We start from the raw sequence: 115,343 nt of genomic DNA, 5'->3' as shown, positions 1-115,343 counted from the left end.
GCTGCGGTCAATCTGGAAAAGCAGATCAACGAGATAGTGGACAAACTGCCTCCCAGCTTTCCCAAGAGCTTGCGCATTGAAGCCCAGGGTCGCTTCGCCATTGGCTACTACCACCAGAACAAGGCGCGCTTCGGCGGCCAGGAATCCAGCACAGAGGAAGGAGAAGAGTAATGACTGCCATCGCCAACCGCTACGAGTTCGTGTATCTGTTCGACGTTACCAACGGCAACCCCAACGGCGATCCGGATGCTGGCAACCTGCCGCGCCTGGACCCCGAGACTAACCAAGGCCTTGTGACCGATGTCTGTCTCAAAAGAAAAATTCGCAACTACGTGAGCCTGGAAAAGGAGGGCGAGCCCGGTCACGGCATTTACATGCAGGAAAAATCCGTGCTGAACAACCAGCACAAGTTGGCCTATGAAGCGCTCGATATAGAGCCGGTGTCCAAGAAGCTACCGAAGGAAGAAGCCAAGGCCAGGGAACTGACCGCGTGGATGTGCAAAAACTTCTTCGATGTGCGCGCCTTCGGGGCTGTCATGACCACCGAAATCAATGCCGGCCAGGTGCGCGGACCAATCCAGATGGCCTTCGCGTCCTCCATCGATCCGGTGGTTCCCATGGAGGTTTCCATTACCCGTATGGCGGTGACCAACGAGCGCGACCTGGAAAAAGAGCGAACCATGGGCCGCAAGCACATAGTCCCCTACGGTCTCTATCGTGCCCACGGCTACATTTCTGCCAAGCTGGCCGAACGCACCGGCTTTTCCGAAGAAGACCTGGAGTTGCTCTGGCGTGCCCTGACCAACATGTTCGAACACGACCGCTCCGCGGCGCGTGGAGAAATGGCCGCGCGCAAACTGATCGTGTTCAAACACGAGCATCCCATGGGCAATGCTCCGGCCCACAAGTTGTTTGAAACGGTCAAAGTCGAACGGGTAGAGGGTTCGGACGACACTCCCGCCCGCGGCTTCCAGGACTACCGCGTCACCGTAGACGCAGAATCCCTGCCTCAGGGAGTGTCCGTCGAGGAAAAACTGTAGGCGATCACAGTGGATGAACTTCTACCCATCTCCGCTCTACAACACTACGCCTACTGCCCAAGGCAGTTCGCACTGATCCATGTAGAGCGGGTATGGGCGGAAAACCGCTATACCGCTGAAGGGCGCATACTGCACGAGCGGGTGGATTCCGGGGCGGCCGAGCAGCGCAAGGAGGTGCGCTTCGAGCGCAGCGTGATGCTGCGCTCGGAACAGCTCCGCCTGAGCGGAAAGCTCGACCTGCTGGAGGTCCACGACAGCGAGCGCTATATCCCGGTGGAGTACAAGCGCGGCAAGCCAAAGTTGCAGGACTGGGACCGCATCCAGGTATGCGCGCAGGCGCTGTGTCTTGAAGAAATGCGCTCCATCCGCGTCGAGGAAGGCGCTATCTGGTACTGGGAGGTGCGGCGGCGTGAAACTGTTGCGCTAACTGAGGAGATCCACGAGGCGACGCTCGCTGCTATCGAATCCTGCCACACGCTGATCGAACGAGGTGAAACCCCCAGGCCGACAGTGGATGAAAGTCGCTGCAAAGCCTGTTCCCTGCGCGACCTGTGCCGGCCGGACCGGTTCCGCCGGGACAGTTCTGCCCGTTACACAAGGAAGCTGTTTGAACTGTGAAGAAACTGCTCAATACCCTCTACATCACCCGCCAGGAAAGCTACCTGCACAAGGAGCGGGAAACCATCGTCATCAAACAGGGCGACGAAAAGCTGGGCCAGTTTCCCGCGCTTTCCCTCGGCGGCATCCTGTGCTTCGGCCGGGTTTCCGTGTCGCCTTTCCTCATGGGGTACTGTGCGGAAAACGGTATCGGTATCGCCTTCTATACCGAGTACGGCCGCTTCCTCGCCCGGGTGCAAGGGCGCCAGACCGGTAACGTACTGCTGCGTCGTACCCAGTATCGCTGGGCAGACAGTAGCGAACGCAGCACCGATGTCGCCCGGCTGATTGTGGCGGCGAAGATTGCCAACAGCCGCTCGGTACTTCAGAGGGAGTTGAGGAACCACGGTGACAACCCCGCGCTGAGTGCCGCCGCTGACAGGTTGGCATTCAGTCTGCGACGTGCCCGCACCGCGAAATCTGTGGAAGAAGCGCGCGGTATTGAAGGCGATGCCGCCAGCAGTTATTTCTCCGTGTTTGATGAACTCCTACGCGGCTCGGGATTTGCCTTCGGTGGCAGGATACGGCGGCCGCCCACGGACCCGGTTAACGCCCTCTTATCCTTTGTTTATTCCCTGGTCACCCAGGAGTGTGTATCGGCATTACAGGGCGTAGGGCTCGATCCCTATGTCGGCTTCCTGCACAAAGACAGACCGGGCCGGGCCAGTCTCGCCCTCGACCTCCTGGAAGAATTCCGGGCATCTTGGGCCGACCGCTTCGTACTCACCCTGGTCAACCGCCGCCAGGTACAGCCTGGGGATTTCGTAACGGAAGCCAGCGGCGCAGTGCGGCTGCAGGACGACGCCAGGAAAAAGTTACTGACGCTCTACCAGGAGCGCAAGCAGGTGGAACTGACGCATCCCTATTTACAGGAACAGCTGCCCATCGGTCTGCTGTCTCACAGCCAGGCGTTGCTGCTGGCCCGCCATCTGAGAGGGGATACCGAGTACTATACGCCCTATGTGGTGAAATAATATGCTGGTTCTCGTTACCTATGATGTCAGCGTAACTACGGCGGAGGGCCGTAAACGCTTGAGAAACATCTCCAAAATCTGCCTGGATTACGGTGTCCGTGTTCAGAACTCCGTGTTTGAATGCGAGGTGGACCCGGCGCAGTTCGCTTTCCTCAAAGACCGGCTGCTGGAAACCTACGATCCCGATGAAGACAGCCTGAGGTTCTACTCTCTTGGCAAACGCGGGCGCCAGCGGGTCGAACACTTCGGAGCCAAGCCGGTTGAAGACCCGCTGCGTGATGCGCTCATTCTGTAACCGCTAACCTTTGGTTCTCAGCGGAACCCCGGGAGGCTAGCGGCCCACCAAGCTATTGAATTTCTTTGAGTTGTCTGTTTTTTATTCAGAGAGCTGTTGCTGCAGTTGGAGTACTGGTGAGGGTTAGCGGAAATCACGGATTTTTTCTTTGCTCTTTAACAACTTAGAATATTGCAGTCGCGCCCTTCGCGGGCGCGTGGATAGAAACCCAGTGATGTACACCTGAAAGCGCGCAGGTACCCGTCGCGCCCTTCGCGGGCGCGTGGATAGAAACTCTATCCTGGATACACTCAGTAGCGGAAGACAGGCGTCGCGCCCTTCGCGGGCGCGTGGATAGAAACATCGGCCTGAAACTGCGCCTGCGCTTCGGCAGTGGTCGCGCCCTTCGCGGGCGCGTGGATAGAAACCCGATAAGACTTCGCGCTGGGGATGCGCAGAAAGGTCGCGCCCTTCGCGGGCGCGTGGATAGAAACCAAGGAATGGCGTTGGTATCGGTTGGCGCGTTCGGGTCGCGCCCTTCGCGGGCGCGTGGATAGAAACTGCTCGAATCCGGAAGGCCACATTGTTGAGCGCGGTCGCGCCCTTCGCGGGCGCGTGGATAGAAACTTGCAGTTCGTGAGAGCCATCCTCGCCGCCCCCTGTCGCGCCCTTCGCGGGCGCGTGGATAGAAACAATAAAGGCGCGGGCACGCTGCAGGTGTTCGACAGTCGCGCCCTTCGCGGGCGCGTGGATAGAAACACCTTCCGCACCAGCGTCGACCGGCAGGCCGCACGTCGCGCCCTTCGCGGGCGCGTGGATAGAAACCGCATCGAGCGCGAGTGCCCGTGCCAGACGGTGCGTCGCGCCCTTCGCGGGCGCGTGGATAGAAACTCGCGGACCAGAAGGGCAAGCTGGAGTTGGACCAGTCGCGCCCTTCGCGGGCGCGTGGATAGAAACTTACGGAACTTGCCGCACACCACATGCAGTGGTTGTCGCGCCCTTCGCGGGCGCGTGGATAGAAACAATTTGCTGCAGGTTGGCCAGTATATGGAATATCGTCGCGCCCTTCGCGGGCGCGTGGATAGAAACAAAATCCCGCCATGCATCCACCGATAAAATTTTGTCGCGCCCTTCGCGGGCGCGTGGATAGAAACCTGGAATATAGGTGGCAAGATGAAAACACAATACGTCGCGCCCTTCGCGGGCGCGTGGATAGAAACAGGGCATGGCTATCGTGATGATTGGCGCGGTCGGGTCGCGCCCTTCGCGGGCGCGTGGATAGAAACACCACGGCATCCAGTACGTCGGATACGTTGTCGCGTCGCGCCCTTCGCGGGCGCGTGGATAGAAACCACAAAGTTTCTCCTGGCACCTGTCAAGCATTTCGTCGCGCCCTTCGCGGGCGCGTGGATAGAAACTGCGCATTGTTTCGCGTCTTCCTCGCGGCTATCTTGTCGCGCCCTTCGCGGGCGCGTGGATAGAAACTGGCTGAGCGTGTCCACTTGGCCTGACAATCCACGTCGCGCCCTTCGCGGGCGCGTGGATAGAAACCTGACCGCCGACGGCACCCTCACCGGCAGCGCCTCGTCGCGCCCTTCGCGGGCGCGTGGATAGAAACAAGCTGGAGGTGGACGACCGCAAGAGCGCTCGCGAGTCGCGCCCTTCGCGGGCGCGTGGATAGAAACCGGTGAAGCCGGTGGATTGTCAGGCCAAGTGGACGTCGCGCCCTTCGCGGGCGCGTGGATAGAAACAGCGCCGGCATGACCTCGTTGCGGCCGCGCACTAGTCGCGCCCTTCGCGGGCGCGTGGATAGAAACAACCGCCCGGACTATTTCAACATGCTGCTCAGCATGTCGCGCCCTTCGCGGGCGCGTGGATAGAAACGCACGGATCACATGCGCGAATCTGGTTGAGCGTGAGTCGCGCCCTTCGCGGGCGCGTGGATAGAAACCGACTTGATCGCCATCGCCAGCCGCGCCCAGGTAGTCGCGCCCTTCGCGGGCGCGTGGATAGAAACAGGTAGATGGTGGTGCCGTCCTCGAGCGCCATCCGTCGCGCCCTTCGCGGGCGCGTGGATAGAAACCGATGATCCTGCAGTTCTGGTTTGGTTCCAGCCAGGTCGCGCCCTTCGCGGGCGCGTGGATAGAAACGAGGAAATACTGTCCGGGCTGCAGATACCCTACCGTCGCGCCCTTCGCGGGCGCGTGGATAGAAACTAGAGAGGCGGGGCGCGAGCCCCGCTACACTCAGTCGCGCCCTTCGCGGGCGCGTGGATAGAAACATCATAGATGGGCGCGGTATGGGCAAACCCCGGAACGTCGCGCCCTTCGCGGGCGCGTGGATAGAAACAATCTGTCCATGCTGAACAGCCGCAGCGAGGGCGGTCGCGCCCTTCGCGGGCGCGTGGATAGAAACCTGCACAAGGACCGCCTCAGCGACGACGGCAGCGATGTCGCGCCCTTCGCGGGCGCGTGGATAGAAACCGCCAGACATGTGCATGCAGATTGTTAAATATGGGTCGCGCCCTTCGCGGGCGCGTGGATAGAAACTGGCCGATCATCGGGTTCAGTCCGGTAAAGAGGTCGTCGCGCCCTTCGCGGGCGCGTGGATAGAAACTGCTTACAAGCGTTGGGTTAAAGACCCAGCAAAAGTCGCGCCCTTCGCGGGCGCGTGGATAGAAACTCTGGGCGTTGGGCGTCACGGTGGTGACGTTTATGTCGCGCCCTTCGCGGGCGCGTGGATAGAAACATCGCGCCATTGTGTTGCCTCTATAGAAAATTGCGTCGCGCCCTTCGCGGGCGCGTGGATAGAAACAGCAGCAGAATGCCCTGCCCGTCCGGCAGCGCCTGTCGCGCCCTTCGCGGGCGCGTGGATAGAAACCGCCTCTCTCCACGCTTGCGCAGCCAGCGCCAGCGTCGCGCCCTTCGCGGGCGCGTGGATAGAAACGATATCGACAACTCCGGCAACGGCATCGGCTACTGTCGCGCCCTTCGCGGGCGCGTGGATAGAAACAGGCGCTGATTTAACAATCGCTCCACGCGATCCTCGTCGCGCCCTTCGCGGGCGCGTGGATAGAAACATTGCAAGAGTGCCAGCACATCTAACGTAGGGGCGTCGCGCCCTTCGCGGGCGCGTGGATAGAAACTCGCTCGAAATGCCGGCCCGCCAGCTCGCTATGCGCGTCGCGCCCTTCGCGGGCGCGTGGATAGAAACTCCAGTGTCCCGCTGTTTTCCACGTTGACATAGGGGTCGCGCCCTTCGCGGGCGCGTGGATAGAAACTTCTCCAGGCGCTCGTTGCGGCGGCGCTTTTCCTCGTCGCGCCCTTCGCGGGCGCGTGGATAGAAACATTGTGGTGGATACTCGCAATGATTCGCACCAGTGTCGCGCCCTTCGCGGGCGCGTGGATAGAAACAGCCTGTATTGCATACCAACTCCAAAGGCGAGGTGTCGCGCCCTTCGCGGGCGCGTGGATAGAAACAACCCTCGCTGGTTGCTTCCTATGGAATGCACAGGAGGTCGCGCCCTTCGCGGGCGCGTGGATAGAAACCCGCACCCATACACAGGGTGCGCAATCGCGGCGCCGTCGCGCCCTTCGCGGGCGTGTGGATAGAAACCGGGGCGACATCCACAGCACCTACCCGGTGCCGGGTCGCGCCCTTCGCGGGCGCGTGGATAGAAACTGGCGTCTTTAATCTTTCGAGGTGGCAATCTGGAAGTCGCGCCCTTCGCGGGCGCGTGGATAGAAACTGTATGGATTGGGAGTACGCTAGCGGTTCAGATCGGTCGCGCCCTTCGCGGGCGCGTGGATAGAAACGGGTAGTGGAATTCAAGCGCACGGAGGGTAAGGCGTCGCGCCCTTCGCGGGCGCGTGGATAGAAACAATGATGCCCGATCAACCCCAATGGGAGGGCCGAGTCGCGCCCTTCGCGGGCGCGTGGATAGAAACCAGCGTGATGCGGCTGGCCCATCGGGGCATGTGGGTCGCGCCCTTCGCGGGCGCGTGGATAGAAACGGCATCGGCAGATAGGCCACGCCCTTGCCCTTGACGTCGCGCCCTTCGCGGGCGCGTGGATAGAAACTTGAAGTTTTTCTGTAATCAGCCTTACTAGCTCTAGTCGCGCCCTTCGCGGGCGCGTGGATAGAAACCCCCTCTCTCACAGGAGAAACCCGATGATCAAGAGTCGCGCCCTTCGCGGGCGCGTGGATAGAAACTTGCCCTTCGGCGTGATCACCTGCAGGTTCCACAGTCGCGCCCTTCGCGGGCGCGTGGATAGAAACTTTGAAGTGCTCGACTTTGTTTTCCATCGAGCGGGTCGCGCCCTTCGCGGGCGCGTGGATAGAAACGTCTCGGCATTCGGTGATACCCACTGGCGCCGTAGGTCGCGCCCTTCGCGGGCGCGTGGATAGAAACACAATTTGACCCATGTACACAGTGTATGCGGAATGTCGCGCCCTTCGCGGGCGCGTGGATAGAAACCGGCAATCCCTCGAGTATCAGCGGCTCAAACCGCGTCGCGCCCTTCGCGGGCGCGTGGATAGAAACCAAATCGCGCTGGCGTTGGCTGGTGTCTTTGAGCGTCGCGCCCTTCGCGGGCGCGTGGATAGAAACTCCACGGAAAGGCGGTCTTTGATATGCGGCAGCAGGTCGCGCCCTTCGCGGGCGCGTGGATAGAAACACCTCGTTGACCAGTCTGCCAGCACGTAATGCGAGTCGCGCCCTTCGCGGGCGCGTGGATAGAAACAAAGTGCCTGGTGATTCACAGGGAATACGGCGAGGTCGCGCCCTTCGCGGGCGCGTGGATAGAAACAAGTTGGGGTGAGGCAAGGGGCTGGTCAGAAAGTGGTCGCGCCCTTCGCGGGCGCGTGGATAGAAACCATCTACTCCCCCTCCTTGCCGTAGCTGTCCAGCGTCGCGCCCTTCGCGGGCGCGTGGATAGAAACCTCGCTATCACCGACCAAGCCGAGTCTGGTTTCGAGTCGCGCCCTTCGCGGGCGCGTGGATAGAAACCCACTCGTGTTCGCACTCGACACAGCGAGCCGGCCGTCGCGCCCTTCGCGGGCGCGTGGATAGAAACATGCGTTGCCCCAATCGCTGATGATGTTGACGGCGTCGCGCCCTTCGCGGGCGCGTGGATAGAAACTGCAGCGCTCTGGGGATGGCGTCATACGGGAACAGTCGCGCCCTTCGCGGGCGCGTGGATAGAAACACATCAGTCCCGGCCATCTGGAATGCCTGCTGTAGTCGCGCCCTTCGCGGGCGCGTGGATAGAAACACAATGACCCGCTGGCGCACACCGTCTAAAGCGTGTCGCGCCCTTCGCGGGCGCGTGGATAGAAACCGCGCGGATCTGCTCGTCGGTCTTCTCGGCGTCGGTCGCGCCCTTCGCGGGCGCGTGGATAGAAACACCAGTTCGGTGCCAAACAGGGCCAGTTCGGCAAGGTCGCGCCCTTCGCGGGCGCGTGGATAGAAACACCGACATGAGCGGCAAGGTGCTCTCTTTCAGCCGTCGCGCCCTTCGCGGGCGCGTGGATAGAAACGGCTTAAACGGTGAGGCAGCCCTCTATAGCACGCGCGTCGCGCCCTTCGCGGGCGCGTGGATAGAAACCAGTCCAGTGCCGACAGTTCCCCGCCCTGCAGGTGTCGCGCCCTTCGCGGGCGCGTGGATAGAAACCTGTTGCCGCTCGGTGGCTTGTCGCAGCTGATACGTCGCGCCCTTCGCGGGCGCGTGGATAGAAACCGCGAGTGCCGCCCATGACGATCAGCTCGGCGGGGGTCGCGCCCTTCGCGGGCGCGTGGATAGAAACTATCGCGATTGCCAAGGGGTGGGTGTAGTGCCTGAGGTCGCGCCCTTCGCGGGCGCGTGGATAGAAACTTGCCGCGCTTGTCCTTGATCCAGTAGAGGTTGTGTCGCGCCCTTCGCGGGCGCGTGGATAGAAACTGGAGCAGCGCCATAGCGCCGTCGAACTGGTGCGGTCGCGCCCTTCGCGGGCGCGTGGATAGAAACTGGATAACCCATACACCGAAGACGACCTGCGCTGGTCGCGCCCTTCGCGGGCGCGTGGATAGAAACACCGTGTCCAGCGACACCGCCGCACTGATCGGCGGTCGCGCCCTTCGCGGGCGCGTGGATAGAAACCAAAATCGTGGCGCGGATGCGCGACACCGACACGGTCGCGCCCTTCGCGGGCGCGTGGATAGAAACGGTCTCTATTTCCACGAACTCTGAGGTTGGGCCAACGTCGCGCCCTTCGCGGGCGCGTGGATAGAAACTGCATCCCCACCGAGGGCGACAACGACAGCGAAAGGTCGCGCCCTTCGCGGGCGCGTGGATAGAAACTTCAACAAGCTGGCAGAAATCGCCGGGGAGTATCGTCGCGCCCTTCGCGGGCGCGTGGATAGAAACTTTCCGATTCTCGGCGGACCTCCAGTCTCCCCTCGTCGCGCCCTTCGCGGGCGCGTGGATAGAAACAATGTAAGAGTGCGGGCGCAGCGAGCGCCGGGGCGTCGCGCCCTTCGCGGGCGCGTGGATAGAAACCTGTCTGGGCTGGAGGTGGAAGCATGAACCTGCACGTCGCGCCCTTCGCGGGCGCGTGGATAGAAACATCTTTGCCATGGGTTTTTCCTCGACAAAAAAGGGTCGCGCCCTTCGCGGGCGCGTGGATAGAAACGTGATCGACGAGATCGAGCCGGCGATCGCCGAGAGTCGCGCCCTTCGCGGGCGCGTGGATAGAAACACGTTCGAGGCAGAATACGCCAACCACGCCTGCAAGTCGCGCCCTTCGCGGGCGCGTGGATAGAAACTGGGTGGACGATATGTGGCCCTACATGCTGGTCTGTCGCGCCCTTCGCGGGCGCGTGGATAGAAACACGGAAAGCGTTTTCCTAATGGCATAATTTCGATGTCGCGCCCTTCGCGGGCGCGTGGATAGAAACTTTTGGAGGGATCTCGCTGAGATTACCTCTCACTGTCGCGCCCTTCGCGGGCGCGTGGATAGAAACATGATGATGCCGAGGAAGGTGCGCTCGCGGTTGGGTCGCGCCCTTCGCGGGCGCGTGGATAGAAACCTATTCGGCAGTCAATAGGGAAATACTATTTTTTGTCGCGCCCTTCGCGGGCGCGTGGATAGAAACCACCTGCGGCGGCTCCAGCGCGTCCAGCTGCGCCTGTCGCGCCCTTCGCGGGCGCGTGGATAGAAACCGGCTCCGAGGGCGAGTCGCCACTGTCGGACGCGGTCGCGCCCTTCGCGGGCGCGTGGATAGAAACCTGGTGGAGCCCGCCACCCATGTCGTCATGAGCGGGTCGCGCCCTTCGCGGGCGCGTGGATAGAAACTCGGTACCGGTACAGGCGGCGATCACCTCCACCGTCGCGCCCTTCGCGGGCGCGTGGATAGAAACCAAGCTGGGCAAGTAGTGGCGTGCAAGGGCTGCGGGTCGCGCCCTTCGCGGGCGCGTGGATAGAAACCAGTTTAACGGCGAGCGCATCAGCAGTTCCCGCAAGTCGCGCCCTTCGCGGGCGCGTGGATAGAAACTCGCTGTGGCCGACCATGAACGGCGGCACGCGGAGTCGCGCCCTTCGCGGGCGCGTGGATAGAAACTTGGCGTCCGACTGAGTTGCCTTTTTGCTGCCGGGTCGCGCCCTTCGCGGGCGCGTGGATAGAAACCATTAGCTAATGACCTTGGCTACCCAGACACCAGGTCGCGCCCTTCGCGGGCGCGTGGATAGAAACGACGAATCCTGCTGGGTTAAAGCCAACCCGCTGATGTCGCGCCCTTCGCGGGCGCGTGGATAGAAACTGGTCAGCCCACTCCGGAGCTTGAGAGTGCATTGGTCGCGCCCTTCGCGGGCGCGTGGATAGAAACGTGTACTGGCAGTCGTAGCCGAGCAGGATGATTGTCGCGCCCTTCGCGGGCGCGTGGATAGAAACAGGCCAAGAGCGCGGGCATCGCCAGCGTTGTTCGTCGCGCCCTTCGCGGGCGCGTGGATAGAAACGTCGCGTAGTCAGCCTGCTTGATATGCCACAGGGCGTCGCGCCCTTCGCGGGCGCGTGGATAGAAACAAGCTGACCGTGTCCGAAGAGCATGTCATGGACCGTCGCGCCCTTCGCGGGCGCGTGGATAGAAACAGTACAACTTGCAGCACCAGCGCAAGGCGATCAAGTCGCGCCCTTCGCGGGCGCGTGGATAGAAACGTGGTCTGCGTGTCGGTGCCGAGGCTGGTCGCGCGTCGCGCCCTTCGCGGGCGCGTGGATAGAAACTTGAGACACGCGCTGATAGTCGTACGGGTCAATGTCGCGCCCTTCGCGGGCGCGTGGATAGAAACCATTGGGGTTAACCAGGAAGATCACCTTCGCCGCGTCGCGCCCTTCGCGGGCGCGTGGATAGAAACACGTCGCGCAGGTCAAACTGGCCACTGGCTGGCAGGTCGCGCCCTTCGCGGGCGCGTGGATAGAAACTTGGTCGTACCGGCCGCAATTTTTGAAATCGTGGTCGCGCCCTTCGAGGGCGCGTGGATAGAAACTCGGACTTGCCGCCTACCTGATCCAGGTAGTAGGTCGCGCCCTTCGCGGGCGCGTGGATAGAAACAAATCCTCGGTCATCGAATCGAATCTCGAAGGTTGTCGCGCCCTTCGCGGGCGCGTGGATAGAAACAGACGCGTCATTACTGCACCAGTCAGGATCTGGGTTCGCGCCCTTCGCGGGCGCGTGGATAGAAACTGCCCAAATAACACAGAGGCAGAAACCGCATTAAGTCGCGCCCTTCGCGGGCGCGTGGATAGAAACCAGCTGGAGCAGAAGCACGCCAAGGACCGCGAAAGTCGCGCCCTTCGCGGGCGCGTGGATTGAAACAAGTGAATGGTTTCGTCCTCGTACACATAGCCCAGGTCACGGCCTTCACAGGCAAGTGGATGGAATTGAAAACTAAGTAAAGGGGCAGCGATTTTCGACCTCACCCAGTGTCCGTCATGGATATGCGGATAGAAGTAAGGTCGGAAAAGTGACGTAATATTCCGAGATCTTTCGCAATGCAATTTGCCGCGCTGATGGAAGTTAGGCTAATTGACATAGGATATGAGGTCGCAGATGCCATCCAATTCTAGTGCCGAGTTGGTGTGTGTCCTGCAAGTCACGCCCATCGCTACAGTTGAGACCATAATGGATCAATGGTATTAATCTGCAGCGGGAGGTGCTTCGGCATGGCAAGCCCCATATTCACCATCAGGCCCATGGTCTCGTCCGAGCTGAAAATAGCGCTGCAGTGGGCCGCGCGGGAGGGGTGGAATCCCGGGCTGCACGACGCAGGCTGTTTCTATGCGGCGGATCCGCACGGTTTCTACATCGCGCATCTCGACGGACAGCCGGTCGGAACGATTTCCGCCGTGCGCTATGGCGAGGATTTCGGCTTTCTCGGGCTCTATATCGTCGACCCCGCGCACCGCGGCCGGGGCTATGGCGCGCAGCTCGCCAAGGCGGGCATCGATCATCTGGGCAGGCGCCTTATCGGGCTCGATGGCGTGGTCGCCATGCAGGAGAGCTACCGCCAGTCCGGCTTCCAGCTCGCCCACCGCAATATGCGCTACCTGGGTATCACCGGCCAGGCGACCGGTGCGGCACCGGATACCCAGTCGGTGATCCCACTGGCGTGGGTGCCGTTCGAGGCGCTGCTGGCCTACGACCGGCAGCTGTTTCCGGGGCCGCGCGAGACCTTTTTGCGCCTGTGGATCGGCCAGGCGGATGCTGTGGCGCTGGCTTCTGTCGAGGGCGGTGAGGTGCGGGGTTACGGGGTGCTGCGCAGCTGCAACGAGGGCTTCAAGATAGGGCCGCTGTTCGCCGACGCGCCTGAGCTGGCGGAACAGCTCTACCACGCGCTGACCGCGAGCGTGCCATCCGGGCGCCAGGTGTACCTGGATATTCCCGAGGTGAATCCCCATGCACAGGCGCTGGTAGATCGCCACAAGATGGAGACGGTGTTCGAGACGGCGCGCATGTACAGCGGCACGGCACCGGATCTACCGCTGGAGCGGGTCTTCGGCATCACGACTTTCGAGTTGGGGTGAGCAGAGGGCGCGAGTGTAAGTTTAATATCAATGCGACAGACAAACCGGGGCATGTACAAAATATCTTGCGGCAATAGTATGCAGCAGACGAAAGTAGACGCATTGAGCCTTTGAAAACGGAAACATTGCAATGACGAACGATACCTATACGCCGCCCAGAGTCTGGAAATGGGACACGGAGAGCGGCGGACAGTTTGCCAGTATCAATCGCCCCATCGCCGGCCCCACGCACGATATAGAGCTGCCGGTGGGCAGGCACCCACTGCAGCTCTATTCGCTGGCGACGCCGAACGGCGTCAAGGTGACCATCATGCTCGAAGAGCTGCTGGCGCTCGGCTTTGACGGGGCGGAATACGATGCGCACCTGATTGAGATCACCGAGGGGCACCAGTTCGGCAGTGGGTTTGTGGAGCTGAACCCCAACTCCAAGATTCCGGCGCTGGTGGACCGGAGCATGCACCCGCCGATCCGGGTGTTCGAGTCCGGCTCCATCCTGCTCTATCTGGGCGAGAAGTTCGGCGCCTTCCTCCCGCACACGCCGGCACAGCGCACCGAGTGCCTGAACTGGCTGTTCTGGCAGATGGCCAGTGCGCCTTTTCTCGGCGGCGGTTTCGGCCATTTCTACGCCTATGCGCCGGAGAAGTACGAATACCCGATCAACCGCTACGCGATGGAAGTGAAACGCCAGCTGGATGTGCTCGATCGGCAGCTGGCCGACCACCAGTACATCGCCGGCCGCGAATACACCATTGCCGATATGGCGATCTGGCCCTGGTACGGTGCGCTGGTCAAGAACAAGGTCTATGAGGCGGCGGAATTCCTCGAGGCGCACACCTATAAAAATGTGATGCGCTGGACCGAAGAGATCGCCGAGCGGCCGGCGGTAAAGCGCGGTCGGATGGTCAACCGCACCTGGGGCGAGCCGAGTTCGCAGCTGCACGAGCGTCACGATGCCAGCGATTTCGAAACCAAAACGCAGGACAAGCTCGGCAGCACGGGGGCGGGGGAAGCGAAAGAGTGAACGTACAAATGCGCCGAGGCGGCGGGGAACTTTTGACGCGCATGTGAGCGCGAAACTGCGGCGAGCGCCGAGCCGTGCCTGGAGGCTGAGCCGACGGCCTGCCGACCGCCCTAGCGGCCGCGAGCTGCCGGCGCCCTGCGAAAGTGCCCGTACACGCGTTTCAATGGTGTTGCCAGCCCGCTGGCCTGGAGCATTCGACGCAACGTGTGATCGGTTTTCCTTATGGTGGTATCCAGCATGATCGCTGCTCTTGCGGCGGGCGTAGTCGCGTAAAAGCGCAGGGTGGCACCTTCCCGATGCACGTTTCCGTATCTCTCCTTGTACCAGTAATCCTCAATGCCATAGTCGAGCCAGCGCACGCCTTCCAGTTGCAGTCGCTCGATAACACTGCGGAGCAAATAGCTTCCGGGTGACACGGCGCGATACTTCGGCAGATAGCCGGTGGCGATTCCCGCAAAAGTACCTTTCCACAGTGTGCCTACGACGTAAGCCAGTGGCATGCCGTTACCGATCAGCAGGTACGCGCGCAGATGACCATTGGCGGCGTGAAGCCCAAGCTTCTTGTGCCAGATTGGGGTGTCCTTGACGCCAATATCCATCGCATACTGATAAGTCTTTTCGCCGATTCGCGCCGCCGCATGAATGAATTCCGAGACCTGAGCCGGCGTGCGGAATTCTCGCAGTTTCACCTTGTTGTCAAAAAAATTGCACAGTTTACGATCCATGTAGCGAAACTTCCGGCGTGCTTTCGAAGACGTGGCGACGATGGGCTGCCCACTCTCGTCGATAAGCTCCGTGAACCAATGCCCGGCAACTTCGGGTCTGCCGTCGCCCGGATAACGTAGTCCCAGTTTCAAAATGCGGCCGATCTCGCCGTCCAGCGGCAGGTTGTGAATTGCGATGCAATCAAACTTGCGTGAATTCAGGAGCAGACGCAGGTAGGACGCCTGTCGCTGTGCGGTTTCCCTGGAGTTTGCTTCGAGTCCATCGGTGACGATTTCCAGCAGTCGCAGGCGCGGCATGGGGATGGGGATGTTGGCGAACGAAGTGGGCGGGCGCCAGAGCGTATCGCGCCCGCTCAAGATTCCGTCGGGTATCCCATCTTTTTCCCACAATGCGATATGGGGCTTACTGGCGACGGGTTGCTCTTGGAGAAAGGCTAAATGAAAGTTCGCTGAGGCTTCTGCGGATCGCGGGACGCCTCTGTGATCCACCCTTTCCCAAGATTCGAGCAGGGCGCGCGCACCCTTCATGTTGAGCGCGACACGCAGGCCTTGCTCCGCATCCGTGCGCGTACTCCCGAATTCGTATTCAGCGGCAGAGCCACGCCCGGTGGTGGCTGGTGTTGCACCGATCTCTTCTGTAGTGCTCATGTTACTTCGTGATGCCGATTGCATAACCGGATCTGGCCAGGCCGGCAGTAGTTGCGGGGCCAAAGCAAAGCGATCCGAATCTTGTTGCGAGTAAGTGTGTTCGCTATCTAGCCGAAGGCAGACACAATTGCGATGTGACTCGCCAACAAATATTGATTAAATGTTGCACAGTCGTGAAAAACCATCTGCCAATATTTCGCCGAACGGTTTCTAGTAACGGGTGGGCCGGATCCGGTGACGGAATATACCGCCATACGGTGCGGTAGGTGTGAATGAGGCGATGTCTGTGTCTGACAACGACTCACTAAGAGCCACCGATGCGCTTAGCGCCGCACAGATAAGCGCACGCCGCTTTACGTCGAGATGGTCGTCGTGCGACTGCGGCCGAGGTTTTGGGGCGGCTCTGGGCTGGCGCCACTCCCGCGCGGCCACCGCAGATGGGGCGGAATCGGTCTGGAATTGCGTGTCATATCAAGACACTGACTCCCTCGAACAAATGATGCGATGGGCCGAGAAGAACGGCGAGAAACTGCGTCAGACCAACGGCGAAGCGCCGGCGCATGTGTTTCAAGCGACCCAGCAGCCCGCTGGCCTGCAGAATTCGACGAATACCCAGGTCGGTTCGCTTGACCGCGGCATCCAGGATGATCGCAGATATTGCGACAGGTGTTTCCGCGTAATGGTGCAGCGTGGCCGCTTCGCGCCGCAGTGTGCCGTAAATTTCCTTATCGCCGTAGTCTTCGATCCCATAGTCGAACCAGCGCACGCCTTCCTGCTGAAACTGTTCGATCATCCTGCGAAGCAGGTAGCTCCCCGGTGCTACGGCGCGATACTCGGGCAGGTAACCCGTTGCAATTCCAGAGTAGGTGCCACCCCACAGGGCACCTACGGCGTAGGCCAACGGCTTGCCGCAGGCTATCAACAGGTGTGCGCGCAGCTGGCCATTGGCGGCATAGAGTCCGAGTTTTTTGTGCCACACAGAATTGTCTTTCAAGCCGACACCCAGCGCGTGCTGGTAGGTGCGCTCGCCGATTCGTGCAGCTGCGGTAATAAATTCCGCGACCTGGTCCTGGGTGCTGTATTCCCGCACCTCCACCTTGTTGTCAAAGTAACCGCATAGCTTGCGGTCCGAGCGTCGAAAGTTTTTGCGTGTTTTCGCCGAATTGGCGATTACTGGTTGTCCGTTTTTGTCATTCAGTTCCGTGAACCAGTGCCCGTTGACTTCGGCTTTGCCATCGCCGGGATATCTCAGGCCATGTTTCAGGATGCGGCCGATGTCGCTGTCCAACGCCAGATTGTAAATCGCTATGCAGTCGAATTTACCTGCATTCAGTAGCTGTTCAAGGTATGCAGCTTGCCGGCCGGCGGTATCGCTGGAATGTGCCTCGAGTCCACCGGGGACAATTTCCAGTCGGCGCAGACGTGGTGTGGGGATGCGAATGTTGGCGAGGTATAGCCGGGGTTGCCAGAGATTGCTGCGGCCGATTAAAACCCCGTCGGGCCTGCCGCCTCTGTGCCATTGCACGACATAGGGTGTGTTTCCGGGGAGTTCAGCCAGGAAAGGCAGGTGGAAGTTCGCTGCGGCCTCCTCCGATCGCGGTGCACCTTTGTGATCTGCTCGCTCCCATGACTCGAGCAGGGCCCGCGCTTCATGCGGCTTGCACTCGACACGCGGATCCCGCTCAATTTCCTCGCGCGTTGCTTCGGTTTTTTGTTCGCTGCGTGAGGGCAGCTTATTCGTTAGGTGTGATTCTTTGCTCTCTTCTGTGACGTTCATGTTGCTTGATTATGCAGGTTTTATGTAAGTTTTCGGAATCTGGCGCGGTGGTGCCCTGGATTAAGGCAAAATAATTCGAATCCCAGTGAGACTAGGTTAATTTGCTTTGTCGGGGGCTTTCCAAGCGTAGATGCGCGATTCAAATGGTTAGTAACTTTTAGTAAACGGGACTGATTTTGTGGGAAAACCTATGCCAACATTTCAGTTTGTTGCGCGGTATCGATTGCGTTGAGTCGCTTGTGCCCTTGGTGACTTTAAACGGACACAAAAATGTCACGGCAACAGGCTACAAGAGCGCTAATGTTGCGGTCAGTGTCTCACCGATGCGCACGTTCAATTTCAGGTCGATGATCCCGTCCGCCCGCGTCCTGCCCAGGTTCAGGGCCGCCATAGGCTTGCCCCACTGCTGCGCATAGCGACAGAAGCGGTAGCCGGAATACACCATCAGCGAGGACCCGATAACCAGCAGGGCGTCGCTGGCATGCAGGGCGTCCAGCGATTGCTGGACACGGCCTTTCGGTACATTGTCGCCAAAGAAAACCACATCCGGTTTTAAAATGCCGCCGCAGTGCGGGCAATCGGCAGTGCGAAAATCACTGAAATCGACTTCCAGATCGGCGTCGCCATCCGGCGCTGTCGCGGCCCGATAGTGGCGAAAAGCGGGATTGAGCGCGTCACAGCGGTCGTGCACCTCCTGGCGATCACAGCGATAGCCACAAGTCATGCAGATGACCCGGTCGGCCCGGCCGTGCAGATCGAGCACTCTTTCGCTGCCCGCGCGCTGGTGCAGCCGGTCCACATTCTGTGTGACCAGCAACTCCGTATGTTGTCGCTGCTCCAGCTCCACCAGTTGCAGGTGGGCCGGATTGGGTCTGGAATTGCGTATCACCGGCCAGCCGATCAGGCTGCGCCCCCAATAGCGCTGGCGGGTGCCGGCATCACCCATAAAATCCCGGTGCTGCACCGGCTGTTTGCGTTTCCAGGCGCCGTCCTGGTCGCGGTAATCCGGTATGCCGGAGTCGGTGCTGACGCCGGCGCCAGTGAGGATCATCAGGTGCGGATGGCGGCGGATAAAAGCGGCAAGTCTTTCGGCCGCTTCGGCGACGGAGGTCTGTGTCGGTACCGGTGATGTCACCGGCGCGGGCGGGGTCTGCTGGCTGAACGTCATGGCGGGCGGAATCAGTACTTACACCCTTAACTTTAAATGAGCCCGCGCTAAGGTCAAAGTGAATCTAATCGGTGGTACGGAGACTGGCCGGAATTTCCCCGCGGTGGTCAGAGCGCGCGCCAGGCCAGATACAGGCGGAACAGGCGAGAGGGATTAGGCGAGCGGAACAGCCGCTGCGCGAGAAATCCACCGACCAGCGCCAGCCCTATGGCAGCCGGTAGTGGTATCCCCTCTATCCGGCGATCGAGGTCGCTTTTTTGCCGGTTCAGCAACACCAGGGCGCAGTCGCGCTGTTTATCCATGTCCTGGCTGCAGCGTTGGATGCGCTCATTTAAAGAGCTCATGGACATGGTCTAATGCCTCTTTCGCCTGCCGCTTGGTTTGATTGAAGCCGAGCAGGGCGCGCAACTTCCTCTGATACAGCAGGATCGCGGCCAGAATGGAAGCCTGCGCCAACAGGAAGGCGGTAAAGCCGACGTAGGGCGAATGGGAAAAGTGGTAGCCGATGAGGCCGACACCCCCGCAGATACTCAGCACAAACGCGATCGCCAGTGGCAGCAGCATCAGCTGCAGTGCCACGATGCGTTTGCTGGCCTCCAGCGTGCGGTTGAACTCCAGCCGGAACAGGGTTTGTAAGTTTGCAAGCCAAGCCGACAGTAACGTCAGCGTGGCATTGGCGCGTGCCAGTGCGGTTGCCTCTTCGCTGTCTTCTTCGTTTTCCGGTGACGGCGACAGGGGATCCCGGCTGCGGCTCTCCGCAGCCGGGTCCGATGTCTCGCCAGAAAGTTGGGACTTGGTCGGGCGTGTCATTCACCGGGCTCCCGAGGGAAGTGGAGCGAATAACGCTATTTCAACAGCTTGGCAATCAGCCAGCCGGCGGCGAAGGCACAGCTGACGCTGAGAACCGGGTGCGCCTTGATGGAGGATTCGACTCTGTGTTCGGCATCCACGGCGCGTTGTTTGCTCGACTCTATGGAAGACTTAGCGCGCGCCTTCAGGTGATCTGCTGTGTCATGCGCGGCTTCGCCGGCCAAATGGTAGGCCTGCCTCAGTTTTTCCTGACTGCCCGTATTGGTGGGTGCTTTTGCAGTCGCCATAGAATTCTCCTTAGCAGAGATTGGACGTACCCATATCGTATAGTCGCGGCTGTCCAACACCACCTGCGATGGAAAATATAAAGGACTAACGGTTCACGGGGGCGCCCGCATTGTCGCAGCGCTGTTGCGGCCGCGATATTCTCACCAAAATAATTTGTATTTTTGTCATTTGATGAATTTTATCTGTGCCGCGTTCGTCATCGCACGCAAGTGCTTTATATCCAAAAGTTAGAAACAGGCCATTTGTTTGCCTGTTGTGTTGTAAAAATAATGTGATAGGCGACAATTTTTACCGCATGTTACAGATCCATCTCAGTCGGTGGTTTCGCTTGTAGGCCTGTGCTCTAATCGACGGCCCGACGCGGCATTCAGCCGGTCGTTTTCAAACAAGGAGAAGTTATGAATATCGTCAAGCAGTTTGGAATGGCTGTAGCGGTACTAGCGAGCTCCGTGGTAATTGCCGGTGAGGAGTCCGGCAAGCAGTATGTGGAAGCTTATCAGGGTGATCCGGTGGTGGGGGAGTGGCACTATTGGACTAACGCGCCCAAGACCTTTATGCGCAAGGGTAATATTGGCGAAGGAAAATCCCTGCACTTTTCGTCTGATACTGCCAAGGACGACAGCCACGCATCGATTTTTAAGTATGTGGATGCGTTGCCTTACCGCAAACAGCGCGTACAGGCGACCTTCAAGGTGCGGATGAAGGATGTTTCAGAGTCTCTGATGCTCGACTTCGGCGTCTACGATCAGCAGGAAAGTCAGAAGAAGAATCTCGCCTGGGACAGCACCTATACGGATCCCGTTTCCGGTAGTCTGGACTGGACGGAAAAGACGATGATACTGGATGTCCCCGCAGAAGCCGACACTATCAGTATTGGCGCAGGCATTGTTGGCCGCGGCAGTGTCGAGATCAGCGATATACGGCTGTCGGTCGTGGACAAATCGATACCAGTGACCGACAAGGGAATAGTTGATCGTCTCTGGGAACAAGAGCGTTTCGCCGAGTTTCTGACGGAGCTGGATAACTGGGCGCCGGGCAACAAGTTGACTGCCCGCTATGCCAGTTTACAAATGGAACGCTATATGGCGATGATGGAGCTGGGACAGAAAACCAATGCGGAAAAGGTTCTGGACGATCTGCATGGACTTGTGACTTCCAAGGAATGGCAGGCGAAAAATTTTTCCGACTGGGGCAAGGGTATGGCCGCAGAAGTTCGATTCCTTGCCGGTGAACTGTCCGACAAGGAGCTGCTCCAGGTTGTCGAATCTATACCTCACATGGATGAGAAAAGAAAACTCCGTGTGAAAAAATGGAACTACGAGCTCATAGGCTTCAAGCACCGCATGGATGGCAACCTGGTCGCCGCCAAGGCTGCCTACCAGAAGGCTGCTTCACGCGAGTGGGGCGATAAGGTGGATTACACCATTGCGGATCGCCAGTTGAAAAAAGTGGAAAGCGCCATAATGGCCAGCAAATAGTAAATTGCCTGCGGGTTGACGCCGATAGGGTCAACCCATTTCCCCTTTCTTCCATTCCTCTATATTTTTCACCACACCATCCAGCAAGCGCTGCCGGCTCTCGCGGCTGATCCAGGCGTTGTGCGGCGTGATGATCAGGTTGGGGATGTCTTTCGCCAGCAACGGGTGGTCCACGGGTGGAGGCTCCGCGCTCAGCACGTCCAGCGCCGCGCCGCCGAGGTGACCGCTGCGCAGCGCGTCGGCGAGCGCCGGTTCGTCGACGAGGCCGCCGCGGGCGGTGTTGATCAGCAGGGCGCCGGGCTTCATCGCCGCCAGAAAATCCTTGTCGACCAGGTTCTCCGTCTGCTCGCTGAGCGGACAGTGCAGACTGATCACATCGGACTCCGCCAGTAGCTGTTGCAACGGAATTCGGTCAGCCTGCCGGTGGCCGACAAAAGATTCCGCCACCAGCACGTTCATATCCAGCGCGCGGCCCAGCTGCGCGACCTTTTGCCCCAGGTCGCCGTAGCCGATGATGCCGAGATTCTTGCCGGCCAGTTCCATCACCGGGTGGTCCAGCAGACAGAAAATCGGCGAGCGGGTCCAGCGGCCCGCGGTGACGTCCCGGTGGTAGTCATGCCAGCGGGTGGCGAGTGCGAGGATCAGTGCCAGCGTGTGCTGCGGCACCGAGGCGCCGGCGTAGCCCTGCACATTGCGCACCGCAATGTTGCGCGCCTTGGCCGCGTCCAGGTCGACATTGTTGGTGCCGGTGGCGCAGACGCAGATGAGTTTCAGCTGCGGGGCGCCGTCGATGGCGGCGCGGTCGAGCACTACCTTGTTGCTGATCACCACATCCGCTTCATTTATGCGTGCCGCGATTTCTTCCGGTGCGGTAGTCTCGTAAAAGTCCCAGCGGTCCAGGGACTTTTCCAAGGCGGAGGTGTCCAGTTCCTCCAGCTTCATCGTCAGGGTGTCGAGGAAGACGCCGCGCATTTTGCATTCCCTTTACTGCGAGATTTGATTCTGACTCGGTAGGAGCGGCCCATGGCCGCGATCGATTTCTGTTGCAGCCCCCGGTCCGATCGCGGCCATGGGCCGCTCCTACAGGAGAGTTTTCGTCACCCCGGCGCGGGCCGGGGTCCAGTGGTGCCTGGATGCCGGCAGGAAAACTTACATCACCCGCATGCCCGGCTTGGCGCCGGCGTGGGGTTCGAGTATCCACAGGTCTTTGCCGCCGGGGCCGGCGGCGAGCACCATGCCCTCGCTGATGCCAAAGCGCATCTTGCGCGGCGCCAGGTTGGCGACCATGACCGTGTGTTTGCCGACCAGGTCTTCCGGCCGGTAGGCGCTCTTGATGCCGGCGAACACCTGGCGGGTCACGCCGCCGAGGTCCAGGGTCAGTTTCAGCAGTTTGCCGGCGCCCTCGACGTGTTCCGCCTTGGCGATCAGGGCGATGCGCAGGTCCACCTTGGTGAAGTCGTCGAACTCGATCTGCGCGGCGATCGGGTCGTCCATCAGCGGACCGCTGTCCACGCCGGCGCCGGCCGGCCTGGCCTCCGCCTGCAGTTGCGCCAGGGATTCCCTGGCGGCTTCCATCACCGCATCCACCTGGGTCTTGTCGACGCGCTGCAGCAGCGGGTCGAACTTGCTGATCCGGTGGCCGGCCAGCGGCGTGGTGGCGGAGGCCCAGTCCAGTTCGCAGTTGAGGAACTCTGCGGCCTTTGCCGCGGTGTTGGGCAGCACCGGTGCCAGCCAGGTGATCAGCGCGCGGAACATGTTCACGCCCTGGGAGCAGATGGCCAGCACTTCCGCCTCTTTGCCTTCCTCCTTGGCCAGCGACCAGGGCGCCTGTTCGGCGATCCAGGCGTTGGCGGCGTCAGCCAGGCCCATGATGTCGCGCATGGCGCGGGCGTATTCGCGGCTCTCGTAGTATTCGGCAATGCGCGGCGCCGCCTCGACAAACTGCTGCCAGAGTTTGTCATCCGCCATCGCCGCGGCCAGTACGCCGCCGGACTTGCCGACGAACTTGGCGGTGCGCGAGGCGATGTTGACCACCTTGCCGACCAGGTCCGAGTTCACCTTGGCGATAAAGTCGTCCAGGTTCAGGTCCAGGTCGTCGACGCCGCCGGTCAGCTTGGCGGCGAAGTAGTAGCGCAGGTACTCGGGATTCAGGTGGTCGAGATAGTTGCGCGCATTGATAAAGGTGCCGCGGGACTTGGACATCTTCTTGCCGTTCACGGTCAGGAAACCGTGTACGCACACCTTGGTCGGCGTGCGGAAATCCGCGGAGTCCAGCATCGCCGGCCAGAACAGCGCGTGGAAGTTGACGATGTCCTTGCCGATAAAGTGGTACACCTCGGCGTCACTGTCCTTTTTCCAGTACTCCTGCCAGTCGCGCCCGTTCTGGTCGCAGTAGTTTTTCAGGCTGGCCATATAGCCGATGGGCGCGTCCAGCCAGACATAGAAATATTTGCCCGGTGCGTCGGGAATCTCGAAGCCGAAGTAGGGCGCGTCGCGGGAGATGTCCCACTCCTGCAGTCCTTCGTCCAGCCACTCCGCCAGTTTGTTCGCCACTTCGTCCTGCAGGGTGCCGGAACGGGTCCAGTCGCGCAGGAACTCGGTGAAGGCGGGCAGGGTAAAGAAGAAGTGCTCGGACTCCTTCTCGACCGGGGTGGCGCCGGAGATGGCGGACACCGGGTCGATCAGCTCGGTGGGACTGTAGGTGGCGCCGCAGGCCTCGCAGTTGTCGCCGTACTGGTCCGGGGTGCTGCAGCGCGGGCAGGTGCCCTTGATATAGCGGTCGGCGAGGAACAGCTGCTTCTCCGGATCAAACGCCTGGGTGATGGTGCGCGAGGCGATATGGCCGTTATCGCGCAGGCGCTGGTAGATCATCGCCGACAGTTCGCGGTTTTCCTCCGAGTGGGTCGAGTGGTAGTTGTCCACTCCGATCAGGAAGTCGGCGAAGTCGCGCTCGTGTTCCGCCTGCATGTTGGCGATGTGCTGTTCAGCGGTCAGGCCGAGCTGCTCGGCCTTCAGCATGATGGCGGTGCCGTGGGCGTCGTCGGCGCACATGTACAGGCAGTCGTGGCCGCGCGCGCGCTGGAAACGCGCCCAGATGTCGGTCTGGATATATTCGAGCACATGGCCCAGGTGCAGCGAGCCATTGGCGTAGGGGAGTGCGCTGGTAACGAGGATTTTTCTCGGGGCGGGGCGCGTGTCGGACATCGGTTCTTCCATCGGCTGAGGGTTGTGGCCAGAATCTCTGAGCGAGTGGCCGGACATCGTCAAAAGACCGCGGAATATAGCAGATTTGTGCTAGGGCAGGGAGGGCGCCGGGAGCGCCGAGCCCCAGCTCGGCACGCGGGCCGGAGGCCCGCTCAGATTGTTGAATAATTCCGCATTCCGATCTAATAGAGTGCAGTGGCGGCAAAGCACTAGGACGGGTATTTCGAAACGCTGTGAATACGTCCCTGTACGCTCCGGCGGCGACATCCATGTCGCCGACGGTTCGAAATACCCGTCCTAGCACTCTGCCTTCGATTCAGGCTGCAGTACTTTGTCAGCAGCCTGATTCGGGCCGGAGGCCCGCTGGCTTTGGCCGGGTTCATCCCCCACAATGCCGCCCATCGAGTATTCACCGAGAGGGACACACAGTGAGCGATCACCAGCACGACCACGATCACCCGGACCTGCCGGAGGAGGTACAGGCGGAACTGGAGCGCCTGGCCGAATGCCTCGGCCAGCTGCACGACCCGGCCACCGGCCTGGCACTGGACGAGCTGGACGCGGAAATCGAAGTCGGCTTCGACGACGGCACCGTGTTTGTGGGTATTACCCTCGGCTATCCCTGTGGCAGTCTGGAGGAAAACTGGCGCGAGCGCGTGCATCAGGCCTGCCTGCCGCTGCTGAAAGGCGGCGCCCTCGGCGACAGCGCGCTGCAGTTCGAGCTGTTCAGCGAGATTCCCGCCACGCCTGCAGGCGACGCGCCGGAACCCTTGCAGGGTGTGAAGAACATCGTCGCTGTCGCCTCCGGCAAGGGCGGGGTGGGCAAGTCCACTACGGCGGTGAACCTGGCCCTGGCGCTGGCCGCCGAAGGCGCCAGCGTCGGTCTGCTGGATGCAGATATCTACGGCCCCAGCCTCCCCACCATGCTCGGCACCGAGGGCGCGCGCCCGCAGGTGCGGGAACAGAAGTTTTTCGTGCCAGTGGCGGCGCAGGGGCTGGAGACCATGTCGCTCGGCTACCTGATGACCGAGGACACCCCGGCGGTGTGGCGCGGCCCCATGGCCAGCGGCGCGCTGAACCAGATACTGACGCAGACGCTGTGGGGCGAACTGGACTACCTGATCGTCGACATGCCGCCGGGCACCGGCGATATCCAGCTGACGCTGGCGCAGAAAGCCACGCTGGCCGGTGCGGTGATCGTCACCACACCCCAGGATCTGGCACTCAAGGATGCGATCAAGGGCGTGGAGATGTTTCGCAAGGTGTCGGTGCCGGTGCTGGGCATCGTCGAGAACATGGCCCTGCACACCTGTTCCAACTGCGGCCACAGCGAACCCATCTTCGGCAGCGGCGGCGGCGAGCGCATAGCCGCGGACTACGACACCCGCCTGCTGGGCCAGTTGCCGCTGGCGATGGCGATCCGCGAGGGGACCGACCGCGGCCTGCCCAGCGTGGCGGCGGAGCCGGACGGGGAGATTGCCGGCTGCTACCGCGAGATAGCCCGGCGCGCCGCAGCGCAGATCTGGCTCAATGCGGGTGAAGAGGGGTTGCCGGAAATCGAAATCCGCTAGGCGGGTTCGCGCTGGCCGCGGACCGGCGCAGGCATGTGCCGCTTATTAGTCCGGCAATACAAATTGCCGGATTGATAGCTACGAAAAGATTGCGGATTAATTAATTTTTCTTTTCTGCTCTGCAGGAAAAAGTTCCAAATAGGTCGCGCCGCAATCGTTGTGCATTGCCTGCTTTTCCGAAGACGCGCAACTGCAGTGTGCGCAGGTGCCTGTGCGCGCAAAAATTTCCAGGCTTTCTATGGTGCCGCCGGGCGACTTGCCACCCCGGCAATACCTGTGCGCGCTCGCTGATATTGGCTTCAGGCGTCAATCTGCTGCTATTTGGTCAAATTTATTCGATTTGCGATGTAATCCGGCCGGGAGCTATTTATACTGGCGATGCATTTCGCATTGAAGATGTGAATTGATACAAAAAATAATAAGAGCAAGCGCACAGGTGCTTCGCGTCGATGAATTTTCACATCACATACAGGCCCGTCGCCGGCATAGCGCAGGTTTTGTTCTATGGCTCCGTGGGGTTGGAGGAGCGCATGGAGGCGGCCGCAATGCTGGTGGAGAAGTTCGGGCATCGGAGGCCGCTGCGGGTGCTGGTGGACCTGCGCTATGCGCGTTCGGAGATCACGCTGGACGAGCAGCGCCAGTTCGGTCGCTTCCTCGCCGAGCACCCGGTTCTCGGGCGGGCCCATATCGCGGTTCTGCACTGCCGCCAACGGTATACGTCACTGATAATTTCCAGTGAGGCCAAATCGCGTGGACACAGCTCGCGGGAGTTTTTCGTCGAGGCCGAAGCGGAAGCCTGGCTGTTACAGGTAAAAGATGATTTGCCGTCCCTGGCATCGCAAATATCGATGAAGTCTTAAGCGCTCTGGGCTTCCGCCTGGCGCCGGCGCTCTTCCTGCTTCTGGCGGCGCCGCGTGGCGGTCACCTCCCGGGCGTCCTGGCCGATATGCTCCTCGCCCCGCGCCCTGGCCAGCTGTATCTGTTTCTCCCGCTCGCGAAAGCGCGCGCGGTCCGCGGCAGAGACTTTGTCGAAACAGTGCGGACAGCTGACCCCCTGCTCAAACTGGGGCGAAAGTTGTTCCTCCTGGGTGACCGGCATGCGACAGGCATTGCACTGAGCGTAATTGCCGCGCTCCAGGTCGTGATTCACGGTCACGCGATCGTCAAACACGAAGCATTCACCCTCCCACAGGGATTCTTGCTGCGGCACTTCCTCCAGATACTTGAGGATACCGCCGTGCAGGTGGTAGACCTCATCGAACCCCTGTTCCTTCAGGTAGGCAGTGGATTTCTCGCAGCGGATACCGCCGGTGCAGAACATCGCCACCTTTTTGTGCTTGGCCGGATCCAGGTTGTCGCGCACATACTGCGGGAACTCGCGGAAGCTGTCGGTGCGCGGGTTCACTGCGTTCCTGAAGCTGCCCACCTGATATTCGTAATCGTTGCGGGTGTCGATCAACAGCACTTCTGGGTCGCTGATCAGCGCGTTCCAGTCCGCCGGCTTTACATAGGTGCCGACGGTGCGGCGGGGGTCGATACCCTCGACGCCCATGGTGACTATCTCGCGCTTCAGTTTCACTTTGCTGCGCAGAAACGGTGGCTGGTCGGTGTGGGATTCCTTGTGGTCCAGCTCTGCCAGGCGCGGGTCCGCCTTCAGGAATGCGAGCAGGGTGTCTATGCCCTCGCGGCTGCCGGCCACAGTGCCGTTGATGCCCTCCCGGGCCAGCAGCAGGGTGCCGCGCACACGGCTTTTCAGCATGACATTGAGCAGGGGCTCGCGCAGAGATTCGAAATCGTCCAGGGTGACGAACTTGTAGAGCGCGCAGACGACGGTCTGGTTCAGGTGTTGGTTCACGGGTTGTTTCACGAAGGTTCCTCATTGCAGGCCGGAGCGTAAATCCGGGGCAGTGGGACCTGCATCCGTGCCGAAGCCGGGACACAGGTCAAAAATCGCCGCGCATTTTATCGCAGACGGCGGCGAATGTCGTACATTTACCAAGCGGTTTTGCCAGACAGTGACGCAGACCCGGCGAGTCAACCGGCCGATCAGTCGGTAGTTGACCGGAGGGCCGCAAGTTGTCACAGTCTGGCAACCAAAAGACAGGGCCAAAGTGAGGCGAATTCCATGGACGAAGATTTTGCACCGAGAGAATCGGAGTTGAGCCAGACCTATCGCGAGGGCGAGGTGTCCGTCCAGATCGACATCTATGAAGACGGCGAGGGCGGCTGGCTCCTGGAGATCGTCGACGAGAACAACAATACGACGGTATGGGAAGATTCGTTCGACACTGAGAAGGAAGCCCTGAATGAGGCCCTGGACGCGCTGCGCGCAGAGGGCATAGGCACTTTTGTCGGCCCGGTTCAGGAAACGGACGAAAGCTGGTAAGCGGGCGGTCTGTCCGCCCATCTCCCTCCCACCGCTTGCGGCCCCGGCTCAGTGACCGGTGCCGTCTTTCTATTTTCCTTTCAGACATCTGGCGATGATCACCGGCGGCCCGGTTAGCTGCTATGGTTATTGATAGAAGGGAATCGCGACAGTGTGACAGCACTACCCAATCACAGCACCGTCGCGAGACAACCACGGACTGATTGTCTCCGGCGGCGCGACCTGGCCGGCGGTTACCTTCTCCATGAAAGCGCTCTGTTGTTTCGCTCCGCTACTGTTTAGTCCGCTGATCCTCGCCGAAACTATCCTGCTCTCTGACCAGCGGGTTCTCAAAACCGAGCTGAAAGAAGCCAAACTGATTTCTGAGCTGTGCGGCTATGCGGTAGTCGCCGGACGCAGCTGCGTGGATTGCGATGAGAATACCTCTATTTACATCCACAAGATTGCCCGGCCCGGCAATGGCGTCAACGGCGAGCGGGGAGACCCGGCCAGTGCCGACCGCTACACCTATCCCGGTCAGTATCTGGATTACGAGAGCAAGGAGCTGGTGGAGAAAACCCGCATGTTTTACGGGCGCTGCTACGAGGGTGAGCCCTCACTGCTGTGGCTGAGTGAATACAAGGACGGCGACGGCTGGATCAGGTCGGAGTACCTGATTCTGTTCGGCGAGGACGGGCTCGAGCACCACTATAACGAGAACCGCCAGCCGAGCATCTTCTATACCGAAAACGCCGGCTGCGTGGAACTGCCGGGAATCACCGCGGAAACCGAACCCTGATCGCGCGGACACAAAAAAGCCCCGCTGGAGGGCGGGGCTTCAAGGGCCCGGATTGATCTCCGGACTGATGCTGTTGTCTGGGGCCGGGTCGCGGTTACTTCACCGGCTTGAAGACAATTTTCAGTTCTTTCTTGCCCCACTTGCGGGCTTTCTTGATGTCTTTTTCCATCCACACGTCAATGCGATTCTTGAAGCGCTTGTTCATACGGTCGCGCACAGTGTAAGTACCGGGCAGGCCCTCGATCTTCACCTTGGCGCCGTTGGTCAGGCCGTGCTTTTCCAGGTCGCGGGACACGGCGATAATTTTGTCGCCCGGGCGCAGGCGGTTGTTCCAGGCTGCTACCCAGGGATCGTCGTCGGTCTGACCCTCTACTGAGTTGTAGGCAGTGGCGTCAACGGTCATCGTTTTCTGTATGGCGGCAGATGCATTCAGGCTCAAGGCCGCTGCGAGGACAGCGATCACAAAAAGTACTGAATTGCGCAGAGTCTGTTTCATCATGTCCCGATACCTCCAGGTGTCTGATGGTCACAAGCCAAAATGGCGCTTGTGAAATTTCCAAGAGTCTTTGGAAATAACTGATCAATGTTTAATCAGTGAGCGCTATATTACCGGCTGCTGGCCCCTTATCAAATTTTTCTGGCGATGCGACAAAAAGCCGTATGGATTGGCGGGTTATTTCGTCAGGCTAGTAAAAAGACCCTATATCCTCGTCTTTTATAAAAAATAATTCTTACAAATGAAATCTTGGCGAGCGGATGACCGGACAGCGCTGTCCTGAATGAGTAATTGGTTCCGCTGTCTGAAAGTCCGGTGACAGCGATGTCATTCTAGCGGGTGGTGAAAAATTGTGCAGGATGGGCTTCCTATCCCAGAGCCGAAAAGTAAAAAATTCCTTCTGAATTATTTGTGACCGATGGTTCGAAAAGGACTGTTGCGCGGGGAAATGGCGAGATGTGAGGAACAATCGCCGCTCGGAAGGGTGGATTTCAAGCGGAAATAGGATGGCTATCCGGGCAAATACCCTGATTTACAGCGCAGTGGTACTGGCTCGGGCGGCGGGATTGATCTGCTGGCGCAGCGCCAGCAGGTATTCGCGATCTTCCTGCAGGTCGGGAAAGCCGTGCCTCCGGTCCAGTTCCACCGCCTTTTCCAGCCACTCGACGGCCTCTTCCAGGTTGCCCTGCCACTCGCAGACCTGGCCCAGGTTGAAATAGGTGATCGCCAGGTTGTGCCACTCCCGCTCAAGGGCCAGGTCGCGGGTCGCGCCACTGTATATAAGGTAGGCCGTGCGCAGCAGGTGCGCTCGCTGGACCGGCTCCGCCGCGCTGCCGGCCTGCTGGTGGTAGGTGTGGGCGAGTGCCGAGCGCACCCGCGCCGCTGAGTGCTCCAGGCGGGCGCCACCGTCCAGGTAGTGCAGCACTGCCTCGAACTGGGCGCGCGCCAGCGGGTAGAGCTCCGGGCGCTCCCGTGCGCCGAGGGCGTTCAGCACTATGCCGTAGCGGTAGCGCAGCGCCTGCTGCTGTCTGGGGTGGGGGGCCAGGGCGGCGATGGCTTTTTCGTACAGGGGCAGGGCGGCGTCGAAATCGCCGTCGAGGGCGCGCTCTTCCGCCTCGGCGACCAGCTGCTGCGCTGCGGGCTTTTCTTGCGCCGCGGGCGCTGCCAGCGTGGCGCCCGGGGTGAAGAGCGCCGCGCAGAGCAGCAGTTTGGTCAGGGTTCTGTACATCGGCCTTTCCTGCGGGGGGCCCGCGAGGCGGAGCTCGGGCTCCGCTTTATTGGGGTTCTCCCTGTCAGTTAACGCTTATTTTTCCAGTTGCGCCAGCATTCCCTGCAATGGATGGCGCAGGGTTACACCCGCAAAGCGCTTCGCCTGGCAACGACAGGAGTAGCCGCTGGCGAGCAGACCGGCGCCGCCATCGTTGTTCAGAGCGTTGTTCTGCGAGAGCCGCGGCGCCCAGGACTGCTGGAAGATCACCCGCGAGGTTTCTCTGTGAGTCGTCTCATGGCCGTAGGTGCCGGCCATGCCGCAGCAGCCGAGGCTCTCCGTCTGCAGCTCCAGCCCCAGGGCGGCAAAGATGTTGTGCCAGTCGCGCAGGGACGCGGTGGCATTGGTTTGCTCGCTGCAGTGGGGCAGCAGGCGGAAACTGGCGGGCCGCACCCGCGGGCGCTGCTGCTCCAGGTGTGGCAGTTGTCCGGCCAGCCACTCCTGCAGCAGTTGTACCGGCGGCGCCTGGTCGCCGAGCAGCTTCCGGTATTCGGCGCGGTAGGTCAGGGTCATGGACGGGTCCACGCCAATCAACGGCACGCCGCTGGCGGCCAGCTCGTTCAGCATGGCGCTGTTGCCCTGCGCCACCCGCTGGAACTGGCGCAGGAAGCCGTGTACATGCAGGGGCTTGCCGTTGGCGCGGTAGGGCGCCACCAGCGGCACGAAGTCGAGCTGTTTCAGCAGCCGCAGCACATCGCCGACCACCTCGGCGTCGAAATAACTGGTGAATGCGTCCTGCACGATGATCACCGCGCGGCTGCGCTGCGCGGGGCCCAGCGCGGCGAGGCAGGCGGGCGTGGCGAAGGGCACGCCCAGTTCGCCCATGGTCTTCCGCAGGGTTTTCTGCGTCAGCAGCGGGCTGTCAGCGAGTCCCAGGCCGCGTTCCAGCAGCCGGCGTACCGGCTTCAGGCCCAAGGGTAAATTGTACAGCTGCGGCACCCGCGACAGGTGGGGCACCAGGAATTCCAGACCGCCGACGAAATAGTCCTTCAGCGGGCGCAGGTAGCGGCTGTAGTAGAGCTCGAGGAACTTGCTGCGGAATTCCGGCACATCCACCTTGACCGGGCACTGGCCGACGCAGGACTTGCAGCCGAGGCAGCCCTGCATGGCGTCGTTCACCTCGTGGTTGAAGTCGTACTCGCCGCGCATCTTGGCCAGCGAGTTCACAATGCGCCCGGGCAGGCCGACGAAGAAGGACTGCTCGCGCACCCGGCGCGCCGTCTCGACGGCGTCGACATCGCGCGCGCTGAGCAGCCGCAGCCACTCCTTCATCAGTGTCGCGCGGCCCTTGGGCGAGTGGATGCGCTCGCGGGTGGCCTTGTAGGACGGGCACATGGCGTCGTCCGGGTTCCAGTTGAAACAGGCGCCATTGCCATTGCAATGCACCCCCTCGCTGTAACCGTCCCACACCTGTACCGGAATCTGCCGGTCCAGCTCGCCGCGGGTGGTGACCCCATCGATCTTCCACAGCGCCGAGGCGCGGCTCGGCGTGGCGATCTTGCCCGGGTTGAGCTGGTTGCGCGGGTCGAAGGCGGCCTTGATCTTCTGCAACTCCGGGTAGAGTTCGCCGAAGAATTCCGGCGCGTACTCCGAGCGCACGCCCTTGCCGTGCTCGCCCCACAGCAGGCCCTTGTATTTCTGTGTCAGCGCGACGACCTTGTCGGTAATCGGGCGAATCTGCGCCGCCTGTTCCGGGTCCTTCATGTCGATGGCCGGGCGCACGTGCAGCACGCCGGCATCTACATGGCCGAACATGCCGTAACTGAGGCCGGCTTCATCCAGCACCGCGCGGAATTCGGCGATAAAGTCCGCGAGGTTTTCCGGCGGCACGGCCGTGTCCTCGACGAACGGAATCGGGCGCTTCTCTCCCTGCACATTGCCGAGCAGGCCCACGGCGCGCTTGCGCATGCCCCAGATGCGATTCACCTCGGCGTGGCCGCGGGCGATGGTGTAGCCGAAGCTCTTGCCCGGCTGGCCGATCATTTCGTCTATGCGCGCGGTAAATTTCTGCAGCGCCCTGTCCAGCTCCGCTTCCGAGTCAGCGGTGTACTCGACCAGGTTGATGCCGTTCACGGGGCGATCGTCAGAGGGGAAGAACTCGCTGACGCTGTGCCAGACGATGTCCTCCATCGCCAGCTGCAGCACCTTGCTGTCCACCGTCTCGATGGACGTGGGTCCTGCGCGCATCAGGTCCTTGGCGTCGCGCAGCGCGTCCTGGAACTGGTCGTATTTCAGGTTGACCAGTGCCGCACAGCGCGGGATCGGCAGCAGGTTGAGCCTGGCTTCGGCGATAAAACCGAGCGTGCCCTCGGAGCCGCACAGCACGTTATTAAGGTTGAAGTGGCCTTCATCTCTGATATGGGCCAGGTCGTAGCCGGTCAGGCAGCGGTTCAGTTTTGGAAACTTCTGTGCGATCAGCTCGGCCTTGTCGCGGGCAATTTCGTCGCAGACCCGGTGCACCTTGCCGGCGCGGCGCTCCTTGTCGGTGATTTCCCGCAGCCGTTCGTCGTGAATTGGCGCCGAGTGCCAGAGTTCGCCGCCCATCAGCACAGTGGACAGCTCCAGCACGTGATCGCGGGTCTTGCCGTAGACGCAGGAGCCCTGGCCGGAGGCGTCGGTATTGATCATGCCGCCGATGGTGGCGCGATTGCTGGTGGAGAGTTCCGGCGCGAAGAAGAGGCCGTGGGGTTTCAGCGCCGCGTTCAGCTGGTCCTTGACCACGCCCGCCTGGACGCGCACCCAGCGCTCTTCGGTATTGATCTCGAGAATGCGGTTCATATGGCGGGAGATGTCCACCACCAGTCCGTCGGTCAGCGACTGGCCGTTGGTGCCGGTGCCACCGCCGCGGGGGGACAGCACCACCTGGTGGAACTCCTCGCGGTCCGCCAGTTCCGCCAGCAGTTGCAGGTCGCGCAGGTCGCGGGGATAGACCACGGCCTGCGGCAGCACCTGGTAGATGGAGTTGTCCGTGGCCAGCACCGTGCGGCTGGCGTAGCTGGGGCTGGTGTCGCCGCGGAAACCGGCGTCCGCCAGCGCCTGCAGATACTGCAGATAGAGCGCCTGTACCTCGTCGACTTCGCGCAGTGCTGGAATCATGGGGCTAAATCCATAGCTCTCGGGAGGGTCTGGCATTTTAGCTGCGGCACCTGTTTGCGCAAGCCGGCGGCGCAGTCAGGTTTCCAATCTGGCAAACTTGTACAGAAAAAAATCTTGTACAAGAATTGGCGCCACGCTATAAAAGTTGTACATGTTAGTTGGTGTGTACAAGTGCGATGGATATTCAGCTGCTGACACAGAGGATACCCGTGGGTATCAGCCAGTGCGCCGTCGGCGACCCGGTGCGCTTTAATGGCGGCCACAAGCACAGCAAGGTGTGCACCCAATTGCTGAGCCGCTGCTTCGAACTTCACCCCTACTGCCCGGAAGTCGCCATCGGCCTCGGCGTGCCGCGACCGCCGATACATCTGATTGTCAGCGACCGCCTGCGCGCGGTGGGCCGCGACGACCCGGGCATGGATGTGACCGACGCGCTCGAGGACTATGCGGACCGGATAGCGCCGCAGGTAGCCCAGCTGCGCGGCTTTATCCTGATGCAAAAGTCGCCCAGCTGCGGCCTGCGCACCACGCCGCACTTCAAGGCGGACGGGCCGGACACACTGGCGCACGGCGCCGGGCTCTTCGCCGCGCGCCTGCGCGAGCATTTCCCCCACCTGCCGCTGGAGGAAGTCGGGCGGCTGAATGCCAGCGACATACGCGAGAACTTCCTCACCCGCGTCTTCGCCTACGACGCCTGGCACCGCTACGTGGAACCGGACCCGCGGCCGGGGCGCGTCATCGACTTCTATGCCGCCTACAAGTATCTGCTGCTGGCACATCACCAGAAGCTGACCCGCGAGCTGGGACAGTTCGTGTCCGATGTCCGCGCACTGACACCGGCGCAGTTCGCCTTCGAGGTGCGCGGCCGGATCATGGAAATTCTGGCCCACCTGGCGAACCGCAAGGACAGGACCAATGCCCTGATGCACAGCCAGGGGCATCTGAACGAATTTCTCAGCAGGGAGGAAAGGGCCGAACTGGCGCAGCTGATCGAAGACTACCGCCAGGGCCTGAAACCCCTCTCCGCCGTGCTGACCATGCTGCGGCACTATCTGCCCCGCAGCCCACACCAGTTTATTCACAGCCAGGTACTGCTCGCCGCCGAGCCGGCAGAACTGGGGCTGTGTGACTTCCGCTGAGGCAGATCCATGGGCAAAAGTGAACTGCAACAGGAAGCGCTGATTCCGATTCGCGAGGTGGCCCAGCGCACCGGCGTGAACCCGGTGACCCTGCGCGCCTGGGAACGCCGCTACGGCCTGCTGGTGCCGGCGCGCACCGGCAAGGGACACCGCCTGTACAGCGAACTCGACGTGCGACGCATCGAGGAAATCCTCGCCTGGCTCGCGCGCGGCGTCGCCATCGGCCAGGTGCGGCCGCTGCTGGAGGAGGGCGGCGCCAAGCCGGCCCGGGCCGGCGCCGATCGCGGGGCAGGCAATGCCACAGACGCGTGGAGCCGGTTGGAGCAGGAAACGGTTGCCGCGATCGATGAGTTCTCTGCCCCCAAACTCCAGCGCCAACTGGAACAGCTGCTGGCGAGTTATCCGCTGCCGCTGCTCCTCGATCGCTGGCTGACCCCGCTGCACAAAAAACTCAGCCGCCGCGGGCGTTTCGGCAGCGGCACAACCCGGGCCTTTTTCTGGCAGCTGCTGGCCGAACAGCTGGCGCTTACCGTGAACGCCAGCCGCAAGAACCTGCTGCGCGGCGGCGCGCCGCGCAGGCTGCTGCTCGTCAGCTTCCCCGGCGGTGACCAGCAGGCGTTTGCGCAGTTGTTCCGTGCCGCACTGATCGCAGCTGGTTTTGATGTAACGCACCTGGGGCCTGAGACGGAGCTGGGTGAACTCGCCTTCGCCGAGGAAAAGCTCTCGACACATGGCGTTATCTGTTACAGCCACAATGCCCTGCCAATGGCGGTGCTCGGCAACGGCCTTGAGCGCGCGCTGCGCGGTCTTGAGTCCCCGCTGTGGCTCGCGGGCGGATTCGTAGAGCTGCAGCGGCGCGACCTGCAGAATCTGGCCCACCGACAGCACTGCAGACTGCTGCCGACGGACGCCGTTGAGGCAGTGCGGGCGCTGAGGGAGCAGCTGCAATGAGTGCTGAATTCGCCTTTCAGCGCGGGCTGGTGTGGCTGCGCAACGATCTGCGCCGCCAGGACAACACCGCCCTTTACCGCGCCGCCAAAAGCTGTCGCCATATAGCCGCACTTTTCATCGCCTGTCCGCAAACCTGGCGCAGCCACGACGAAGGCGATCCGGTGGTGGCATTTCGCCTCGCCTGCCTGCGGGAACTGCAGCAGGGCCTCGCCGAACGCAATATCCCGCTCTATTTTCTCGAACTGCCAAAGTTCGAGCAGGTGCCGAAAGCACTTACGCAAATTGCCCGCAGGCTCGAAATAGACGCGCTCTTCGCCAACGCGGAATACCCGCTCAACGAATGGCGCCGCGACACTGCGGTGCGCGAGGCGTTGAAAAAGATCGATGTGCCGGTGGAGTACAGCACCGACCGCACCCTGTTGCCGCCGGGCGCAGTGAAAACCGGCAGCGGCGACGCCTACAAGGTTTTCACGCCGTTCAAGCGCGCTTTTATCGAGCGGTGCGGCGGCAGCGAATTTGCGCCACTGCCGCAGCCGCGCGTGATGGACGAAGATAAAGTTTGGCCCAGCTGGATTGCAGTGGAGGCTGCGCACAACCTGGTGCAGACGATTCCGGACCAACTGCGCGGGTACGGCGCAGTGCCGGCGAAAAATGGCCAACTGCTGGGCTGGAAGCCGGGCGAGAAGGCGGCGGCGAAACGCCTGCGGCAATTCCGTGAGGACATCGACGGCTACGCGGACGAGCGCGACTTTCCCGCAATCGACGCCACTTCGCGCCTGTCACCCTACCTGAATTGCGGCGCTATCTCGATCCGCCAGTGCGTGCATATGGCGCTGCAATTAAATGCTGGCCAGTGGACCGGCGGCAGCGACGGTGTCAGCTGCTGGCTGGGCGAGCTGATCTGGCGCGAGTTCTACACGCACCTGATCGCCGCTTTCCCGCGGCTGTGCATGCACAGGCCGTTCAAGCCGGAGACGGACAAGGTGCCCTGGTCCTACAGCGAAGCGGATTTCAAGCGTTGGTGCCGGGGCAAAACCGGCGTGCCGATCGTGGACGCGGCCATGCGCCAGCTGAACCAGACAGGCTGGATGCACAACCGCCTGCGCATGGTGGTCGCCTCCTTCCTGAGCAAAAACCTGCTGATCGACTGGCGCTGGGGTGAACGCTACTTCATGCAGAAGCTGATCGACGCGGATTTCGCGGCCAACAATGGCGGCTGGCAGTGGGCTGCCTCCACCGGCACCGATGCGGTGCCCTATTTCCGCGTATTCAACCCCTACAGCCAGTCGAAAAAATTCGATCGGCGCGGGGAATTCATTCGCGAGTTTGTACCGGAGCTGCGCGAATTGAGCGACGACGAAATCCACTGCCCGCCGCCCTCGGCGGACTATCCGCCGCCCATCTGCGACGTGGGGCAGAGCCGCAAGCACGCGATTGAGGTGTTCGCCAGTCTGAGGTGACCCGCAATTCCGCGCGGGGATTTTCCGCTGGACTGCGTGTCTATACTTGCCCCATCGCGACCTGAACTGTTCCGCAATGGAGTGCGCAATGGGCTTTACCGTTAAATCTGTCTGTGCCGCAGTGGCACTCGCCACCGCTGCCACCGCCCTGGCCGACGGCAGCAGCAGCCTTTTGTACCGCGATATGGTCGTGTTCGGCGACAGCCTGTCGGATGCCGGCAATGCGGGGATTTTTACCAGCAGTGACCCCGCCGGCATTCTGCCGATGCAGCCATCGGTGAGTTTCCTGGCACAGGCGCTGGGCTTGAGCCCGCCGCAACCGTCCTGCTCGGGACTGGGGCCCGCTTTCGGCGGTGCCATTCCCTGCGCGCCGGCGCCGGGTACACCGGAACAGCAGTTTCAGCAGGTGGCGGCTTCGGTGCTAACCAACGGCGGCAACTGGGCCGTCGGCGGCAACCGCACCGCCGATGTGCTGCTGGATATCGTGGGACCGCAGCGCTTTCGCCAGTTGTTTCCGAATACCACCGTTGCCGATCACAATCCGCTGACAACGATTCTGCCGGACTCCACCCGCTGCGGCAGCGATGGTATCTGCGATCCGGCGGCCGGCGAGAGCCCCTATCTGCCGCCCGCGCAGGTGGCGGAAGCGGTCGCCGCCTTTGGCAATCCGGCGGCACTGCAGGCTCTGGTGGACGACCCGAACAACAGCATCACGCTCACCGGTGTGCCCTTTGCTACCGGTCAGGGCTATCTGCCGCAGAACGGGGTGTCTCGGAATGCGCTGTTTTATCTCAACGGCGGCGGCAACGATATTATCCAGGCGGTCGTCACTGGTACCCTCACGCCGGAGCGTATGGATCGCTCCGCCACTTTCCTCGCCACCGCCGCGCGGGAGCTGCGCGACGCGGGCGCCCGCTATGTAGTGGTATCCAACGCGCCGCGGGTGGGCAATACGCCGCTGATGAACGACATTGGCCAGGCCGCGATCAGCGCGGGCAATACCGGTACGGCGCTGTTCAACAACGACCTGCGTGTGCAGCTGAACTTTATCGGCAACGTACTGATCCTGGATACCGAGGGTATGGGCGTCCTGGCCCTGTCCAGGCCTGGGCTGTTCGGCTTTGCCAATATCAACCAGTCCGCCACCTGTTACACCGCAACCGGCTGTGACAATCCGGATCCGGTTTACGGCGAAAACGGCAGTGCGCCCGACGCAAACCGGTTGCTGTTCAATGACGGTGTGCATCCGACCCTCGCCGCGGGACGGATGCTCGGGGATTATTATTTCTCGGTCCTGAATGCGCCGGTGGGTTTTGCGATGCTGCCCGATCTGGGCTACCAGAACACCCGCCTGCACCAGACGAATATCGATCATCACCTGGTGGCACAGCGCTTCCGTGAGCCGACCACCACGGTGTTTTTCGGCGGCGCCCTGGCCTACACCGATCTCGGCCAGGGACCGGCGCCGAACGACGAGGACTACGGCTGGGACGGGCTGCTGGGTATGAGCTTTGCCGTCGAGGACATTTTTGAGTGGGCGCTGGCCCTGTCCTACGCCGGCAGTGATTACAGGCCGAGCGACCTGTCACTGAAGGCCCGCAACTGGAACCTCTCCGGCCTGGGGCGCTGGCACGATGAACGTTTTTTTGTCGATGGCGGGATTACCTACAGCTGGATCGACTATCACGAAATAGATCGCGACATACAGATAGGCAGCTTGCGCACGCGGATTGACGGCGACACCGACGGCAGCGCGGTCAGTCTCTTCGCCCGCGCCGGCTACGACACCGCGCCGGCGCTGCCCTGCCAGCTGGGCCCCTTCGTTGCCGCGGCCTGGACCCGGGTGGATGCGGACAGTTTCAGCGAATCCACCAACCCGGACCTGACATATATCGGCAACGACGGCCAGACGCTGGATCCGCTGGGGCTGCGCGTGCGGCACCAGGACCGCGAATACTACCGCCTGCGCGGCGGCTTCTTTTACAACGCGCCGGAAAATGCGGACTGGCGCTGGTTTGGCGAGGTCTGGATCGAGCACAACGGCGGCGACGATGTCGCGAATGTGGGTATCGGCCTCAAGTCCATCCCCGGCAACAGCGCCTTTCTGGCCGCCTACGACAGCCAGAACGCCGGCTTCTTCCAGAACGGCTTCGGCGCGCTTGTAGGCCTCAATGTGACGGACAATCTGCAGCTGTCCGGCAATATTCTCGTGCGCCCGGAAGATACTGTCGGGGGGCTGAACCTGATTTACCGCTTCTGATGTTCCGGGGGGACTGGGGGCGGTGCCACATGTGGGAGCCAGCCCAGCTGGCGATAACCTCCTGCGCCGGGGCAAATCGCCCGCAGGGCGGGCTCCCACATTTGTCACAAAAATGTCACCGAATTTTCTGCGGCAAAGGCCGGAAAAATGCCATGGGAATGCGAAATCAGAGCCGCTTTAGCGTCATCAATTACTCCCGCGATTGTTAACTTAGAATTATCGATAGCAACCGTGAAGTGACCTGCGTGACGATGTTCAGCCCCCGATTCAGCCTGCAGAGTGAAGCCCTCAACAGCGCGGACGCCGACGTCTGGGCGGTGAGCGACCGCGCCCACGAACTGGCCGACAAGGGCGAGGATGTGATCTTCCTGTGCGTGGGTGACCCCAACTTCGACACGCCCGAGCCGATTCTCGATTTCGCCCGCGCCCGCCTGGGTGTGGGGCGCACCCACTATTCGCCGGCCGCCGGCGAGCCGATGCTGCGCCGCGCCATCGCCGCGATCGAGAGCAAGGTGTCTCCGCATCCCTGCAGCCCCGACGACGTGGTGGTCTTTCCCGGTGGCACCAACGCCATCTACGCGGTGCTCTCCTGTCTGCTGAACCCGGGCGAGGAGATCGTGATTCCGGAGCCGATGTATATCGGCTATGTGCCTATCTGCGATTCCCTGCGATTGAATGTCAAACGCGTCGCCTGCCCGGCGCAGAGCAATTTTGCTTTCGACGTGGACGCGATTATTGCCGCTATCGGCGGCGAGACTCGCGCAGTGATGATCAATACCCCGGTCAATCCGACCGGCGCCATGGCCACGCCGGAGCAGCTGCGTACGCTGGCCGCCTACTGCCGCGAGCGCGGCATCTGGCTGGTGTGCGACGAGATGTACTCGATGATCACCTTCGCCCGCCGCCATACCTCCCTGCGCACCGCGGCGGCGGAACTGGACAATATCGTCGTCATCGACGGCCTGTCCAAGTCCCACGCCATGAGCGGCTGGCGCCTCGGTTGGGCCGTGGCCCGCGGGCCGCTGGTGGAGCGGTTGATCGAATTCGCCGGTGCCACCATCTTCGGCTGCCCGCAGTTTATCCAGGAGGCCGCGGCCTTCGCGCTGGAGTTCGACACCTACTTCGTCAAGCAGATGCGCGACGCCTACGAGAAGCGGCGCGACCTGATCGTCGAGCGCATCGGCAGAATCCCCGGTCTCAGCTGCTATTCGCCGGACGCGGGCATGTTCGTGATGGTGGACGTATCGCAGGTGGCCGCCTCCGGCCAGGCCTTCGCCGAAGCGCTGCTGGACGCCGAGCGGGTATCGGTGCTGCCCGGCGCCCCCTTCGGCCCGAGTGCCGTCAACCATGTGCGCCTGACCCTGGCCGCGGACGAGGCCGAGCTGTCCCGCGCGCTGGACCGCATAGAGCGCTTCGTCACCAGTGGCAACCGCCAGGCCGGCTGACCGCCGATAAAATCTCCACACTCGTCATTCCGACGCAGGCCGGAATCCAGTGCCTCTAACAGCATTCTGGATTCCGGCCTACGCCGGAATGACGACAAATGATGATTGATGGGCTGAGCCATCTGCGGAGTTTCGGCCACAGGCGAATCCCGCTATCCTTGCCCCTTTTCCAGAATCAAAAGAACAGCCAAGTGAAAATCGACCGGCACAATTTGCGCATACTGCAGGCTCTGCAGACCAACGCGCGTATCAGCAACCTGAACTTGAGTGAGCAGATCGGGCTGTCCGAGAGCGCCTGTCTGGCGCGGGTGAAGCGTTTGACCAGCGAGCGCTATATCCGCGAGTTTCTCGCCGAGATCAACCTGGACAAGGTGCGCCACGCCGAGTTCTACGTCAACGTGGCATTGAAGCGCCAGGACGCGCGCACCAGCGAGAGCTTCCGCCGCGCCATCAACGATATCCCCCAGATCGTCTCCTGCGTGAAGATGTCGGGCGAGTTCGACTATATGCTGCGCTTTGTCTGTCCGGATGCGGCCGACTTCAACCGCGTGTCCGAGCAGCTGCTGGCCAACGAAGAGGCGGCCATTTCGCGCATGACTTCCCACCTGGTGATCGAGAAGACCAAACCGTTCAACGGCTATCCGCTGGAGCTGCTGTTTCAGGATTAGATAGCAACTCTCGGTGGGAGCCTGCCCTGCAGGCGACTCTTTCCTATGCTGCGAAAGATCGCCTGCAGGGCAGGCTCCCACAGCAATGGCGCTTTAGAACACCATCGACAGGGTGCGGTCTATCAACCACCAGGCCGCCAGCCCGCCGACCAGATAGGCCACAGGCCAGGCGACAACTGCCGCCGCGGAGTGACCGCTCACTCGCTGCCTCTGCTGCACCGGCGGCAGCCGCCTCAGCAGCAGGAACAGCCCGCAGACAGCGCCGACAAACAGCAGCTGCCCCGCCTCGACACCGAGATTGAACAGTGCCAGCGCCAGCGGAATCGCGTGCTGCGGTACGCCGATATCCGCCAGGGCGCCGGCAAAGCCGAGACCGTGCAGCAGGCCGAAGCCGAGGGCCACCAACCAGGGCTGGCGGATTGCGAGCGTGTCGCGGCCGCGGAGTCTCTGCAGTAATTCACTGGCCACAAACACGATGCTGAGTGCGATGATCGCCTCCACCGGCGCCTGGGGCACCGATACATAGCCCAGCACGGCGGCGACCAGGGTGATGCTGTGGGCCAGGGTGAAGGCGGTGATGGTGCCCACCAGCGGTTTCCAGCCACTGACCAGCAGCACCAGCGCCAGCACGAACAGCAGGTGGTCTAGGCCGAACCAGATATGCTCGACGCCCAGTATGAAGTAGGTGAGGGCAATCTGGCCGTCGCCGGCCTTGCCGTCCACGACAAACTGCGGGCTGTCCGGAAGCAGGCGCTGCAGCTGCTCGCGCCCGTCCAGCCAGGCGATGCGCACCAGCGCGTCGGTCATGGTGTTCTCGAGGCCGTCTATGGCGACGGAAGTGCCCGCCAGATCACTGGCATGCTTGATGGACCAGGTCTCGGTATAGAAACCGTTGGCGATCCTGCCCACGGCCGGGCTCAGGGGAGTGACGCCCGCGTCGAAGGCCACATTCAGCGACAGTCGCATTTCGCCGCGCGCCGGCACCCGCCAGGACACGCCGAATTCCTGTGCGGATGTCTGCTCTATCTGCAGAAAGGCCGGGCGCAGTTCGTGGGCGGCGGCGGGCAGGGACAAGGTCAGTGCAATGGTGAAGAGCAGGAGCCGGATCATTTCAGGGCCACCTCGCCGGTGCTGATACGCGCTTCACCCTCGATGCGCACTTTGTAGGCGGAGCGGTAGGTGTCGTACTGGGTCTGCAGGATTCTCTTTTTCTCCTCCGCCTGCCAGTCGCGCAACACCTGCGGTCGCACTGCGGCGAAATCTGCCGGTCGCTGCGGCTCATACGTCTCGACAAACACCAGGTGCAGGCCGTAGGCGGACTCGACCGGTCCGGCCCAGCGCCCCTGTGGCAGTTCGCTCAGTTGCGCGGCAAAGCCAGCGCCGAAGAGACGGTCGACGCGGCCGGCGCTCTCTTGTGATAAGCGCTGCGGCAGCAGATTGCTGTCGCCGACGTCGTCCGCCGGCGCGCCGCCGTTGAGCGCCGCCAGTGCGGCGCGGGCATCGTCGGCGGCGGACTGCCGCACCTGGGAATCGAAGTAGAATTGGCGGAAGCTGAACTGCGCCGGCCGCAGGTAATCCTGCGCCTTGTTGGCGAAATAGGACTTCAGCGCCTTTTCACCTGGCTCCACTGCATCGATCAGGTCCTTGGCCAGAAATTCCATTTTCATGCGCAGGCGGCGGCGGATCACCGTATCGTCCCGATCCAGTTCCAGCTTCAGCGCCTCCCGGTAGAGCACCTCCTCGCGAATATAATTTTCAATGAGACCTTGCAGCTCCTCGCCGGTGGGCGGACGTTGCCAGCCCCGCTCGAATACCGCCGCGAGATGATCTACGCGATCTTGGCTGACGACTATCTCATCGCGTTCGGCATCCTCTTTCGCAAATAGCGCGTTGATTCCGAACAGGAAGGCGCCGAGCAGTGCGAAGTGAAACAGCGGCTCGCGCATCAGAGTGGCTTTCATTGTTCGACTCCTTTCGTCTTATGTCCTCTTGAGGCGCATCGATCGCGCCGGCGCTGACTCTTCAGAAGGTATTAACCCGGCGATAAAGGTTGCCGGGTTAATAGCGGCACAGGGATTTGTCGCTACCAGTAGAAGGCTGCCGCGAGCCCTGGAAAATCCAGCAGGTCCGCGCAGCTGCGCCAGATTTTTCGGGATAAGATTAAGGAGATCAGGGCAAACTCCTTAATCGCCGGGTTAATAGCTACGAGATTAGCGCATCCGCTGGTTGTGGGTGGCGTCCTCTGTTGCAGAAAGCAGTTATCGCTTTCGCTATAAAGGCGTCATTGACGGGCAGAGGCGAATAGGGCGCCTGTCCCTGTCGCTGGTAGAATCGCCCATCGTGAAGTGACGATTTTCCATTAGCGCAGATACACTCAGCGTTAACGGTTTCTAATGTTTGTACATAGTCAGCCCGAGGACTGTCGGTTGAAATATTACGGAAAAACTTTTTTGAGTCTGAATTTGCTGATTTACGCCGCCATCGGTATCGGCGCATTCGCCAACCCCGAGGGTTTTGCGTCGGCCGTCAATCTGGGCTTTCTCGCGCCGGCGGCGGTGCCGGAATTCCTCGCCACCTTTGGCGGCTTTATGCTGGCAATTGCCGCGGCACTGCTGATTGCGCTGCGGATTCGGCTGCACCGCCGAGTCGCCTTCGCGTCAATGGTGCTCGCCTACGCCGGTTTTGCCGGCGGGCGGCTCTACGGCATGCTGTTGATCAGCGGTTTCGACTGGCGCAACGGCGTCTTTTTCGCGCTGGAAGTGCTGCTGCTGATCTGGGGCTTTCTCTGCTACCGGGAGACGAAGTGGTTGCCGCTGGAACACGGCCACTGAGTTGCGCATAAAAAAGCGCGGCCCAGAGGCCGCGCAAGCACATGCGGACATCTGCCGATCAGCCGCAATCCCTAGGTGACCGCTCCCGCCTTTGCCGGCGCGGTCTCATTGCTGAACTCTCCATTCAATTCTCCATTTACGGCCTGGCGGAACACCTCTTTGTAGTTCTTGAATTCGGTGCCCATCCAGCGATCCCACCAGGTGAAATAGAAGCCGTAGTTGCCCTGAAAGCGCTGGTGGTGCAGGTCGTGATGGGTGGTGGTGGTCATGAAATCCAGCGGGCCGTCCACCCAGCCGCGCGGGTGGAACTCGCAGCCGGCGTGCAGCATCGCGTTGCGGAAGATCATCACAAAGATAAACGCCAGCCAGACCAGCACATGCACGGGCATGAGCATCAGGATCAGCGGCGAGAAGATTGCCATCAGCACACCTTCGCCGATGGAGAAGCTGTAGGCCGCCCAGGGCGTCGGGGTGCGCGACAGGTGGTGTACGCGGTGGAAGTGCCTGAACAGCTTCGGGTGGTGCATGGCGCGGTGGGTCCAGTAGAAGTAGGCGTCGTGCAGCAGTATCACCACCGGCAGGCTGGCGATATTCCACCACAGCGGGTAGTCGCTCCACTGCCAGTAGATCTGCACCAGGCCCCAGTCCCGCAATATGCTGGTGACGATACCGACGGTGGCGAAGACGCCCAGGGTGAGCATGGAGAAGCTGACTTCGCGGCGGACGTCCCTCCAGCTGGCGCGGCGCCTCTGCAGCCGGCGCCGGTTCATCCAGCCGCGGAACAGCCAGCTGACCGAAAGGCTCATTACAGTCGCCGCCAGCAGGTAGCGGAACAGGTCGCGCTGGAAGTGTTCGGCCCAGTCGAGCGCCAGGTGCCACAGGAATTCCATAGTCTCACCGTCTTATTCTTTTGCTTGCGTATTTCCCCTGTAGGTGCGGCGGGGCGGCCATCCGCCGTTGGCCGCCCCGGCCCTTCCAGGCATTCATGGCGCCTTCGGCCCTACAAGGTGTTGGCGAGAGTCTGGCGCAAAGCCGGGGGAAGCGCTTGCGGAAAGTAAAAAAACAGCTGACGGATTCCGAAAAACGGGTGTTTCAGGCCGGCAGCTGCTCGCGGCGATACTCGGTCGGTGTCTGGCTGTGGCGCCGCTTGAAGGCGGCGTTGAACGGGCTCAGGGAGCGGTAGCCGATATCCAGGGCGATGGTGAGCACCGGCAGGTGTGCCTGGCGGGGATCTGCCAGACGCGCGCTGGCCTCGTCGATACGGAACTGGTTCAGGTATTCATTGAAGTTGCGGTAGCCCAGGTGGCGGTTGATCAGTGCGCGCAGCACATGCTCGCGCGCATGCAGCTGTTCCGCCAGCTCGCGGATCGTGAGTCCGGTGTGGCGGTAGCCGCCCGATTCCATATGGGCCTGCAGCTTTTGCAGCAGCTGGTGCTGCTGTTCGTCCAGCGGCAGCGGCGCCTGTTCCGCCACCTCCTCGGCGACATCGGGCTCCGGGGGGCGCGGCAGGGACTCCGCCAGGGCCTCCGGCGACAGGGCCAGCAGCCACAGGCAGGCGGCCAGCGCGAGCAGGCTTGCGAGCACCGCATGCAGCGTCGGCACGCCGGCGGGCACCGGCTGGTAGGAGAACAGGAACTCGGCGCAGACCACGATCAGCATATAGCCGCCCACCGCGATCAGCAGCACCGCGCGCAGGCGCCGGCGGGCTTCGACCAGATCCGACTGGAACTGCTGCAGCAGCGCAAGCATGCCGGCGGCGATCAGTGCCAGTTTGAATGGCTGCGCCAGCACGTACAGGGTCTCGTGCAGGGCCGGTGCGGCGGGGAAGTCGAGATGATTGGCGGCGACGCTGACCACCACCGACGGCACCACCAGCGCCCAGCCCCAGGGCGGGAATGCATCACTCTCGCTGCACAGCGTGAACGCAAACAGCCAGAAGGCGGCCGGCACCAGTATCGTGGGCAGGTCGACCAGCAGCCTGGCGAGCGGGTGCTGCAGGGACAGCAGCGGCCAGACCAGATAGCAGAGCACCCCTGCCAGCAGCAGTATCAGCCAGCGACCGGCGGCCTGCTGGCGGTAGCTGATGGCCAGTTTGGCCGCGGCCAGCAGCAGCAGTGCGCAGGCGCTGCCGGTAAAGAACACATAGCTGAGGCTCATCGATTACCTCCAGCGCGCCGCCCAAGCGTCCAGCACCTTGCTGGAATAGGTATGACGGCCGTAGCTGCCGTTGTAGTAGGCGAGCGCATTGGCCAGGTTGCCCTTGGCCTTGCCGATATAGTGTTTGAGGATGGTGCAGCCGTAGCGCAGGTTGGTGTCCATATCGATCAGGTTGTCGCCGGGACGGCCGATTTCCTTTTTCCAGAAGGGCATCACTTGCATCATGCCCTGGGCGCCGACCCGGGAAACCGCGTAGGGGTCGAAGGCGCTCTCTATCTGGATGACGGCGAGGACGATTTCCGGCCGCAGTCCGGCCAGGGTGGCCTCGCGGTGCACCGCCTTCAGCACGCGCATGCGCTCCTGGGGATCCTTGATGTAGCGCGCCAGCGGCTGGGACTTGGCCATCAGCCAGACTTCGGCGTCGAAGCGGTCGGCAAAGCTGTCCGCCTGGGTGACCGCTTCCTTCAGGGCGAGCTTAAGCTCCGGATCGACTTCCGGAATCTTTTCCTGGGCCAGGGCGCCGCCCCCTATCAGGCAGAGCAGCAGCGTGTTCAGCGTTTTTCTTATCATGACAGGGGATTTTACGGAATGGCGCGGAGGAAGGGCAGCGGCAATTGCGGACTGTTGGTCGGGCCCCGCTGTCGTCGTACCGGCGCAGGCCGGTATCCAGATTCAGGGCGCGCAGTGTTCGCCAGCCCTTGCACCGGATCCCGGGACAAGCCCGGGATGACGACCAGTGGGGCTCAGTGCCCCCTGATTAACTTCAGCAGCACCTCTTCCAGCTGAGATTCCGCAAATTCCTGGCTCTCGGCATCGCGGCGGCCCTTGTATTCGACCACGCCTTTCTCCAGGCCCCGGTCGCCGATGACGATGCGGTGTGGGATGCCCATCAGTTCCACATCGGCGAGCATGGCGCCGAGGCGCGCCTTGGGCTCGTCCATCAGCAGCACGTCGACGCCCTGGCTGCGCAGGGATTCGTACAGGTGCTCACACTTTTCCCGCACCACGTCGCTCTTCTGCATATTGATCGGAATAATGGCCAGCTGGAAGGGCGCTATGGCATCGGGCCAGATGATGCCGGCATCGTCATGGTTCTGCTCGATGGCGGCGGCGACGATGCGGGATACACCGATACCGTAGCAGCCCATGGCCATCACCTGCTCCTTGCCGTTTTCGTCCAGCACGGTCGCGTTCATCGCGCGGCTGTACTTGTCGCCGAGCTGGAAGATGTGGCCGACCTCGATGCCGCGCTTGATTTCCAGCGTGCCCTGGCCGTCCGGGCTCGGGTCGCCGGGGAGCACGTTGCGCAGGTCCTCGACGCGGCCCAGTTCCACATCGCGGCCCCAGTTGACGCCGGTGAAGTGGTAGTCGTCCTTGTTGGCACCACAGATGAAATCGGCCAGATGCGCCGCGGCGCGGTCGACGACGGTTTCGATCTGCAGTCCGACCGGGCCCAGGGAGCCGATGCCGCAGCCCAGTTCGGCGGCGATGCGCTGCTCCGGGGCAAACTGCAGCGGGCTGGCGATACCGGGCAGTTTTTCCGCTTTCAGCTCGTTCAGCTCGTGGTCGCCGCGCAATACCAGCGCCACCAGCGGCTGCCGGCCATTTTCGTCCGCATCGCCGAGTACGATCAGGGTTTTCACCGAGTGTGCCGGATCCGACTGCAGGAATTCGCTGACCGCGGCGATGGTCTTCTGCCCCGGGGTGTGTACCTCCTCCAGTTTCTGGCTCGCAGCCGGGCGCTCGCCCGCGGGTGCGACCGCCTCCGCCAGTTCGACGTTGGCGGCGTAGCGGGTTTCGGTGGAGAAGGCGATATCGTCCTCGCCGCTGGCGGCCAGCACGTGGAACTCGTGGGAACTGGAACCGCCGATGGAACCGGTGTCGGCGAGTACCGGGCGGTAGTCCAGGCCGATGCGGTCGAAGATGCGGCAGTAGGCGCCGTGCATCACATCGTAGGTTTCCTGCAGGGAATCGGCGTCGACATGAAAGGAGTAGGCGTCCTTCATGGTGAATTCGCGCGCGCGCATCACGCCGAAACGCGGGCGTATCTCGTCGCGGAACTTGGTCTGAATCTGGTAGAAGTTGGCCGGCAGCTGCTTGTAGCTGCTGATCTCGTTGCGGATCAGATCGGTGATCACCTCCTCGTGGGTCGGGCCCAGGCAGAAGGGGTTGTCGTGGCGGTCCCGGATGCGCAGCAGTTCCGGACCGTACTGCTGCCAGCGGCCGGACTCCTCCCACAGCTCCGCCGGCTGCACCACCGGCATCAGCACTTCCAGCGCGCCGGCGCTGTCCATCTCCTCGCGCACTATGCGCTCCACCTTGCGCAGCACCCGCAGGCCGGTCGGCAGCCAGGTATAGAGACCGGAGGCCAGGCGGCGGATCATGCCGGCGCGCAGCATCAGCTGGTGGCTGATGACGACGGCGTCGTTGGGCGTTTCTTTCTGGGTGGCGATCAGGTAGCGGGATGCGCGCATAGGGATTTCTGTTCTACTGGTGTTACGTTTCGGGCCGGACATTTTACGTCGGCTCGCCGGGTGTGTGGTAGGGCCGAAGGCGCCGCACTTGCGCGACGCGACCGGGCCGGGCCCGGGGTTGAGCCCCGCACAAAGCAAAAACCCCGCCGAAGCGGGGTTTTTGCACGGAAAAGGCGTGAATCAGGATTCGGCCATTTCTTTCAGCTTCTTCAGCGGGCGAATCTTCACCTGGATGCTGGCCGGCTTGGCCTTGAACATGGTCTCCTCGCCGGTGAAGGGGTTGATACCCTTGCGGGCCTTCTTGGCCGGCTTCTTCACGGTGGTGATCTTCAGCAGGCCGGGCAGGGCAAACTCGCCGACCGCGCGCTTCTTCACGTGTGCTTCGATCACATTGGTCAGCTCGTCCAGTACAGACTGAACCTGCTTGCGGGACAGCTCGGTGCTCTCGGCGATCTGGTTCAGGATCTGGGTCTTGGTGAACTTCTCTTTTGCCACGGCGACCTTCTTGGCCGGAGCGGCCTTGACGGCTGCTTTCTTGGCCGGGGCCTTCTTGGCTGCGGTTTTCTTAGCGGGGGCTTTCTTAGCTGCGGCTTTCTTGCGTGCGGCCATGAGTAGCTTCCTTCTATGTGTTGTTTTTCCAGTGAAAGTATGTTCGTACGCCCGTTGCGCTGCCGCCGAAACCGGGGTGTTCGCAGCGGGTGTTGAGGGGAAGTATATATAGTTTTTGTTCGCCCGCACGCGAAAATACGGGAAAAATAGTGCTTTTTTTCAGGTTTTTGCTCCAGAGACTGCGCTTCTGTGCTCAGATCGTGGTCGGGGCATTGCCGATCGCGGGCACTGCTTCTTCCCTCTGTAGTGCTCATGTATAATCTGCGCCCCCCTTAAAGTACCGGGTATTGAGCAATGCCGATCTACGAATACCAGTGCAATGCCTGCGGCCACGAGATGGAGGCCCTGCAGCGTATGAGCGACGCTCCGCTGACGGACTGCCCGGCCTGCGACAAGGCCGAGCTGCGCAAGAAGATTTCTGCAGCGGGTTTCCGCCTCAAGGGCGGCGGCTGGTACGAAACCGACTTCAAGACCGGCAGCAAGAAGAATCTGGCCGGGGAGTCGGCCAAGTCGAAGTCGGACAAGCCCGCGGCCAAGACGGCCGAGGCCAGCTGAGCCTGGGGGCGCCCGATGGCGGCCCCTCAAGATACCTTTCGACAACCTGTAACGTAAAAACAACGGGAAAGCATCCATGCGCAGCGACTACTGTGGCGCCCTTCGTTCCGCGGACATTGACCGCGTAGTAACCCTCTGTGGCTGGGTCGACCGCCGCCGCGATCACGGTGGTGTGATCTTTATCGACCTGCGCGACCGCGATGGTATCGCCCAGGTGGTATTTGACCCGGATGCCGGCGAGCACTTCGAGAAGGCCGACCGCGTGCGCAGTGAGTATGTGCTGAAGGTCACCGGCCGCGTGCGCGCCCGCGCGCCGGAAGCGGTAAACCCGAACATGGTGACCGGTGAAATCGAGATTTACGGCACCGAGCTGGAAATACTCAATGTCGCCGAGACAGTGCCTTTCCAGCTGGATGAGCACACCGCGGTGGGCGAGGACGTGCGCCTCAAGTACCGCTACCTGGATCTGCGCCGCAACGAGATGCAGCGCAACCTGCGTTTCCGTTCCAAGTTGACCACCGCGATCCGCAATTACCTCGACGATCAGGGCTTTCTGGATATCGAGACCCCGATCCTGACCCGCGCCACCCCCGAGGGTGCGCGGGATTACCTGGTGCCGAGCCGCACCCACGAGGGCAAGTTCTTCGCGCTGCCGCAGTCGCCGCAGCTGTTCAAGCAGCTGCTGATGGTTTCCGGCTTCGATCGCTATTACCAGATCGCCAAGTGTTTCCGCGATGAGGACCTGCGCGCGGACCGCCAGCCGGAATTCACCCAGATCGATATCGAGACCTCCTTCCTCGACGAGGAGGCCATCATGGCGATTACCGAGGGCATGGTGCGCAGCCTGTTCCAGGAACTGCTGGGCGTGGACCTGGGCGAGTTCCCGCGCATGACCCACTACCAGGCGATGCTGCGCTACGGTTCCGACAAGCCGGACCTGCGCATTCCGCTGGAAATGGTCGAGATCAAGGACCTGATGACCGAGGTGGACTTCAAGGTCTTCTCCGGGCCGGCCAATGATCCGAAGGGCCGCGTGGCCGCACTGAAAGTGCCGGGCGGCAACGACAAGCTGACCCGCAAGCAGATCGACGACTACGGCAAGTTTGTCGGCATCTACGGCGCCAAGGGCTTGGCCTACATCAAGGTCAACGACAAGTCCGACCTGGAAAACGGCCTGCAGTCGCCGATCGTGAAGTTCCTGCCCAACGAGGTGCGTGCGGCCATTCTCGACCGCCTCGAGGCCGAGAACGGCGACCTGATCTTCTTTGGCGCCGACAAGGCCAAAGTGGTGTCGGAAGCCCTGGGCGCACTGCGCTGCAAGCTGGGTGCGGACCTGAACCTGTATACCTGTGACTGGGCGCCGCTGTGGGTCGTGGCCTTCCCGATGTTCGAGGAGGATGACGACGGCAGCCTCACCGCGCTGCACCACCCGTTCACTTCGCCGTCCTGCGCGCCGGAAGAACTGGAGGCGAATCCGCTGGACGCGCTGTCGCGCGCCTACGATATGGTGCTGAACGGTACCGAGCTGGGTGGCGGTTCCGTGCGTATCCACGACCAGCCAATGCAGCAGGCTGTGTTCCGCATCCTCGGCATCGCAGAGGAGGAGCAGCGCGAGAAATTCGGTTTCCTGCTGGACGCGCTCAAGTACGGTGCACCGCCCCACGGCGGTCTGGCGTTCGGCCTCGACCGCCTGGTGATGCTGATGACCGGCAGCGACTCGATTCGCGATGTCATCGCCTTCCCGAAAACCCAGAGCGCCGCCTGTGTGATGACCGATGCGCCGGGCACCGTGGATGCGAAGCAGCTGCGCGAGTTGAGCATTCGCCTGCGCCAGAAAGAAGAGAAAATTAGTTAAAAGAGAGTAATGTGGGAGCCTGCAGGGCAGGCTCCCACAGCTATACCGGAGAGATCAGATGGCGGGACATAGTAAATGGGCCAACATCAAGCACCGCAAGGCGGCCCAGGACGCCAAGCGCGGTAAGATTTTCACCAAGATCATTCGCGAGCTGACCGTCGCCGCCAAGGCCGGCGGCAACCCGGATGACAACCCGACGCTGCGCGCCACCATCGACAAGGCGCTCAGCAACAATATGAAGCGCGACACCATCGACAAGGCCATCGCGCGCGGCGCCGGCAATGCCGACGCTGATAATTACGAGGCGGTGACCTACGAGGGTTACGGTGTCGGCGGCGTCGCCGTGCTGGTGGAGTGCCTGACCGACAACCGCAACCGCACCGTGGCCGAAGTGCGCCACGCCTTCTCCAAGCGCGGCGGCAACCTGGGCACCGACGGCTCGGTAGCCTACCTCTTCGCCCGCAAGGGCCAGCTCTATTATGAGCCTGGAGCAGATGAGGACGCGCTGATGGAAGCGGCCCTGGAGGCGGGTGCCGAAGATATCCTGACCAACGACGACGGCAGCATCGAAGTCACTACCGAGTTCCAGGACTACATGGCGGTGAAGGATGCGCTGACCGCGGCCGGCTTCACCCCCGACAATGCGGAAATCGCGATGATCCCGTCCACCACCGTGTCGCTGGACAAGGAAGGGGCCGAGAAAGTGATGGCGCTGGTGGATATGCTGGAAGACCTGGACGACGTGCAGAACGTCTACAGCAATGCCGATATCCCCGCAGAAGTGATGGAGCAGCTGGCCTGACCTGAGAGCGCCGAACTCGGGAGCGCCCGCCGCCAGCTCCGCAAGCGGGCCGCAAGGCCCGCCCGGGCGAACACGGGGTTCGCCCGGGAATCCCGCCGGCCACTCCCATCCCTTGACGCCTTTCCCCCACCTTGGGACACTGCCCGCCACTATATAAACGTACAGATACCACAGGGGGCGGCCCTTGACCCGTATCCTGGGCATAGACCCCGGCTCGCGTAAAACCGGCTACGGCCTGATCGATGTGCAGCGCCACAAGGCTATCTATGTCGCCAGTGGCGTGATCCGCATACCTGAGGGACCTCTGCCCGAGCGGCTCAAGCTCATTTTCGATGCCGTCAGCCAGATAGCACAACAGTACCGGCCCGCGCAGATGGCGATCGAAAACGTGTTTATGTCCAAGAGTGCCGGCTCTGCCCTGAAGCTGGGCCAGGCGCGCGGCGCGGCCATAGTCGCCGCCGCCAATGCTGACCTGCCGGTGTCCGAATACGAGGCGCGCAAGGTCAAGCAGGCGGTGGTCGGGACAGGCGCCGCGGACAAGCTGCAGGTGCAGCATATGGTGAAGACCCTGCTGTCCCTGCCGGCCTCGCCGCAGGAGGACGCCGCCGACGCGCTGGCGGTGGCGCTCTGCCATATGCACACCATGCAGACCCTGATTCAGACCGCCGGCGGTGCGCGCAGCCGTTTCCGCCGCGGCCGCCTGAGTATCTCGTGAGCAGGTTTTGTGGCGCCGGAAGGGATACCCCTTGCCGGGACACGCTGTGAATACATCCCTGTACGCTCGTAATCGGCATCCATGCCTCATACGGTCCCGGCAAGGGGTATCCCTCCCGGCTTAGCGTCCAGGTCCTGATGTTTGAAAGGAACAGAAAATGATCGGAAGACTGAGCGGCACCCTGGCCGCAGTGCAGCCGCCGCTGCTGCTGGTGGATGTCCAGGGCGTGGGCTATGAGTTGCTCGCCCCGATGACCACCATTTTTGAGCTGCCGGCCCTGGGCCAGCCGGTGCAGCTGCACACCCATCTGGCCGTATCGGAAACGGCGCAGACGCTCTACGGCTTCATCCGCGATGCCGACCGCCAGCTGTTCCGCACCCTGATCAAGGTCAACGGCGTGGGCCCGAAGATGGCGCTAGCCATACTGTCGGGCCTCGACGGCGCGGCGCTGGCGCGCTGTGTGAGCGAGGACAATGTGGCGGCGCTGGTCAAAGTGCCCGGCGTGGGCAGGAAGACCGCCGAGCGGCTGATAGTAGAGTTGCGGGACAAGCTGGTGCCGCAGTTCGGCGACAGCAACGATATCCCGCTGATGGCCGCCGTAGCGCCGAAAATCGATCACGTCGGCGAAGCCGAGAGCGCCCTGGTGGCACTGGGCTACAAGCCCACCGAAGCCACCAAGATGGTGGCCCGCGCCAGCAAGGAACAGCCGGACGCCGACAGCGCGACCCTGATCCGCCTGGCCCTGAAAAGCATGGCGCCGGCATAACTAAATGCGGAATGATGAATGCGGAATGCGGAATGCGGAATGCGGAATGCGGAATGAATTACCTCGAAACCACCTGTAGGAGCGGCCGGTGGCCGCGATCGAATTCTGGGGCAACTGCATGATTGAAGCCGACCGCCTGATAGCCCCGGAAGCCATAGGCCCCGCCGGTCAGGAAGAGCAGTACGACCGCGCCGTGCGCCCCAAATCCCTGGCGGACTATGTCGGCCAGCCGGTGGTGCGCGAGCAGATGGAAATCTTTATCCAGGCCGCCAAGCTGCGCAACGAGGCCCTGGACCACACCCTGGTGTTCGGGCCGCCCGGCCTCGGCAAGACGACGCTGGCGAACATCATCGCCGCGGAGATGGGGGTGGCGATCAAGACAACCTCCGGCCCGGTGCTGGAGAAGGCCGGCGATCTGGCTGCGCTGATGACCAATCTCGAACCGGGCGACGTATTGTTTATCGACGAGATCCACCGCCTCAGCCCCCATGTGGAGGAGGTGCTGTACCCGGCGATGGAAGACTACCAGCTGGACATCATGATCGGCGAAGGGCCGGCGGCGCGCTCGATCAAGCTGGACCTGCCGCCCTTTACCTTAGTAGGCGCGACCACCAGGGCCGGGCTGCTGACCTCGCCGCTGCGCGACCGCTTCGGCATTGTGCAGCGGCTGGAGTTTTACAATGTCGAGGACCTGACCAGTATCGTGCGGCGTTCCGCCGGCCTGATGGGCGTGGAGATGGATCAGGGCGGTGCGCTGGAAGTTGCCAAACGCGCCCGCGGCACGCCGCGGATCGCCAACCGGCTGCTGCGCCGGGTGCGCGACTACGCTGAGGTGAAGGGCGACGGCAGTGTCGATGCCGCGATCGCCGATGCCGCGCTGAACATGCTCAACGTGGACGCGCGCGGTTTCGACCAGCTGGACCGGCGCATGCTGCTGGCGATGATCGAGAGGTTTGACGGCGGCCCGGTTGGCGTGGACAGTCTGGCGGCGGCGGTCAGCGAAGAGCGCGACACCATCGAGGATGTGCTCGAGCCCTACCTGATCCAGCAGGGCTATATCGCCCGCACCCCGCGCGGGCGGGTGGTGACGGCACTGGCCTATGAGCATTTCGGTATACCGAAGCCGGATACCAAGTAATCGGATGGATGCTTACAGAAAACCACAAGGGGCAGGGGTGAAAGAGGCTTTCAGCATCCCCATCCGCGTCTATATCGAGGATACCGACGCGGGCGGGATTGTTTACTACGTGAACTACCTCAAGTATATGGAGCGCGCGCGCACAGAACTCGTGCGCTCCCTCGGCTATGATAAGCCGGCTATGCCCAGCCAGGGGCTGTTGCTGGTGGTGCACTCGGCGGAGATCCAGTATCGCCGCTCGGCTCAGCTGGACGACGCGTTGCGGGCCAGCGCCGCGATTGGCAAACTGGGGCGCGCCGCCGTCACTTTCGAGCAAAAAATCTGGCGCAATGATGAAATTATTTGCGAAGGTGTGGTCAAAGTCGCCTGCGTCTCGGACGACAGCCGCAAACCCTGCGCGCTACCCGAACCCATTTACTCAGCATTAAAGGCAGCCATATAGAAGATGGAAACCGGTGAACAACTCTCCCTGTGGGGGCTGATACAGAACGCCAGTCTGCTGGTGCAGTTGGTGATGTTAATACTGCTGCTGGCCTCCGTGATCTCCTGGGTCATGATCATTCAGCGGGGACTCTACCTGTCCAGCGCCAAGCGCGCGCTGAACAACTTCGAACGCCGTTTCTGGTCCGGTGCCGACCTGAATCAGCTGTTCCGCGAAGGCAACGCCCGCGCCGAGCGCGGCAAGACCGACGGTGTAGAGTCACTGTTCCGAGCCGGCTTCACCGAGTTCACCCGCCTGCGCCAGCAGGGCCGCAGCGGCCCCGAGGCGGTTATGGAGGGCACCGAACGGGCCATGCGCGTGGCCATGTCCCGCGAGCAGGAAAAGGTGGAGATGAACCTGCCGTTTCTCGCCTCCGTGGGCTCCGTAAGCCCCTATATCGGCCTGTTCGGCACCGTCTGGGGCATCATGAACTCATTTCGCGGCCTCGCCACCATGCACCAGGCCACCATTGCCACAGTAGCGCCGGGCATCAGTGAGGCGCTGGTGGCGACGGCCATGGGACTGTTTGCGGCGATTCCGGCGGTCATGGCCTACAACCGCTACTCCGCCAAGGCGGAGTGGCTGCTGACCAGCTACGAGACTTTCGCCGAGGAGTTCTCCTCCATCCTGCACCGCAAAGTGCACTCCGGCTGAGTGAATAGGCGAACCCTATGAGTGTGTTTCGCAAGGGAACCAAGAAAAAGCTGGTATCCGAGATCAACGTGGTGCCCTACATCGACGTGATGCTGGTACTGCTGATCGTCTTCATGGTCACCGCACCGCTGCTGATGCAGGGCGTCAAGGTGGACCTGCCGGATGCACCCTCGGCGCCGATCGAGGACACCGACGATGAGCCTCTGATCGTATCCGTGCGCGCGGACGGCACCTATTACCTGAACCTGGGCGAAGAGGAGAAGGTGGCCCGGCCGCTCGCCGAGATCAAGGAAACTGTCGCCAAGGTTTTGCGTCAAAAACCCAAGACGCCGGTACTGGTCTGGGGTGACACCGACGCCAAATACGGCCTGATCGTCAGCGCCATGACCCATTTGCAGCAGGCGGGGGCGCCCAGCGTCGGCCTGGTCACCGAACCGCCGCAGGAGTAGCGTGCCGGTGAATAGAGGCTCTTATGCACTGGCGGTTGTTATCAGCCTCGTGTTCCACGCGGCGCTGATCGCTGTGCTCACCTACGGCTGGGAGGCCAGCACCGAGCACGAACGCAAGCCGATGCCGAAGTTTGTGCAGGCCAAGCTGGTGACGGTGGATGCTACCGTGACCAAGAAGAAGGCACCGCCGAAGGTCGACAAGATCAAGCAGCGCCAGCAGCGCGAGCTGGAGCGTCAGCGCCAGGTGGAGGCGGAGCAGAAACGCCGCGCCGCACTGGAACAAAAGAAGAAGGCCGAGGCCGAAAAGAAGCGTAAGGCCGAGGCCGCACGCAAGAAAAAGGAAGCGGAGGACAAGGCCCGCCGCGAGAAGGAGCGCAAGGAGCAGGAGCGCAAGGAGCAGATGGAGCGCGAGCGCCAGAGCGCCTTTGAAGAGGCGCTCGAGGATGAGGAGGAATTGCAGGATGCGCGCGAGGATACCCAGGCGGTCATGTCCGTGGCCCAGGCGATCCAGCAGCGCATCGAATCCGTGTGGAGCCGCCCGCCCAGCGCGCGCAACGGCATGCTCACCGTGGTACAAATCAACTTTGTACCCACCGGTAGGGTGGTGGCGGCCAATATCGTCGAGGGCAGTGGCAATGCCGCTCTCGATCGTTCGGTTCTGCAGGCTATCCGCAAGGTGGAGGTGTTCCCCGAAGTGGCGGACCTGGCCCGTGAGGAGCCGAATGTATTTGAGCGCGAAGTGCGCACAACCCTGTTGAACTTTAGAGTCGAAGATCTGCGCCAATGATAAAGAACCTACTGAAAACAGTTTTTGTCATCGCCGTGGCGTCGCTCAGCCTGAGCGCCCGCGCCCAGCTGGTGGTGGATATCACCAGCGGTATCGATGACCCCACGCCCATCGCCGTGTCGCCGTTCAGCTGGTCCGGCAGCGGTGTGCTATCGGAGGATGTGTCGGGCATCATCTCCGCCGACCTGCGCCGCAGCGGCCTGTTTGCGCCGGTGCCCCAGGCGGACATGCTGTCCTTCCCCAAGACCCCGGAAGAAATTGTTCACAGAGACTGGCGAATTCTGGGAACTGAATACGTTGTTACCGGTCGTATAGAGCCCCAGGCGTCTGGCTACCTGCTGACCTTCGATCTGGTGAACATCTTCGGCCAACAGAAGATGTTCACCAAGCAGGTCAGTGGCGGTAGCCAGCAGCTGCGGGACATCGCCCACCGTGCGGCGGACGAGATCTTCGAGGCGATCACCGGTATTCGCGGGGCCTTCTCCACGGAAATGGTCTACGTTCTCGAGGAAACACGCGGTGGCCGCCCCAGCTACGTGCTGATGCGGGCCGATATCGACGGGGCGCGGGCGCGGGAAATCCGCCGCTTCAGCGCTCCGGTGATGTCGCCGATGTGGTCGCCGAATGGGCAGGAAGTGGCTTACGTGTCCTTTGAAACCGGGCGCCCGGCCATCTTCCGCGAGAACCTGCGCACCGGTGCGCGCAAGCAGTTGACCAACTTCAAGGGGATCAACAGCTCGCCGACCTGGTCGCCGGATGGAACCAAACTGGCGATGGTGCTCTCCAAGGACGGCAATCCGGAGATCTACGTGCTGGATCTGAACAGCGGGAAGTTCACCCGGATGACCCGGCACTTCTCCATTGATACCGAGCCCAACTGGATGCCGGATGGTAAATCGCTGGTTTTCACCTCCGATAGGGGAGGTAAACCACAAATTTACCAATTGACCCTTGCCACTGGTCAAGTAGACCGCTTAACCTTCGATGGCGACTATAACGCAAGGCCGCGTGTGTCTCCCGACGGGAAAACGCTGGTAATGGTGCATCGCAGCAGGGGGGTATTCACGATCGCGACGATGGATATCAATACCGGCCGGATGCGTGTCCTCACGGAGACGAGTCTGGATGAATCCCCCAGCATTGCTCCTAACGGCGCCATGCTGATGTACGCCACCAAGCGGGGGGACAAGGGCATACTGGCGGCGGTATCGCTGGATGCCGGGGTGAAGTACAACCTGCCGTCTCAGCGGGGCGATGTCCGCGAGCCGGCATGGTCGCCTTATTTTGATTGATGTACTTTGATTGTATAGGGGTGCCCGCCAAACTCGGTGCGGCGGGCGTGTAGTTTAAGACCATAGATAAAGTCTTGCGGGATTTTTCGAAAACACTAAAAGCGGAGTAGCTTATGTTGAAATCAGTAAAAACAGGTCTGGGCCTGGCTTGCGTTATGGCGGTAATGGCTGGCTGTACCAGCACTGACACCGATGACAGCGCGCAGCAGCAGATGACCCAGGTTCAAGAGCCGGTTGTTGAAACCCCGGCACAGGAAACAGCAGTACCGCTGGACAATGTCGTTTACTTCGACTTTGACCAGTCCCTGCTGAAGCCGGAAACCCGTGAGCTGCTGATTGCGCACGCTGACCGCATGCGCGGCAACGCCGGTACTGTGCGCCTGGAAGGCCACGCCGACGAGCTGGGTACTCGCGAGTACAACCTGGCCCTGGGTGAGCGCCGCGCCAACGCGGTACGCGACTTCCTGGTGCTGCAGGGCGTTGACGCCTCTGCCCTGGAAGTAATCAGCTACGGTGAAGAGCGCCCGGCTCAGGCTGGTTCCAGCGAAAGCGCGCGTCAGATGAACCGTCGCGTTGTGATTAACTAATCGACATTGGATGCCAATGGCTTTAACGATTAGAAGAATCGCGTTTGCCGCAGCCGTCATGGCTGCGGCATCGCCCGCATTCTCGCAGGCGCCGATTGTCGATCTGTCCGGTGACAGCTCTCGGCAATCGGCGTCTTCGTATCCGGATTCCTCCTATTCCGAGCCCGCCTATCAGGAAACCCAGATAGCGCGAGCGCCGGCTGCCACCACGCGCCAGGCCAATCCTCAGGCGGAGGCCTATTACCAGATGCAGGTGCTGCAGCAGGAAGTACAGGAGCTGCGCGGTGCAGTGGAAGAGCTGCGCCACGAGGTCAGGCGTCTGAAACAGCAGCGGACTGACGACTATATGGACCTGGATCGGCGTATCGCCCGCCTGGCGGGTACCGAGCCGTCGGCACAGCCGCCCGCCGGCGCTGAAAACGGCGACGACATCGGCGCTGACAGCAGCGCTGCGCGTCCGGCACCGGGCAAGCCCGCGCCGGCGGCCAGTGAGGACGAGCGCGATCGCTACCAGGCGAGTTTCGGGCTGGCCCGCAATGGCGATTACGATGGTGCCAGCACCGAGTTCAAGCGTCTGCTGCAGGATTATCCCAACGGCCAGTACGCCCCCAACGCCAACTACTGGCTGGGCGAGATAGCGCTGGTGCAGGGTAATCTGGAAGAGGCTCGCCAGTGGTTCGTGGCCCTGCTGGACGGTTACCCGAACTCCACCAAGGTGTGGGACGGCCGCTACAAGCTGGGCACCGTCTACCACCAGTTGGGCGATCAGCAGAAAGCCCGCGAGTTGCTGGAGCAGGTCGCCGCCAGCGATGCCCGCGCCTCGGGTCTGGCGAAGAAGTACCTGGAAGAAAACTTTCAATAATAGTGTGCACCGGGGCGCCAGGGGCGTCGCTGGTTTTTTGATCACAAAAGCACTATGATCCCGCGCCCGGACGGCATAAGCCGCCCGGGCGTTTCTATTTGTGGTGAATATGACCGACCTTTCTACAGAGTCACTCCGCATCAGTGAGATTTTCTACTCCCTGCAGGGCGAGGCGCGGGATTCCGGGCTGCCGACGGTTTTCGTACGGTTGACCGGCTGTCCACTGCGCTGTACCTACTGCGATTCGGAGTACGCCTTCTATGGCGGCGAGCGCATGACGTTGGAGCAGATATTGCAGAAAGTGCAGAGCCACCCGGCGCGCTACGTGTGCGTAACCGGCGGCGAGCCCCTGGCGCAGCCCAATTGCCTGCCGCTGCTGACGGCGCTGTGCGATGCGGGTTACGCCGTTTCCCTGGAGACCAGTGGCGCCATGCCCGTCGAACAGGTGGACGAGCGGGTATCGCGGGTGGTCGATCTGAAGACGCCCGCATCCGGCGAGCAGCACCGCAACCGTATGGAAAACATCGCCGCGCTGACCGAGCGCGACCAGGTCAAGTTCGTGATCTGCGACCGCGGCGACTACGACTGGGCCAGGTTCACCCTGGATCAGTACCGGCTGCCGGAGCGGGTGGGAGAGGTACTGTTTTCTCCCAGCTACGAGCAGCTGCAGCCGCGCCAACTGGCGGAGTGGATTCTCGAGGACGGCCTGCCGGTGCGCATGCAGATGCAGCTGCACAAACTACTGTGGGGCGATATTCCCGGCGTGTGACAGGGGTTTGCGCGGAGGGTGCGCCGTGCGCACCGTTGCGGGCCCTGGGATCCACACGGCGCACCCTGCGCTGGCAATAAACAGGTATGTTATGACCACAAAGAAAGCCGTAGTTCTGCTATCCGGCGGACTGGATTCCGCCACCGTACTGGCCATGGCCCGCGCAGAGGGCTACGACTGCTATGCCCTCGGTTTCGACTACGGGCAGCGCCACAGTGCCGAACTGCTGGCCGCGCAAAGGGTTGCGGCGGATCTCGACGCGTGCGAACACAAGGTGGTCAAACTGGACCTGCGCGCTATCGGCGGCTCGGCGCTGACCGATGACAGCATCGAGGTGCCCGAAGAGGAAACCAGTGGTATCCCGGTAACCTACGTGCCGGCGCGCAACACCGTCTTCCTGTCCATCGCGCTGGGCTGGGCGGAGGTACTGGGGGCGCAGGACATCTTCGTCGGTGTCAACGCGGTGGACTACTCCGGCTATCCGGACTGCCGTCCCGAATATATCGCGGCCTTCGAGAAGATGGCCAATCTGGCCACCAGGGCCGGAGTAGAGGGGCACAAGCTGCATATCCGCACGCCGCTGATGCATATGAGCAAGGCGGAGATAGTGCGCCGCGGCACCGAATTGGGAGTGGACTACAGTTTAACTGTATCCTGTTACCAGGCGCAGCCAAATGGCAGCGCCTGTGGGCGCTGTGACAGCTGTCGCTTGCGAGCGGCGGGATTTGTCGAGGCGGGCCTGCCCGATCCCACCATCTATGTCGGTTGAGCCCAGCGGTTAGGGCAAAATTTGGGGCCATGCTAAGCCCTTAAATTCGTTGAATTTTTTAAAGTCGGGTCTTGTCTTTTGCAAATAGATCCGTAAGATACGCAGCTCCTCAACGTTGAGGGATCAAAGGGTCGTTAGCTCAGTTGGTAGAGCAGTTGGCTTTTAACCAATTGGTCGCTGGTTCGAGTCCAGCACGACCCACCATTTTTCAAAGGGCTGCTTTCGGGCAGCTCTTTTTTTTATCATCGCGTCCCGTCGGCCGGTCGGTTCCGTGGGCGGAAATCAGATTTGCGTTTCCGGATCAGATCCGTAAGATACGCGCCTTCTTCGGGTCGTTAGCTCAGTTGGTAGAGCAGTTGGCTTTTAACCAATTGGTCGCTGGTTCGAGTCCAGCACGACCCACCATCTTCCAAAAGGGCTGCCAGATGCAGCCCTTTTTTATTGCTCTGGGCCCACCTCCGGCAATCTCTTTCCGTGTTCCTGCCGCAGCGTCAGTGGAAAGGATTGCGGCGTAGCCCGCACTAAAATGGCATTGCGATGCCCCCTGTGGCCGATGCGCTATAATGCGCGCTTTTCCGCTAGTGGTAGTTAGCCATGAGTCAGAAGTCAGTTTCCACCGAGACCGTCGATCCCCGCGCACTGGTGCAGGCGCACCTGGCGGAGCCGGCGGTGCACCAGTACAGCGAAGAGGAGCTGGAACTGTGGCGCGAGCGCATCAAGCGTCTGCTGAAAGAGCAGAATGCGGTGCTGGTGGCTCACTACTACACCGACCCCCTGATCCAGGCGCTGGCGGAAGCGACCGGCGGCTGCGTGTCCGACTCTCTGGAAATGGCCCGTTTCGGCGCCCAGCACCAGGCGGATACCCTGATCGTCGCCGGGGTGAAATTCATGGGGGAGACGGCCAAGATTCTGACGCCGAACAAGCGCGTGTTGATGCCGACCCTGGAGGCCACCTGTTCCCTGGATCTGGGCTGTCCGCCGGAGGAGTTTTCCGCGTTCTGCGACGCGCACCCGGATCGCACGGTGGTGGTCTATGCCAATACCTCCGCCGCCGTAAAGGCGCGCGCCGACTGGGTGGTGACGTCCAGTATCGCGCTGGATGTGGTGGATTACCTCGATGCGCAGGGCGAAAAAATCCTCTGGGCACCGGACAAGCACCTGGGCAGTTACGTGCAGCGCGAGACGGGTGCCGACGTACTGCTGTGGAACGCCTCCTGTATCGTGCACGAGGAGTTCAAGGCCAAGGGAGTCGCGGACCTGAAGGCGCTCTACCCGGACGCGGCCGTGCTGGTGCACCCGGAGTCACCCGCCTCCGTCGTCGAGCTGGCGGACGTCGTCGGTTCCACATCGCAGATTATCAATGCGGCCAAGACGCGGCCGGAGAAGCGTTTTATCGTCGCCACCGACCAGGGCATCTTCTACAAGATGCAGCAGCAGTGCCCGGACAAGGAGCTGATCGTTGCCCCGACTGCCGGCGCCGGCGCCACCTGCCGCAGCTGCGCCAGCTGCCCCTGGATGGCGATGAACTCGCTGGAGAACCTGTGCGGCGTGCTGGAGCGCGGCGACAACGAAATTTTTGTCGATCCGGAACTGGGCAAGCGCGCCATGATACCGCTGCAGCGGATGCTGGATTTCCGCAAACCGCTGGACTGATGGTTGTGTTACAGAAATAAAAAGAGCGGCCACTGGCCGCTCTTTTTGTGTTGGCTTGAAGCTTAAAGCTCTTTCGCCTTCTCCTGCATCTTGATCACATCCTTCATACGCTGTTCCAGAATCGCGTGGGTTTGGTAGTCGTTCTTCGCCATGCGCACGCCGTGGCGCAGATGCTGCAGGGCCTTGTCGAAGACGCCGTTGAGGATGTAGTACTCGGCGCGCGCCTCGTGTACGCCGATGATGTCGCCGGCCAGGCCGTGGGTTTCGGCGAGCAGGTACCAGACGGTAGGATCTTTCTTGCGCACGCGGCTGTGCTTGGCCAGGATGCGCTCCGCCGCCAGGTAGTTGCCGGCCTTGAAGTGGGCGTTGGCCAGGCCCATGGTCAGCGCGTGGTCGCCCGGATTTCTGTCCAGGGCGTGCTGCAGTCGCTTGGTGGCATTGGTGTAATCGTGCCGCGCCAGGTCTATGTCCGCGCGCGCCAGCACGAAGGCGGCCTTGTTGGGCTCACGCTCCAGCAGCGGCTGCAGCGTGTCCAGGGCTGAATCCGGCTTGCCGGCCGCAATCTGCGCCAGTGCCAGGCCGTAGCGCGCCGCGTCCTCGTTGTCGTTGATCCCGTTCAGCTCCGCCTGGAAGCGCTTTACCGCCTGCTGCGGCGTCGGCTCCGCCGCCACGCGGATGCGCGCGCGCATCAGGTGGTAATCGCGGCCGTCGCTGGGTTTGACCGCCGGCATGCGGCTGGCGCGCAGCTTGGCGTCGGCGATACGTTTTTCGGTAACCGGGTGAGTAAGCAGGAATTCCGGCGGACGCCGGTAGTAGCGCGTTGCCTTCAGCATCTGTTCGAACATCTCGCCGGCGGCCTCCGGGTCGCGGCCGGATCTGGCCAGGGTCTCGATACCGACGCGATCCGCTTCCTGTTCGTTCTGGCGGCTGAAGCGCAGCTGGCTGTCGAGCGCCGCCGCCTGGGTGGCCGTCATCGCGGCGATACCCGCATCCCCGCCGGCGGTGGCCGCCAGTACCAGGGCGCCGAGCATGCCGGCCAGCGTCGGAATGGTGCTGTTGCGCTGGGCCTCCAGTGAGCGCGCGTAATGGCGCTGGCTCAGGTGGCCGAGTTCGTGGGCGATGACCGAGGCGAATTGATCTTCGTTCTCTGCGAACATGAACAGGCCGGTGTGGACGCCCATGATGCCGCCGGGTACCGCAAAGGCGTTCATGGTGTCGTTCTTGACCACCACCACGTCAATGGACTTGTCCTCCAGCGGGCTGAATTCCGACAGGCCCTTGACGGTATTTTCTACATATTGCTGCAACAGCGCGTCATTGGAGGTGCGGACCTGGCTGCGGAACATGCGCAGCCACATCTGTCCGAGTTCCTTTTCCCGCGCGCGGGACACCACGCCGCTGGTGCTGTCCCCGAGTTCTGGCAGCTGAATCTGATCGTCGTCCGCGATCGCGGCGATTGGCGCGCCCCCGAGCAGCAAACCCATGCCCAGTGCCGCCAGACCGCCGCTGAGACGCTGCCACAGGGAGCGGCGGGCAGATCTTGGGGCTTCGTTGTTGTGAAGATCGGTCATCTTAGGTTACTGCTCGGTTTGCCTATGCCCAACTCTATACGCAACCTTGTCGGGCTGTCGAGGATTTGACCAGTCCGGCGACAGAAGGTTCGTGGATACGTGACCCGTGACCGTTGGGCCCGGGCGGGACGGCTTGCCGCAGGCATTGTTCCCACACGGAATCTGGCGCAGTATCCGCGTTATAATCCGCCGCAATCCGCAATATCTGACCGAAGGGCCAATGACAGTATCCACCGCCGACAGTGCGCCGACGCTTGTACTGGAATGGGATGCCGCGGTGACTGTGGACGTGCGCGGCCTGCCCTGTCCGCAGCCGCTGCTGGCCATGCGCCGCGCTCTGGGCCAGTATGCTCCCGGTACGCTGTTGCGGGTGCTGGCGACCGACGAGGGCTCCTGGCGAGACTTCCACAGCTTCGCCGAACTGAGCGGCAGGCCGCTGCTGCGCGCCGAGCGGTGCGGCGACTGCTTTCACTACTGGCTGCGCGCCGGCAAATAACGAGATTTGGGAATCTATGCTCGCAATCGTCAAGGGTTGGGTTAACCGCTATTTCAGCCAGGAAGAGGTAGTGCTGCTGGTGCTGCTGATGCTGGCGGCGCTGGTGGTGCTCGCCACCCTCGGTCAGGTGCTGGCCCCGGTGCTCGCCGCGCTGATCATCGCCTTCCTGATGCAGGGCATGGTGCAGCGGCTGAAGTCCTGGCAGGTGCCGCACTGGCTGGCGGTGAGTCTGTCCTGCCTGGTATTGGTGGGCACGATTGTGGCCCTGTTCCTGGTGGTGCTGCCGATCATCTGGCGCCAGCTGGTACGCCTGTTCGCCGAACTGCCGAACATGATCGATCAGGGCCAGCAACTGCTGCTGTTGCTGCCGGAGCGCTACCCGCGCCTGATCACCGCACAGCAGATCGATGACATATTCAATACGCTCGGCAGTGAATTGGGCTCCGTGACCCAGACACTGCTGACCTTCTCCCTCGCCAATCTGCCGATCCTCGCCGGTCTGTTGATCTATGCCGTAGTGGTGCCGATCCTGGTGTTCTTCTTCCTGAAGGACTCCGACAAGCTGATCAGCTGGTGCACCTCCTTCCTGCCCACACAGCGGCCGATGCTGCGCCAGATCTGGCACGAGATGAACGATCAGGTGGCCAACTATGTGCGCGGCAAGGTGATAGAAATCGCCATAGTCGCCGTGGTCAGTTATGCGGCCTTTCTGTTGTTGGGGGTCAACTACGCGCTGCTGCTGGCGGTGGCGGTGGGGCTCAGTGTGCTGATCCCCTATATCGGCGCGGCGGTGGTTACCATCCCGGTGGCCGCCATCGGCCTGTTCCAGTGGGGCTGGAGCAGCGAGTTTTTCTACCTGATGATGGCCTACGGCATCATCCAGCTGCTGGACGGCAATGTATTGGTGCCGCTGCTGTTTTCCGAGGCGGTCAACCTGCACCCGGTGGCGATCATCCTCGCCGTGCTCTTCTTTGGCGGTATCTGGGGCTTCTGGGGCGTCTTCTTTGCGATACCCCTGGCGACGCTGTTGAAGGCGATCATGAACGCCTGGCCCACCAGCGAGCACCAGGCGGAATGGCAGGCGAAAGAGGTCGCTGAAACCGGCGCCGGACAATAGGTGCCGGGCGACCGGTCTGCTAGAATCCCGCGCTGCTTTTTTTGGCCCATCCCGAATAGGAAAGACCCATGAGCCTTGCTGACAAAGTACTGGCGGTCAACGACGATTTGCCGATTCGCACCGACAAGCCCATTCACAGCGGTAAAGTCCGCTCGGTTTACTGGCTGACCGAAGCCGACAGCCGTCGCCTGATCGAGGAAAAGGGCTACCCGGTGGCCCCGGACGCGCCCCTGGCGGTGATGGTGATTTCCGACCGCATCTCTGCCTTCGACTGCATCTGGAAAGGCGAGGGCGGCATGCGCGGTGTGCCCGGCAAGGGCACGGCGCTGAATGCCATCTCCAACCACTGGTTCAAGCTCTTCAAGGACAACGGCCTGGCCGACAGCCACATCCTGGACATCCCGCACCCGCTGGTGTGGATTGTGCAGAAGGCGCGCCCGGTCATGATCGAGGCCATCGCGCGCCAGTACATCACCGGCTCCATGTGGCGCTCCTACCAAACGGGCGAGCGCGAGTTCTGCGGCATCGAGATTCCCGATGGCCTGCAGAAGGACCAGAAGCTGCCCGAGCTGCTGATCACCCCGTCCACCAAGGGCATCCTGAAAGGCATTCCCGGCGTGCCGGAAGCGGACGATGTGAACATCACCCGCGCCAACCTCGAAGACAACTTCGCGGCCTTCAACTTCCAGAGCCGCGGCGACATCGACCTGTACGAGAAGCTGCTGAAAGAGGGCTTCGATGTCATCTCCGCGGAGCTGGAGAAACTGGATCAGATCTTCGTCGACACCAAGTTCGAGTTCGGCTATGTCACCGACGCCAACGGCGACGACAAGCTGATTTACATGGATGAAGTGGGTACGCCGGACTCTTCGCGCATCTGGGACGGCGCCGAGTACCGCAATGGCAAGGTGGTGGAAAACTCCAAAGAGGGCTTCCGCCAGGCGCTGCTGAACCACTTCCCGGATCCGGACATCCTGCTGAACAAGGACCGCATGCCCGAGCGCCAGGCCCTGGCCCGCGACAACGAGCTGCCGGAATCCATGCTGATGGATGTCTCCGCCACCTATGTCGGCATTGCGGAAAAGATCATCGGCAGGAAGCTGGAGATCTCCGACAATCCCAAGGCGGAGCTGATCGAAGTCCTGCGCAAGGATTATGGTCTGATTGATTAGCAGCCGGATCGACTGATATGGACCCTGTAAAAAACCCGCGCTTGCGCCGGTTCAGCTAGTTGATAAGCCCCACCGTTCCCTCGAAGCAGGAGCTGTGGCGGCAAAGCACTAGGACGGGTATTTCGAAACGCTGTGAATACATCCCTGTAAGCTCCGGCGGCGACGTCCTGTCGCCGACGGTTCGAAATACCCGTCCTAGCACTTTTCCTTAAATTCTGGCTGCAGGACTTTGTCAGCAGCCTGAAGCCTGAACCGGCGCTTGCGCCGGTTTTTTTGCCCTGGAAACCATTGCCATAATTAGCCACAATTGATCACGCCCCTGTCAGGATTTGTGCCGATTTAGGGCAGATTTTCCCATTTAAATCGTGTTTCTCTGTTGCGCACTAAAAATGCATGGAATAAATCATGAAAAGAATAGTATTTGCTCTTTTGTGCCTGCCGATTCTCTTGTTCGGTACATGGAAATACTCAAAAAGTGAGTCGAGTCAGCTGTTTGGGAAAATCGTTAACAGGGTAGAGACAACCAAAAAAGTCGTGGCGTTAACATTTGATGACGGTCCGACTAGTGAATATACAAAAGAAATATTGAATATTCTGGAAAGCAGTGGTGTAAAAGCCACCTTCTTCCTGGTCGGAACGGATATCCAATCGAATCCAGTGGAGGCTCAAAGTATTGTCGCGGCAGGCCATGAACTCGGCAATCATTCCTTTACTCATGCAAGGATGCTGCTTAAGGGGTTTGATTTCGTTAAGACAGAAATTGATGAAACAAATAAGTTGATTCGTAAGGCGGGATACACTGGGAAGATTCATTTTCGTCCGCCCTATGGGAAGAAGCTATTTGTACTGCCCTATTATCTGGATTCCCAGAATATCACGTCCGTAACCTGGGATGTCGCTCCAGATAGTGTGCTCCCTTTGGAGTCCAGTCCGGAAAAGCTGGCGCAGTATGCGATTTCAAATGCCAAGCCAGGATCCGTAATATTAATGCATGTGATGTTTAAGAGTCGCAGAAACTCTATGGCCGCTGTTCCTAAGATTATTTCTGGGCTGAAGGAAAAAGGGTATGAATTTGTAACCGTATCGCGACTACTGTCAGATACGAATCGGTCCTGATTCCCCCGGGTGGCAAATCCGTCAAGGTGAGGCCGGGAGGGATGTTAGAGGAAATGCCGGCGCTTGCGCCGGTTTTTTTCTTTGGCCGCCGCCACAATTCGCCACAATTCCTCTGCATTTTCGCCCAAATCCCGTCCCCGTTTCGCCCAATTGCCCCTGTTTAATTCCCTCCAGAACAAACAAATACTGGAGGGAAGCTCGTGGACAGGACAATTTTTTCCGGCCAGCGCATACCGCGCGAGCTGCTGGTGCTGCCGACCGAGGAATACTACCGTCGCCGTTTTAAAAGTAAGAGCCGCGGCAGCAGGCGCGGACGCTGGCTGCTGTTTATGGTCACCGCGCTGGCAGTGTTCGTCGCCGCCATGGGTGCGAAAGCCGCGCGCGCCGAGCAGACTGTCGGCCTGAACGATGTTGAGAGCGGGGACCTGCTGTTTAGCGGCGCGGAACAGGGCAGCTTTGTGCCGGCGGTGCATCTGGCCAGCCGCGCGCAGATATCAATACGCGGTCTGGTGGCGGAGGTGCAGCTGCAGCAGGAGTTTGCCAACCGCAGCGGCGACTGGCAGGAAGCGGTGTATGTACTGCCCCTGCCGGAGCAGGCAGCGGTCAGTGGGCTGGAAATCCAGGTAGGCGAGCGGCGTATCGTCGGTGTGGTGCGCGAACGCACAGAGGCGGCAAAAATCTACCAGGCCGCCCGCGCCGCCGGCAAGCGCGCGGCGCTGCTGGAGCAGCAGCGCCCGAACCTGTTCACCAACAAGGTGGCGAACATAGCCCCAGGCGAAACCGTTCGCGTCGAGATCCGCTACCTGCAGCCGGTCAATTACGACAGCGGCACCTTCAGCCTGCGCCTGCCGACGACGCTGACGCCGCGCTACATTCCCGGTGACGTTAAAGTGCCCGGCCAGGTGATCGCCGATGCGGAAATAGCGATGGCCACCGACGGCAGCGGCTGGGCACTGCCCACCGACCAGGTGCCGGACGCGCACAAGATCACGCCCTACACACAGCCGGCCGCAGAGCTGACCGCAGTCGGCAGCCACAAGATTGCCATCGAAGTGGAACTGGAAAGCGGGCTGCCGCTGGCGCAGATTAATAGCCCCTACCACGATATCGACGTCAAAAAGCAGGGCGACAACTACAAGATTCAATTGCGCGATGGCGATGCGGTGATGGACCGGGACTTCGCCCTGCACTGGCGCCCGCGCCCGTCTTCGATGCCGCGGGCCGCGCTCTTCACCCAAAAAGCCGGAGACGGGGGCGGGGAAGGGCAGACGAGTTACCTGCAGCTGCTGCTGTTGCCACCGGATGTGGCGAAAAATGTGCGGCGCCTGCCGCGGCAAGTGATCTACGTGATCGACACCTCCGGTTCCATGAGCGGCAATTCCATTCGCCAGGCCAAGGAGAGCCTGCAGCTGGCGCTGTCGCGCCTGCAGCCGCATGACCGCTTCAATGTGATCGAATTCAACAGCACTGCCCGCGCCTTCTTCCCGCGCCCGGTCGCTGCCGATTCCGCCAATATCCAACTGGCCCGCGCCCAGGTGGAGGGCCTGCAGGCGACTGGCGGCACCGAGATGGCGTCGGCGCTGCGCCTGGCCCTCGGCCAGCAGCTGCCCGGCGACGACAGCCTGGTGCACCAGGTGGTGTTTATCACCGACGGTGCCGTCGGCAACGAGCGCGCGCTCTTCGAACTGATCCAGCAGCGCCTGCAGGAAGCGCGCCTGTTTACCGTCGGCATCGGTTCGGCACCGAACAGCCACTTTATGCGCAAGGCGGCCCAGTTCGGCCGCGGCTCCACTGTCACCATCGGCGACCTGGGCGAGGTGCAGGAGCGCATGCAGGCACTGTTCGCCAAGCTGGAAAACCCGCTGGCGACCGATCTGCAATTGCAGTGGCCGCAGGGGCTGGTAGTCGACGCCTACCCGAAAAGAATTCCCGACCTCTACCGCGGCGAGCCGCTGCAGCTGGTGGCCAGAATCGACGGCGGCAGGCTCGCTGGAGCGGTGCAGCTGCGCGGGCGATTGGCGGGCGAGCAGTTTGTGCAGAAGCTGGCACTGGCAGAAAACGATGCCGCTGAGAACAGGGGTATCGGCAGCGTCTGGGCGCGCGCCAAGATCGAGGCGCTGCGCGATCAGCAGTTGCAGTCCGGCGAGCAGAGCGACGCCGGTAAAGCGCTGCGCGAGCAGATACTTAGGCTGGCGCTGGATCACCAGTTGGCGAGCCCTTACACCAGCTTTGTCGCGGTGGAGGAAAAAGTGGTGCGGCCGCAGGGGGAAAGGCTCTCCAAAAGCCCCCTTTCAAAGAGTTTGATAGCCAATGCCGTAGCCCGCGGCCAGGTACTGCAGCTCCAGGCCTACCCGCGCACCGCCGCCGGTCTCCAGGCGCAACTGCTGGTCGCGGCGGGCCTGCTCAGCCTGGCGGGACTGCTGCGCTGTGGCCGCCAGATGAGGGGAAATATTCTGCGGCGTCTGCGCGCGCTGTTGAGAAGAATGGTGCCGGACCCGCGCGCCAGGTTGGAGCCTGCCCTGCAGGCGATGAAAAAGGAGCCGGTCGGAAAGCGAGTATCGCCAGCGGGGCTGGCTCCCACGTCCGCCGCCTACCTCGGGGACTGCTGATGTTACGCAGGGCGCTGTTCAGTCTCTGCCTGCTCGGCGGACTCTGGCAACTCGGCGGCGCCACCTGGCTGCTGGCCAAGGCGGAACTGGCCCAGCTATTGATTGCCGGCGCCTGGGAGGAACAACTGCAGACGGGCATAGCGGCCAAACCCTGGCCCTGGGCGGATACCTGGCCGGTCGCAAAACTGCAGCTGGGCGATCAGCAGCCGCTGATCGTACTGGCCGGCGGCAGCGGCCAGGCGCTGGCCTTCGGTCCCGGGCTGCTCGAGGCCTCAGGCGCGCCGGGCCAGCCGCGCACCACGGTGATCGCCGCCCACCGCGACACCCACTTCGGCGATCTGGGAAAACTCAAAGCCGGTGCGCCGATCCAGCTGCAGGACAGCCGCGGTCGCTGGCACAGCTACAGGGTCAGCGAAACCAGGGTGGTGGACAGCGGCCGCGAGCAACTGCCGATTTTCGCCGAATCGGGGCTGTTGTTAGTAACCTGCTATCCCTTCAACGCGATCGATCCCGGCGGCCCGCTGCGCTATGTCGTCTACGCCGAATATCTGCACGGTGGACCGTCAATTCAGCTGTAGCCGTCAGCCGGACGGCCGAGCCGGGTAGCCATTTTTTATGAGCGATCTGAAAAGGCCAAAGGGCCGACGGCGGCCGGAAAATAATGTGAATAATCGCCGTAATCGATCGCCGGACGGGACAATCAAACAAAAAAACGGTCTTGTGGCCGGGGGCGCACAAAGGGTTCGCCCGTAAAGGCGCGCCTGGCGCAGGCGCGCAAGCTGCTGACGCTGTCGGAGATGCCCATTGCGCGCATCGCCCAGGAGTGCGGCTTCAGCAGCCAGAGTCACCTTACCGCCAGTTTCCGCGGCGCCCACGCGGTGACGCCGGCCCAGTTCCGCGCCCGTATAGCCAGCCACCGTGAATAGGGGGACGCGCGTCGTCGATCCTCGCCAAACATGACTATGTTAAGAATCACTCTGTGCAGGGAAGCGCATGCTCCTGTTTTGCGCACAGGTTCAATGCTCGGGATTAGCTCGCCAATTCGGTTCGAGAGATGAACTACGCCAACCTGACAATCTTGGCACTTTTCGTGTTTTGCTACAGCGTGGTGAGTCGCCGCGCCGCGCGTACCCCAATCAGTGGCGCATTGGTTTTTACGTTCGTTGGTTTTTTTCTCGGTGGCTATGCCCTGGGGCTGCTGGATCTGGCGATCGATTCAGACGGTCTGCGGATATTGGCCGCTTCGGCACTGGCACTGATTCTGTTCACCGATGCGGCAGAGGCCGATCTTTCTGTTCTTAAGAAGGTGATCGCACTTCCCGTGCGGCTGTTGCTGCTGGTTCTGCCTTGCAAGATTTTCATGGGCTATCTCTGCGCTTTGCTGCTGTTCGAAGAACTGGGTCACTTTGAATCTCTTGTATTGGCGTGCGTGCTGGCGCCCACCGACGCAGCACTGGGCAAGCCGGTAGTGACCAATCCGGCGGTTCCGCCCTATATCCGCGAGTCACTCAATTTTGAGAGTGGCCTCAACGATGGTCTCTGCGTGCCAATCCTGTTCGTCCTCCTCGCGCTCGCCACGGGAGCGGCGGCACCGGAAAGCACGCCCGAACTGGCGCTGGAGTTGACCCTTGGCGAGCTGGGAACCGGGTTGGCGGTCGGCCTCGGCTTCACAGGTGTATTGTCGCTGGCGCTGAGGCATGCATCCACCCGCGGCTGGATAGAGGAGAGCTGGCTCCAATTACCCGTTGTGACCATGGCCCTCGGCGCCTTTGGCGCGGCCCAGTGGCTGGACGGCAGCGGCTTTATCGCGGCATTTGCCGGCGGTGTGCTGTTCGGCTGGCTGGCACTGGCCGAGAAGGGCGAACTTCTCACGTCCGCCGAGGCCACCGGAGATGTCGTGACGCTGTTGACCTGGGTGGTGTTCGGTGCCGCCGTCCTGGGAAAACTGCTTGGGCAGCTGACCTGGCAGATTGCGCTGTATGCCGTCCTCAGCCTGACCCTGGTCCGTGTCCTGCCCGTATTTGTCTGTCTGCTGGGAACCGGTACCGGCTGGAGGGAAAAGCTTTTTATCGGCTGGTTTGGGCCGCGGGGGCTCGCCAGTATCGTGTTCGGCGTGATCGTGTTTAATCAGGGGCTCCCTAGTGGTGACACCATAGTCGCGGCAGTCGCCTGTACTGTCCTGTTCAGTGTCGTGGCACACGGGATAAGTGCGAATGCCATGGTGGCCTGGCTGGCCCGCGCACACAGAGAGAGCAAGAGGGGAGCCAAGCGCTAGCAGAGTAATTTGACCTGGCAGTGGGCGCATCTGATCTGCGCGGGCCGGGGTCTCATTGCCTGTTTCCCGAGGGGCGCGCGCTAACGGGCGGCGCTGGCTATTCGGAGCCGGGCGTCCGGGGCACAGCTGTGACCAATGTGCCAGTTTGAGACTCGATTTTGTAATTTGATTCCCACCATTTTCCGCAAAATATTCCGCTAAATTGGCGATCTGGCAAATAATTGTTTTGCGAATTGGTTTTAATTGTTACTAATTGTCCTATCTGGAAAAAATTTTGTAGTAATACTACAATCGCCCCCGCTTATAAGACCGGGATAGTCGACCGGCCGCCAGTGGCCGCGTTATCCGGGCTAGAATTCTCAGTCAAAGATACTGGATCACGGCAACAGTCAGGCGCTACAGCCCTTCTCCGCCGCGCAAAAAGCGAGCAACTGCAAGCATTGCATTTCCGCCAACGACGGTGGTGATTTGGCGAAATTCGTGAAAAAAGGAAGCAATTTTCCGTTCGCGCTGTACTTTGCCCGGTTAGCAAAATCTACTCTCAGTAAAGACACGACTCGACGTCGCTCGAATCGCCGAGGAGCATTGTTTGATGCAAGAAGAAACTGATATCCAGGAAACGCAGGAGTGGCTGGACGCGCTGCAGGCGGTCATCCGCCACAGCGGCAAAGAGCGCGCTGCGTTTCTGCTGAAGCAGCTGTCTGATCGCGCCACCAATATTGGCGTCCAGCTGCCGGCGGCCATCACTACCCCCTATCGCAACACCATTCCGCCGCAGGCGGAGAAGCGCATGCCCGGCGACCTGTTCATGGAGCGCCGTATCCGCTCACTGATCCGCTGGAACGCGCTGGCTATGGTGGTGCGCGCCAACTCCAACAGCGACAGCCTCGGCGGCCATATTGCCAGCTTCTCTTCGGCAGCGACCCTGTACGACGTGGGCTTCAACTATTTCTTCCGCGGCAACGAGGGCGAAGAGCGCGGCGACCTGATCTTCTTCCAGGGCCACAGTGCGCCGGGCATCTACGCGCGTTCTTACCTGGAAGGCCGTTTCGACGAGGACAAGCTGGACAACTTCCGCCGCGAGGTGAACGGCAAAGGCCTGTCCTCCTACCCGCACCCCTGGCTGATGCCGGACTACTGGCAGTTCCCGACCGTATCCATGGGCCTGGGCCCGATTCAGGCTATCTACCAGGCCCACATCATGCGCTACCTGTCCGCCCGCGGCCTGTCTCCGCGCGGCGACCGCAAGGTATGGGCCTTCCTCGGCGATGGCGAGTGTGACGAGCCGGAATCTCTGGGCGCCATCTCCATGGCCGGGCGCGAGCAGCTGGAAAACCTGGTGTTCGTGGTCAACTGCAACCTGCAGCGCCTGGACGGCCCGGTGCGCGGCAACGGCAAGATCGTGCAGGAGCTGGAAGGTGTCTTCCGCGGCGCCGGCTGGAACGTGATCAAGGTTCTGTGGGGCCGTCTGTGGGATCCGCTGCTGGAGAAAGACGACAAAGGCCTGCTGCAGAAAGTCATGGACGAAGTGGTCGATGGCGAAATGCAGAACTTCAAGGCCAACGGCGGCGCCTATACCCGCGAGCATTTCTTCGGCAAGTACCCGGAGCTGCTCGAGATGGTCAAGGATATGTCCGACGACGAAATCATGAAGCTCAACCGCGGCGGCCACGACCCCTACAAGGTGTACGCGGCCTACGCCGAGGCGATGGCGAGCAAGGGCAAGCCCACCGTGATCCTGGCGCAGACCGTAAAGGGTTACGGCCTGGGTGCCGCCGGTGAAGCGGCGATGGACACCCACAACGTCAAGAAGATGGACACAGAGGCGCTGAAGCGCTTCCGCGACCGTTTTGGGATCCCGATTACCGACAAGGAAATCGAGGAGGTTCCGTACTACCGCCCGGCACCGGACAGCCCGGAAATGAAATATATGGCCGAGCGCCGCAAGGCGCTGGGTGGCCCGGTACCGTCCCGCACCACCGAGGTGGCGAAGCTGGAGATTCCAGACCTCGACGCCTTCAGCGCGCTGACCAAAGGCTCCGGCGACCGCGAGATCTCCACCACCATGGCGTTCGTTCGCGCGCTGTCCGTGCTGGTGAAAGACAAGAACATGGGCAAGAACGTCGCACCGATCGTGCCCGACGAGGCCCGCACCTTCGGTATGGAAGGCCTGTTCCGTCAGCTGGGTATCTACTCCTCCCAGGGGCAGAAATACACCCCGGTCGACCACGGCCAGATCATGTATTACAAGGAAGACAAGAAGGGCCAGGTACTGGAGGAGGGCATCAACGAAGCGGGCGCCATGTCCGCGTGGATGGCGCTCGCCACTGCCTACTCCAACCACGGCGTGCCGATGGTGCCTTTCTACATCTATTACTCGATGTTCGGCTTCCAGCGTATCGGCGACCTGGCCTGGGCTGCCGGCGACATGCAGGCGCGCGGCTTCCTGGTTGGCGCCACCGCCGGCCGCACGACCCTGAACGGCGAGGGCCTGCAGCACCAGGATGGTCACAGCCACGTGATCTCCGCCACCATTCCGAACTGTAAGAGCTACGACCCGGCCTACGGCTACGACCTGGCGGTAATCATCCGTCACGGTCTGAAGGAGATGTACGAAGAGCAGAAAAACCTCTTCTACTACGTCACCATCGAGAACGAAAACTACCTGCAGCCGGAAATGCCCCAGGGCGTGGAAGAGGGCATCATCCGCGGTATTTACAAACTCGAAGGCAATTCCCGCAAGGCGGGCAAGGGCAAGGCGGCCAAGAAGCACGTACAGCTGGTTGGTGCCGGCACCATCCTGCGCGAAGTGCTGGCCGCTGCGGACATCCTCGCCGACCAGTTCGGTGTGACCTCCGACGTGTGGAACCTGACCTCCGCCACCGAAGCGGCCCGTGAGGCCCAGGATGTGGCGCGCTGGAACATGCTGCACCCGACCGAAGCGCCGCACAAAGCGTGGGTCAGCGAGCAGTTCGAAGGCAACGAGACGCCGGTGATTATCTCTACCGACTACATCCGTGCCTACGTAGAGCCGCTGCGCGAGTTCATTGACGGCGACGTGATCGCACTGGGTACCGATGGCTTCGGCCGTTCCGACAGCCGCGAGCAGCTGCGCCGTTTCTTCGAGGTGGATCGCAACTACGTGACCATCGCCGCGCTGACCGGCCTGGCCAAGCAGGGTGTAATCGATGCCAGTGAGGTTGCGGAAGCAATCAAGAAACTGAACATTGATCCGGAAAAAGTAAACCCGCGCCTGGTGTAAGGCTCGCTGGATAAGGAAGGCAAAAGCATGGCAAAACAAGTCATTAAAGTGCCTGATCTCGGCGGCGCCGATCAGGTAGACGTAATTGAAATCGCCGTTGCGGTGGGGGACACGGTCGCTGAAGAGGACGCGCTGATTGTGGTGGAGGGCGATAAGGCCTCCATGGACGTGCCGGCACCGGTGGCCGGCAAGATCCTCAGCATCTCCGTCAAAGAAGGCGACAAGGTTGCCGAAGGCGATGTGATCGGCGAAATTGAAACCGAAGCCGGCGCCGCAGAAGAAGCTGAATCCGCTGCAGAACCGGAACAGGCAGAGGCAGCAGAAGAGCAGGCTGGTGAAGCGCCTGCGGCTGAAGGTGAAGAAAAAGAGGAGACCATCAAGGTCCCGGACCTGGGTGGTGCCGAATCCGTCGACGTCATCGAAATCTCCGTGCAGCCCGGCGACGAAGTGGCCGAGGGCGATTCGCTGATCGTGGTCGAGGGCGACAAGGCGTCGATGGACGTGCCCTCGCCGAGTGCCGGCATCGTCGTCTCCATCGCCGTTAAAGAGGGCGACAAGGTCTCCACCGGCGATGACCTGGGCGTGCTGAAAGTTGTCTCCGGTGCTGCGCCGGCGAAGAAGGCTGCAGAAAAACCCGCAGCCAAAGAGGAAAAACCCTCAGAGCCCTCTGCCGCAGAGGCCGCGGCCGAGCCGCCGGCGGCACCGAAGAAGGACCAGTACCTGGAGCGGGATCACACCGTGTCGGCGGAAGTCTACGCCGGCCCTGCGGTGCGCAAGCTGGCCCGTGAGCTGGGCGTGACCCTGAACAAGGTGAAGCCCTCCGGCCCCCGCAACCGTGTCACCAAGGATGATCTGCACGCCTATATCAAGGAGCAGGTGAAGAAAGCCGAGAGCGGTGCGGTCGGTGTCGGCGGCGGTATCGGCATTGCGCCGATGCCGGAGATCGACTTCAGCCAGTTTGGCCCGGTCAAGGTCGAGCCGATGACCAAGATCCACAAGCTCACCGCGGCCAACATGTCCCGCAACTGGCTGAACGTGCCGCACGTGACCCAGTTCGACGATGCGGATATCACCGAGCTGGAAGCATTCCGCAAGTCCATGAAAGCGGAAGCGGAGAAGCGCGGCGTGAAGCTCACCCCGGTGCCTTTCCTGCTGAAAGCCGCCGCGGCTGCTCTGCGCGAAGTGCCGAATTTCAATGTGTCGCTGCACAACGACGGCGAGCAGATTGTGCGCAAGGACTATGTGCACATCGGCATGGCAGTGGATACACCCAAGGGCCTGATGGTGCCGGTGATCCGCGACGTGGACAAAAAGGGGCTCTACGAGCTGGCGGAAGAAGCCACGGCCTTGGCACTCGCAGCCCGCGACGGCAAGCTGAAACCCCGCGACATGCAGGGCGCCTGCTTCACCATTTCCAGCCTCGGCGCCATCGGCGGCACCGGCTTTACGCCGATCGTCAACGCGCCGGAAGTGGGTATCCTCGGTGTCTCCAAGCTGGCGGTGAAGCCGGTGTGGAACGGCAATGAGTTCGTGCCGCGGGAGATGCTGCCGCTGGCGCTGTCCTACGATCACCGCGCCGTGAACGGCGGCGACGCCGGACGCTTCCTGACCTACCTGGCCGGCGTACTGGGCGACGTGCGTCGCCTGTTGTTGTAACAGGCGCCAGCCCGTCCCCGTAGGAGCGGCGGGGCGGCCATCCGCCCACGGCCGCGATCGATCTCCCGGCCAACCGGAAAGTCGGATCGCGGCCATGGGCCGCTCCCGGCCGGACCGCTCCCGGCCGGACCGCTCCCGGCCGGACCGCTCCCGGCCGGACCGCTCCTACATTTAATAAATGAATTCCGCGCACATTTCCCTTCGCTTCCCCCGAGCCGAATCTCCCGCCAGCTAAACTGAAAAGGTACCAAGCACTAGCGCAACTCTGAAAGCGAGAGGTATTCGGAAATGAAGCGCATAGGGACATTCGCTTTGCCGATGGCGGCGGCACTGGCGATGCAGGGTTGCATTTTTCTGCCTGTCGAGGAAAGCGGCCGAGACGATCCGTTCTTTTTCAATCCCGACGACGCCAGCCGACGCGCCGATTTCGTAGAGGTTGGTAACTACCAACCCAATTCCCACCTGCCTCCTTCTGCCAGCCGGCACTGTTCGGTGGAATCCGAAATGGGCAAGGTGGGCTCCGCCTGCTGGTTTTTTCCGGTGATGCGGGTTTACTAGCCGGGTGCGCGGAGCCTTCTGCCGTGCAACGCTGAAGGCTCCAGCTGCGCATGCGGGCCGCAGGCCCGCGGTAGGGTGCGCCGTGCGCACCGGGATACCAAATCGAGAAACCGCAATGGTGCGCACGGCGCACCCTACGGAGGAAGCCCTATGCCACATCGAACGCTAATCTTCGCCGGATTCGCCGCGGCGATACTGCTCGCAGGCTGCGGTGTCGCTGACACCCGCGACGAAGTGGTTTACCCCTACAGCAAGCCGATCCCCCGGACCGCGGAATACCGGGCGACTGCTGCACCACCGGCACCCGCCGCGCCAGCTGCGCAAAAGACTAATTACTCCACCTGCCCCGGTGATGCGGAGGAGCTGGCGGAGGGGTCCATCTGCCCGCCTACCGCGCAGTGTTTCGAGATCTCCGGCGGCCGCCGCTGCATCGTTTATCCGAAGTAGTAACTCCACATGAAAGGAAGAGCACTCATCGCGCTAGTGCCCGCCGTCATACTCGGCGGCTGCGCCGGCTTTGACGGCTTCTGGGATGACCTGCGCGGCACACAGCAGGCGTACACGCACCGGACGGTGCCCGTCGAGGAAAAGCCGGCGTTTCCGCGCCACTGCATCGAGGCCGACACGCCGATGGCCGGACTGGGGCAGTGCATGGAGCAGGGTGTCCACTGCTATCAGCTCGACAATGGCGACTGGTGCGCGGGCCCATATTCACCGTTTGCCCTGCACCCCGGCTACGAATTCCAGGCGGCGGACTGGTCCAAGTAACCTAGGGGTTCCTTGGCACTGCTCGATATCCCGCTGCCGGTTTGACCGGGCACGCTGCCTGCTGCCCGTTGTAAGCCGCGTGCTTCTGTCCAATCGTCGCGCTGTTAGGGTGCGACGCCCTTCTGACGCCACTTGTTTCGCTCGCCTTTGATTGCGCGGCAACTTTCTGCATGCATTGATCCAAGTGTCGGCGAAGCGACAACCGTGGCATTGCGCCATTCGACTTGCAGTGCAAATCCGCTATCCTTGGCACCCTCTCGGTTTAGTTCATTGGAGGTGTGAATATGATGTCTGCAGCAGAAGCACTGCGTCGCCTGCAGGAGGGCAATCGCCGTTTTGCCGCGGGTCTTAGTGGACAAAGTACCGAAGTGGATGAGAACAGGCGCAGGGAGCTGCTGTCCGGGCAGGCACCGTTCGCCATTATTCTCGGTTGCTCCGATTCGCGGGTTCCCGCCGAACTGGTGTTCGATCAGGGGCTCGGCGACCTGTTTGTGATCCGCGTGGCCGGCAACGTGGTGGCGCCGTCGCAGATCGGCAGTATCGAGTTCGCCGCCGAGTGCTTCGGCACGCCTCTGGTGGTAGTTCTTGGCCACTCCAACTGTGGCGCCATTCAGGCGACGCTCGATCAGCTGGAGCGGCCACAGGGCACGCGTTCGCCCAACCTGAGATCCATCGTCGATCGCATCCGCCCGGCGGTAGAGCCGCTGCTGGAGTCCGATACCAAAACAGACTGCAAGAAACTGGCGGCGAAAGCCGTGCGCGCCAATGTCCGCGCTTCCGCCAACCAGCTGCGGCACGGCTCGCAGATACTCGAGCAGCTGGTGGAGCGGGGTGATCTGCTGATCGTAGGGGCGGAGTACTCCCTCGAAACCGGTGAGGTGGATTTCTTCGAAGGCATGCCGGATTCCAGCACACAATGACCGCGACAAAAATGGGATGGATGCGCGGTGTGCTGATCGCGATCGACCAGCTGGGCAATGCGATTGCCGGCGGCAATCCAGATTCGACCATCTCGGCGCGCACCGGTTATTTCTCCCGCGTCGAGGAAACCCCCTTCCGACCCTGGTGGCTGACGATGGAGAAGGTGATCGATTTCACCTTCGAACCCATCGAGGGACCGGATCACTGCTACCGTTCCTTTCGCAATGACAATGAGGAGCACTGGGAGGGCAGCGACCTGATGCGCGGTCTGCTGGGGGTGATCATCATCCTCACCTGCCTGCCACTCTCGCTGCTGACCAGACTGTACGCGCTGGTATTTCGGCCATTGGAAAAAACAGGCCGGCAGTGACGCCGGCCTCTGTTATTTACCGAACGGCTGCCGCGGTCAGTTGCGGCTGTTCCGGTAGCACATCCGCACGACTGCTTTTACGTCCGGCCAGCTTGCGCAGGGCCACATAGAACACCGGGGTCAGGAACAGGCCGAACAGGGTTACACCGATCGTGCCGGTAAACACCGTGATCCCCATGGAGCTGCGCACCTCGGCGCCGGCGCCGCTGGCGAACACCAGCGGCACCACACCGGCGACGAAGGCCACGGACGTCATGATGATCGGGCGCAGGCGCAGGCGGCAGGCCTCCAGCGCGGCGCGCACCGGATCCAAGCCCTTTTCAATTTCCAGCTCGCGCGCGAACTCGACGATCAGGATGGCGTTCTTACAGGCGAGTCCCATCAGCACCACCAATCCCACCTGCACGAACACATTGTTGTCGCCGCCAGTGAGCCAGACGCCGAACAGCGCTGCCAGCAGGCACATGGGTACGATCAATATCACCGCCAGCGGCATGACCCAGCTCTCGTAGAGCGCCGCCAGCACCAGGAACACCAGCAGCAGCGCCAGCGGGAATACCAGCATGGCGGTATTGCTGCGGTTGGTCTGCTCGAAGCTGAGATCCGTCCATTCGATATTCATGCCCGCGGGCAGCGTCTGCGCGGCCACGCGTTCGACCGTTGCCAGGGCCTCGCCGGACGACAGCATCGCCGGGTCGGACTGGCCCAGCAGGTCCGCGGCCGGATAGCCGTTGTAGCGGATCACCGGGTCGGGGCCATAGCTCTGCTTCAGCTGCACCATGGTGCTGATCGGCACCATCTCGCCGCGATTGTTGCGGGTGTAGAGATGATCGATATCCGCGATCTCGTCGCGGAAGGGCGCGTCCGCCTGGGCCATCACCCGGTAGGTGCGGCCGAACAGATTGAAGTCATTGATGTACAGCGAGCCGAAATACAGCTGCAGCGTGCCGAACAGGTCGTCCAGGCGCACGCCCTGGGCCTTGGCCTGCAGGCGATCCACCTCCGCATCCAGCTGCGGCACATTGGCCTGGTAGGAGCTGAACGGATAGCTCAGCCCCGGCGTCTGGCTCAGTGCGCCGGCCAGCTGGTTGGTGGCCGTCTGCAATTCGCCATAGCCGGCGCCGGTGCGGTCCTCAGCGCCGCGGCGATTCTGAATATACAGCGAGTAACCAGAGCCGGCGCCGAGGCCGAAGATCGGCGGTGGCATAAAGCTGACCGCGAAGCCCTCCTTGATCTGCGCCAGCTTGCCATTCAGCTCCGCGGCAATTTCCTTGGCACTGCGCTCACGCTCGCTGAAATCGGCGAACAGCACGAACACGGTGCCGACGTTCGGCGTATTGGTGCGCTGCAGCGCATTGAAGCCGACGAAGGCCGCGGCGTGGGACACGCCCTCCGTTTCGAGTGCCAGCTCACTGACACGCCGCGCCACTGCCTCGGTGCGATCCAGGGAGGCACCTTCCGGCAGGCGAATGCTGCCGACCAGGTAAGTCTTGTCCTGGGTCGGTATAAATCCGCCAGGTACCTGGTTGAACATGTATGCAGTACCGGCGAGCAGCAGAAGATAGACGGCGAAGACCAGGCCGCGGCGATTCAGGCTGCGGCCCACCAGTCCCTGGTAGCGCTCGGCATTCTTGTTGAAGAAGCGGTTGAACGGGCGGAAGATCCAGCCGAAAAGGCAATTGATAACCCGCGCCGGCATATCTGGCGCGGCGCCGTGCGGCTTCAGCAGTGTCGCCGCCAGCGCCGGCGACAGGGTCAGCGAGTTGATCGCGGAGATGACCGTGGCGATCGCAATAGACATCGCAAACTGGCGGTAGAACTGGCCGGTGATGCCATCGAGAAACGCCATGGGCACGAACACCGCGCACAGCACCAGGCTGATGGCGACGATCGGGCCGCTCACCTCGCGCATCGCCTGGTGTGCGGCGGCGAGCGGTTTCAGCCCCTCCTCGATATTGCGCTCGACGTTCTCCACCACCACGATCGCGTCGTCCACGACAATGCCGATGGCCAGCACCATGCCGAACAGCGTCAGGGTGTTGATTGAAAAGCCGAGCAGCAGCAGTACGGCAAAGGTGCCCACAATGGAAACCGGCACCGCCAATAGCGGGATCAGCGATGCGCGCCAGGTCTGCAGGAACAGGATTACCACCAGCACCACCAGCAGCACGGCTTCCAAAAGTGTCTTGATCACCGCCTTGATCGAGGTGCTGACAAAAACCGTCGGGTCGTAGGCGATCTCCCACTCCAGGCCTTCCGGGAAATGGTCGTCCAGCTCGGCCATTTTGTCCCGCACGGCCTGTGAAACCTCCAGCGAGTTGGAGCCGGGTGCCTGGAAGATTGGCAGTGCCACCGCCTGGCGACCGTTCAGCAGTGCGCGCAAGGCGTCCTCGGACGATGACAGCTCGATGCGGGCGACATCGCTGAGCCGGGTGATCTCTCCGTCGCTGCCGGTCTTCAACACCACATCGCCGAACTCCGCTTCGCTGACCAGACGCCCCTTGGCATTGATGGAGATCAGGAAATCGTTTTCGCCGGGCATCGGCTGGGCGCCGATCTGGCCCGCGGAAACCTGGACATTCTGTTCGCGCACGGCGCCGACGATATCGGCGGCCGTGACGCCGAGCGCGGCGGCCCGCTGTGGGTCCACCCAAACGCGCATGGCGTAGTCGCCGGAGCCGAACAGCCCCGCCTGACCGACACCGGGAATGCGGGCCAGTTCGTCGCGAATATGCAGTAACGCGTAATTGCGGATATAGATCGCATCGAAACGGTCGTCCGGCGAAATCAGGTGGACGGCCATCATCAGGTTGGGCGACTGCTTCTGGGTAGTGACGCCCTGGCGGCGCACGTCTTCCGGCAGTCGCGGCAGTGCCTGGGATACGCGGTTCTGCACCTGTACCTGCGCCAGATCCGGATCCGTGCCCAGCTTGAAGGTCACGGTCAGCGACAGGGTGCCGTCACTGCCGGCGACCGACTTCATATAGATCATGTTCTCCACGCCGTTGATGGCCTCCTCCAGCGGCGTGGCGACGGTTTCGGAAATGGTCTTCGGGTTGGCGCCCGGATAGCGCGCAGTGACGGCCACACTGGGCGGCACCACCTCCGGGTATTCACTGACGGGCAGCACCGGAATGCTGATCAGGCCGACGACGAAAATAATGATCGACAGCACCGATGCAAAGATGGGGCGGTCGACGAAGAAGCGGGAAAAATTCATGGAGAGTTACCCCGTGTATGGCATGGGATGGCCACGCCATTTTTCGGAATTAAACAAATTCTCTGTAGGAGCGGCGGGGTGGCCACCGGCGGATGGCCGCCCCGCCGCTCCTACAAGGGGGGATTTAACGGCTGGCAACCTGCCGTGTGGTGTCCGGCCCGCTCATCGCCACCAGCTCCGGCTGCACCGGCATGCCGGGGAAGAATATTTTCTGCAGGCCGTTGACCACGATCAGGTCGCCGGGCAGCAGTCCGCTGCGGATCACCACCAGGTCGCCCTGCTGCGGGCCGACTTCCACCTCGCGGCGCTCGGTCAGGTTTTTCTCGCTGACCAGATAGACATAGCGGCGATCCTGATCGGTCAGTACGGCCTTGCTGTTCACCAGCACGGCCCGGCTCAATTGTTCTGTCGGCATCTCCACCCGGGCGAACTGGCCCGCTCTGAATGTGCCATCGGCGTTGGCCACCACGGCGCGGAATTGAATGGTGCCGGTGTGGCTGTTCAGGCGGTTGTCGACAAAGTCCAGCTCGCCGGTGTGCGGATAGCCCTGCTCGCCGGCGAGGCCGATGCGCACCTGGGGGCGCTGCTCCTGATTCAATAATGCGCGACTGCTGCCAAACGTCTGCTCGTCGCTTTCGAAGTACACATACATCGGATCTACCGACACCAGCGTGGTCAGCAGCGTCTGGTCCGCATTGGCGAGATTGCCGCGGGTGACATAGGCGCGGCTGACGCGGCCGCCGATCGGGGCCTTGACCACCGTGTACTGCAGATCCAGGCGCGTATTTTCCAGTGCCGCCTCGGCGGCGCTCACGGCGGCAGCCGCGGAATCGCGCGCAGCCACGCGCTGGTCATACTCCTCGCGGGAAATCGCACGGCTGTCCAGCAGCTGCTGTGCGCGTTCCGCCTGGCCCTTGTTCAGTATCAGCTGGCTCTGCGCGCGCGCCAGCTCGGCCTGTGCCGCGCGCTCGCGCGCGCGGTAGGGGCGCTGATCGATCGTAAACAGCACATCGCCGCGCTGCACCAGGTCGCCTTCGGTAAACGACACCCGGTCGATATAGCCGCTGACACGCGGGCGCAGTTCGACGGTTTCCGGCGCGGCCACCCGCCCGGTAAAGCCGCTCCACAGCGTCGCCGGCGCGGCGGTCACCTCCGCCACCTCCACCGCCGCGGGAGGCGGCTGCTGACCGCCCGGTTCTCCGGTGCCGCATCCCGCCAGCGCCAGCGCGGTCAAGGCCATCAGAGTGAATCTCAGTTTGTTCGCCATAACGTGTTCGCTTCCTCTATTAATCACGCCTCGGTTACGGAACCGTCGATTGCGCAGTGGAAGGGCTGGGGGCAGCGCTTCCGATGGCTGCAAACCTTAGCGGTGGGAGGTGAGATGGCGATATCCGGTTACTGCGTAGTGATTGCCTATTTCTGTTTGGCTTTTGATAAAACCTTTCGGTCATTTATATAATCAAAATTATTCGATGTAAGCGCGGCTGGCGGTTTTTGCGATATTTTTCCGTTGGTCAGAGGCGGCGGGAACTGGCACTTGGTGGGCGGCTTGCATATTACTGCGGGGTGATTGCCTAATTCTGCAAAGATCTAAGGGTGTTGCCTAAAACTCCGTATACTGAGCTCCAGCCTGATGAAATCTGCCCGGGGATTCCGGACTGGGAGGGGTAAATATGTCGGTTGAGCGAGAGCGAACCAATGTCGGCACCAGCGATCTCGAGCTGGTCCGTGAAAAACTCGTGCACAAGATGATGCGCTGGACGCCGGAGCAGGGGCTGCAGGAAACCGCCCTGGCGGGGGTCGACTTGATCCGCTCCGACGAGGCGACCAGCTGCACCGCTGCGGTATACGAACCGTCTCTCGGTTTTATTATCCAGGGCAAGAAGTCCCTCGAGTTGGGTGACAAGGAAATCAGCTACGGTGCGCTGAATTACGTCGCCTCCTCGGTGCATTTGCCGGTGCTCGGCCGGGTGGAGGAGGCTTCTCCGCAACATCCGTATCTGGCCATCCGGCTGATCATAGATCCGCAGGAAGTGACCGACCTGGTGTTGGAGCTGGGGGACAAGGCGCCGGAACTGGAGGCGGAATTCGATTGCTCCGAGATCGGCTGCGGCCTCTGTGTGGCACAGATGGACCTGGCCATGCTGGAAGCGGTGAACCGCCTGGTGAGCCTGCTGGATACGCCATCCGACGCGGCGATACTGGCGCCGCTGGCGCGGCGGGAAATCATCTACCGCGCGCTGATGGGCGATATGGGTGCGCGCATGCGCAAGTTCGCCGTGGTCGACAGCCAGGCCAACCGTATCTCGCGGGTTATCGCCGTGCTCAAGGACCGCTTTTCAGAGCCGCTGCGCATCAGCGAGCTGGCCGATCGGGCCAACATGAGCGAGTCATCCCTGTACCACAGCTTTAAGCAGGTTACGCGCATGTCGCCGCTGCAGTTCCAGAAAAGGCTGCGGCTGCAGGAAGCGCGTCGCCTGATGCTGACGGAGGGGTTGGAGGCGGCTTCCGCCAGTTACCGCGTGGGTTACGAAAGCCCGTCCCATTTCAGCCGCGAGTACAGCCGCATGTTCGGACTGCCGCCGCGCGCGGACGTCAGCAAGCTGCGCGGTGAACAGCGCGTGCCGGCCTGACTATTTTGCAGCCGCACTCTTGCAAGGTTTTGTTGTGGGAGCCTGCCCTGCAGGCGATTGGACCATAGCCTTGGCCGCACCCTAATCGCCAGCAGGGCTGGCTCCCACAGCAGTTTTGCTTCCGACCAGAATCTATCAAATGTTGTCTGATTCTGTTTACGAGGGCTTGGGTGCGAACAGGCTGCACCAGCCCTCGGGGCTGATTTTGCCCTCGACCACCTTGCAGGCCTCGGGCGGTTCGAACAGCACGCAGTCGGCACATTTCTGCCCGTTCTTCGGCGTGTCCTGATACTGCACCGCCTCCTTCGCCGCTTTGCCCTGGGCGACCGCGCGATCGGTTGCAATCAGCGCGACTGGCAGCAGCGCGGCGGCGCAGCCGGACAATTTGATAAATTCCCGCCGCGTGATGCCCTGATTCCGCTTGCTCATGACAGGTCTACCTCCCGAGTTTTGGGGGCCGAGGGTTTTCGACATCTGTCTTTCAGATTAGCCCGGAAGTGGGGATTTGCCGCGGTCGTATAGTCATTGCGGTTGAGATTGAAATTGAGAATCTATCGCGTTTGCCCTGTGCGGGCGGCACATTGCGTACCGCCCTTGTCAGCAGGTGGGAAATTAGCGATACAGCAGCACTTTGCCGACGGACTTGTCGTCGCTCTGTGATACCACGCGTATCTTCAGACCGTAGGAGCTAATCGCGCGGCCTGCATCGGGAATCGCCGCGTTGCTGTAATCGGCGCTGTCATCAAACACCGGGTTGCGCTTGGTCTGATTGTCGCGCAACAGCAGGTTGTAGTTTTCCATCAGGTCCAGAGTGACCTTGTCCGACTTGTCGATAGCGAAGGCGGCATCGCGCACCTGATAGCGGGTAGAGGCCACCGAGTGGTCGTTCCAGGTATTGATATGCTGGTCCGCGTCCACGACGCCAAGGAAGCCGTTGCCCGGGTGCACGCCGACCCAGTTGTTGTCATAGCTGGTGTCTGCATACCAGACCACCAGACCCTCATTAAACGGCAGCATTTCGCCGGCGACATTTACATGGGCCAGCCCCCGATCAATACCTCGATGGGTGCGCCACTCGAGCAGATAGTAGTGGTCATGCAGGTTGAAGCCCGGATTGCGAGTAAAACCGGTGAGAGCGAATACACCGTCACTTTCCGCATCATCTGCCAGAAGCTGAGAGCCATCGACATTGACAACAATATCGTCGGCATAGAAGCCCGGGTTGGAGACAAAGCCATCGGTCAGGTAATAAAACACCAGGTGGAACTGCTGGCCGACATAGGCACTGAGATCAAACTCCGCGTCTACCCAGCCACCGGAGGCGCCGGTGATACCGTGACCCGGGTTTTGTCCGTTGGGGTTGGATACCGTGGTGATATTACCGGGGATCGGGTTGAGGCCACCGGCGTTGTAGACCATGACCATACCGTAGTCCCAGTCCTGCTCGATATCGTACCAGGCGTTGAAGGAGAGGCTGGCGCTGCCAGCGTTGCGAAGATCGACGGGTACCAGCATATAGTTCTGCAGGTTGTCTCCACTACCGCTGAAGTAGGCGTATTCGCCGCTGGTCGGTATGGTAACGATCACCGGTTTCTTGGGCAGATCTATGCGCAGTGCGTCGTTGTTGGTCCCCTTGTGCACTGCCTCGTCCAGTAGCGCTTCCAGACCCGCGGCTGGGATCTCTTCCAGTGCAATGGTGGTGCCGCGCAGCCAGTTGCCGCCATGGTTGTGTTGCAGGAACTCCTTGGCCCAGGCGGAGAAACCGGTTGGTTCGGAACCGGGAACCACGCCCGCCCAGCTGCCGTTGGACATCACCGACCAGGCGGAGACCGGTTCGCCGCGGCCCGTATACTGAGTGTCGTACTCATCGGGCAGGCCCAGGTCGTGGCCGTACTCGTGGCTGACCACCCCGGCGGCAGCGTCGGCCGGCTGGATGGTGTAGTCGTAGGCCGCCATCGATCCCTCCCAATAATCCACTTCGCTTTCCGTACCGGGAATGGCGAAGATTCCACCCAGGTTCCAGCGATGTGCCCAGATGGCGTCCTCACCCAATTGGCCGCCACCGGCTTCTTCGCCGACAGAGGAGTGGAAAATCATCACGTGGTCCACCAGGCCGTCGGCCTCCCAGTAGTTACCATCGCCATCCAGGTCATAGCGGTCTTCGATATCGAAGTCCGACAGGTTTACCTCGGGGTCGGCCGCCGCGGCCAGTAGAGCTTCACGCACCAGTGCGCGCGCATCGCCATCGACATTGTTGCCGTAGAAGGCCGCGGGCCGGCTTGCCATATACCAGCCGGCCACGGCGCCTTCCACGCTGTAGCTGTTGCCGGACTGCTGCCAGTAAAACTGCTGCATCGACAGCAGGTTTTCGCCGCCCGGCCCGCTGAAACCCCGTTCGGAGAACAGCAGATCCGCATAGTGGTCGGCCGCGTAGTCCGCGTAGTACATATCGGTTTCGCCGGGCTGGATGCTGTTGTGCGGAAAATCGGGGAACTCCATCAGAATGGCCAGCACGCGGGCGGTGCGCGTATCGCCCGCGTAGGCCTCAATCTGCAATGGAGCCGGTCGCTGCTTCTTGCCGATACCCAGTTTATTGCCGTTGCCACTTTGCAGAGACTGGGTGCCCTTGCTCGCCTTTCCGAGCGCCATCATCTGCACGCCTTCACTGGACATATTCTGGGCCTGAATTGCCCCCTTGGCGGCGCGCTCTTTCAGGTAGTCGCGCAGTGACTGTTCGGCTTCGGTAAAGGTGGCATTTTCACCGATGCGCCCGGAACGCTTGAGCATTTCCATCAGCTTGGTTTCGTTGGCGACAGCCAGGTCCAGTGGCCCGCCATTGGCCATTGGTTTTTCGGCCGCATGGGTGCTGCCTGCGATCAGGCCAATAGCCAGAGCACCTATCGACAGTAAACGGTTGGGTTTAAACATGGTTCCCTCTATTTCATTTTTTCTGTTGCGGGGATGGATTTGGCGGGTCACTGCAGAGGGAGGGGAAAAAAGAAAAGCGCAGCCGTGCGCCGATTTCGAGCCGTCCCTAGCCCGCGGTGAACTGCGCGGAATTCAGCCCGCGCAGGTCACTGAATGTTTAACGCGTTGTCGCCAATTTACCGCAATGAATAATGCGCCAAATTGTGAGAATGGTTTCTGGTATTGGCCGTTGTGGTACGGTTTGTCCTAATTAGAGGGAAAAGCAAGTCTGCAAATACTAATCGATTAATTTCGGCCAGGGCAGCCACAAGCTGATCTGCAAGCCGCCATCGGGACGGTTTTGCAGCTGAATCTGTCCTCCGTGCGCATCGACTATCTCCCGGCAGAGCGCGAGGCCGAGCCCCACGCCCTGGGGCTTGGTGGAATAGAAAGGCAGCAGCGCCTGCTGCAACACTTTCTCGCTCATACCGCAGCCGCGGTCGCGAACGACCAGTTCCTGGCCACTGTTGTCGGCGCTGATCTGCAGTTCAGTGTGCTCGCGGTCGCTGCCCGCCTCGGCGGCATTCTTGAACAGGTTCAGCAGCGCCTGTTCTATCTGTACCGGGTCGAAATAGCCGGGGCGGCTGGGCAGGTCTCCCCGCAGGGTGAACTGGTGCAGCGGCGCAATCCGGTCGATCAGCTGATGCCACTGTACCGTCTCGCAGCTGGGGGCGGGCAGTTTGGCGAAGCGGGCATAGCCCTGGGTGAACTCGGTCAGATGCTGGCAGCGCTCGGCAATAACATCGAAAACCTTTTCCAGTGCTGCCGCCTTGTCGGGCTGCTGGATCAATAGTTTGCCGCTGTGGGCCATCGAAGAAATTGGCGCCAGGGAATTGTTCAGCTCGTGGCTGATCAGGCGGATGACCTTTTTCCAGACCTGGACTTCGGCGCGGGTCAGCTCCCGGGTCATTTCGCGAATAACGATCAGCCGGTGTTTCTGTGCGTTGAGTACGAAGGTGCTGTTGCCGATGTGCAGGGAGCGGGTACTGTCGCCATCGCTGTAACTGAACAGGCCATCCTGTTGTGCGGTTATAGCGTCAGCCAGTCCCTGCGGGCAATTTGGCAGTATCCGCTCCAGCGTCAGTCCCTGTATCGGTTTGCCGCAATTGAGCAGATGGCGGGCGCTGCTGTTGGCGTAGATGATGTGATCGGCCTGGTCCACCAGCAGCAGTGCCTGCGGGGAACTCTGGATCACTGTGTCCAGCAATAGCTCGCGCTGGTAAATATGCGCGCGCTCCCGCCGCAATATCTCGCCCACTTCATTGTAGAGCCTGGTCAGTTGACCCAACTGGTCACTGCGTTTGGTCGTCAGCGACACGGAGAAGTCGCCGTCGCGAAAATTCAGCAGCCCGCCTTCGAGCGCACTCAGCGTTCGCGTTAGCGGAACAGTGACGAATCGCAACAAAAACAGAATGATTACCAGCGCCAGCAACAGACCGGCCGCCCAGGCCAGGCGAGTGTCGATACCGAATTGCAGCAGCGCAAACGGAATGCTGGTGCCGACAACTGCGGCCAGCAGGGAAACGGCCGCAATACGGCCTTCGAGAGAAAACGGCTTGGACATGACTGGCACTGGATTGGGTTTGGTTTCTGTGGGAGCCTGCCCTGCAGGAAATCAGTAGGGAATTCCGTACTTATCCAGGCGGCGGTACAGCGCCTGTCTGCTCATGCCGAGTTCCCGCGCCGCCTGGGCGATAACGCCATCGCAACTGGCCAGGGTCTGCTCGAGCAATTCACGGCTGGGTTCGAAGCTCACGTCGACTCTGTCGGTGACATGCTGCACCGGCAGGGCGAGGATGTCCTCGTCGATGATCTGCGACCGGCACAGTACCGAAGCGCGCTGCATGGTGTTCTGCAATTCGCGCACGTTGCCCGGCCAGCGGTAGCGCATCAGCGCCGACTGCGCCTGCGGCGACAGCTGCTTGGGCTCTCCCGGTCCCATATCGAGAAAGCTGCGTGCGAGGGGAAGTATATCTTCCGGCCGCTCGCACAGCGGCGGCAGCTTGAGCTCGATCACGTTCAGCCGGTAGAAGAGGTCCTGGCGAAAATGACCGTCGGCAATCTGCTGCGGCAGGTCGCTGTTGGTGGCGCTGATCACCCGCACTTTGACCTTGCGCGTCTGACTGCTGCCCAGGCGTTGGAATTCACCGGTCTGCAGCACTCTTAACAGCTTGACCTGGCCGCTGGCCGACAGTTCACCGATCTCGTCGAGAAACAGGGTGCCGCCGTCGGCTGCCTCGAAGCGCCCCTGGCGGGCGCGATTGCCGGCACCGGTGTAGGCGCCCGGCTCGGCACCGAACAGCTCCGCCTCCATCAGTTCCTCGGGCAGTGCGCCCACATTCACCTTGATATAGGGGCCGTCGCGCAGCGGTGAATTGGCCTGGACTATATCGGCAATCTTTTCCTTGCCGGCACCGTTGGGGCCGGTGATCAGCAGCGGCACATCGGACCTGGCCACCTGGGTGGCCATCTCCAGCAGCTTCTGCATGGAATTACTGCGGTAGATGATGCCCTGCAGGTCGAAATTCTGCCGCAGCTGCTCGCGCGCCTGCAGCGACTGCTGTTGTGCTCTGCGCTGCTGCCGCTGCAGCTCATTCAGTTCGAGCAGGTTTTTCACCGTGGAGATCAGCTTGTTATCGTCCCAGGGCTTGCCGAGGTAGTCGGCCGCCCCTGCTTTGACCAGTTCCACGGCCATTTCCAGCTGCGTCCAGGCGGTGAGCAGGATCACCGGCAGGTCTGGACTGATTTCGCGGATCGCGTAAAACAGCTCGCGCCCCTCTTCGCCTGACGTGGTGTCCGCGGTGAAATTCATGTCCTGGATGACCAGGCTGATATCCCCGTGCTCGCGCAGCAGTTGCAGGCCGGCCTGTGGCGTGATGGCGCTGAGGGTTTCGATCTGGTGCAGCGACAACAGCAGTTCCAGGGCGGAGATGATGCCCGGGTTGTCGTCGATGATCAGGACCTTGTCCATGGCGGTACCGGTGATTATTGTGAGTGCGCATTATGCACTGACAGGGAGACACGGCGAAACAGGCCGTGGCTCTCCGAGAGAGGGGGGGCCCGGCAGTAAAAGTTGCCGGGTTGGCAGTCAGGTTATTCGGAAGCCCCTTGGGCAGGCTTGTGGTCGTAGCTCAGTACTCGGGCGAGCTTCCACTTTCCGGAAACCTTCTGCCAGACGTGGGTGAACTGGCCGGTTTCACGCAGCACCGGTTCCTTTCCCTCCGGGAGACCGTAAAACTTGTGGGTGCCGATCTGGATGGCCCCGAAATTATTGAGCGGATAGATTTTTACGCTGTCGGCCACCAATTCTCTCCTGGCCTTGACGTTCCTGCCACTTTGCCGCCCCTCGCACATATCCGCGACTGAACTCAGGAATTCCGCACCCGAATCTGCGTTTTTACCCCATTTGTCGTGATAGAACTCGAAGTCGTCCGTCACCAGATCCTGCGACGCATCCAGATCGCAGTTATTGAACACTGCGTCAAACAGTATGCGGTCGGCGTCGGTTATTTCGGCTACGAGCTCCGAGGATGTCGAAGGGCCGGATACCACCGGGTGTTCCTCCGCAGAGGTTGAAACACTCGCGCAGGCGATGCCTGTCAGAAACAGGGCTGTGATCTGTTTACGCATAAGTACTTCCTTGATTGGCGCTCAGGAAAAAAGGGGGGGGAATATTCCATCCCCCATTTTCGTTTTTCTAGTTTGTGCCGCTTACACGTTGCGCGTCGCCATCGCCGGTGAGGTATTGGCCGCGCGCAGGGCCGGTACCAGTGCCGCCGCCAGGCTGACGCCGAGCAGTATTAGCGCACAGGTCAGCATCACCGACATTGGCAGCGCCGGCTGCTTGAAGGACTCGACCATTACCCCATTGGCGATCTGCGCGGCGGCCATGCCCAGCGCGATGCCGGTGCCGGCGATCATGCAGTTTTCCAGCAGGAAGTAGCGGCCGATGGCGGCACGGGTGGCGCCGAGGGCGCGGCGCACGCCGATCTGCTTGCGGCGCTGGTTGATCCAGAAGCTGGTGAGGCCGACGATGCCCAGGGCGATAATAAAGGTCAGCAGGGCCATGACTGCGGCAAGCACTTTGATCATGGTGTTGTCGCGCGCATAGCTCTGGTTTTTTTCTTCTTCCAGCGTTTCCACCTCGATCACCCGCTGCGGGTCGCGTTCGCTCAGTTTGGCTTCAATCTGCTTGAGCACCGCATCCCGCTGGCCCGGCTCGGTGCGTATCAGGTAGCGCATAAAGAGGTTGCCTTCTGCGAGGAACAATTCCGGGAAAAATACGGCATTGCCCGCCCTGGACCAGCTGACCCAGGCGCCCAGGTGGCGCTCCACCACGCCAATGATCTCGATCGGATGGCTGCTGCGGTCACCGTAGAGGTACTTGCCCACCGCACTTTCACCGGGGTAGAGGGTCTCCGCGAACTGCTTGGTGATAATTACCACGTTGGAATCCCGATTTTCGTTGATGCTCGCAATCTGCATTTCCGAAACTTCGAAATTGCGCCCTTCGGCCAGTTTCAGGCCCAGCGCCTCGATGAAATCCGGGTTGGTCTGGTAGTAGTTGGCCGCTTCGCCGCCGGTTTCCTGATTCGGCTTGTTGTAGTACTGGGAAGCGGAGCCGCTGCCCGACAGCGGGAAATGGTTGCTGTGGGTTGCCTGGAGCACGCCCGGAATATTGCGCAACAGTTCCAGGTCGGCACTGACCGCCGCGGGCATGTCGTAGTTCTGCGATACCGGCTGGAAGAAGACGGTGATGATATCCTCCACCGCCATGCCGGTCGGGCGCGCGATCTTCTCGCTGCGCTCGCCAACGATAACGCTGGCGTTGCTGACGATCGCCAGTGTCAGCGCCAGCTGCAGGGCGATCAGCAGCGCGGCGATCTTGTTGCGCCACAGGGCGGACAGAATTGGTCTGAGTTCCAACATGGTACTTTCTCCTTTGGCCTTGCGGGCTCCGTTGTCCTTGTGGGCGTTATTGTGTTTTCAGGTAGATGGAGGGATTTGTGCGGCTGATGCGCCAGGCCGGATACAGGCCCGCCAGCAGGCTCGCGACTATGGCGAGACCGATGGCCGCGAGCACCATCACCCAGTCCATGGAGGCGATATTGTCGAAGCGCCCCATCTGCAGCAGGCGTATCCCGCTCAGTCCCGCCACCGTGAGCAGGATGCCGGCAATACCGCCAATCAGGCCGATACAGCCGCTCTCCATCAGGTGCTGGCTGAAAATGGCGCCGCGGCTGGCACCCAGTGCGCGGCGCACGCCGGCTTCCGGCGCCTTGCGCAGGAATTTGGCCAGCAGCAGGGCTACGGCGTTGATCACACACACCAGCAGGAACGCCAGTGACAGCCAGCCGAGCACCCGGTTGTCATCGCTCAGCACTTCATTGACCACCAGCCACTCCGAGGGCTGGGTGAGCCCGAACTTCAGCGGCCGCGGGTAGCGGCCCTCGGCCTTCTGGCTCTGGATGTAGGCGGTGAGGAAATTTTCGTAATCCTTTTTCTGCTGGCTGTTCTCCAGTTCGACCCAGTACTGGATCCACACATAGTGGCTGTTGAGGAAGTCCTCGTAACTTTCGATGTCCTCACTCTTCCAGCCGTTGGTATTACCCCAGGAGTAGATCTGCAGCTGTCGGTGCAGGCCGAAGGGGAGATAGATGTCTGCGGAATCGTTGAAGGCGCCGTTGTTCAGGTCGTGGACCTTGGGCGAGGGGTTCCAGTGCTCGATAACCCCCATCACGGTATAGGGCTCGCCGCTCAGGTTGATGGTGCGGCCGACACTGTTTTCGCCATTGAACAGTTTTTCATTGGTTGCCTTCGACAGCACGACCTGTCGCTGCGGATTGGTGTCCGCCTCTTTGTTCCAGGTGCCGCCGTGGATAAACGGGATATCGAACAGGGCAAAGAAGTCAGCGGTCGTTACGCGAATGTCCGCGGTGAACGGGCGCAGCTCTGAATTCTCCTGACTCACGGTACCGCCCCAGCGGTGCATCGCCACCTGGCGCACGGGAATGTCCGAGCGCAGCAGCGCGGTAGCGTCGCGGTAGCTCAGTTCCCAGGGCATTTGGCTGTCGTTGTTGGCGGCGTTTTCGGCGCCCCAGCTGTCCAACTGCACGGCGTAGAGCACCTGGTCCTTATGCTGCAGCGCGTTCTGCGACATCATGTAATTCAGGGTGAGCGTCGTCATGGAGGCGCCGACGCCGACGGCGATGGCGGCGATCATCAGCGCACTCATGACCGGCGTACTGCGCAGGCTGCGCATCGCCAGGGAAAAGTAGTATCCGAACATGGCTGTCTCCTCAGGCGTTGGCGGCTTCCGCGACCACGTGGGCGCGTTGCAGATCGGACAGCTGGCCGTCCACTACCTGGATATTGCGGTGCGCGCGGCGCGCCAGATCCGGGTCATGGGTGACCATGACGATGGTAGTGCCCCACTCGTTGATAAATTCCAGCAGCTCCATCACCTGGCGCGCCATCAGCGAGTCGAGGTTACCGGTCGGTTCGTCCGCGAGCAGGAAGCGCGGTTCGCCGGCCAGGGCGCGGGCGATGGCGACGCGCTGCTGCTGGCCGCCGGACAGCTGTGCCGGCAGGTGCTTGGCGCGCGCCGACAGGCCGACCTGCTCCAGCACCTTCTCAATGCGCTTCTTGCGCTCCTTGGCATTGAAACCGCGATAGCGCAGCGGTACGTCGATATTGTCGAACAGGTTCAGGTCCGGGATCAGGTTGAAGCCCTGGAAGATAAAGCCAATCTTCTCGTTGCGCAGGCGCGAGCGCTCGCGGTCGTTCAGATTGCTGACGTCCTGGCCGTCCAGCAGGTACTGGCCGCCGGTGGGGGTTTCCAGCAGGCCGGCGATGTTGAGGAAGGTGGTCTTGCCGGAGCCACTGGGGCCGGTGACCGAGACAAATTCCCCCTCGGCCACTTCCAGGCTGAAATCGCGCAGCGCATGGGTTTCGATGGTATCGGTGCGGTAACTTTTGCGGATACTTTGCATTTTCAGCATGGTGATTTCCCTTTTGTTTAATCTTTGAAACTTCGTGCTTGCTGTTTGGTTCTGGGTTCGTGGCGGCGCCGCTGCCGGCAGATGTTTGTGGGACACGCTGTGAATACATCCCTGTACGCTCTCCGCGGCCATCCGTGGCCGCGGAAGGTCCCACAAACATCTCCCGGCATCAGGGCCTTCGATTCAAGCTTCAGTGTTTTTGGCAGCCTTCTAACGGTCACTTTTTTTCAATCTTTCAGCGCAACCAGCTGCGCGTTTTCCAGCTCCTCGGCGGCGGAGACAATGATGCGGTCTCCCTCTTTCAGGCCGGAGACTATCTCTACCTGGCTGAGGCCGAGGGCGCCGATCTGGATGGGCACGCGCTCTGCCTGCTGCGCGCCGTTCAGGCGGAATACATAGCGGCCGCCGCTCTGGTCGAGGAAGCTGCCGCGCTTGACCAGCATCACGTCGTTGCGGTTTTCCAGCAGGATGCGCGCGGTCAGGCGCAAATTCTGGCGCAGGTTCTGCGGCTGGCCATCGGTGAAGCGGACGCGGGCCTGGACCTGGCCGTTGATCACTTCCGGCGAGATCGCAGTGATCTCGCCGGGCAGTTTTCTGCCGCTGAGATTGATCTCCACCGCCATGGCCAGGCCCAGGTCGTCGGCGTAGTTTTCCGGGACCATGGCTTCCAGTTCGAAGCTGGTGAGGTCCACCACGGTGATCAGCGGTGCGTTGGCAGCTACCGCGCTGCGCTGGGCCACGGCGAGGCTGCCGATGGTGCCGTTGACCGGCGACAGGATGTTCAGGTCGCGCACCCGGCGCTCGAGCTCCTCTACCTGCAGTTCCTGCTGCGAGGCCTGCAATTCCAGGGTCTGGGTTTCAAATGCGAGGGACTCTTTCTCCAGCTCGGCATTCTGCACCGCCTGTTGGTATTCCAGCTGCGCGCGCGCCAGGTCGTCACCGGCCTTCTCAAAGTCCAGCCGCGAGATGATCTGCTTCTCCATGGAGATTTGCGCGCGTTTGAGTTCGCGCTGGGCGGCGGTCAGATTGACCTTGGCCAGATCCGCCTTCTGCCGGTTTTCCAGCTGCTGGCGCTTGGCCTGGATCTTCTGTCGCTGCAGTTCCACGGTCAGTTTGTTGAGCAGGGCGTTTTCCTGGGCCAGCTGGTTGGAGAGTTCCGGGCTGTCCACTTCCGCCAGCAGCTGGCCCCGCTCGACACTGTCGCCGGCCTTGACCGCAAACTTGACGATACCCTGCGCGGGGCTATACAGAGTGGGGCTGTTGGCGGCGATGACCTTGCCCTGCACGACCAGATCGCGTACCAGATTGCCTCGTTCGACCTGCGCGATATTGATCCGTGCCAGGGACAGGGTGCCGTCCACCGAACCGGTCGCATGCCAGGCGCTCACGCCCCAGGTGAGGAAGGCGAGCGACAGCACCGCGCCGGCGGCGGCTTTCAGTATTCTGGGGTTTTTCCACGGCGGCACAGCGGCGATTTGTACGTCCTGCCCGGATGTGTCTCTGATCATTGCGGCTTTCCGTTTCTCTTTCTCTCGTGGACTGCTAGTAGCCGGTGTGTCGCTTATGAAGGTTGTGACGCGCCGGCAAGCGAATTTGGATGCACGGGGCAGAAACGCGATTTGCCCCGGCTCGCCATCTTCTAGAGCAAGGGCTGTGCCAGCTTTTTCACGAACCGTAACATATTGAAAAGTAAGGAGTTTGTGTCCTTTGGGCAGCGGTGGATATGGGCGCAGGTGTCCGCTTGGAGTGTCCGCTGTCCGCTCCGGTCGGCGCCGGACATGGGCCCGCATTTCCCGCCAACCTCCTGCTGCGGCGGCCACAGGGTACGCCCTGATTGCCTTTCGCTCGGTCGGAGTGCTCGACGTATCGCAAATACGCCTGCGCCGCTCCTCGGTCGCGGAAGACTGCCATGACGAACCCTGTGGCCTCCTCGCTACGGACGTTGGTGGGAAATGCGGGCCAGAGTCCTTTTGTGATAGAGTGCGCGGCCTTTTTTTGACCAATTCCGTAACTGTTTCTTATGTCGCTCCCCGCATTATTCTCTTCAACCAAGGCCGACTGGTTCGGCAATATCCGCCGCGACGTGCTCGCCGGCCTGGTGGTGGCCCTGGCGCTCATTCCAGAAGCCATCGCCTTCTCCATCATCGCCGGCGTGGACCCGCGGGTCGGCCTCTATGCCTCTTTCTGTATCGCGGTGGTGATCGCCTTCGTCGGCGGGCGCCCGGGGATGATTTCCGCGGCAACCGGCGCCATGGCGCTGCTGATGGTGACGCTGGTGAAGGAGCACGGCCTGCAGTACCTGCTGGCAGCGACCCTGCTTACCGGCGTGCTGCAGATTGTCGCGGGCTACCTGAAGCTGGGCAGCCTGATGAGTTTTGTCTCGCGCGCGGTGGTGACCGGCTTCGTCAATGCGCTGGCGATTCTGATCTTTATGGCGCAGATACCCGAACTGACCGGCGGCAACTGGCAGGTATACGCGATGACGGCCGCGGGTCTGGGGATCATCTACCTGTTCCCGTATATCCCGGTAATCGGCCGCACAGTGCCGTCGCCGCTGGTGTGCATACTGCTGCTGACGGCGGTGGCAGTCACACTGGGGCTGGATATCCGCACCGTGGGCGATATGGGCGAACTGCCGGACACCCTGCCGCTGTTCCTGTGGCCGGATGTGCCGCTCAACTTCGAAACACTGCAGATCATCTTCCCCTACTCGGCGGGCCTCGCGGTGGTGGGCCTGCTGGAATCCCTGATGACGGCGACCATCGTCGACGACCTCACCGATACGCCGAGCGACAAGAACCGCGAGTGCAAGGGGCAGGGGGTGGCCAATATCGCCACGGGGCTGTTGGGCGGCATGGCCGGTTGCGCCATGATCGGCCAGTCGGTGATCAATGTGAAATCCGGCGGCCGCGGGCGTCTGTCCACGCTGGTCGCCGGTGTCGGCCTGCTGACGCTGGTGGTGTTCCTGAGCGACTGGGTGGCGGTGATCCCGATGGCGGCGCTGGTGGCGGTGATGATCATGGTGTCCATCGGCACCTTTAACTGGGACTCCATCCGCAACCTGAAGCGCCTCCCGCTGTCCACCAACCTGGTGATGCTGGCCACGGTGATTGTGGTAGTGTGGACCCACAACCTGGCCTATGGTGTATTTGTCGGTGTGCTGCTGGCGTCGCTGTTCTTCGCCAACAAGGTGAGCCACTTTATGTATGTGGCCAGCGAACTGGATGAGACCGCGAACTGCCGCACCTACCGGGTGATCGGGCAGGTGTTCTTCAACTCCGCCGACAAGTTTGTCGCCGCCTTTGATTTCAAGGAAGTGGTGGATAAAGTGGTGATCGACCTGAGCCGCGCCCACTTCTGGGATGTCTCGGCGGTGCACGCGCTGGACAAGGCGGTGATCAAGTTCCGCCGCGAGGGCGCGCAGGTGGAGCTTGTCGGATTGAACGCGGCCAGCGAGACCATCGTCGACCGCTTTGGTGTGCACGATAAGCCCGAGGAAATTGAAAGGGTACTTGGGGGCTGAACGTTGCGCTCAGCCCCCATGGAGGACATTAATGACCGTCAACAACAGCGCCAATAACAATAACAGCGGGAACAATAAGGAAGTCAACGGCAGCAGCCGGCGGCCCAACGAGACCCTGCATGAGGCCATGGTGCTGTCCTGTATCGACGGCTCCCACTTCACCAGCGCGGTGTGCGACTACGCCGCCTGGATCGCGGCCAGACTCTCCGCGCCGCTGAAGTTGCTGCACAATATCGAGCGCGGCAATGTGCCTGCAGTGGCGGATCTCACCGGCAGCATCGGTCTGGGCAGCCAGGAGGAACTGCTGGAGGAGCTGACCGCGCTGGAGCAGCAGCGCTCCCGCCTGATGGTACAGCAGGGCAAACTGATGCTGCAGGCGGCGCGAGAGCGCGCCGAGCATGCGGGCGTGCAGCAGGTGATCACCTGTCAGCGCCACGACAGCCTGAGCGAGTCCGTGATCGAACTGGAAGACCATATTCGCGTGCTGGTACTCGGCATTCGCGGCGAGGAGCACGGCGGCTCCGAGCAGGGCCTGGGCGCGCACCTGGAAACAGTGGTGCGCTCACTGCACAAACCCATTCTTGTCGTTAACCGGGAGTTCGAGCCGCCGCGCCGGATCATGCTCGCCTACGACGGCAGCGAAGCGGCGCGCAAGGCGCTGGCGCTGGTGGCCGGGAGTCCGCTGTTCCGCGACCTCTCCTGCCACCTGGTCTATGTCGGCCCAGCCGCGACTGCCGAGCGATTGCTGGCCGAGGCCAGCGCGGTGCTGGACGGCGCCGGACTGGCAGTCACCGCGAGCCGGCTCGAGGGCAAGACGGTGGAGGCGCTCACCGCCTACCAGGCACAGCACCGGATTGACCTGACGGTAATGGGTGCTTTCAGCCACAACCGCCTGCGCGATCTGCTGATGGGCAGTATTACCGCCAAGATGTTGTTGAGCACGCGGCAGCCGCTGTTGCTGCTGCGATAATTCTGTAGATATCCATCTGCAGACCAAGCATTGCCTGGCTCGTCATACCGGCGCAGGCCGGTATCCAGTTCCGTGGCACCTGGGTTCCGGCCTGCGCCGGAATGACGAAAGAATATTGTAGGGGTGGCACCTTGATCACCGTGAGAGTGGCCGATGGAAAACAATAAAAAACTGGAAGAATACCGCCGGCGCTACCGCGCGGAATTTATCGGGGCCGGTTACAACGGCTGGCTGCATCTGGCGTTTACCGTCAGCGCCAGCGTGGCGGTGATTACCTACAGCCTGTTCCTGCTCAAAGATCCCACCTGGTACCAGTGGCTGACGGTACCGCTCGCCTTTATCTATACGAACCTGATGGAGTACTGGGGCCACCGGGGCCCGATGCACCATCGGCGCAGGTTATTGGGCGGGGTCTATCAGCGCCACACCCTGCGTCACCACCGTTTCTTTCGCCAGGATGCGATGGCCTACGGCGGCAGCCGCGACTTTCACGCGGTGCTCTTCCCGCCGGTGCTGGTGGTGTTCTTTCTGCTGGTCACGGTAGTGCCGTCGGCGCTGCTGGTGCACTGGCTGCTCGGCGCCAACGTGGCCTGGCTGTATGTGGCCACCGTGTTCGGCTATTTCCTGAATTACGAGCTGCTGCACTTCAGCTACCACATGCGCGCGGAGTCATGGATTGGCCGGCTGCCGGGCATGGCGGCGCTGCGCCGGCTGCACACCCAGCATCACGACCCGCGCCTGATGCAGCACTACAATTTCAACATCACCTATCCCATTGGCGACTGGCTGTTCGGCACCCTCTATTGGCCCGAGGCGGTCGAGGATCGGGCGCCGTCCGCCGCCAGCAATTAGCGCCGCTTTCTCCTCAGGCTTCCCGCAGCAATCCGCCATTCAGGTTGGCGGGCAGGGCGACATCCATGCGCTTGGGCCTGTCCAGTTGCAGCTGTGCCATCAGCTGCGCGTATTCGCGCTGGTCGCGGACCTGCAGCCGCGGGTTGTGGCGCCGCTCCTCGCCGATGGTGCTCGAAGTCATGCCGCGGTAGTCGTGCCCCGGGTAGACGACAGTGTCGTCTTTGAAACACAGGATCCGGTCCACCAGGCTGCGATACTGCTCGCCGGCGTCGCCCTACTGGAAATCGGTGCGGCCGGTGCCGCGGATCAGCAGGGTATCGCCGGTAAACAGCCAGTCGGCGGGCTTCGCCGGCAGCCGGAAGCAGTAGGAGTCGTCCGTGTGGCCCGGGGTGTACAGGGCCTGCAGCCTGACCTGCTGCAGGCAGAGCCACTCGCCATCGGTCACTTTGCGGGTGAGGCCGCGCGCCTGCGAGCGCTCGCCGTGCACCGTCTCGCAGCCGTAGATTGCGCGCAACCGGCCCAGCGCGGAGATGTGGTCCGCGTGGACGTGGGTGTCGATGGCGTATATCAACTCGAGTTCGAGTTCCGCGATCAGCTGCCGGTAGATTTCCAGCTTTTCCAGCACCGGGTCTATCAGCAGTGCCTGACCGCCCAGGCCGTCGGCAAGCAGGTAGGTGAAGGTGCAGGAGTCGTCATCGAACAGTTGTCGAAACAGCATGGGTTTTCCCGTTCTTTTTGTTATCTATCAGATTTGGGTTTTCGCCAGGGTGGCGGCCATCATGCCGACGACACTGATGGCGAAGAGTTTCTGCAGTCTCGGGCCGCTGATGCCGCGGGCGAGCAGGGTGCCGGCGACGATGCCGGTCACTGCACCCAGGCTGCTGTAGCCGAGGGTCTGTAGCGGTACGTCGGCGACGGCCAGCAGGTGGAAGGCGAAGCCGGCGGCGCTGACCAGTGCGATAACGACCAGCGAGGTGCCGACGGCTGATCTGGCCTCCATGCCCAGGTGCAATGTCAGCAGCGGCACTATCAGGAAACCGCCGCCCACGCCGAAGAGTCCGGACAGCAGCCCCGCCGCGGCGCCGGCCAGCAGCAGCGCTCCGCTGCTCGAGCCGTTCGCGGGAAGCGCGTTGGCAACGGGTGCATATCGGTGGCGGCCGGCCTGCTGCCACATGCGCACCGCGAGCGATATCGCCAGCAGGGCAAAGCCGCTCAGCAGCAACTTGGCATCGATCTGCGCGCCCAACCAGCGCCCCACCGGCGCGGCCGGCATGCCGGATACCGCCAGCAGCAGCCCCGGCCGCCAGGCCAGATCCCGGCTGCGGTTGCGCAGCAGCACGCCGGTGAGCGCCGCGGCGCTGACGGCACCCAGGGACATGCCCATGGCGTCATTGATCGGCAGGCCGAGCAGCACGATATAGAGCGGCACGGCGAAGATGGAACCGCCGGCCCCGGTCAGGCCCAGCACCATTCCTACCACCAGGCCCACGCCGATGGTTTCGGCGATCACGTTACAGCCCCTGCGCCAGCGTGACCTCTTGTGGCGCGACGAACCAGCGCAGCTGCTCCGCCTGCGCCGGCAGTTCCAGGCTGTAGCGGACGGCACCGCGCCGCTCGCGGCAGAGCTCCCGTTCCGCGTGCGCGAGATATTCGCCCAGGGACATGCTTGCCTGTGCCTGTTCTGCCGCGGTGCGAACAGTGCCGAGCTGGCTGAAATCCAGGTTGGCGAGATTGGCCGCGGGCCTTGTCTTGATGTCCTGGTAGCGCCAGACGCCGTGGGCTTCATCGAAGCGATAGAAGGGCAGCAGTCGCCAGCCGTGTTCGGCGACCAGTTCCACCGCGCGCACCAGGTATTCGAAGGTTTCCTCGTCGATGAAGTAATTGAAGTTGAGCCGCACCCAGCCCGGCCGCAATACCATAAAACCTTCGAGCAGCTGCGCCTCCAGCGCCCTGCTGTAATCCATATCCATGCCCAGCAGTGCGTGGCCGTAGGGGCCGGCACAGGAGCAGCCGCCGCGGGCCTGGATGCCGAACAGGTCGTTCAGCAGCGCCACGACGAAACCGTAGTGCAGGTCGTCGCCGCGCCACTTGAAACGCAGTGAGGTAATGGACAGGCGCGGCGCATTCTTGTTGTTTATAGACGGACCGAGGATCTCGATGTTTTTGCACTCGGACCAGCGCGCCAGGGCGCGGCGCACGAAATCCGCCTCGCGCCTTTCTATCTCCTCGGTGCCCACCTGCTGCTGCAGCTTGAACACCAGCCCGGCGCGAATGGATTCGACGATCGCGGGCGTGCCGCCCTCCTCGCTGCGCTCGGCGTTGGTCAGATAGCGGTGGTCCTCCGGCGTCACATAGAGCACGGTGCCGCCGCCGGGTACCGCCGGCACCGTGTTGTTCAGCAGCTGCTGCTTGACCACGAGAATGCCGGGCGTGCCCGGGCCGCCGATAAACTTGTGCGGGGAGATAAACACCGCATCCTTGCGACTGTCGCCGTCCGCGGTTTGCTCGCCGGTCATGTCGATGGCCACATAGGGTGCCGCCGCCGCGTAGTCCCAGAAAGACAGCGCGCCGTGCCGGTGCAGCAGTCGCGCCACCGCATCCACGTCCGTCTTGATGCCGGTGACATTCGACGCGGCGGAGAAACTGCCGATCTTCAGCGGGCGCTCGGCATGGGCGCGCAGCTGGGTTTCCAGCGCGCGCATATCCAGCATGCCGTCTTCGTCGAGGGGAATGCACACCAGTTCGGCGATGCTCTCCCGCCAGGGCAGTTCGTTGGAGTGGTGCTCGTAGGGGCCGATAAACACCACCGGCCGCTCGTGCGGCGGGATCTGCTCCAGCAGCCGATAGCGCTGGTTCAGGTCCGCCGGCAGGCGCAGGTTGAGGATATCGATCAGCTTGTGCACGGCGGCGGTGGCACCCGCACCGCAGAAGATGACCCTGTCGTCCGGGCCCGCGTTGACCGCGCGGCGTATCTCGTCGCGCGCCTGTTCGCGCAGGGCGGTGGTCTGGGCGCCGGTGTAGGAGGTCTCGGTGTGGGTGTTGGCGTAGTAGGGCAGCACCTGCTCGCGAATCAGGTCCTCGATAAAGCCCAGCGCGCGGCCGGAGGCGGTGTAGTCGGCGTACACCAGCAGCTTGCGGCCAAAGGGGGTTTCGATCGGCTGCATATCGCCGATGACGGATTCGCGGATGCTTTTTATCAGTGCGTTCATACCCTGCTTCCCGACGCGTTTTGAGGCGCATACTTTAGAGGGTTAGGGGTGAAACAATGTCTCTGCCTGGGCCGGTTTTTTCTTTGTTTTCGATCCAATATTTCAAATAGCGCTATAATTCGGAACAATTATTCACTGGGGGTGTGTTAATGGGAACGTCATCCAACATTGCCGCGCGGTGGGCGCAACGGCGGTGACCAAGATCAGCCGGCAGGACCGGCAGATTCTGGAACTGTTACAGCGGGATGCGACCCTGTCGGTGGGCGATATCGCCGAGCGGGTGGGCATCTCCAAGTCGGCCTGCTGGCGGCGCATCCACAAGTTCGAGGAGGAGGGCGTGATCCGCGAGCGGGTCACGCTGCTGAACCAGGACAAGGTCAACCTGCCGCTGACGGTCTATATCGCGATCCGCACCAACCAGCACAACGACCAGTGGGCGGCCCAGTTCAGCCGGGTGGTGCAGGGCATCGCCGAGATCCTGGAAGTGCACCGCATGAGCGGCGACCTGGATTACCTGATCAAGGCGGTGGTGACCGACATGCCCGGCTACGACCGCCTGTACAAGGAGCTGATCAAGGCGGACCTGTTCGACGTGAGCTCCAGCTTCGTGATGGAGACCATGAAGCAGACCACGCAGCTGCCGCTCAATTACCTTACCGGTTAATGCTCGGCGTCGGCCGTGCGGCGCGCTCGCCTTCCCGCGCCCCGGCGCAACCACTCCCTGAGCCGTACCTCGCCCAGGACGCGGTCGTTGCCGGGCACGCGCAGGCTGTTGCGGATCTCCTGCCAGGCCCTCGAGTTCAGCCACAGATTGACCAGCAATACGACAACCATCGCGATAATGGCGCCGACACCGGCCAGCAGCATATCTTTCTGCGCATCCCAAATGTCCCCCTGGCTGCCGAGAAAGGCAAGACCGAGTTCCGGGGATACCCGGTCCGCCGCCTGCCATTCGATGATCTCGTAGACGGAGGACAGCGCGAAGGTGACATCGACGGGAAAGAAATAGCCCCAGAAGCCGCGCAGGCCCGCCAGGCGTATCAGCACCTCGCGCACGGGATAGGCGAGCAGCAGGCCGAAGCAGAAATGTACCAGGCGGTCGTACATATTGCGTTCCGCGCCGACCCACTGCTGCAGCGTCGCGCCGAAAGGCACCTCCGCATAGGTGTAGTGGGAGCCGATTACGTGCAGGCACATAAACAGCGTGATCAGGGCATAGGATATATTCGACAGGCGGAAGGCGCGGCCGGTGAGCAGGACTAGCGGTACCGCGATAAAAACCAGGTAATTTTCCAGCAGCCAGTCGTCCGGGTGCAGCGGCTGCCACGCGGCCCAGCCCCAGGTGAGGGCGAAGACGGTCAGGAATCCGATCTGGAAGGCGCGGCGGCGCAGGAAATTCATAGCGTCTGCTTGCGTTGGGTTGTTATGGCCCGCCTGCCGGCAGGCCGATCAATTGCCGGACCCGCAATGTAAGGCTTTTGCGGGATTTCTCAAAGCACCGCGGCGCGGTGGGGCGGGGTTTCGGTAGCGGCAGCCCCGACATCGAGGGACCGGTCCGGCAGCTATTCTTCCGGCGCGCGGCGGATCAGTTGGCGGATGGGGTGGATGTAGGGATCTTTCTCGGCCGGGGCCTGACAGTTGCCGCGCTCGTGCGTGAGTAGGGCCCAGATTCGAACACTGGCCGACGGCGGCAAACGCGATACACGGGAAAGCGCGCTTGTACCGCCGTCGAAGGGAGCGGGCTCCACGCGGAGCCCGAGAGCAATCAACTCGCCAGCCGCTGCTCCCGTAGTGCCCGCTCATGTTCCGTCGCCAGCCGCGCCTCCTCCAGCGACATGCCCGCCTTTCTGTGCGGCGTCGGTTTGCCCTCCGCATCCAGGGCGACAAACACGATACGCTCCACCTGAATGATCAGCTCCCGGGTCTGCTTGTTGCGCACCTCGCAGTGCACGGTCAGCGAGGTATGGCCTATAGCCACCACCTCGAAACCGAATTCCACCACGTCGCCGCAGAAGGCCGAACTGACGAAATCGATTTCCGACATCAGTTTGGTGACCACCATGGGGGTGCCCATCTGGCAACCGGCGAAGATGGCCGCCTCCTCGTCTATCCACGCCAGGAGTTGACCGCCGAACAGCCGTTGTGCCGGGTTGAGATCGCCGGGTTTTACGAAATGACGCGAGTAGTATTTCATTCTGGCCTCTCTGCGGAATGTAGCTTGGTTGAGGGCAATCGCCTGCAGGGCAGGCTCCCACAGTTGGAAGTGCATACAGTGTGCCAACAGAGAGTGACAGAGAGAGGTCAGCCGGGACTCAATTCTGTGGAAGTGATTGCGGCGGAGTGATTTGGCGCTTATGTATCGCCAGCGGGGCTGGCCCCCTCAGGGGCAAGGTCCGGGGCTTGGCCGCTTTGGCCGGGTCCGGGGACATTCTGGACACCTTATTCATCGCCTTGTGACGGCCGCTATGGGACTCGGGCGCAACAGCCATTAGAATGCCTCACCAAAGTGACTCGCGCGTCGATGCGCTCGCCCGCTTTGCGAGCGCCGTCGGCGTCCAGATTCGTTCCCGACGAATTTGTGACCGAACAACCACGATTCCCAGAGTAGAGGGGGAGACTGAAAGGCATGATTATCCAGCCGAAAGTACGCGGTTTTATCTGCACCAACGCCCACCCGCAGGGCTGTGCCGCCAATGTGCGCGAGCAGATTGAATACATCAAATCCCAGCCGGCCATCGAAAATGGCCCGAAGAACGTACTGGTCGTGGGCGCCTCCACCGGTTACGGCCTGGCTTCACGCATCACCGCCGCCTTCGGCTGCGGCGCCAATACCCTCGGCGTCTTCTTCGAAAAGCCGCCGACCGACAAGCGCACCGCTTCCGCCGGTTACTACAACTCGGTGGCGTTTGAGGAAGAGGCGCACAAGGCTGGCCTCTACGCCAAGAGCATCAATGGTGATGCTTTCTCCGACGAGATCAAGGCCAAGGCCATCGAGATGATCAAGGCGGATATGGGCAAGGTGGACCTGGTGGTGTATAGCCTGGCCTCACCGCGCCGCACCGACCCGAAAACCGGCGAGCTGTACAGTTCCGTGCTGAAGCCGATCGGCAAGTCCTACACCGCCAAGAACCTCAACACCGACAAGCTGGAGATCTCCGACATTTCCGTAGAGCCGGCGAACGAGGAAGAAATCGCAGCGACCGTGAAAGTCATGGGCGGCGAGGACTGGGAACTGTGGCTGGACGCCCTGGGCGAAGCCGGTGTGCTGGCCGACGACTGCAAGACCGTTGCCTACACCTATATCGGTGAGAAGCTGACCTGGCCGATCTACGGCCACGCCACCATCGGCAAGGCGAAGGAAGACCTGGACCGCGCCGCCAAGGCGATCAGTGACAGCGGCAAGGCCGATGCCAATGTGGCGGTACTGAAGGCGCTGGTGACCCAGTCCAGCTCCGCGATACCGGTGATGCCGCTGTACATCTCCCTCGTCTACAAGGTGATGAAGGAAGAGGGCACCCACGAGGGCTGTATCGAGCAGCTGTACCGCCTCTATACCGAGGGCCTCTACACCGATACCCCGCGCCTGGACGACACCAACCGCTTCCGCATGGACGACAAGGAACTGCGCCCGGAGACCCAGGCCAAGATCGAGAAGCTGTGGCCGGAAGTGACCGAGGAAAACCTGTTCCAGCTGACCGACTACAAGGGCTATCAGGAGGACTTCCTGAAGCTGTTCGGGTTTGGTGTTGACGGTATCGATTACGATGCCGACATCAGCCCGCTGGTCGAAGCTGACTTCAAGTAATCTAGGTTCGACAAGAACGCAGATACTTGAAGCGAAGGCTCTGATGCCGGGGGTTGTTCGTGAAACATTTGCCGATGAGGCTGTTGAGCGAACGACCACCGGTAGCAGGGCCGCCCCGAGATCTTCTTACGGGCCAACTTCACCGGAGCCGGTTTGATCGATCGCGGCCCACGGCCGCGATGCCGAGCTGGAGCTCGGCGTTCCCAGGGGCCGCTCCTACAACTCCTCTCCCCAAGCCTGCATAATCGTGCCCTTTGATCCGCAGGAGTCTCTCCATGGAATACCGCCAGCTCGGCACCACCGATCTCAGCGTCAGCCTGATCTGTCTCGGCACCATGACCTACGGCGAGCAGAACACCGAGGCCGAGGCCTTCGAGCAGCTGGACTATGCACTCGATCAGGGCGTGAACTTTATCGACTGCGCCGAGATGTACCCGGTACCGCCGCGGCCCGAGACCCAGGGACGCACCGAGGAGTACATCGGCAACTGGCAGGCGGCGCGCGGCAACCGCGACAAGTTCGTGCTGGCCACCAAGGTCACCGGGCGCGGCGACGCCAATTCCGGCGTGGCCCATATCCGCGGCGGCCCGCGGCTCTCCCGCGAACAGATCCTGGCTGCCTGCGACGCTTCACTGCAGCGCCTGCGCACCGACTACATCGACCTCTATCAGGTGCACTGGCCCGAGCGCCAGGCCAACTTCTTCGGCCGCCTCGGTTACGAGCACGGCGAAGACGACGGTATCGCCATCGCCGAAACCCTGGACGCGCTGGCGGAGCTGGTGAAGGCCGGCAAGGTGCGCCATATCGGCGTCTCCAACGAGACCCCCTGGGGCATGCACCGATACCTGCGCCTGGCCGCGCACGGTAACAAACCCCGTATAGCCTCGATCCAGAATCCCTATAGCCTGCTGAACCGCAGTTTTGAGGTGGGTTGCGCGGAGATGGCCATCCGCGAGAGATGCGGCTTGCTGGCCTACTCGCCGCTGGGGTTCGGCGTGCTGTCGGGCAAGTACCTCGGCGGCAATAAGCCGGACGGCGCGCGCCTGACGCTGTTCGAGCGCTTCCAGCGCTACACAGGCCCGCGGGCGGTGGCGGCGACCGAGGCCTATGTCGCACTGGCGCACGAATTCGGCCTCGATCCGGCGCAGATGGCGCTGGCCTTCGTCAACCGGCAGCCGTTCGTGACGTCAAACATCATCGGGGCGACCACCATGGCGCAGCTGAAAAGCAATATCGACAGCGTTCACGTGCAGCTGGACGATGACCAGCTGGCCGCGATCGAGTCCGTGCACGCCGTGAACCCCAATCCGGCGCCCTGAGGGCGGCCTGGCCCGGCGGTCGCCCCCCGCAACTATACTATTTGAATCGACTTATACTTGCGGGCCTGAGCGGCGGGCACACTTGCGGGGAGCGACTATGGAAACCACCGGATTTCACAACCTGAACGACCTCTTTGCGCAGCTGGGCCTCCCCTCCGAGGACGCGGCCATAGAGGAGTTTCTCGCCCGCCACCACCTGCAGGGGGAAGAGAAGCTGTCCAGGGCGCCCTTCTGGTCCGACGGGCAGCGCGAGTTCCTGGAGGAGGCGATTCTGGACGACTCCGACTGGTGCGAGGCGGTGGACGAGCTGGATACCCTGCTGCGCCATTGACCGGCGCGACTCGGCTGCGCCACGCATGGCTGCGGCGGCGCGCCGACCACTCACGTCCCGGTTCCCGCCTTCTTCCGCTATAATGCGCCGCTTTCGACCAACCAGCCCGGCGATTTGAAATCCGGGCGAGATAACAATACCCGATGGAAAAACCCCGATTCCGCGCCGCGCTGCTGCACCCGCGCTACTGGCACACCTGGCTGCTGTTCGCCCTCTGGTTTCTTATCGCCCAGCTGCCCTATCGCTGGCAGCTGGCCCTGGGGCGCCTGCTCGGCCGGCTGATGCTGCGCGTCGCTCCGACCAGGCGCACCATCGCCGAGCGCAACCTGGCGCTGTGTTTCCCGGAAATGTCCGACGCCGAGCGGGCCGAGCTGCTGCGCCGCAATTTCGACTCCAACGGCATAGCGCTGATGGAAACCGGTATGGCCTGGTTCCGCTCCTCCGAGTGGCTGCGCAAGCGTTTCACCATCGACGGGCTGGAGCACCTGCAGGAACCCCAGTCTCGCGGCCAGGGCGTGGTGCTTCTGGCGATGCACTTCACGACCCTGGAGATAGGCGCCGCCTTTATGTCCATGAGTCATCGCATCGACGGCATGTACCGGCCGCACAAGAACCCGGTCTACGACTATATGCAGCGCAAGGGGCGCGAGCGCCACGGCGAGGATTCCGAGGTCTACCAGCGCAAGGACGTGCGCGGCATGCTGCGCGCGCTGCAGCGCGGCCGCGCCGTCTGGTATGCGCCGGATCAGGATTACGGTATCAAGCAGGGCGTGTTCGCGCCGCTGTTCGGTCAGCCGGCGGCGACAGTGACCGGCACTTCGCGCTTCGCCCGCGTCGGGCGCGCGCAGGTGGTGCCTTACACGGTGACGCGGCGCGCGGATGACGCCGGTTACGAGGTTCAGGTCTACCCGCCGATCGAGGAAATTCCGTCCGGCGACGAACTGCAGGACGCAGTGCTGGTCAATCAGTTTGTCGAGGCGCGCATGCGCGAGAACCCGGCGCAGTACATGTGGGTGCACCGCCGCTTCAAGACCCGCCCGGAGGGGGCGCCGAATGTCTACGAGGGCGTGCGCAAGAAGAAAAAGAGGCGCAAACGGGCTCGCTGATCGATGTGGGGGCCTGCCCCCGGATCGAGTCCGGGGCAGGCTCTGCAGGCGACCAAATCGCCGGACACTGGAATGTGACTGCGAATTGCCTCGACACAAGCGCCGTGATCGCGGATGGGGCCGGCTGCCACCGGATTCTGGGCTGGTATCCACCAAGCGTGCTAAGTAACATACCGGATTCATTTTTGGCGGTGTAATTTCCGGGCCAAGAGCAAAAGTTAAGGAGTGAGGATGTTTACCGGCAGTATGGTGGCACTGGCTACCCCAATGTATGCAGACGGCAGCCTGGACTGGGACAGTCTGCACAACTTGGTGGAGTGGCATATAGAGCAGGGCACCCGCGCCGTGGTTGCCGTCGGCACCACCGGTGAATCTGCCACCCTCGACGTCGGCGAGCACATAGACGTGATCCGCCGGGTGGTGGATCAGGTGGCCGGGCGCATCCCGGTGATCGCCGGCACTGGGGCCAACTCCACCTCCGAAGCCATAGAACTGACCGAGGCCGCGGCCAAGTGCGGCGCCGATGCCTGCCTGCTGGTGACGCCCTACTACAACAAGCCCACCCAGGAGGGCCTGTTCCAGCACTACAAGGCCATCGCCAAGGCCGTCTCCATTCCGCAGATTCTCTACAATGTGCCCGGACGCACCGCCGTGGACATGCAGCCGGAGACAGTGCGGCGCCTGGCGCCCATCGGCAATATCGTCGGCATCAAGGAAGCCACCGGCGACCTGGCGCGCGCGCGGGTACTGCTGGATATCCTGCCGCAGGACTTCGCCGTCTATTCCGGCGACGATGCCACCGCGATGGAACTGATGCTGATGGGCGGTCACGGCGATATCAGCGTGACCGCCAATGTCGCGCCGGCGGCCGTGGCGCAGATGTGCGAAGCGGCGCTCAGCGGCGACGCCGATACGGCGCGGGCCATCGACCAGCGCATTCGGATACTGCACAAAGTGCTGTTTTTGGAGTCCAACCCGATACCGGTGAAATGGGCACTGCGGGAAATGGGGCGCATCGACAGCGGCATCCGCCTGCCGCTGACCAGCCTCTCCGCGGAACACCACGCCACCGTGCGCGAAGCACTGCGCAGCGCAGGTGTACTCTGAACCTGCGAACCGAGAATTAACCAGGAAAGACATAATGACAAGATTGACCGCTGGAGCCGCGCTCTGCATCGCCAGTATCTCGCTGACCGGTTGTGGCATATTCGGTGACGATGGCTATTTCCGCGACCGCGGCAACGACTACCAGCGCGCGGACAGCCTGCCGCCGCTGCAATTGCCGGCCGGCGTGACTGCCAAGCATCAGGAGGAACTGTACGAGGTTCCGCAGATTGCCGGCGACCAGTTGACCGAAGGTGAATTTGAAGCGCCGCGTCCGCAGGCGCTGTCGGTCAATGTGGGCCTGGAGCGGGTCAAGATTCAGAAGCTCGGCAACCGACGCTGGGTATTGGTCAGTCAGCCCCCGGCAGAAGTGTGGCCGCAACTGCACTACTTCCTGCGCACCTCCGGACTGCGGCTGGAGAGCTCGGACGCCAGTGCCGGTGTGATGGAGACTACCTGGCTCACGTTCAATGAAAGTCCCGGGACCAAGGACAAATACCGCCTGCAGGTGGAGTCGGGGGTGCAACCGGATACCACCGAAATTCACGTGCGCCATCTGTCGGTGCCCGCGGAAACTCCGGCGAGCGCCCGTGTCGACTGGCCGGCGCAGTCCTCCAGCCCCGAGCGCGAGGGCTGGATGATCGACGAGATGTCCAACTCACTGGCCGCCGAATCCACCGGTGCCGCCGCTTCCCTGGTGGCCCAGGCGATTGGCGGTACTTCGGTCAAGGTGCAGCTACAGGAGCCGTCAGGGCGCGAACCCTATATCTCCATGGGACTGGCGATGGACCGCGCCTGGGCCACCGTCGCCCACGCGGTCAACGCCGGCGCCTATCGCTTGCACAAGGAAGATGCGGACGCAGGTATCCTCTACGTCACCTATGACGAGGATCGCGAACTCGCCGATGAGGACGAGGGCGGCTGGTTCTCCTGGGGTGGCAAGGGCGAGGACAAGCTGGCCAAGGCCGCCGACGAGGTAAGCCTGCAGCAGATACTGGCCAATATCGATATGAGCAGCGATGCCGAGCCGGCACTGTTTGCCGATATCCAGGGCCTCGGCGGTGCGCCGGCGGCAGAGTACCCCGGCTACCTGGTGGTGCTGCGCGGTGGCAACGACGTGATCGAAGTGCGCATCCGCAATACCCGCGGCCAGCCCCTGTCCCGCACCAAGGCTTCGCAGTTGCTGCAGGCGATCCGCCAGAACCTGATATAAGGGGGGCGCCCGGTGGCCCTTCGCTTCGCCTCCCTGGGAAGCGGCAGCAAAGGCAACGGCACCCTGGTCGCCAGCGGCGACCACTGCCTGCTGGTGGACTGCGGCTTTACCATCAAGGAAACCGAGCGGCGCATGGCGCGGCTCGGTGTTTCGCCTGCCGAGCTGTCCGCGATTCTGGTAACCCACGAGCACAGCGACCACCTGTCCGGCGTGGCACCGCTGGCGCGCAAGTACGGACTGCCGGTCTACCTGACGCCGGGCACGCTCCGCGCGCGCGATATCGGCAAACTGCCCCGGGTGCACCTGATCGAGGGGCACCAGCCGTTCGCGGTCGCGGATATCCAGGTCACGCCCG

At 62.0% G+C, this 115,343-nt stretch carries 99 protein-coding genes, 2 tRNA genes and 1 CRISPR repeat array (2 of these 102 cut by a window edge); of the genes, 64 read left to right on the top strand and 37 right to left on the bottom strand.

Going from position 1 to position 115,343, the window contains the following annotated elements:
* The 7 genes from cas8c to yghU form a co-directional block, all read left to right on the top strand.
* Window positions 1-171 carry the 3' portion of a type I-C CRISPR-associated protein Cas8c/Csd1 gene (gene cas8c / locus RRF64_RS15885; RefSeq protein WP_323846894.1) on the top strand. Its footprint begins 1,617 nt before the window's first position, so only the last 171 of its 1,788 coding nucleotides appear in the window; its start codon lies off the left edge, out of view; the stop codon is at window positions 169-171.
* Window positions 171-1,040 carry a type I-C CRISPR-associated protein Cas7/Csd2 gene (cas7c, locus tag RRF64_RS15880; RefSeq protein ID WP_323846893.1) on the top strand — a complete coding sequence of 290 codons (870 nt, stop codon included), beginning with the start codon at window positions 171-173 and terminating at the stop codon, window positions 1,038-1,040. The genes cas8c and cas7c overlap by 1 nt, the downstream gene beginning before the upstream one ends.
* Window positions 1,041-1,049: 9 nt before the next feature.
* Window positions 1,050-1,658 carry a CRISPR-associated protein Cas4 gene (gene cas4, locus RRF64_RS15875; RefSeq protein WP_323846892.1) on the top strand — a complete coding sequence of 203 codons (609 nt, stop codon included), beginning with the start codon at window positions 1,050-1,052 and terminating at the stop codon, window positions 1,656-1,658.
* A complete protein-coding gene (cas1c, locus tag RRF64_RS15870; protein WP_323846891.1) occupies window positions 1,655-2,671 on the top strand; it encodes a type I-C CRISPR-associated endonuclease Cas1c in 1,017 nt (338 codons plus the stop codon). The genes cas4 and cas1c overlap by 4 nt, the downstream gene beginning before the upstream one ends.
* 1 nt (window position 2,672) lies before the next feature.
* Window positions 2,673-2,966 (top strand): CRISPR-associated endonuclease Cas2, encoded by a 294-nt coding sequence (cas2, locus tag RRF64_RS15865; RefSeq protein WP_323846890.1) that lies wholly within the window; start codon window positions 2,673-2,675, stop codon window positions 2,964-2,966.
* Window positions 2,967-3,142: 176 nt separating this feature from the next.
* Window positions 3,143-11,795: a CRISPR direct-repeat array (repeat unit 32 nt; unit sequence GTCGCGCCCTTCGCGGGCGCGTGGATAGAAAC).
* A 347-nt stretch (window positions 11,796-12,142) separates the two neighbouring features.
* Entirely contained in the window at window positions 12,143-13,003 is an 861-nt protein-coding gene (locus RRF64_RS15860) for a GNAT family N-acetyltransferase (RefSeq protein WP_323846889.1), read from the top strand.
* A 130-nt stretch (window positions 13,004-13,133) separates the two neighbouring features.
* Complete coding sequence (gene yghU / locus RRF64_RS15855; protein WP_323846888.1) at window positions 13,134-14,024, top strand: glutathione-dependent disulfide-bond oxidoreductase; 891 nt, start codon at window positions 13,134-13,136, stop codon at window positions 14,022-14,024.
* Between the two features lie 110 nt (window positions 14,025-14,134).
* Here yghU and RRF64_RS15850 read toward each other — a convergent pair whose 3' ends face one another.
* The 6 genes from RRF64_RS15850 to RRF64_RS15825 all read right to left on the bottom strand — a co-directional run bounded on the left by RRF64_RS15850 (window position 14,135) and on the right by RRF64_RS15825 (window position 19,439).
* Window positions 14,135-15,397 carry a GNAT family N-acetyltransferase gene (locus RRF64_RS15850; protein WP_323846887.1) on the bottom strand — a complete coding sequence of 421 codons (1,263 nt, stop codon included), beginning with the start codon at window positions 15,395-15,397 and terminating at the stop codon, window positions 14,135-14,137.
* A 466-nt stretch (window positions 15,398-15,863) separates the two neighbouring features.
* Window positions 15,864-17,174: a GNAT family N-acetyltransferase gene (locus tag RRF64_RS15845; protein WP_323846886.1), complete on the bottom strand. Its 1,311-nt coding sequence runs from the start codon at window positions 17,172-17,174 to the stop codon at window positions 15,864-15,866.
* Between the two features lie 286 nt (window positions 17,175-17,460).
* Complete coding sequence (locus RRF64_RS15840; protein ID WP_323846885.1) at window positions 17,461-18,342, bottom strand: NAD-dependent protein deacetylase; 882 nt, start codon at window positions 18,340-18,342, stop codon at window positions 17,461-17,463.
* Between the two features lie 107 nt (window positions 18,343-18,449).
* Window positions 18,450-18,686, bottom strand: a complete 237-nt coding sequence (locus RRF64_RS15835) for a hypothetical protein (protein WP_323846884.1) — start codon at window positions 18,684-18,686, stop codon at window positions 18,450-18,452.
* Entirely contained in the window at window positions 18,670-19,152 is a 483-nt protein-coding gene (locus RRF64_RS15830) for a hypothetical protein (RefSeq protein ID WP_323846883.1), read from the bottom strand. Before RRF64_RS15830 ends, RRF64_RS15835 begins: the two co-directional genes overlap by 17 nt.
* A gap of 35 nt (window positions 19,153-19,187) precedes the next feature.
* Window positions 19,188-19,439 carry a hypothetical protein gene (locus RRF64_RS15825; RefSeq protein WP_323846882.1) on the bottom strand — a complete coding sequence of 84 codons (252 nt, stop codon included), beginning with the start codon at window positions 19,437-19,439 and terminating at the stop codon, window positions 19,188-19,190.
* Between the two features lie 399 nt (window positions 19,440-19,838).
* On the opposite strand from RRF64_RS15825, the gene RRF64_RS15820 reads away from it, so the two are divergent.
* Window positions 19,839-20,918 carry a hypothetical protein gene (locus tag RRF64_RS15820; RefSeq protein WP_323846881.1) on the top strand — a complete coding sequence of 360 codons (1,080 nt, stop codon included), beginning with the start codon at window positions 19,839-19,841 and terminating at the stop codon, window positions 20,916-20,918.
* A gap of 30 nt (window positions 20,919-20,948) precedes the next feature.
* Here the strand turns inward: RRF64_RS15820 and RRF64_RS15815 are convergent, their stop codons facing one another.
* Both RRF64_RS15815 and metG read right to left on the bottom strand, forming a co-directional pair.
* A complete protein-coding gene (locus RRF64_RS15815) occupies window positions 20,949-21,890 on the bottom strand; it encodes a 2-hydroxyacid dehydrogenase (protein ID WP_323846880.1) in 942 nt (313 codons plus the stop codon).
* Between the two features lie 177 nt (window positions 21,891-22,067).
* Window positions 22,068-24,122, bottom strand: coding sequence for a methionine--tRNA ligase (metG, locus tag RRF64_RS15810; RefSeq protein WP_323846879.1), 2,055 nt, complete (start codon window positions 24,120-24,122; stop codon window positions 22,068-22,070).
* Window positions 24,123-24,550: 428 nt separating this feature from the next.
* On the opposite strand from metG, the gene apbC reads away from it, so the two are divergent.
* Together apbC and RRF64_RS15800 are read left to right on the top strand one after the other, a co-directional pair.
* Window positions 24,551-25,693 carry an iron-sulfur cluster carrier protein ApbC gene (gene apbC / locus RRF64_RS15805; RefSeq protein WP_323846878.1) on the top strand — a complete coding sequence of 381 codons (1,143 nt, stop codon included), beginning with the start codon at window positions 24,551-24,553 and terminating at the stop codon, window positions 25,691-25,693.
* A gap of 449 nt (window positions 25,694-26,142) precedes the next feature.
* Entirely contained in the window at window positions 26,143-26,553 is a 411-nt protein-coding gene (locus tag RRF64_RS15800) for a hypothetical protein (RefSeq protein WP_323846877.1), read from the top strand.
* Here the strand turns inward: RRF64_RS15800 and trhO are convergent.
* A complete protein-coding gene (gene trhO / locus RRF64_RS15795) occupies window positions 26,550-27,536 on the bottom strand; it encodes an oxygen-dependent tRNA uridine(34) hydroxylase TrhO (protein ID WP_323846976.1) in 987 nt (328 codons plus the stop codon). The two genes, RRF64_RS15800 and trhO, sit on opposite strands and share 4 nt — an antisense overlap.
* A 282-nt stretch (window positions 27,537-27,818) precedes the next feature.
* Between trhO and RRF64_RS15790 the strand changes: the two genes are divergently transcribed.
* Window positions 27,819-28,079 (top strand): hypothetical protein, encoded by a 261-nt coding sequence (locus RRF64_RS15790; RefSeq protein ID WP_323846876.1) that lies wholly within the window; start codon window positions 27,819-27,821, stop codon window positions 28,077-28,079.
* A gap of 244 nt (window positions 28,080-28,323) precedes the next feature.
* The gene (locus RRF64_RS15785) at window positions 28,324-28,857 is read left to right on the top strand and encodes a hypothetical protein (RefSeq protein WP_323846875.1); all 534 of its coding nucleotides are present in this window, start codon (window positions 28,324-28,326) and stop codon (window positions 28,855-28,857) included.
* Between the two features lie 94 nt (window positions 28,858-28,951).
* Here the strand turns inward: RRF64_RS15785 and RRF64_RS15780 are convergent, their stop codons facing one another.
* The 3 genes from RRF64_RS15780 to ydiJ all read right to left on the bottom strand — a co-directional run bounded on the left by RRF64_RS15780 (window position 28,952) and on the right by ydiJ (window position 33,716).
* Entirely contained in the window at window positions 28,952-29,356 is a 405-nt protein-coding gene (locus RRF64_RS15780; RefSeq protein WP_323846874.1) for a 3D domain-containing protein, read from the bottom strand.
* A gap of 529 nt (window positions 29,357-29,885) precedes the next feature.
* Window positions 29,886-30,581: a tetratricopeptide repeat protein gene (locus RRF64_RS15775; protein WP_323846873.1), complete on the bottom strand. Its 696-nt coding sequence runs from the start codon at window positions 30,579-30,581 to the stop codon at window positions 29,886-29,888.
* A gap of 75 nt (window positions 30,582-30,656) precedes the next feature.
* Window positions 30,657-33,716, bottom strand: a complete 3,060-nt coding sequence (gene ydiJ, locus RRF64_RS15770; RefSeq protein ID WP_323846872.1) for a D-2-hydroxyglutarate dehydrogenase YdiJ — start codon at window positions 33,714-33,716, stop codon at window positions 30,657-30,659.
* A 176-nt stretch (window positions 33,717-33,892) separates the two neighbouring features.
* On the opposite strand from ydiJ, the gene RRF64_RS15765 reads away from it, so the two are divergent.
* The 6 genes from RRF64_RS15765 to RRF64_RS15740 all read left to right on the top strand — a co-directional run bounded on the left by RRF64_RS15765 (window position 33,893) and on the right by RRF64_RS15740 (window position 41,639).
* Entirely contained in the window at window positions 33,893-34,855 is a 963-nt protein-coding gene (locus tag RRF64_RS15765) for a YbgA family protein (RefSeq protein ID WP_323846871.1), read from the top strand.
* Between the two features lie 9 nt (window positions 34,856-34,864).
* The gene (locus RRF64_RS15760) at window positions 34,865-35,806 is read left to right on the top strand and encodes a MerR family transcriptional regulator (RefSeq protein ID WP_323846870.1); all 942 of its coding nucleotides are present in this window, start codon (window positions 34,865-34,867) and stop codon (window positions 35,804-35,806) included.
* The gene (gene phrB, locus RRF64_RS15755; RefSeq protein ID WP_323846869.1) at window positions 35,803-37,266 is read left to right on the top strand and encodes a deoxyribodipyrimidine photo-lyase; all 1,464 of its coding nucleotides are present in this window, start codon (window positions 35,803-35,805) and stop codon (window positions 37,264-37,266) included. Before RRF64_RS15760 ends, phrB begins: the two co-directional genes overlap by 4 nt.
* 88 nt (window positions 37,267-37,354) lie before the next feature.
* On the top strand, window positions 37,355-39,526 hold the full coding sequence (locus RRF64_RS15750; protein WP_323846868.1) for an autotransporter outer membrane beta-barrel domain-containing protein: 2,172 nt from the start codon (window positions 37,355-37,357) through the stop codon (window positions 39,524-39,526).
* A gap of 251 nt (window positions 39,527-39,777) precedes the next feature.
* On the top strand, window positions 39,778-40,971 hold the full coding sequence (locus tag RRF64_RS15745) for a pyridoxal phosphate-dependent aminotransferase (RefSeq protein WP_323846975.1): 1,194 nt from the start codon (window positions 39,778-39,780) through the stop codon (window positions 40,969-40,971).
* A gap of 191 nt (window positions 40,972-41,162) precedes the next feature.
* On the top strand, window positions 41,163-41,639 hold the full coding sequence (locus RRF64_RS15740; protein WP_323846867.1) for an Lrp/AsnC family transcriptional regulator: 477 nt from the start codon (window positions 41,163-41,165) through the stop codon (window positions 41,637-41,639).
* 93 nt (window positions 41,640-41,732) lie between these two features.
* Here RRF64_RS15740 and RRF64_RS15735 read toward each other — a convergent pair whose 3' ends face one another.
* Together RRF64_RS15735 and RRF64_RS15730 are read right to left on the bottom strand one after the other, a co-directional pair.
* Complete coding sequence (locus RRF64_RS15735) at window positions 41,733-42,749, bottom strand: HupE/UreJ family protein (RefSeq protein WP_323846866.1); 1,017 nt, start codon at window positions 42,747-42,749, stop codon at window positions 41,733-41,735.
* Window positions 42,746-43,600 (bottom strand): peptidylprolyl isomerase, encoded by an 855-nt coding sequence (locus tag RRF64_RS15730; protein ID WP_323846865.1) that lies wholly within the window; start codon window positions 43,598-43,600, stop codon window positions 42,746-42,748. Before RRF64_RS15730 ends, RRF64_RS15735 begins: the two co-directional genes overlap by 4 nt.
* 489 nt (window positions 43,601-44,089) lie before the next feature.
* Between RRF64_RS15730 and RRF64_RS15725 the strand changes: the two genes are divergently transcribed.
* Window positions 44,090-44,470 (top strand): hypothetical protein, encoded by a 381-nt coding sequence (locus tag RRF64_RS15725; protein ID WP_323846864.1) that lies wholly within the window; start codon window positions 44,090-44,092, stop codon window positions 44,468-44,470.
* Between the two features lie 71 nt (window positions 44,471-44,541).
* Here RRF64_RS15725 and RRF64_RS15720 read toward each other — a convergent pair whose 3' ends face one another.
* From RRF64_RS15720 to RRF64_RS15700, 5 genes are all read right to left on the bottom strand, one after another.
* The gene (locus tag RRF64_RS15720; RefSeq protein ID WP_323846863.1) at window positions 44,542-45,360 is read right to left on the bottom strand and encodes a sterol desaturase family protein; all 819 of its coding nucleotides are present in this window, start codon (window positions 45,358-45,360) and stop codon (window positions 44,542-44,544) included.
* 202 nt (window positions 45,361-45,562) lie between these two features.
* Window positions 45,563-46,627 carry a helix-turn-helix transcriptional regulator gene (locus RRF64_RS15715; protein ID WP_323846862.1) on the bottom strand — a complete coding sequence of 355 codons (1,065 nt, stop codon included), beginning with the start codon at window positions 46,625-46,627 and terminating at the stop codon, window positions 45,563-45,565.
* A gap of 3 nt (window positions 46,628-46,630) precedes the next feature.
* On the bottom strand, window positions 46,631-47,197 hold the full coding sequence (locus RRF64_RS15710; protein ID WP_323846861.1) for a lytic transglycosylase domain-containing protein: 567 nt from the start codon (window positions 47,195-47,197) through the stop codon (window positions 46,631-46,633).
* A 173-nt stretch (window positions 47,198-47,370) separates the two neighbouring features.
* Window positions 47,371-49,101 carry a proline--tRNA ligase gene (locus tag RRF64_RS15705; protein WP_323846860.1) on the bottom strand — a complete coding sequence of 577 codons (1,731 nt, stop codon included), beginning with the start codon at window positions 49,099-49,101 and terminating at the stop codon, window positions 47,371-47,373.
* A 180-nt stretch (window positions 49,102-49,281) separates the two neighbouring features.
* A complete protein-coding gene (locus tag RRF64_RS15700; RefSeq protein WP_323846859.1) occupies window positions 49,282-49,710 on the bottom strand; it encodes an HU family DNA-binding protein in 429 nt (142 codons plus the stop codon).
* 294 nt (window positions 49,711-50,004) lie between these two features.
* Between RRF64_RS15700 and RRF64_RS15695 the strand changes: the two genes are divergently transcribed.
* The 18 genes from RRF64_RS15695 (at window position 50,005) to nadA (ending at window position 63,844) form a co-directional block, all read left to right on the top strand.
* Window positions 50,005-50,265: an FmdB family zinc ribbon protein gene (locus RRF64_RS15695; RefSeq protein WP_323846858.1), complete on the top strand. Its 261-nt coding sequence runs from the start codon at window positions 50,005-50,007 to the stop codon at window positions 50,263-50,265.
* A 76-nt stretch (window positions 50,266-50,341) separates the two neighbouring features.
* Window positions 50,342-52,120 carry an aspartate--tRNA ligase gene (aspS, locus tag RRF64_RS15690; protein WP_323846857.1) on the top strand — a complete coding sequence of 593 codons (1,779 nt, stop codon included), beginning with the start codon at window positions 50,342-50,344 and terminating at the stop codon, window positions 52,118-52,120.
* Between the two features lie 58 nt (window positions 52,121-52,178).
* Window positions 52,179-52,922: a YebC/PmpR family DNA-binding transcriptional regulator gene (locus RRF64_RS15685; RefSeq protein WP_323846856.1), complete on the top strand. Its 744-nt coding sequence runs from the start codon at window positions 52,179-52,181 to the stop codon at window positions 52,920-52,922.
* A 184-nt stretch (window positions 52,923-53,106) separates the two neighbouring features.
* On the top strand, window positions 53,107-53,637 hold the full coding sequence (gene ruvC, locus RRF64_RS15680) for a crossover junction endodeoxyribonuclease RuvC (protein ID WP_323846855.1): 531 nt from the start codon (window positions 53,107-53,109) through the stop codon (window positions 53,635-53,637).
* Window positions 53,638-53,794: 157 nt separating this feature from the next.
* Window positions 53,795-54,403, top strand: coding sequence for a Holliday junction branch migration protein RuvA (gene ruvA / locus RRF64_RS15675; protein ID WP_323846854.1), 609 nt, complete (start codon window positions 53,795-53,797; stop codon window positions 54,401-54,403).
* A 118-nt stretch (window positions 54,404-54,521) separates the two neighbouring features.
* The gene (ruvB, locus tag RRF64_RS15670) at window positions 54,522-55,541 is read left to right on the top strand and encodes a Holliday junction branch migration DNA helicase RuvB (protein ID WP_323846974.1); all 1,020 of its coding nucleotides are present in this window, start codon (window positions 54,522-54,524) and stop codon (window positions 55,539-55,541) included.
* 37 nt (window positions 55,542-55,578) lie between these two features.
* On the top strand, window positions 55,579-55,983 hold the full coding sequence (gene ybgC / locus RRF64_RS15665; RefSeq protein WP_323846853.1) for a tol-pal system-associated acyl-CoA thioesterase: 405 nt from the start codon (window positions 55,579-55,581) through the stop codon (window positions 55,981-55,983).
* A 3-nt stretch (window positions 55,984-55,986) separates the two neighbouring features.
* Window positions 55,987-56,676 (top strand): protein TolQ, encoded by a 690-nt coding sequence (tolQ, locus tag RRF64_RS15660; RefSeq protein WP_323846852.1) that lies wholly within the window; start codon window positions 55,987-55,989, stop codon window positions 56,674-56,676.
* Window positions 56,677-56,693: 17 nt separating this feature from the next.
* Window positions 56,694-57,125, top strand: coding sequence for a protein TolR (gene tolR, locus RRF64_RS15655; protein WP_323846851.1), 432 nt, complete (start codon window positions 56,694-56,696; stop codon window positions 57,123-57,125).
* Between the two features lie 7 nt (window positions 57,126-57,132).
* The gene (gene tolA / locus RRF64_RS15650) at window positions 57,133-57,912 is read left to right on the top strand and encodes a cell envelope integrity protein TolA (RefSeq protein WP_323846850.1); all 780 of its coding nucleotides are present in this window, start codon (window positions 57,133-57,135) and stop codon (window positions 57,910-57,912) included.
* Window positions 57,909-59,204: a Tol-Pal system beta propeller repeat protein TolB gene (gene tolB, locus RRF64_RS15645; protein ID WP_323846849.1), complete on the top strand. Its 1,296-nt coding sequence runs from the start codon at window positions 57,909-57,911 to the stop codon at window positions 59,202-59,204. Before tolA ends, tolB begins: the two co-directional genes overlap by 4 nt.
* A gap of 113 nt (window positions 59,205-59,317) precedes the next feature.
* On the top strand, window positions 59,318-59,791 hold the full coding sequence (locus RRF64_RS15640) for an OmpA family protein (protein WP_323846848.1): 474 nt from the start codon (window positions 59,318-59,320) through the stop codon (window positions 59,789-59,791).
* A gap of 58 nt (window positions 59,792-59,849) precedes the next feature.
* Complete coding sequence (gene ybgF, locus RRF64_RS15635; RefSeq protein WP_323846847.1) at window positions 59,850-60,653, top strand: tol-pal system protein YbgF; 804 nt, start codon at window positions 59,850-59,852, stop codon at window positions 60,651-60,653.
* A gap of 109 nt (window positions 60,654-60,762) precedes the next feature.
* Entirely contained in the window at window positions 60,763-61,422 is a 660-nt protein-coding gene (gene queE / locus RRF64_RS15630) for a 7-carboxy-7-deazaguanine synthase QueE (protein ID WP_323846846.1), read from the top strand.
* A gap of 76 nt (window positions 61,423-61,498) precedes the next feature.
* Window positions 61,499-62,191 (top strand): 7-cyano-7-deazaguanine synthase QueC, encoded by a 693-nt coding sequence (queC, locus tag RRF64_RS15625; protein WP_323846973.1) that lies wholly within the window; start codon window positions 61,499-61,501, stop codon window positions 62,189-62,191.
* A gap of 128 nt (window positions 62,192-62,319) precedes the next feature.
* Window positions 62,320-62,395: transfer RNA gene (locus RRF64_RS15620), tRNA-Lys, on the top strand.
* A gap of 125 nt (window positions 62,396-62,520) precedes the next feature.
* Window positions 62,521-62,596: transfer RNA gene (locus tag RRF64_RS15615), tRNA-Lys, on the top strand.
* A gap of 189 nt (window positions 62,597-62,785) precedes the next feature.
* Window positions 62,786-63,844, top strand: a complete 1,059-nt coding sequence (gene nadA / locus RRF64_RS15610; RefSeq protein ID WP_323846845.1) for a quinolinate synthase NadA — start codon at window positions 62,786-62,788, stop codon at window positions 63,842-63,844.
* A gap of 62 nt (window positions 63,845-63,906) precedes the next feature.
* On the opposite strand, the gene RRF64_RS15605 is transcribed toward nadA, so the two are convergent.
* A complete protein-coding gene (locus tag RRF64_RS15605) occupies window positions 63,907-65,415 on the bottom strand; it encodes a M48 family metalloprotease (protein ID WP_323846844.1) in 1,509 nt (502 codons plus the stop codon).
* A 220-nt stretch (window positions 65,416-65,635) separates the two neighbouring features.
* Here RRF64_RS15605 and RRF64_RS15600 point away from each other — a divergent pair, with 220 nt between their 5' ends.
* From RRF64_RS15600 to RRF64_RS15530, 15 genes are all read left to right on the top strand, one after another.
* Complete coding sequence (locus tag RRF64_RS15600) at window positions 65,636-65,911, top strand: sulfurtransferase TusA family protein (protein ID WP_323846843.1); 276 nt, start codon at window positions 65,636-65,638, stop codon at window positions 65,909-65,911.
* 16 nt (window positions 65,912-65,927) lie between these two features.
* Window positions 65,928-67,028, top strand: a complete 1,101-nt coding sequence (locus tag RRF64_RS15595; RefSeq protein WP_323846842.1) for an AI-2E family transporter — start codon at window positions 65,928-65,930, stop codon at window positions 67,026-67,028.
* Between the two features lie 68 nt (window positions 67,029-67,096).
* On the top strand, window positions 67,097-68,200 hold the full coding sequence (locus RRF64_RS15590; RefSeq protein WP_323846841.1) for a phosphoribosylaminoimidazolesuccinocarboxamide synthase: 1,104 nt from the start codon (window positions 67,097-67,099) through the stop codon (window positions 68,198-68,200).
* Window positions 68,201-68,605: 405 nt separating this feature from the next.
* A complete protein-coding gene (locus tag RRF64_RS15585; protein ID WP_323846840.1) occupies window positions 68,606-69,316 on the top strand; it encodes a polysaccharide deacetylase family protein in 711 nt (236 codons plus the stop codon).
* A gap of 200 nt (window positions 69,317-69,516) precedes the next feature.
* The gene (locus tag RRF64_RS15580) at window positions 69,517-71,925 is read left to right on the top strand and encodes a marine proteobacterial sortase target protein (RefSeq protein WP_323846839.1); all 2,409 of its coding nucleotides are present in this window, start codon (window positions 69,517-69,519) and stop codon (window positions 71,923-71,925) included.
* Complete coding sequence (locus RRF64_RS15575) at window positions 71,925-72,503, top strand: class GN sortase (RefSeq protein WP_323846838.1); 579 nt, start codon at window positions 71,925-71,927, stop codon at window positions 72,501-72,503. The genes RRF64_RS15580 and RRF64_RS15575 overlap by 1 nt, the downstream gene beginning before the upstream one ends.
* A gap of 105 nt (window positions 72,504-72,608) precedes the next feature.
* Window positions 72,609-72,851: a helix-turn-helix domain-containing protein gene (locus RRF64_RS15570; protein WP_323846972.1), complete on the top strand. Its 243-nt coding sequence runs from the start codon at window positions 72,609-72,611 to the stop codon at window positions 72,849-72,851.
* 128 nt (window positions 72,852-72,979) lie between these two features.
* The gene (locus tag RRF64_RS15565; protein ID WP_323846837.1) at window positions 72,980-74,200 is read left to right on the top strand and encodes a cation:proton antiporter; all 1,221 of its coding nucleotides are present in this window, start codon (window positions 72,980-72,982) and stop codon (window positions 74,198-74,200) included.
* Window positions 74,201-74,792: 592 nt separating this feature from the next.
* A complete protein-coding gene (gene aceE, locus RRF64_RS15560; RefSeq protein WP_323846836.1) occupies window positions 74,793-77,462 on the top strand; it encodes a pyruvate dehydrogenase (acetyl-transferring), homodimeric type in 2,670 nt (889 codons plus the stop codon).
* Between the two features lie 27 nt (window positions 77,463-77,489).
* Entirely contained in the window at window positions 77,490-79,118 is a 1,629-nt protein-coding gene (aceF, locus tag RRF64_RS15555) for a dihydrolipoyllysine-residue acetyltransferase (protein ID WP_323846835.1), read from the top strand.
* A gap of 288 nt (window positions 79,119-79,406) precedes the next feature.
* Window positions 79,407-79,676, top strand: coding sequence for a hypothetical protein (locus RRF64_RS15550; protein ID WP_323846834.1), 270 nt, complete (start codon window positions 79,407-79,409; stop codon window positions 79,674-79,676).
* Between the two features lie 150 nt (window positions 79,677-79,826).
* Window positions 79,827-80,123, top strand: coding sequence for a hypothetical protein (locus RRF64_RS15545; RefSeq protein WP_323846833.1), 297 nt, complete (start codon window positions 79,827-79,829; stop codon window positions 80,121-80,123).
* Between the two features lie 9 nt (window positions 80,124-80,132).
* A complete protein-coding gene (locus RRF64_RS15540; protein WP_323846832.1) occupies window positions 80,133-80,444 on the top strand; it encodes a hypothetical protein in 312 nt (103 codons plus the stop codon).
* 284 nt (window positions 80,445-80,728) lie between these two features.
* A complete protein-coding gene (locus RRF64_RS15535; RefSeq protein ID WP_323846831.1) occupies window positions 80,729-81,364 on the top strand; it encodes a carbonic anhydrase in 636 nt (211 codons plus the stop codon).
* Entirely contained in the window at window positions 81,361-81,735 is a 375-nt protein-coding gene (locus tag RRF64_RS15530) for a hypothetical protein (RefSeq protein ID WP_323846830.1), read from the top strand. The genes RRF64_RS15535 and RRF64_RS15530 overlap by 4 nt, the downstream gene beginning before the upstream one ends.
* 16 nt (window positions 81,736-81,751) lie before the next feature.
* On the opposite strand, the gene RRF64_RS15525 is transcribed toward RRF64_RS15530, so the two are convergent.
* Both RRF64_RS15525 and RRF64_RS15520 read right to left on the bottom strand, forming a co-directional pair.
* Window positions 81,752-84,955 (bottom strand): efflux RND transporter permease subunit, encoded by a 3,204-nt coding sequence (locus tag RRF64_RS15525; protein WP_323846829.1) that lies wholly within the window; start codon window positions 84,953-84,955, stop codon window positions 81,752-81,754.
* Window positions 84,956-85,079: 124 nt separating this feature from the next.
* A complete protein-coding gene (locus RRF64_RS15520) occupies window positions 85,080-86,222 on the bottom strand; it encodes an efflux RND transporter periplasmic adaptor subunit (RefSeq protein WP_323846828.1) in 1,143 nt (380 codons plus the stop codon).
* 406 nt (window positions 86,223-86,628) lie between these two features.
* Here RRF64_RS15520 and RRF64_RS15515 point away from each other — a divergent pair, with 406 nt between their 5' ends.
* The gene (locus RRF64_RS15515) at window positions 86,629-87,588 is read left to right on the top strand and encodes an AraC family transcriptional regulator (RefSeq protein WP_323846827.1); all 960 of its coding nucleotides are present in this window, start codon (window positions 86,629-86,631) and stop codon (window positions 87,586-87,588) included.
* Between the two features lie 156 nt (window positions 87,589-87,744).
* On the opposite strand, the gene RRF64_RS15510 is transcribed toward RRF64_RS15515, so the two are convergent.
* From RRF64_RS15510 to RRF64_RS15470, 9 genes are all read right to left on the bottom strand, one after another.
* Complete coding sequence (locus RRF64_RS15510; protein ID WP_323846826.1) at window positions 87,745-88,017, bottom strand: high-potential iron-sulfur protein; 273 nt, start codon at window positions 88,015-88,017, stop codon at window positions 87,745-87,747.
* A 183-nt stretch (window positions 88,018-88,200) separates the two neighbouring features.
* A complete protein-coding gene (locus RRF64_RS15505) occupies window positions 88,201-90,516 on the bottom strand; it encodes an immune inhibitor A domain-containing protein (protein WP_323846825.1) in 2,316 nt (771 codons plus the stop codon).
* Window positions 90,517-90,793: 277 nt separating this feature from the next.
* Window positions 90,794-92,119, bottom strand: a complete 1,326-nt coding sequence (locus RRF64_RS15500) for a sensor histidine kinase (RefSeq protein ID WP_323846824.1) — start codon at window positions 92,117-92,119, stop codon at window positions 90,794-90,796.
* 51 nt (window positions 92,120-92,170) lie between these two features.
* The gene (locus RRF64_RS15495; protein ID WP_323846823.1) at window positions 92,171-93,526 is read right to left on the bottom strand and encodes a sigma-54-dependent transcriptional regulator; all 1,356 of its coding nucleotides are present in this window, start codon (window positions 93,524-93,526) and stop codon (window positions 92,171-92,173) included.
* A gap of 122 nt (window positions 93,527-93,648) precedes the next feature.
* Window positions 93,649-94,185: a nuclear transport factor 2 family protein gene (locus RRF64_RS15490; protein ID WP_323846822.1), complete on the bottom strand. Its 537-nt coding sequence runs from the start codon at window positions 94,183-94,185 to the stop codon at window positions 93,649-93,651.
* Window positions 94,186-94,266: 81 nt separating this feature from the next.
* The gene (locus RRF64_RS15485; protein WP_323846821.1) at window positions 94,267-95,484 is read right to left on the bottom strand and encodes an ABC transporter permease; all 1,218 of its coding nucleotides are present in this window, start codon (window positions 95,482-95,484) and stop codon (window positions 94,267-94,269) included.
* Between the two features lie 46 nt (window positions 95,485-95,530).
* Window positions 95,531-96,844: an ABC transporter permease gene (locus tag RRF64_RS15480; RefSeq protein ID WP_323846820.1), complete on the bottom strand. Its 1,314-nt coding sequence runs from the start codon at window positions 96,842-96,844 to the stop codon at window positions 95,531-95,533.
* Between the two features lie 10 nt (window positions 96,845-96,854).
* Window positions 96,855-97,556 (bottom strand): ABC transporter ATP-binding protein, encoded by a 702-nt coding sequence (locus RRF64_RS15475; RefSeq protein WP_323846819.1) that lies wholly within the window; start codon window positions 97,554-97,556, stop codon window positions 96,855-96,857.
* Window positions 97,557-97,783: 227 nt separating this feature from the next.
* A complete protein-coding gene (locus RRF64_RS15470) occupies window positions 97,784-99,064 on the bottom strand; it encodes an efflux RND transporter periplasmic adaptor subunit (RefSeq protein ID WP_323846818.1) in 1,281 nt (426 codons plus the stop codon).
* A 512-nt stretch (window positions 99,065-99,576) separates the two neighbouring features.
* On the opposite strand from RRF64_RS15470, the gene RRF64_RS15465 reads away from it, so the two are divergent.
* From RRF64_RS15465 to RRF64_RS15455, 3 genes are all read left to right on the top strand, one after another.
* Window positions 99,577-101,079 (top strand): SulP family inorganic anion transporter, encoded by a 1,503-nt coding sequence (locus RRF64_RS15465; protein WP_323846817.1) that lies wholly within the window; start codon window positions 99,577-99,579, stop codon window positions 101,077-101,079.
* Window positions 101,080-101,110: 31 nt separating this feature from the next.
* The gene (locus RRF64_RS15460; RefSeq protein WP_323846816.1) at window positions 101,111-102,049 is read left to right on the top strand and encodes a universal stress protein; all 939 of its coding nucleotides are present in this window, start codon (window positions 101,111-101,113) and stop codon (window positions 102,047-102,049) included.
* A gap of 153 nt (window positions 102,050-102,202) precedes the next feature.
* Entirely contained in the window at window positions 102,203-102,901 is a 699-nt protein-coding gene (locus RRF64_RS15455; protein WP_323846815.1) for a hypothetical protein, read from the top strand.
* A gap of 13 nt (window positions 102,902-102,914) precedes the next feature.
* Here RRF64_RS15455 and RRF64_RS15450 read toward each other — a convergent pair whose 3' ends face one another.
* The 4 genes from RRF64_RS15450 to RRF64_RS15435 are packed head-to-tail and all read right to left on the bottom strand — an operon-like array spanning window position 102,915 to window position 106,110.
* Entirely contained in the window at window positions 102,915-103,145 is a 231-nt protein-coding gene (locus RRF64_RS15450) for a hypothetical protein (RefSeq protein ID WP_323846814.1), read from the bottom strand.
* Between the two features lie 30 nt (window positions 103,146-103,175).
* A complete protein-coding gene (locus RRF64_RS15445; protein ID WP_323846813.1) occupies window positions 103,176-103,619 on the bottom strand; it encodes an MBL fold metallo-hydrolase in 444 nt (147 codons plus the stop codon).
* 27 nt (window positions 103,620-103,646) lie between these two features.
* Window positions 103,647-104,411: a sulfite exporter TauE/SafE family protein gene (locus RRF64_RS15440; protein WP_323846812.1), complete on the bottom strand. Its 765-nt coding sequence runs from the start codon at window positions 104,409-104,411 to the stop codon at window positions 103,647-103,649.
* Window position 104,412: 1 nt separating this feature from the next.
* Window positions 104,413-106,110, bottom strand: coding sequence for an aminotransferase class V-fold PLP-dependent enzyme (locus RRF64_RS15435; RefSeq protein ID WP_323846811.1), 1,698 nt, complete (start codon window positions 106,108-106,110; stop codon window positions 104,413-104,415).
* A 193-nt stretch (window positions 106,111-106,303) separates the two neighbouring features.
* Between RRF64_RS15435 and RRF64_RS15430 the strand changes: the two genes are divergently transcribed.
* Complete coding sequence (locus tag RRF64_RS15430; RefSeq protein WP_323846810.1) at window positions 106,304-106,774, top strand: Lrp/AsnC family transcriptional regulator; 471 nt, start codon at window positions 106,304-106,306, stop codon at window positions 106,772-106,774.
* On the opposite strand, the gene RRF64_RS15425 is transcribed toward RRF64_RS15430, so the two are convergent.
* Together RRF64_RS15425 and RRF64_RS15420 are read right to left on the bottom strand one after the other, a co-directional pair.
* Window positions 106,771-107,511: a DUF2238 domain-containing protein gene (locus RRF64_RS15425; RefSeq protein ID WP_323846809.1), complete on the bottom strand. Its 741-nt coding sequence runs from the start codon at window positions 107,509-107,511 to the stop codon at window positions 106,771-106,773. The genes RRF64_RS15430 and RRF64_RS15425 overlap by 4 nt on opposite strands.
* A 364-nt stretch (window positions 107,512-107,875) precedes the next feature.
* Window positions 107,876-108,304: an acyl-CoA thioesterase gene (locus tag RRF64_RS15420; protein WP_323846808.1), complete on the bottom strand. Its 429-nt coding sequence runs from the start codon at window positions 108,302-108,304 to the stop codon at window positions 107,876-107,878.
* Window positions 108,305-108,736: 432 nt separating this feature from the next.
* Between RRF64_RS15420 and fabV the strand changes: the two genes are divergently transcribed.
* The 7 genes from fabV to RRF64_RS15385 form a co-directional block, all read left to right on the top strand.
* Complete coding sequence (gene fabV / locus RRF64_RS15415; protein ID WP_323846807.1) at window positions 108,737-109,915, top strand: enoyl-ACP reductase FabV; 1,179 nt, start codon at window positions 108,737-108,739, stop codon at window positions 109,913-109,915.
* A 275-nt stretch (window positions 109,916-110,190) separates the two neighbouring features.
* Complete coding sequence (locus RRF64_RS15410) at window positions 110,191-111,234, top strand: NADP(H)-dependent aldo-keto reductase (protein WP_323846806.1); 1,044 nt, start codon at window positions 110,191-110,193, stop codon at window positions 111,232-111,234.
* Between the two features lie 97 nt (window positions 111,235-111,331).
* The gene (locus tag RRF64_RS15405) at window positions 111,332-111,565 is read left to right on the top strand and encodes a DUF2789 domain-containing protein (RefSeq protein WP_323846805.1); all 234 of its coding nucleotides are present in this window, start codon (window positions 111,332-111,334) and stop codon (window positions 111,563-111,565) included.
* A gap of 143 nt (window positions 111,566-111,708) precedes the next feature.
* On the top strand, window positions 111,709-112,671 hold the full coding sequence (lpxL, locus tag RRF64_RS15400) for an LpxL/LpxP family Kdo(2)-lipid IV(A) lauroyl/palmitoleoyl acyltransferase (RefSeq protein WP_323846804.1): 963 nt from the start codon (window positions 111,709-111,711) through the stop codon (window positions 112,669-112,671).
* Window positions 112,672-112,902: 231 nt separating this feature from the next.
* Window positions 112,903-113,778 carry a 4-hydroxy-tetrahydrodipicolinate synthase gene (gene dapA, locus RRF64_RS15395; protein ID WP_323846803.1) on the top strand — a complete coding sequence of 292 codons (876 nt, stop codon included), beginning with the start codon at window positions 112,903-112,905 and terminating at the stop codon, window positions 113,776-113,778.
* A gap of 34 nt (window positions 113,779-113,812) precedes the next feature.
* Window positions 113,813-114,988 (top strand): outer membrane protein assembly factor BamC, encoded by a 1,176-nt coding sequence (bamC, locus tag RRF64_RS15390; RefSeq protein ID WP_323846802.1) that lies wholly within the window; start codon window positions 113,813-113,815, stop codon window positions 114,986-114,988.
* Window positions 114,989-115,000: 12 nt separating this feature from the next.
* Window positions 115,001-115,343, top strand: partial view of an MBL fold metallo-hydrolase gene (locus RRF64_RS15385; RefSeq protein WP_323846801.1) — the beginning only. 428 nt of this gene lie beyond the right edge of the window; 343 of the gene's 771 nt are visible here — the first part of the coding sequence; it begins with the start codon at window positions 115,001-115,003; the stop codon falls past the right edge of the window.

This window comes from Microbulbifer magnicolonia, assembly GCF_035117725.1.
GTDB lineage: Bacteria > Pseudomonadota > Gammaproteobacteria > Pseudomonadales > Cellvibrionaceae > Microbulbifer > Microbulbifer magnicolonia.
Note: the sequence above shows the minus strand (reverse complement) of the source record. Positions and strands in the feature narration are given on the sequence as shown.

Excerpts from the sequence above, each read along its gene's own strand:
- cas7c (WP_323846893.1), top strand. The coding sequence starts at position 171 with ATGACTGCCATCGCCAACCGCTACGAGTTCGTGTATCTGTTCGACGTT.
- cas2 (WP_323846890.1), top strand. The coding sequence starts at position 2,673 with ATGCTGGTTCTCGTTACCTATGATGTCAGCGTAACTACGGCGGAGGGC.
- RRF64_RS15860 (WP_323846889.1), top strand. The coding sequence starts at position 12,143 with ATGGCAAGCCCCATATTCACCATCAGGCCCATGGTCTCGTCCGAGCTG.
- yghU (WP_323846888.1), top strand. The coding sequence starts at position 13,134 with ATGACGAACGATACCTATACGCCGCCCAGAGTCTGGAAATGGGACACG.
- RRF64_RS15850 (WP_323846887.1), bottom strand. The coding sequence starts at position 15,397 with ATGAGCACTACAGAAGAGATCGGTGCAACACCAGCCACCACCGGGCGT.
- RRF64_RS15845 (WP_323846886.1), bottom strand. The coding sequence starts at position 17,174 with ATGAACGTCACAGAAGAGAGCAAAGAATCACACCTAACGAATAAGCTG.
- RRF64_RS15840 (WP_323846885.1), bottom strand. The coding sequence starts at position 18,342 with ATGACGTTCAGCCAGCAGACCCCGCCCGCGCCGGTGACATCACCGGTA.
- RRF64_RS15835 (WP_323846884.1), bottom strand. The coding sequence starts at position 18,686 with ATGAGCTCTTTAAATGAGCGCATCCAACGCTGCAGCCAGGACATGGAT.
- RRF64_RS15830 (WP_323846883.1), bottom strand. The coding sequence starts at position 19,152 with ATGACACGCCCGACCAAGTCCCAACTTTCTGGCGAGACATCGGACCCG.
- RRF64_RS15825 (WP_323846882.1), bottom strand. The coding sequence starts at position 19,439 with ATGGCGACTGCAAAAGCACCCACCAATACGGGCAGTCAGGAAAAACTG.
- RRF64_RS15820 (WP_323846881.1), top strand. The coding sequence starts at position 19,839 with ATGAATATCGTCAAGCAGTTTGGAATGGCTGTAGCGGTACTAGCGAGC.
- RRF64_RS15815 (WP_323846880.1), bottom strand. The coding sequence starts at position 21,890 with ATGCGCGGCGTCTTCCTCGACACCCTGACGATGAAGCTGGAGGAACTG.
- metG (WP_323846879.1), bottom strand. The coding sequence starts at position 24,122 with ATGTCCGACACGCGCCCCGCCCCGAGAAAAATCCTCGTTACCAGCGCA.
- RRF64_RS15800 (WP_323846877.1), top strand. The coding sequence starts at position 26,143 with ATGAATTTTCACATCACATACAGGCCCGTCGCCGGCATAGCGCAGGTT.
- RRF64_RS15790 (WP_323846876.1), top strand. The coding sequence starts at position 27,819 with ATGGACGAAGATTTTGCACCGAGAGAATCGGAGTTGAGCCAGACCTAT.
- RRF64_RS15785 (WP_323846875.1), top strand. The coding sequence starts at position 28,324 with ATGAAAGCGCTCTGTTGTTTCGCTCCGCTACTGTTTAGTCCGCTGATC.
- RRF64_RS15780 (WP_323846874.1), bottom strand. The coding sequence starts at position 29,356 with ATGATGAAACAGACTCTGCGCAATTCAGTACTTTTTGTGATCGCTGTC.
- RRF64_RS15775 (WP_323846873.1), bottom strand. The coding sequence starts at position 30,581 with ATGTACAGAACCCTGACCAAACTGCTGCTCTGCGCGGCGCTCTTCACC.
- ydiJ (WP_323846872.1), bottom strand. The coding sequence starts at position 33,716 with ATGATTCCAGCACTGCGCGAAGTCGACGAGGTACAGGCGCTCTATCTG.
- RRF64_RS15765 (WP_323846871.1), top strand. The coding sequence starts at position 33,893 with ATGGATATTCAGCTGCTGACACAGAGGATACCCGTGGGTATCAGCCAG.
- RRF64_RS15760 (WP_323846870.1), top strand. The coding sequence starts at position 34,865 with ATGGGCAAAAGTGAACTGCAACAGGAAGCGCTGATTCCGATTCGCGAG.
- phrB (WP_323846869.1), top strand. The coding sequence starts at position 35,803 with ATGAGTGCTGAATTCGCCTTTCAGCGCGGGCTGGTGTGGCTGCGCAAC.
- RRF64_RS15750 (WP_323846868.1), top strand. The coding sequence starts at position 37,355 with ATGGGCTTTACCGTTAAATCTGTCTGTGCCGCAGTGGCACTCGCCACC.
- RRF64_RS15745 (WP_323846975.1), top strand. The coding sequence starts at position 39,778 with ATGTTCAGCCCCCGATTCAGCCTGCAGAGTGAAGCCCTCAACAGCGCG.
- RRF64_RS15735 (WP_323846866.1), bottom strand. The coding sequence starts at position 42,749 with ATGATCCGGCTCCTGCTCTTCACCATTGCACTGACCTTGTCCCTGCCC.
- RRF64_RS15730 (WP_323846865.1), bottom strand. The coding sequence starts at position 43,600 with ATGAAAGCCACTCTGATGCGCGAGCCGCTGTTTCACTTCGCACTGCTC.
- RRF64_RS15720 (WP_323846863.1), bottom strand. The coding sequence starts at position 45,360 with ATGGAATTCCTGTGGCACCTGGCGCTCGACTGGGCCGAACACTTCCAG.
- RRF64_RS15715 (WP_323846862.1), bottom strand. The coding sequence starts at position 46,627 with ATGAGCCTCAGCTATGTGTTCTTTACCGGCAGCGCCTGCGCACTGCTG.
- RRF64_RS15710 (WP_323846861.1), bottom strand. The coding sequence starts at position 47,197 with ATGATAAGAAAAACGCTGAACACGCTGCTGCTCTGCCTGATAGGGGGC.
- RRF64_RS15705 (WP_323846860.1), bottom strand. The coding sequence starts at position 49,101 with ATGCGCGCATCCCGCTACCTGATCGCCACCCAGAAAGAAACGCCCAAC.
- RRF64_RS15700 (WP_323846859.1), bottom strand. The coding sequence starts at position 49,710 with ATGGCCGCACGCAAGAAAGCCGCAGCTAAGAAAGCCCCCGCTAAGAAA.
- RRF64_RS15695 (WP_323846858.1), top strand. The coding sequence starts at position 50,005 with ATGCCGATCTACGAATACCAGTGCAATGCCTGCGGCCACGAGATGGAG.
- aspS (WP_323846857.1), top strand. The coding sequence starts at position 50,342 with ATGCGCAGCGACTACTGTGGCGCCCTTCGTTCCGCGGACATTGACCGC.
- RRF64_RS15685 (WP_323846856.1), top strand. The coding sequence starts at position 52,179 with ATGGCGGGACATAGTAAATGGGCCAACATCAAGCACCGCAAGGCGGCC.
- ruvA (WP_323846854.1), top strand. The coding sequence starts at position 53,795 with ATGATCGGAAGACTGAGCGGCACCCTGGCCGCAGTGCAGCCGCCGCTG.
- ruvB (WP_323846974.1), top strand. The coding sequence starts at position 54,522 with ATGATTGAAGCCGACCGCCTGATAGCCCCGGAAGCCATAGGCCCCGCC.
- tolQ (WP_323846852.1), top strand. The coding sequence starts at position 55,987 with ATGGAAACCGGTGAACAACTCTCCCTGTGGGGGCTGATACAGAACGCC.
- tolR (WP_323846851.1), top strand. The coding sequence starts at position 56,694 with ATGAGTGTGTTTCGCAAGGGAACCAAGAAAAAGCTGGTATCCGAGATC.
- tolB (WP_323846849.1), top strand. The coding sequence starts at position 57,909 with ATGATAAAGAACCTACTGAAAACAGTTTTTGTCATCGCCGTGGCGTCG.
- RRF64_RS15640 (WP_323846848.1), top strand. The coding sequence starts at position 59,318 with ATGTTGAAATCAGTAAAAACAGGTCTGGGCCTGGCTTGCGTTATGGCG.
- ybgF (WP_323846847.1), top strand. The coding sequence starts at position 59,850 with ATGGCTGCGGCATCGCCCGCATTCTCGCAGGCGCCGATTGTCGATCTG.
- queE (WP_323846846.1), top strand. The coding sequence starts at position 60,763 with ATGACCGACCTTTCTACAGAGTCACTCCGCATCAGTGAGATTTTCTAC.
- nadA (WP_323846845.1), top strand. The coding sequence starts at position 62,786 with ATGAGTCAGAAGTCAGTTTCCACCGAGACCGTCGATCCCCGCGCACTG.
- RRF64_RS15605 (WP_323846844.1), bottom strand. The coding sequence starts at position 65,415 with ATGACCGATCTTCACAACAACGAAGCCCCAAGATCTGCCCGCCGCTCC.
- RRF64_RS15600 (WP_323846843.1), top strand. The coding sequence starts at position 65,636 with ATGACAGTATCCACCGCCGACAGTGCGCCGACGCTTGTACTGGAATGG.
- RRF64_RS15595 (WP_323846842.1), top strand. The coding sequence starts at position 65,928 with ATGCTCGCAATCGTCAAGGGTTGGGTTAACCGCTATTTCAGCCAGGAA.
- RRF64_RS15590 (WP_323846841.1), top strand. The coding sequence starts at position 67,097 with ATGAGCCTTGCTGACAAAGTACTGGCGGTCAACGACGATTTGCCGATT.
- RRF64_RS15585 (WP_323846840.1), top strand. The coding sequence starts at position 68,606 with ATGAAAAGAATAGTATTTGCTCTTTTGTGCCTGCCGATTCTCTTGTTC.
- RRF64_RS15575 (WP_323846838.1), top strand. The coding sequence starts at position 71,925 with ATGTTACGCAGGGCGCTGTTCAGTCTCTGCCTGCTCGGCGGACTCTGG.
- RRF64_RS15565 (WP_323846837.1), top strand. The coding sequence starts at position 72,980 with ATGAACTACGCCAACCTGACAATCTTGGCACTTTTCGTGTTTTGCTAC.
- aceE (WP_323846836.1), top strand. The coding sequence starts at position 74,793 with ATGCAAGAAGAAACTGATATCCAGGAAACGCAGGAGTGGCTGGACGCG.
- aceF (WP_323846835.1), top strand. The coding sequence starts at position 77,490 with ATGGCAAAACAAGTCATTAAAGTGCCTGATCTCGGCGGCGCCGATCAG.
- RRF64_RS15550 (WP_323846834.1), top strand. The coding sequence starts at position 79,407 with ATGAAGCGCATAGGGACATTCGCTTTGCCGATGGCGGCGGCACTGGCG.
- RRF64_RS15545 (WP_323846833.1), top strand. The coding sequence starts at position 79,827 with ATGCCACATCGAACGCTAATCTTCGCCGGATTCGCCGCGGCGATACTG.
- RRF64_RS15540 (WP_323846832.1), top strand. The coding sequence starts at position 80,133 with ATGAAAGGAAGAGCACTCATCGCGCTAGTGCCCGCCGTCATACTCGGC.
- RRF64_RS15535 (WP_323846831.1), top strand. The coding sequence starts at position 80,729 with ATGATGTCTGCAGCAGAAGCACTGCGTCGCCTGCAGGAGGGCAATCGC.
- RRF64_RS15530 (WP_323846830.1), top strand. The coding sequence starts at position 81,361 with ATGACCGCGACAAAAATGGGATGGATGCGCGGTGTGCTGATCGCGATC.
- RRF64_RS15525 (WP_323846829.1), bottom strand. The coding sequence starts at position 84,955 with ATGAATTTTTCCCGCTTCTTCGTCGACCGCCCCATCTTTGCATCGGTG.
- RRF64_RS15520 (WP_323846828.1), bottom strand. The coding sequence starts at position 86,222 with ATGGCGAACAAACTGAGATTCACTCTGATGGCCTTGACCGCGCTGGCG.
- RRF64_RS15515 (WP_323846827.1), top strand. The coding sequence starts at position 86,629 with ATGTCGGTTGAGCGAGAGCGAACCAATGTCGGCACCAGCGATCTCGAG.
- RRF64_RS15510 (WP_323846826.1), bottom strand. The coding sequence starts at position 88,017 with ATGAGCAAGCGGAATCAGGGCATCACGCGGCGGGAATTTATCAAATTG.
- RRF64_RS15505 (WP_323846825.1), bottom strand. The coding sequence starts at position 90,516 with ATGTTTAAACCCAACCGTTTACTGTCGATAGGTGCTCTGGCTATTGGC.
- RRF64_RS15500 (WP_323846824.1), bottom strand. The coding sequence starts at position 92,119 with ATGTCCAAGCCGTTTTCTCTCGAAGGCCGTATTGCGGCCGTTTCCCTG.
- RRF64_RS15495 (WP_323846823.1), bottom strand. The coding sequence starts at position 93,526 with ATGGACAAGGTCCTGATCATCGACGACAACCCGGGCATCATCTCCGCC.
- RRF64_RS15490 (WP_323846822.1), bottom strand. The coding sequence starts at position 94,185 with ATGCGTAAACAGATCACAGCCCTGTTTCTGACAGGCATCGCCTGCGCG.
- RRF64_RS15485 (WP_323846821.1), bottom strand. The coding sequence starts at position 95,484 with ATGTTGGAACTCAGACCAATTCTGTCCGCCCTGTGGCGCAACAAGATC.
- RRF64_RS15480 (WP_323846820.1), bottom strand. The coding sequence starts at position 96,844 with ATGTTCGGATACTACTTTTCCCTGGCGATGCGCAGCCTGCGCAGTACG.
- RRF64_RS15475 (WP_323846819.1), bottom strand. The coding sequence starts at position 97,556 with ATGCTGAAAATGCAAAGTATCCGCAAAAGTTACCGCACCGATACCATC.
- RRF64_RS15470 (WP_323846818.1), bottom strand. The coding sequence starts at position 99,064 with ATGATCAGAGACACATCCGGGCAGGACGTACAAATCGCCGCTGTGCCG.
- RRF64_RS15465 (WP_323846817.1), top strand. The coding sequence starts at position 99,577 with ATGTCGCTCCCCGCATTATTCTCTTCAACCAAGGCCGACTGGTTCGGC.
- RRF64_RS15460 (WP_323846816.1), top strand. The coding sequence starts at position 101,111 with ATGACCGTCAACAACAGCGCCAATAACAATAACAGCGGGAACAATAAG.
- RRF64_RS15455 (WP_323846815.1), top strand. The coding sequence starts at position 102,203 with ATGGAAAACAATAAAAAACTGGAAGAATACCGCCGGCGCTACCGCGCG.
- RRF64_RS15445 (WP_323846813.1), bottom strand. The coding sequence starts at position 103,619 with ATGCTGTTTCGACAACTGTTCGATGACGACTCCTGCACCTTCACCTAC.
- RRF64_RS15435 (WP_323846811.1), bottom strand. The coding sequence starts at position 106,110 with ATGAACGCACTGATAAAAAGCATCCGCGAATCCGTCATCGGCGATATG.
- RRF64_RS15425 (WP_323846809.1), bottom strand. The coding sequence starts at position 107,511 with ATGAATTTCCTGCGCCGCCGCGCCTTCCAGATCGGATTCCTGACCGTC.
- RRF64_RS15420 (WP_323846808.1), bottom strand. The coding sequence starts at position 108,304 with ATGAAATACTACTCGCGTCATTTCGTAAAACCCGGCGATCTCAACCCG.
- fabV (WP_323846807.1), top strand. The coding sequence starts at position 108,737 with ATGATTATCCAGCCGAAAGTACGCGGTTTTATCTGCACCAACGCCCAC.
- RRF64_RS15410 (WP_323846806.1), top strand. The coding sequence starts at position 110,191 with ATGGAATACCGCCAGCTCGGCACCACCGATCTCAGCGTCAGCCTGATC.
- RRF64_RS15405 (WP_323846805.1), top strand. The coding sequence starts at position 111,332 with ATGGAAACCACCGGATTTCACAACCTGAACGACCTCTTTGCGCAGCTG.
- lpxL (WP_323846804.1), top strand. The coding sequence starts at position 111,709 with ATGGAAAAACCCCGATTCCGCGCCGCGCTGCTGCACCCGCGCTACTGG.
- dapA (WP_323846803.1), top strand. The coding sequence starts at position 112,903 with ATGTTTACCGGCAGTATGGTGGCACTGGCTACCCCAATGTATGCAGAC.
- bamC (WP_323846802.1), top strand. The coding sequence starts at position 113,813 with ATGACAAGATTGACCGCTGGAGCCGCGCTCTGCATCGCCAGTATCTCG.